General features: G+C 68.7%; 107 protein-coding genes (1 of these 107 only partly in view). 36 read left to right on the top strand and 71 right to left on the bottom strand.

The window, feature by feature from the left end; genetic code table 11:
- The 4 genes in view from ACLJK8_RS07750 to ACLJK8_RS07735 are tightly spaced (at most 29 nt apart) and all read left to right on the top strand, a layout consistent with a single transcriptional unit that may run on beyond the window.
- Window positions 1-915: the 3' portion of a siderophore ABC transporter substrate-binding protein gene (locus tag ACLJK8_RS07750; RefSeq protein WP_413149552.1), read on the top strand. Its footprint begins 3 nt before the window's first position; the window shows 915 of its 918 coding nt (coding positions 4-918); its start codon lies beyond the left edge, outside the window; its stop codon occupies window positions 913-915.
- Between the two features lie 29 nt (window positions 916-944).
- Window positions 945-1,901, top strand: coding sequence for an ABC transporter permease (locus ACLJK8_RS07745; RefSeq protein ID WP_413149551.1), 957 nt, complete (start codon window positions 945-947; stop codon window positions 1,899-1,901).
- Window positions 1,902-1,929: 28 nt separating this feature from the next.
- Window positions 1,930-2,865: an iron chelate uptake ABC transporter family permease subunit gene (locus tag ACLJK8_RS07740; protein ID WP_413149550.1), complete on the top strand. Its 936-nt coding sequence runs from the start codon at window positions 1,930-1,932 to the stop codon at window positions 2,863-2,865.
- Window positions 2,862-3,620, top strand: a complete 759-nt coding sequence (locus ACLJK8_RS07735; RefSeq protein WP_413149549.1) for an ABC transporter ATP-binding protein — start codon at window positions 2,862-2,864, stop codon at window positions 3,618-3,620. The genes ACLJK8_RS07740 and ACLJK8_RS07735 overlap by 4 nt, the downstream gene beginning before the upstream one ends.
- 6 nt (window positions 3,621-3,626) lie before the next feature.
- Here ACLJK8_RS07735 and ACLJK8_RS07730 read toward each other — a convergent pair whose 3' ends face one another.
- A complete protein-coding gene (locus ACLJK8_RS07730) occupies window positions 3,627-4,304 on the bottom strand; it encodes a TerC family protein (RefSeq protein ID WP_413149548.1) in 678 nt (225 codons plus the stop codon).
- A 249-nt stretch (window positions 4,305-4,553) separates the two neighbouring features.
- On the opposite strand from ACLJK8_RS07730, the gene ACLJK8_RS07725 reads away from it, so the two are divergent.
- A complete protein-coding gene (locus tag ACLJK8_RS07725; RefSeq protein WP_413149546.1) occupies window positions 4,554-6,800 on the top strand; it encodes a PAS domain-containing protein in 2,247 nt (748 codons plus the stop codon).
- A complete protein-coding gene (locus tag ACLJK8_RS07720; RefSeq protein ID WP_413149545.1) occupies window positions 6,797-7,150 on the top strand; it encodes a response regulator in 354 nt (117 codons plus the stop codon). Before ACLJK8_RS07725 ends, ACLJK8_RS07720 begins: the two co-directional genes overlap by 4 nt.
- Here ACLJK8_RS07720 and ACLJK8_RS07715 read toward each other — a convergent pair.
- From ACLJK8_RS07715 to cueR, 17 genes are all read right to left on the bottom strand, one after another.
- Window positions 7,147-7,734, bottom strand: a complete 588-nt coding sequence (locus ACLJK8_RS07715) for an HpcH/HpaI aldolase family protein (RefSeq protein ID WP_413149544.1) — start codon at window positions 7,732-7,734, stop codon at window positions 7,147-7,149. The two genes, ACLJK8_RS07720 and ACLJK8_RS07715, sit on opposite strands and share 4 nt — an antisense overlap.
- 306 nt (window positions 7,735-8,040) lie before the next feature.
- Window positions 8,041-9,465, bottom strand: a complete 1,425-nt coding sequence (locus ACLJK8_RS07710) for an FAD-binding oxidoreductase (RefSeq protein ID WP_413149543.1) — start codon at window positions 9,463-9,465, stop codon at window positions 8,041-8,043.
- Between the two features lie 56 nt (window positions 9,466-9,521).
- Complete coding sequence (locus ACLJK8_RS07705) at window positions 9,522-10,544, bottom strand: DctP family TRAP transporter solute-binding subunit (protein ID WP_413149542.1); 1,023 nt, start codon at window positions 10,542-10,544, stop codon at window positions 9,522-9,524.
- A 20-nt stretch (window positions 10,545-10,564) separates the two neighbouring features.
- On the bottom strand, window positions 10,565-11,842 hold the full coding sequence (locus ACLJK8_RS07700; RefSeq protein ID WP_413149541.1) for a TRAP transporter large permease: 1,278 nt from the start codon (window positions 11,840-11,842) through the stop codon (window positions 10,565-10,567).
- Window positions 11,839-12,345 (bottom strand): TRAP transporter small permease, encoded by a 507-nt coding sequence (locus ACLJK8_RS07695; protein WP_413149539.1) that lies wholly within the window; start codon window positions 12,343-12,345, stop codon window positions 11,839-11,841. The genes ACLJK8_RS07700 and ACLJK8_RS07695 overlap by 4 nt, the downstream gene beginning before the upstream one ends.
- Entirely contained in the window at window positions 12,342-13,061 is a 720-nt protein-coding gene (locus tag ACLJK8_RS07690) for an SDR family NAD(P)-dependent oxidoreductase (RefSeq protein ID WP_413149537.1), read from the bottom strand. Before ACLJK8_RS07690 ends, ACLJK8_RS07695 begins: the two co-directional genes overlap by 4 nt.
- Window positions 13,058-13,912, bottom strand: coding sequence for an isocitrate lyase/PEP mutase family protein (locus ACLJK8_RS07685; protein WP_413149535.1), 855 nt, complete (start codon window positions 13,910-13,912; stop codon window positions 13,058-13,060). Before ACLJK8_RS07685 ends, ACLJK8_RS07690 begins: the two co-directional genes overlap by 4 nt.
- On the bottom strand, window positions 13,890-14,591 hold the full coding sequence (locus ACLJK8_RS07680; RefSeq protein WP_413149534.1) for a GntR family transcriptional regulator: 702 nt from the start codon (window positions 14,589-14,591) through the stop codon (window positions 13,890-13,892). Before ACLJK8_RS07680 ends, ACLJK8_RS07685 begins: the two co-directional genes overlap by 23 nt.
- Window positions 14,592-14,700: 109 nt before the next feature.
- Entirely contained in the window at window positions 14,701-15,933 is a 1,233-nt protein-coding gene (locus tag ACLJK8_RS07675; protein WP_413149533.1) for a hypothetical protein, read from the bottom strand.
- The gene (locus ACLJK8_RS07670) at window positions 15,927-16,526 is read right to left on the bottom strand and encodes a hypothetical protein (protein WP_413149532.1); all 600 of its coding nucleotides are present in this window, start codon (window positions 16,524-16,526) and stop codon (window positions 15,927-15,929) included. Before ACLJK8_RS07670 ends, ACLJK8_RS07675 begins: the two co-directional genes overlap by 7 nt.
- Entirely contained in the window at window positions 16,523-17,452 is a 930-nt protein-coding gene (locus ACLJK8_RS07665; protein ID WP_413149530.1) for a vWA domain-containing protein, read from the bottom strand. Before ACLJK8_RS07665 ends, ACLJK8_RS07670 begins: the two co-directional genes overlap by 4 nt.
- Complete coding sequence (locus tag ACLJK8_RS07660) at window positions 17,449-18,444, bottom strand: VWA domain-containing protein (protein ID WP_413149529.1); 996 nt, start codon at window positions 18,442-18,444, stop codon at window positions 17,449-17,451. The genes ACLJK8_RS07665 and ACLJK8_RS07660 overlap by 4 nt, the downstream gene beginning before the upstream one ends.
- Window positions 18,437-18,829: a hypothetical protein gene (locus ACLJK8_RS07655; RefSeq protein WP_413149528.1), complete on the bottom strand. Its 393-nt coding sequence runs from the start codon at window positions 18,827-18,829 to the stop codon at window positions 18,437-18,439. Before ACLJK8_RS07655 ends, ACLJK8_RS07660 begins: the two co-directional genes overlap by 8 nt.
- Window positions 18,826-19,692: a DUF58 domain-containing protein gene (locus ACLJK8_RS07650; protein WP_413149527.1), complete on the bottom strand. Its 867-nt coding sequence runs from the start codon at window positions 19,690-19,692 to the stop codon at window positions 18,826-18,828. The genes ACLJK8_RS07655 and ACLJK8_RS07650 overlap by 4 nt, the downstream gene beginning before the upstream one ends.
- Window positions 19,693-19,714: 22 nt before the next feature.
- Window positions 19,715-20,629 (bottom strand): AAA family ATPase, encoded by a 915-nt coding sequence (locus ACLJK8_RS07645; RefSeq protein WP_413149563.1) that lies wholly within the window; start codon window positions 20,627-20,629, stop codon window positions 19,715-19,717.
- A gap of 189 nt (window positions 20,630-20,818) precedes the next feature.
- Window positions 20,819-23,221 carry a Tex family protein gene (locus ACLJK8_RS07640; RefSeq protein WP_413149526.1) on the bottom strand — a complete coding sequence of 801 codons (2,403 nt, stop codon included), beginning with the start codon at window positions 23,219-23,221 and terminating at the stop codon, window positions 20,819-20,821.
- A 106-nt stretch (window positions 23,222-23,327) separates the two neighbouring features.
- Window positions 23,328-23,771 (bottom strand): Cu(I)-responsive transcriptional regulator, encoded by a 444-nt coding sequence (cueR, locus tag ACLJK8_RS07635; RefSeq protein ID WP_413149525.1) that lies wholly within the window; start codon window positions 23,769-23,771, stop codon window positions 23,328-23,330.
- 80 nt (window positions 23,772-23,851) lie between these two features.
- Here cueR and ACLJK8_RS07630 point away from each other — a divergent pair, with 80 nt between their 5' ends.
- Window positions 23,852-26,317 (top strand): heavy metal translocating P-type ATPase, encoded by a 2,466-nt coding sequence (locus ACLJK8_RS07630; RefSeq protein ID WP_413149524.1) that lies wholly within the window; start codon window positions 23,852-23,854, stop codon window positions 26,315-26,317.
- A gap of 86 nt (window positions 26,318-26,403) precedes the next feature.
- Here the strand turns inward: ACLJK8_RS07630 and cobU are convergent, their stop codons facing one another.
- Together cobU and ychF are read right to left on the bottom strand one after the other, a co-directional pair.
- Window positions 26,404-26,973, bottom strand: coding sequence for a bifunctional adenosylcobinamide kinase/adenosylcobinamide-phosphate guanylyltransferase (cobU, locus tag ACLJK8_RS07625; RefSeq protein ID WP_413149523.1), 570 nt, complete (start codon window positions 26,971-26,973; stop codon window positions 26,404-26,406).
- A 15-nt stretch (window positions 26,974-26,988) separates the two neighbouring features.
- Window positions 26,989-28,086, bottom strand: a complete 1,098-nt coding sequence (gene ychF, locus ACLJK8_RS07620) for a redox-regulated ATPase YchF (protein ID WP_413149522.1) — start codon at window positions 28,084-28,086, stop codon at window positions 26,989-26,991.
- Between the two features lie 153 nt (window positions 28,087-28,239).
- Between ychF and trpA the strand changes: the two genes are divergently transcribed.
- The 3 genes from trpA (at window position 28,240) to pth (ending at window position 30,740) form a co-directional block, all read left to right on the top strand.
- On the top strand, window positions 28,240-29,028 hold the full coding sequence (trpA, locus tag ACLJK8_RS07615) for a tryptophan synthase subunit alpha (protein ID WP_413149521.1): 789 nt from the start codon (window positions 28,240-28,242) through the stop codon (window positions 29,026-29,028).
- 287 nt (window positions 29,029-29,315) lie between these two features.
- The gene (locus tag ACLJK8_RS07610) at window positions 29,316-29,939 is read left to right on the top strand and encodes a 50S ribosomal protein L25/general stress protein Ctc (RefSeq protein ID WP_413149520.1); all 624 of its coding nucleotides are present in this window, start codon (window positions 29,316-29,318) and stop codon (window positions 29,937-29,939) included.
- Window positions 29,940-30,050: 111 nt separating this feature from the next.
- On the top strand, window positions 30,051-30,740 hold the full coding sequence (gene pth / locus ACLJK8_RS07605; protein WP_413149518.1) for an aminoacyl-tRNA hydrolase: 690 nt from the start codon (window positions 30,051-30,053) through the stop codon (window positions 30,738-30,740).
- 56 nt (window positions 30,741-30,796) lie between these two features.
- Here pth and ACLJK8_RS07600 read toward each other — a convergent pair whose 3' ends face one another.
- From ACLJK8_RS07600 to ACLJK8_RS07550, 11 genes are all read right to left on the bottom strand, one after another.
- A complete protein-coding gene (locus tag ACLJK8_RS07600) occupies window positions 30,797-31,132 on the bottom strand; it encodes a hypothetical protein (RefSeq protein ID WP_413149517.1) in 336 nt (111 codons plus the stop codon).
- A gap of 138 nt (window positions 31,133-31,270) precedes the next feature.
- A complete protein-coding gene (gene trpB, locus ACLJK8_RS07595) occupies window positions 31,271-32,494 on the bottom strand; it encodes a tryptophan synthase subunit beta (RefSeq protein WP_413149516.1) in 1,224 nt (407 codons plus the stop codon).
- Between the two features lie 35 nt (window positions 32,495-32,529).
- Entirely contained in the window at window positions 32,530-33,216 is a 687-nt protein-coding gene (locus ACLJK8_RS07590; RefSeq protein WP_413149515.1) for a phosphoribosylanthranilate isomerase, read from the bottom strand.
- A gap of 9 nt (window positions 33,217-33,225) precedes the next feature.
- A complete protein-coding gene (locus ACLJK8_RS07585) occupies window positions 33,226-33,564 on the bottom strand; it encodes a LapA family protein (RefSeq protein WP_413149514.1) in 339 nt (112 codons plus the stop codon).
- Between the two features lie 28 nt (window positions 33,565-33,592).
- Complete coding sequence (ihfB, locus tag ACLJK8_RS07580) at window positions 33,593-33,874, bottom strand: integration host factor subunit beta (RefSeq protein ID WP_413149561.1); 282 nt, start codon at window positions 33,872-33,874, stop codon at window positions 33,593-33,595.
- Between the two features lie 88 nt (window positions 33,875-33,962).
- Window positions 33,963-34,886: a signal peptide peptidase SppA gene (gene sppA, locus ACLJK8_RS07575; protein ID WP_413149513.1), complete on the bottom strand. Its 924-nt coding sequence runs from the start codon at window positions 34,884-34,886 to the stop codon at window positions 33,963-33,965.
- Window positions 34,879-36,645 carry a 30S ribosomal protein S1 gene (gene rpsA, locus ACLJK8_RS07570; protein ID WP_413149512.1) on the bottom strand — a complete coding sequence of 589 codons (1,767 nt, stop codon included), beginning with the start codon at window positions 36,643-36,645 and terminating at the stop codon, window positions 34,879-34,881. The genes sppA and rpsA overlap by 8 nt, the downstream gene beginning before the upstream one ends.
- A gap of 13 nt (window positions 36,646-36,658) precedes the next feature.
- Window positions 36,659-37,288 (bottom strand): (d)CMP kinase, encoded by a 630-nt coding sequence (gene cmk, locus ACLJK8_RS07565; protein WP_413149511.1) that lies wholly within the window; start codon window positions 37,286-37,288, stop codon window positions 36,659-36,661.
- Window positions 37,285-37,653, bottom strand: coding sequence for a GFA family protein (locus ACLJK8_RS07560; protein ID WP_413149510.1), 369 nt, complete (start codon window positions 37,651-37,653; stop codon window positions 37,285-37,287). The genes cmk and ACLJK8_RS07560 overlap by 4 nt, the downstream gene beginning before the upstream one ends.
- Window positions 37,653-38,990, bottom strand: coding sequence for a 3-phosphoshikimate 1-carboxyvinyltransferase (gene aroA, locus ACLJK8_RS07555; protein WP_413149509.1), 1,338 nt, complete (start codon window positions 38,988-38,990; stop codon window positions 37,653-37,655). Before aroA ends, ACLJK8_RS07560 begins: the two co-directional genes overlap by 1 nt.
- 190 nt (window positions 38,991-39,180) lie before the next feature.
- Window positions 39,181-39,651: a hypothetical protein gene (locus ACLJK8_RS07550; protein WP_413149508.1), complete on the bottom strand. Its 471-nt coding sequence runs from the start codon at window positions 39,649-39,651 to the stop codon at window positions 39,181-39,183.
- Window positions 39,652-39,870: 219 nt separating this feature from the next.
- Here ACLJK8_RS07550 and ACLJK8_RS07545 point away from each other — a divergent pair, with 219 nt between their 5' ends.
- Window positions 39,871-40,635 (top strand): SDR family oxidoreductase, encoded by a 765-nt coding sequence (locus ACLJK8_RS07545; RefSeq protein ID WP_413149506.1) that lies wholly within the window; start codon window positions 39,871-39,873, stop codon window positions 40,633-40,635.
- Window positions 40,636-40,703: 68 nt separating this feature from the next.
- On the opposite strand, the gene trmB is transcribed toward ACLJK8_RS07545, so the two are convergent.
- From trmB to ACLJK8_RS07485, 12 genes are all read right to left on the bottom strand, one after another.
- Window positions 40,704-41,459 carry a tRNA (guanine(46)-N(7))-methyltransferase TrmB gene (gene trmB / locus ACLJK8_RS07540; RefSeq protein WP_413149505.1) on the bottom strand — a complete coding sequence of 252 codons (756 nt, stop codon included), beginning with the start codon at window positions 41,457-41,459 and terminating at the stop codon, window positions 40,704-40,706.
- Between the two features lie 52 nt (window positions 41,460-41,511).
- Window positions 41,512-42,681, bottom strand: coding sequence for a methionine adenosyltransferase (gene metK, locus ACLJK8_RS07535; protein ID WP_413149504.1), 1,170 nt, complete (start codon window positions 42,679-42,681; stop codon window positions 41,512-41,514).
- A 317-nt stretch (window positions 42,682-42,998) separates the two neighbouring features.
- Window positions 42,999-43,340 (bottom strand): helix-turn-helix domain-containing protein, encoded by a 342-nt coding sequence (locus ACLJK8_RS07530; RefSeq protein WP_413149560.1) that lies wholly within the window; start codon window positions 43,338-43,340, stop codon window positions 42,999-43,001.
- Window positions 43,341-43,466: 126 nt separating this feature from the next.
- Window positions 43,467-45,029: an apolipoprotein N-acyltransferase gene (gene lnt, locus ACLJK8_RS07525; RefSeq protein ID WP_413149502.1), complete on the bottom strand. Its 1,563-nt coding sequence runs from the start codon at window positions 45,027-45,029 to the stop codon at window positions 43,467-43,469.
- 5 nt (window positions 45,030-45,034) lie between these two features.
- Window positions 45,035-45,760 (bottom strand): CBS domain-containing protein, encoded by a 726-nt coding sequence (locus ACLJK8_RS07520; RefSeq protein WP_413149500.1) that lies wholly within the window; start codon window positions 45,758-45,760, stop codon window positions 45,035-45,037.
- Window positions 45,761-45,976: 216 nt separating this feature from the next.
- On the bottom strand, window positions 45,977-46,477 hold the full coding sequence (gene ybeY, locus ACLJK8_RS07515; RefSeq protein ID WP_413149558.1) for an rRNA maturation RNase YbeY: 501 nt from the start codon (window positions 46,475-46,477) through the stop codon (window positions 45,977-45,979).
- Between the two features lie 105 nt (window positions 46,478-46,582).
- The gene (locus ACLJK8_RS07510; protein WP_413149499.1) at window positions 46,583-47,608 is read right to left on the bottom strand and encodes a PhoH family protein; all 1,026 of its coding nucleotides are present in this window, start codon (window positions 47,606-47,608) and stop codon (window positions 46,583-46,585) included.
- A 73-nt stretch (window positions 47,609-47,681) separates the two neighbouring features.
- Window positions 47,682-48,773, bottom strand: coding sequence for a hypothetical protein (locus ACLJK8_RS07505; RefSeq protein WP_413149497.1), 1,092 nt, complete (start codon window positions 48,771-48,773; stop codon window positions 47,682-47,684).
- Window positions 48,770-50,092 (bottom strand): tRNA (N6-isopentenyl adenosine(37)-C2)-methylthiotransferase MiaB, encoded by a 1,323-nt coding sequence (miaB, locus tag ACLJK8_RS07500; protein ID WP_413149496.1) that lies wholly within the window; start codon window positions 50,090-50,092, stop codon window positions 48,770-48,772. Before miaB ends, ACLJK8_RS07505 begins: the two co-directional genes overlap by 4 nt.
- An 82-nt stretch (window positions 50,093-50,174) precedes the next feature.
- Entirely contained in the window at window positions 50,175-50,588 is a 414-nt protein-coding gene (locus tag ACLJK8_RS07495) for a MucR family transcriptional regulator (RefSeq protein ID WP_413149557.1), read from the bottom strand.
- Window positions 50,589-51,072: 484 nt separating this feature from the next.
- Entirely contained in the window at window positions 51,073-53,130 is a 2,058-nt protein-coding gene (locus ACLJK8_RS07490) for a M3 family metallopeptidase (RefSeq protein WP_413149495.1), read from the bottom strand.
- 54 nt (window positions 53,131-53,184) lie between these two features.
- Window positions 53,185-53,676: a hypothetical protein gene (locus ACLJK8_RS07485; RefSeq protein ID WP_413149493.1), complete on the bottom strand. Its 492-nt coding sequence runs from the start codon at window positions 53,674-53,676 to the stop codon at window positions 53,185-53,187.
- 212 nt (window positions 53,677-53,888) lie between these two features.
- Here ACLJK8_RS07485 and ACLJK8_RS07480 point away from each other — a divergent pair, with 212 nt between their 5' ends.
- Both ACLJK8_RS07480 and ACLJK8_RS07475 read left to right on the top strand, forming a co-directional pair.
- The gene (locus ACLJK8_RS07480) at window positions 53,889-56,384 is read left to right on the top strand and encodes a GcvT family protein (RefSeq protein WP_413149492.1); all 2,496 of its coding nucleotides are present in this window, start codon (window positions 53,889-53,891) and stop codon (window positions 56,382-56,384) included.
- Window positions 56,385-56,467: 83 nt separating this feature from the next.
- Complete coding sequence (locus ACLJK8_RS07475; protein WP_413149491.1) at window positions 56,468-57,010, top strand: NADPH-dependent FMN reductase; 543 nt, start codon at window positions 56,468-56,470, stop codon at window positions 57,008-57,010.
- A gap of 24 nt (window positions 57,011-57,034) precedes the next feature.
- On the opposite strand, the gene ACLJK8_RS07470 is transcribed toward ACLJK8_RS07475, so the two are convergent.
- The 5 genes from ACLJK8_RS07470 to fabA form a co-directional block, all read right to left on the bottom strand.
- Window positions 57,035-58,012, bottom strand: a complete 978-nt coding sequence (locus tag ACLJK8_RS07470) for a threonine/serine dehydratase (protein WP_413149489.1) — start codon at window positions 58,010-58,012, stop codon at window positions 57,035-57,037.
- Window positions 58,009-58,845: an alpha/beta fold hydrolase gene (locus ACLJK8_RS07465; RefSeq protein ID WP_413149488.1), complete on the bottom strand. Its 837-nt coding sequence runs from the start codon at window positions 58,843-58,845 to the stop codon at window positions 58,009-58,011. The genes ACLJK8_RS07470 and ACLJK8_RS07465 overlap by 4 nt, the downstream gene beginning before the upstream one ends.
- A gap of 157 nt (window positions 58,846-59,002) precedes the next feature.
- Window positions 59,003-59,818 (bottom strand): enoyl-ACP reductase, encoded by an 816-nt coding sequence (locus ACLJK8_RS07460; protein ID WP_413149486.1) that lies wholly within the window; start codon window positions 59,816-59,818, stop codon window positions 59,003-59,005.
- The gene (fabB, locus tag ACLJK8_RS07455) at window positions 59,811-61,040 is read right to left on the bottom strand and encodes a beta-ketoacyl-ACP synthase I (RefSeq protein ID WP_413149485.1); all 1,230 of its coding nucleotides are present in this window, start codon (window positions 61,038-61,040) and stop codon (window positions 59,811-59,813) included. Before fabB ends, ACLJK8_RS07460 begins: the two co-directional genes overlap by 8 nt.
- Before the next feature lie 18 nt (window positions 61,041-61,058).
- Complete coding sequence (gene fabA, locus ACLJK8_RS07450) at window positions 61,059-61,565, bottom strand: 3-hydroxyacyl-[acyl-carrier-protein] dehydratase FabA (RefSeq protein WP_413149484.1); 507 nt, start codon at window positions 61,563-61,565, stop codon at window positions 61,059-61,061.
- Between the two features lie 265 nt (window positions 61,566-61,830).
- On the opposite strand from fabA, the gene irrA reads away from it, so the two are divergent.
- Window positions 61,831-62,271: an iron response transcriptional regulator IrrA gene (gene irrA, locus ACLJK8_RS07445; protein ID WP_413149482.1), complete on the top strand. Its 441-nt coding sequence runs from the start codon at window positions 61,831-61,833 to the stop codon at window positions 62,269-62,271.
- A gap of 36 nt (window positions 62,272-62,307) precedes the next feature.
- Here irrA and ACLJK8_RS07440 read toward each other — a convergent pair whose 3' ends face one another.
- Window positions 62,308-62,934, bottom strand: a complete 627-nt coding sequence (locus ACLJK8_RS07440) for an SH3 domain-containing protein (RefSeq protein ID WP_413149481.1) — start codon at window positions 62,932-62,934, stop codon at window positions 62,308-62,310.
- 111 nt (window positions 62,935-63,045) lie between these two features.
- On the opposite strand from ACLJK8_RS07440, the gene ACLJK8_RS07435 reads away from it, so the two are divergent.
- Both ACLJK8_RS07435 and ACLJK8_RS07430 read left to right on the top strand, forming a co-directional pair.
- The gene (locus tag ACLJK8_RS07435; protein ID WP_413149480.1) at window positions 63,046-64,032 is read left to right on the top strand and encodes a 2-hydroxyacid dehydrogenase; all 987 of its coding nucleotides are present in this window, start codon (window positions 63,046-63,048) and stop codon (window positions 64,030-64,032) included.
- Window positions 64,033-64,062: 30 nt separating this feature from the next.
- Window positions 64,063-65,244, top strand: coding sequence for a M10 family metallopeptidase C-terminal domain-containing protein (locus ACLJK8_RS07430; protein ID WP_413149478.1), 1,182 nt, complete (start codon window positions 64,063-64,065; stop codon window positions 65,242-65,244).
- Window positions 65,245-65,306: 62 nt separating this feature from the next.
- Here ACLJK8_RS07430 and crcB read toward each other — a convergent pair whose 3' ends face one another.
- The 3 genes from crcB to ACLJK8_RS07415 form a co-directional block, all read right to left on the bottom strand.
- Window positions 65,307-65,675, bottom strand: a complete 369-nt coding sequence (gene crcB / locus ACLJK8_RS07425) for a fluoride efflux transporter CrcB (RefSeq protein WP_413149477.1) — start codon at window positions 65,673-65,675, stop codon at window positions 65,307-65,309.
- An 11-nt stretch (window positions 65,676-65,686) separates the two neighbouring features.
- A complete protein-coding gene (locus tag ACLJK8_RS07420; protein ID WP_413149476.1) occupies window positions 65,687-66,439 on the bottom strand; it encodes a gamma-glutamyl-gamma-aminobutyrate hydrolase family protein in 753 nt (250 codons plus the stop codon).
- A gap of 135 nt (window positions 66,440-66,574) precedes the next feature.
- The gene (locus ACLJK8_RS07415; protein WP_413149475.1) at window positions 66,575-66,934 is read right to left on the bottom strand and encodes a hypothetical protein; all 360 of its coding nucleotides are present in this window, start codon (window positions 66,932-66,934) and stop codon (window positions 66,575-66,577) included.
- A 269-nt stretch (window positions 66,935-67,203) separates the two neighbouring features.
- Here ACLJK8_RS07415 and pepN point away from each other — a divergent pair, with 269 nt between their 5' ends.
- Window positions 67,204-69,798: an aminopeptidase N gene (pepN, locus tag ACLJK8_RS07410; protein ID WP_413149473.1), complete on the top strand. Its 2,595-nt coding sequence runs from the start codon at window positions 67,204-67,206 to the stop codon at window positions 69,796-69,798.
- An 85-nt stretch (window positions 69,799-69,883) separates the two neighbouring features.
- Window positions 69,884-70,756: a 1-acyl-sn-glycerol-3-phosphate acyltransferase gene (locus ACLJK8_RS07405; protein WP_413149472.1), complete on the top strand. Its 873-nt coding sequence runs from the start codon at window positions 69,884-69,886 to the stop codon at window positions 70,754-70,756.
- A 166-nt stretch (window positions 70,757-70,922) separates the two neighbouring features.
- Here ACLJK8_RS07405 and ACLJK8_RS07400 read toward each other — a convergent pair whose 3' ends face one another.
- Window positions 70,923-71,783: a hypothetical protein gene (locus ACLJK8_RS07400; protein WP_413149471.1), complete on the bottom strand. Its 861-nt coding sequence runs from the start codon at window positions 71,781-71,783 to the stop codon at window positions 70,923-70,925.
- Window positions 71,784-72,022: 239 nt separating this feature from the next.
- Entirely contained in the window at window positions 72,023-72,325 is a 303-nt protein-coding gene (locus ACLJK8_RS07395; protein ID WP_413149470.1) for a hypothetical protein, read from the bottom strand.
- 167 nt (window positions 72,326-72,492) lie between these two features.
- Between ACLJK8_RS07395 and gatB the strand changes: the two genes are divergently transcribed.
- Entirely contained in the window at window positions 72,493-74,007 is a 1,515-nt protein-coding gene (gene gatB, locus ACLJK8_RS07390; RefSeq protein ID WP_413149469.1) for an Asp-tRNA(Asn)/Glu-tRNA(Gln) amidotransferase subunit GatB, read from the top strand.
- Between the two features lie 12 nt (window positions 74,008-74,019).
- Window positions 74,020-74,502: a hypothetical protein gene (locus ACLJK8_RS07385; protein WP_413149468.1), complete on the top strand. Its 483-nt coding sequence runs from the start codon at window positions 74,020-74,022 to the stop codon at window positions 74,500-74,502.
- A gap of 34 nt (window positions 74,503-74,536) precedes the next feature.
- Here ACLJK8_RS07385 and ACLJK8_RS07380 read toward each other — a convergent pair whose 3' ends face one another.
- Entirely contained in the window at window positions 74,537-74,806 is a 270-nt protein-coding gene (locus tag ACLJK8_RS07380) for a BolA family protein (RefSeq protein ID WP_413149467.1), read from the bottom strand.
- Between the two features lie 117 nt (window positions 74,807-74,923).
- Here ACLJK8_RS07380 and ACLJK8_RS07375 point away from each other — a divergent pair, with 117 nt between their 5' ends.
- From ACLJK8_RS07375 to ACLJK8_RS07340, 8 genes are all read left to right on the top strand, one after another.
- Window positions 74,924-75,580 carry a DnaJ domain-containing protein gene (locus ACLJK8_RS07375; protein WP_413149466.1) on the top strand — a complete coding sequence of 219 codons (657 nt, stop codon included), beginning with the start codon at window positions 74,924-74,926 and terminating at the stop codon, window positions 75,578-75,580.
- Window positions 75,581-75,688: 108 nt separating this feature from the next.
- Window positions 75,689-76,675 carry a cobaltochelatase subunit CobS gene (gene cobS, locus ACLJK8_RS07370; protein WP_413149465.1) on the top strand — a complete coding sequence of 329 codons (987 nt, stop codon included), beginning with the start codon at window positions 75,689-75,691 and terminating at the stop codon, window positions 76,673-76,675.
- Window positions 76,676-76,815: 140 nt separating this feature from the next.
- Entirely contained in the window at window positions 76,816-78,690 is a 1,875-nt protein-coding gene (gene cobT, locus ACLJK8_RS07365) for a cobaltochelatase subunit CobT (RefSeq protein WP_413149464.1), read from the top strand.
- Between the two features lie 146 nt (window positions 78,691-78,836).
- Window positions 78,837-79,025, top strand: coding sequence for a PLD nuclease N-terminal domain-containing protein (locus tag ACLJK8_RS07360; RefSeq protein WP_413149463.1), 189 nt, complete (start codon window positions 78,837-78,839; stop codon window positions 79,023-79,025).
- A gap of 88 nt (window positions 79,026-79,113) precedes the next feature.
- Window positions 79,114-80,175: a putative zinc-binding metallopeptidase gene (locus ACLJK8_RS07355; RefSeq protein WP_413149462.1), complete on the top strand. Its 1,062-nt coding sequence runs from the start codon at window positions 79,114-79,116 to the stop codon at window positions 80,173-80,175.
- A gap of 124 nt (window positions 80,176-80,299) precedes the next feature.
- The gene (locus tag ACLJK8_RS07350) at window positions 80,300-81,145 is read left to right on the top strand and encodes a GIY-YIG nuclease family protein (RefSeq protein ID WP_413149461.1); all 846 of its coding nucleotides are present in this window, start codon (window positions 80,300-80,302) and stop codon (window positions 81,143-81,145) included.
- Between the two features lie 347 nt (window positions 81,146-81,492).
- The gene (locus tag ACLJK8_RS07345) at window positions 81,493-83,295 is read left to right on the top strand and encodes an aminopeptidase P family protein (protein ID WP_413149460.1); all 1,803 of its coding nucleotides are present in this window, start codon (window positions 81,493-81,495) and stop codon (window positions 83,293-83,295) included.
- A 28-nt stretch (window positions 83,296-83,323) separates the two neighbouring features.
- Window positions 83,324-83,668, top strand: a complete 345-nt coding sequence (locus tag ACLJK8_RS07340) for a DUF427 domain-containing protein (protein WP_413149459.1) — start codon at window positions 83,324-83,326, stop codon at window positions 83,666-83,668.
- 33 nt (window positions 83,669-83,701) lie between these two features.
- Here ACLJK8_RS07340 and recN read toward each other — a convergent pair whose 3' ends face one another.
- The 11 genes from recN to ACLJK8_RS07285 all read right to left on the bottom strand — a co-directional run bounded on the left by recN (window position 83,702) and on the right by ACLJK8_RS07285 (window position 97,373).
- Window positions 83,702-85,351 (bottom strand): DNA repair protein RecN, encoded by a 1,650-nt coding sequence (recN, locus tag ACLJK8_RS07335; protein WP_413149458.1) that lies wholly within the window; start codon window positions 85,349-85,351, stop codon window positions 83,702-83,704.
- 31 nt (window positions 85,352-85,382) lie between these two features.
- Window positions 85,383-86,240, bottom strand: a complete 858-nt coding sequence (locus ACLJK8_RS07330) for an outer membrane protein assembly factor BamD (RefSeq protein ID WP_413149457.1) — start codon at window positions 86,238-86,240, stop codon at window positions 85,383-85,385.
- A gap of 138 nt (window positions 86,241-86,378) precedes the next feature.
- Window positions 86,379-87,299, bottom strand: coding sequence for a UDP-3-O-acyl-N-acetylglucosamine deacetylase (lpxC, locus tag ACLJK8_RS07325; RefSeq protein WP_413149456.1), 921 nt, complete (start codon window positions 87,297-87,299; stop codon window positions 86,379-86,381).
- A 470-nt stretch (window positions 87,300-87,769) separates the two neighbouring features.
- Window positions 87,770-89,290, bottom strand: coding sequence for a cell division protein FtsZ (gene ftsZ / locus ACLJK8_RS07320; RefSeq protein ID WP_413149455.1), 1,521 nt, complete (start codon window positions 89,288-89,290; stop codon window positions 87,770-87,772).
- 177 nt (window positions 89,291-89,467) lie between these two features.
- Window positions 89,468-90,799: a cell division protein FtsA gene (ftsA, locus tag ACLJK8_RS07315; protein ID WP_413149454.1), complete on the bottom strand. Its 1,332-nt coding sequence runs from the start codon at window positions 90,797-90,799 to the stop codon at window positions 89,468-89,470.
- A complete protein-coding gene (locus ACLJK8_RS07310) occupies window positions 90,796-91,695 on the bottom strand; it encodes a cell division protein FtsQ/DivIB (protein ID WP_413149453.1) in 900 nt (299 codons plus the stop codon). Before ACLJK8_RS07310 ends, ftsA begins: the two co-directional genes overlap by 4 nt.
- Window positions 91,683-92,597: a D-alanine--D-alanine ligase gene (locus tag ACLJK8_RS07305; RefSeq protein ID WP_413149452.1), complete on the bottom strand. Its 915-nt coding sequence runs from the start codon at window positions 92,595-92,597 to the stop codon at window positions 91,683-91,685. Before ACLJK8_RS07305 ends, ACLJK8_RS07310 begins: the two co-directional genes overlap by 13 nt.
- 66 nt (window positions 92,598-92,663) lie before the next feature.
- Window positions 92,664-93,584, bottom strand: coding sequence for a UDP-N-acetylmuramate dehydrogenase (gene murB, locus ACLJK8_RS07300; protein ID WP_413149451.1), 921 nt, complete (start codon window positions 93,582-93,584; stop codon window positions 92,664-92,666).
- A gap of 102 nt (window positions 93,585-93,686) precedes the next feature.
- Window positions 93,687-95,096: a UDP-N-acetylmuramate--L-alanine ligase gene (gene murC / locus ACLJK8_RS07295; protein ID WP_413149450.1), complete on the bottom strand. Its 1,410-nt coding sequence runs from the start codon at window positions 95,094-95,096 to the stop codon at window positions 93,687-93,689.
- The gene (locus tag ACLJK8_RS07290; RefSeq protein ID WP_413149449.1) at window positions 95,093-96,223 is read right to left on the bottom strand and encodes a UDP-N-acetylglucosamine--N-acetylmuramyl-(pentapeptide) pyrophosphoryl-undecaprenol N-acetylglucosamine transferase; all 1,131 of its coding nucleotides are present in this window, start codon (window positions 96,221-96,223) and stop codon (window positions 95,093-95,095) included. Before ACLJK8_RS07290 ends, murC begins: the two co-directional genes overlap by 4 nt.
- The gene (locus ACLJK8_RS07285; RefSeq protein WP_413149448.1) at window positions 96,207-97,373 is read right to left on the bottom strand and encodes a putative peptidoglycan glycosyltransferase FtsW; all 1,167 of its coding nucleotides are present in this window, start codon (window positions 97,371-97,373) and stop codon (window positions 96,207-96,209) included. The genes ACLJK8_RS07290 and ACLJK8_RS07285 overlap by 17 nt, the downstream gene beginning before the upstream one ends.
- A 208-nt stretch (window positions 97,374-97,581) precedes the next feature.
- Between ACLJK8_RS07285 and ACLJK8_RS07280 the strand changes: the two genes are divergently transcribed.
- Window positions 97,582-98,571, top strand: coding sequence for a LysR family transcriptional regulator (locus tag ACLJK8_RS07280; protein ID WP_413149447.1), 990 nt, complete (start codon window positions 97,582-97,584; stop codon window positions 98,569-98,571).
- Between the two features lie 285 nt (window positions 98,572-98,856).
- On the opposite strand, the gene ACLJK8_RS07275 is transcribed toward ACLJK8_RS07280, so the two are convergent.
- The 4 genes from ACLJK8_RS07275 to doeA form a co-directional block, all read right to left on the bottom strand.
- Window positions 98,857-100,446, bottom strand: a complete 1,590-nt coding sequence (locus ACLJK8_RS07275) for a solute:sodium symporter family transporter (protein ID WP_413149446.1) — start codon at window positions 100,444-100,446, stop codon at window positions 98,857-98,859.
- 162 nt (window positions 100,447-100,608) lie between these two features.
- A complete protein-coding gene (argE, locus tag ACLJK8_RS07270) occupies window positions 100,609-101,760 on the bottom strand; it encodes an acetylornithine deacetylase (protein ID WP_413149445.1) in 1,152 nt (383 codons plus the stop codon).
- Between the two features lie 19 nt (window positions 101,761-101,779).
- The gene (gene doeB / locus ACLJK8_RS07265; protein ID WP_413149444.1) at window positions 101,780-102,766 is read right to left on the bottom strand and encodes a N(2)-acetyl-L-2,4-diaminobutanoate deacetylase DoeB; all 987 of its coding nucleotides are present in this window, start codon (window positions 102,764-102,766) and stop codon (window positions 101,780-101,782) included.
- Window positions 102,763-103,938 (bottom strand): ectoine hydrolase DoeA, encoded by a 1,176-nt coding sequence (doeA, locus tag ACLJK8_RS07260; RefSeq protein WP_413149443.1) that lies wholly within the window; start codon window positions 103,936-103,938, stop codon window positions 102,763-102,765. Before doeA ends, doeB begins: the two co-directional genes overlap by 4 nt.
- Before the next feature lie 162 nt (window positions 103,939-104,100).
- On the opposite strand from doeA, the gene ACLJK8_RS07255 reads away from it, so the two are divergent.
- From ACLJK8_RS07255 to ACLJK8_RS07240, 4 genes are read left to right on the top strand one after another with little or no spacing between them, the layout of a single operon-like run.
- Complete coding sequence (locus tag ACLJK8_RS07255) at window positions 104,101-105,246, top strand: ABC transporter permease (protein ID WP_413149442.1); 1,146 nt, start codon at window positions 104,101-104,103, stop codon at window positions 105,244-105,246.
- A 29-nt stretch (window positions 105,247-105,275) separates the two neighbouring features.
- Window positions 105,276-106,133: an ABC transporter ATP-binding protein gene (locus ACLJK8_RS07250; RefSeq protein WP_413149555.1), complete on the top strand. Its 858-nt coding sequence runs from the start codon at window positions 105,276-105,278 to the stop codon at window positions 106,131-106,133.
- 11 nt (window positions 106,134-106,144) lie between these two features.
- Entirely contained in the window at window positions 106,145-107,797 is a 1,653-nt protein-coding gene (locus tag ACLJK8_RS07245) for an MlaD family protein (RefSeq protein WP_413149441.1), read from the top strand.
- Window positions 107,794-108,450, top strand: a complete 657-nt coding sequence (locus tag ACLJK8_RS07240; RefSeq protein ID WP_413149440.1) for an ABC-type transport auxiliary lipoprotein family protein — start codon at window positions 107,794-107,796, stop codon at window positions 108,448-108,450. Before ACLJK8_RS07245 ends, ACLJK8_RS07240 begins: the two co-directional genes overlap by 4 nt.
- Before the next feature lie 15 nt (window positions 108,451-108,465).
- On the opposite strand, the gene ACLJK8_RS07235 is transcribed toward ACLJK8_RS07240, so the two are convergent.
- Window positions 108,466-109,395, bottom strand: a complete 930-nt coding sequence (locus ACLJK8_RS07235; RefSeq protein WP_413149439.1) for a pseudouridine-5'-phosphate glycosidase — start codon at window positions 109,393-109,395, stop codon at window positions 108,466-108,468.
- Window positions 109,396-109,648: 253 nt separating this feature from the next.
- Here ACLJK8_RS07235 and lipA point away from each other — a divergent pair, with 253 nt between their 5' ends.
- The 3 genes from lipA (at window position 109,649) to ACLJK8_RS07220 (ending at window position 111,677) form a co-directional block, all read left to right on the top strand.
- Window positions 109,649-110,605 carry a lipoyl synthase gene (lipA, locus tag ACLJK8_RS07230; protein ID WP_413149438.1) on the top strand — a complete coding sequence of 319 codons (957 nt, stop codon included), beginning with the start codon at window positions 109,649-109,651 and terminating at the stop codon, window positions 110,603-110,605.
- A gap of 345 nt (window positions 110,606-110,950) precedes the next feature.
- On the top strand, window positions 110,951-111,475 hold the full coding sequence (locus ACLJK8_RS07225; protein WP_413149437.1) for a hypothetical protein: 525 nt from the start codon (window positions 110,951-110,953) through the stop codon (window positions 111,473-111,475).
- 52 nt (window positions 111,476-111,527) lie between these two features.
- On the top strand, window positions 111,528-111,677 hold the full coding sequence (locus ACLJK8_RS07220; RefSeq protein WP_413149436.1) for a hypothetical protein: 150 nt from the start codon (window positions 111,528-111,530) through the stop codon (window positions 111,675-111,677).
- Window positions 111,678-111,846 lie beyond the last annotated feature (169 nt).

The following is a 111,846-nucleotide window of genomic DNA, read 5'->3' as shown; positions in this document are numbered from 1 at the left end:
CGGATCGCCCTCGTTCCAGCTCTCGCGCTCACGCTCGTACTGCCCTTCGCCTCGGTCGCGGAGGAGCGCGCGATCATACACGCCCAGGGAGAGACCGCGGTCGAGATCCCGCCGGCCAGGCCGCTCGTGCTCGACATCAACGCGCTCGACATCATCGAGGCGCTCGGGATCGAACCCCATGGCGTTCTCGGCAGCAATCTGCCGCCCTATCTCGCGGGCTTCGCGGACGACAGATACGTGAAGGTCGGTACGATCTTCGAACCGGACTATGAGGCGATCAACGCGGCCGGGGGCGACCTGATGATCGTCGGCGGGCGGTCGGCGTCGAAATATCCGGAACTCTCGCGGATGCTACCGACGATCGATCTGACGGTCGCCCCGGAGAACTACACGGAAAGCGTGAAGCACAATGTCGCCCTCATCGGCGAGATCTTCGGCAAGGAGGCCGCGGCCGAGGAACTCAACGCCGCGCTCGACAAGAAACTCGCAACTCTGAGCGAGAAGGCCGCGACGGCGGGCACCGCGATGATTCTCGTCACCAACGCGGGCAAGGTCGGCGTCTACGGCCCGACCTCGCGCGTCGGCTGGATACACCGCGAGCTCGGTTTCGCCCCGGTCGAGAGCGGCATCGACGACCGCTTCCATCAGGGCGACGTCGCCTCCTTCGAGTACATCCTCGAAAAGAACCCCGACTGGCTCTTCGTGATCGACCGCGACGCCGCGATCGGCGAGGCGGCGCCGGACGGCGGCGCGGCGCGTGCGACGCTCGACAACGAGCTCGTCGCCGGGACCAAGGCCTGGAAGGAAGGCCAGGTGATCTATCTCGATCCGGCCGCCGCCTACATCGCCTCGGGCGGGTATACCGCGCTCAACACGCTGCTCGACCAGATCGCCGAGGCGCTCGACAAGGGCTGACGCGGACCGCTCCGAGCCCGCTTGCCAGGATGAATCGCTTCACCCTCCTGCTCATCGCAATGCTGGGGCTCGCCGGGGCGAGCCTCTTCGTCGGTGTCTCCGACGTGACGCCCGCGACCCTGCTCGCAGGCGGGCCGGACGGCGAGGCGGCGCGCGTGATGATCATCAGCCGCCTGCCCCGGACCGCGGCGCTGGTGCTCGCCGGCTCATCGATGTCGATCGCGGGCCTCCTGATGCAGATGATGATCCGGAACCGCTTCGTCGAACCCTCGACGGCGGGCACGGTGGACGCGGCGAGCCTCGGGCTGCTGCTCGTCACCTTCCTGGCGCCGGGCACGCCGATCATGGGCAAGATGCTGGTCTCCGCGGCCTTCGCCGGCGCCGGGACAGTGCTGTTCCTGCGCCTCCTCGCCCGCGCGCCGCTCCGCGACGTGGTGATGGTTCCCCTGATCGGGATCATGTTCGGCGGGGTGATCGGGTCGATCACCGCCTTTCTCGCCTATCGCTTCGAACTGCTACAGATGCTGGCGGCCTGGCGGACCGGGGATTTCTCCGGTGTGCTGCTCGGCCGCTACGAACTGCTCTGGCTCGGCTTCGGCGCGGCGGCGATCGCCTGGATCGCGGCGGACCGGTTCACCGTGGCGGGGCTCGGCCGCGATTTCGCGACGAATCTCGGCCTCGACTATCGCCGGGTCCTGGCCCTCGGCGTCTCCATCGTCGCCATCGTCACCGCGGTCGTGGTCTCCACGGTCGGCATGATCCCGTTCCTCGGCCTCGTGGTTCCGAATATCGTGAGCCTCCTGATCGGCGACAACATGCGCCGCGCGGTTCCCTGGGTCGCGACGCTGGGCGCCGCCTTCGTGCTCGCCTGCGACATCTTTGGCCGCGTCATCCGCGCGCCCTACGAGATCCCGATCGGGACCGTGGTCGGCGTGGTCGGCGGCGGGCTCTTCCTCTGGCTGCTGCTGAGGAAGCGTCATGTCTGAAGCGTGGCGGGGAGAGAGACGCGCGCGCATGGCCCTCATCGGCCTCGGGATCGGCACCGCGGTCGCGATCGTGCTCTTCATGACACTCGGCGCGCGGGGGTCCTGGAGTTTCATCCTCTGGTTTCGCGGCGTGAAGCTCATCGGCCTCATCCTCGTCGCCTACGCGGTCGCGGTCTCGACCGTGCTGTTCCAGACCGTCACCAATAACCGCATCCTGACGCCTTCGATCATGGGTTTCGACGCGCTCTACATCCTGATCCAGACCATGGTCGTCGTGCTCTTCGGCTCCGCGACGCTCGCGACCCTGCCGCCCTGGCCGGCCTTCCTCGGGCAGGTCGCGGCGATGATGCTGTTCTCGGGCCTCCTGTTCCGATTGCTGTTCACCGGGGCCGAGCGCGGGCTCTATCTGCTCGTCCTGGTCGGCATCGTGATCGGTACCTTCTTCCGCTCCGTCGCGGAATTCGCGCAGCGCGTGCTCGATCCCAATGAATTCGCCATGCTGCAGGACTCGCTCTTCGCGAGCTTCAACTCCATCGACACCCGGCTTCTCGGAACCGCGGGCGCGCTGGTTCTCGCCGCGAGCGCCATTGGGTTCAGGATGCTGCCGGCGCTCGACGTCCTGATGCTCGGCCGGCCGATGGCGATCGGGCTTGGCGTGCCCTACCGCCGGACGGTCACGGTGGCCCTGGTGATCGTCGCGGTTCTGGTCTCCGTCTCGACCGCGCTCGTCGGGCCGGTCACCTTCTTCGGCCTTCTGGTCGCGAGCCTCGCCCACGCTCTGGTCGGAACCAGCCGCCACCGGCTGATCCTGCCGGCGGCGGTCCTGATCGCGGTGATCGCCCTGGTCGGCGGTCAGATGATCCTCGAACGGCTCTTCGCCTTCGACACGGCGCTCAGCATCGTCATCGAATTCGTGGGCGGGATCGTCTTCCTGTTCCTGATCCTGAGGAGGAACGCGCGATGATCGAGGCGCGGGAGGTCACGAAACGCTACGGTGACACGGTGGTGGTCGACGGGGTGAGCCTGTCGCTGCCGCGGGGGGGCATCACGTCGCTCATCGGTCCGAACGGCGCCGGCAAATCGACGCTGCTCGGCATGATCTCGCGCCTGCTGCCGATGGACGCGGGCCGCGCGAGCGTCGACGAACTCGACGTCGCGACGGCCCCGAGCGACGAGCTCGCGCGACGGCTGTCGATCCTCAGGCAGGAGAACCACCTGACCGCCCGCCTGACGGTCCGCGATCTCGTCAGCTTCGGCCGCTATCCCTACACCAAGGGTCGAACCACCGCCGAGGATTTGGCGCATGTGACCCGCGCGATCGGCTATCTCGAACTCGACGGGTTCGAGGAGCGCTATCTCGATGAACTGTCGGGCGGGCAGCGGCAGCGCGCCTTCGTCGCCATGGTGCTGGCGCAGGACACCGATTACCTGCTGCTCGACGAGCCGCTCAACAATCTCGACATGCGCCATGCGCGGGCGATGATGCGGATCCTGAGGCGCGCGGCCTCCGAACTCGGCAAATCCGTCGTCGTCGTGCTACACGACATCAACTTCGCCGCCTGGTATTCCGACCGGATCGTGGCGATGCGTGACGGCCGTGTGCGCCATGTCGGCCCGAGCGCTGAGATCATCCGCCCGGAGGTCCTGCGCGACATTTACGGCATCGACATCGAGGTCATAGAGCTGCGCGGCCAGCGTGTCTGCCTGTTCTACGACTGAGATCGCTCACGACCTTTCGGGGAAGGGGATCGGCAGGCCGCCGTCGAGGACCTGCCCGGCGCCCTCGTGGATCATCCGGAGTGCCACGAGGAGGATCACCGCGAGCCCGAGATAGGCGATCCAGCGGTAGCGCGTCAGAAGCCGCGCGATGAAGGCCGAGGCGAGACCCATCAGCGCGACCGACAGGACCAGCCCGAGGACCAGGGCCGCGAGGTGATCGCGCGCCGCCCCGGCGACGGCGAGCACGTTGTCGAGCGACATCGAGACATCGGCGATCACGATCTGGGTGACGGCCCGGCGCAGCGACTTCGCGGGTGGCGCGGCTCCGACCGTTCCGGCGGCGGCGCCATCCCCCGCCGCGCCGGAACCATCGTTGCCCGCCGCCTCCCGATCCGGCTCGGCGCGGCGGCGCAGCTCCCGCCACATGTTCCAGCAGACCCAGAGCAGCAGGAAACCTCCCGCGAGCATGAGGCCGTCCAGCCGCAGGAGCTGGACCGTGATCAGGGCGAAGAAGATCCTGAGCGCCGTCGCGGCGATGATGCCGACCAGGATCGCGCGCGCGCGTTGCGCCGCGGGCAGGCCGGCCACGGCGAGGCCGATGACCACCGCGTTGTCGCTCGCCAGCACGAGGTCGATCATGGCGACCTGAAGGAAGGCGGCGACGAGGCTGAGGTCGAGCGTCATGGCGGCGGGCTGCTCCGGCAGGTTCGGGCATCACGGGGCGCGGGCGGCCGGTCACGAGGACGCGCGCCCGTACAATCTAGGCGCGCATGCGATCGGAGGCGAGGTGTAACTCCGGTCGCGAGTGCCCCACGCCGGCAAGTGCCAACAGGCGTCGCCGGCGCCCGGCATGGGTTCGGCAACCCTTGCGGAAGCGCGCGCTCCGTCGCTAACTGCCCCGAGGGGCGACGCGCCGCCGCCCGGAGGAGGACGATGACCGCCCCTCGTGATCCCCTGTCGGCCCTGCTCGGAACCAGCGAGATGGCGGGACATGTCCGCGCCTTCGACTGGTCGGGGACGACGATCGGACCGATCGACGGCTGGCCTCCGCATATCCGGGCGGCCGTCTCCATCATCCTCCGCGCGGGGGCCCCGATGGTCCTCCTGCTCGGTCCCGACGGGGTGATGATCTACAACGACGGCTACATCCCGATCGCGGCCGGCCGGCATCCCGGCTGCCTCGGGGTACCGGTCTGCGACGCCTGGCCCGAGGTCGCCGACTTCAACAGCCACGTCCTCCGCGTCGTCCGGGGCGGCGGCGAGCTGAGCTACGAGGATCTGGAGCTGACGGTCCGGCGCAGGGGCGTCGATGAGCAGATCTGGATCACCGTGGACTATTCGCCGATCCCCGACGCGGAGGGCGAGCCGGATGGTGTCTTCGTCACGATTCACGAGACGACCGAGAAGGTGAGGCTGCGCGCCGCCGCCGCGACCGAGCGCGAGCGGCTGACGCGGATGTTCGAGCAGGCGCCGAGCTTCATGGCGCTGCTGAGCGGGCCCGACCACGTCTTCGACTTCACGAATGCCGCCTATCGCAAGCTGATCGGCCACCGGGACGTGATCGGCAAGCCGGTCCGCGAGGCGCTGCCCAAGATGGGACGCCAGGGGTTCCATGAACTGCTCGACCGCGTCCACGCGACCGGCGAGCCTTTCGTTGGCCTGGGCTACTCTGTCGAGCTACAGCCCGCCCCGGGCGAACCCGTCATTCGCCGCGTCGTCGACTTCGTGTACCAGCCCATGCTGGACGACGATGGCCGGGCCACCGCCATCTTCCTCGAAGGCAACGACATCACCGACCGTGTCGCCGCCCAAAAGGCGCTCCGCGAGAGCGAACAGCGATTCCGTGTCTTCGCCGACATGCTTCCCAACCACCTCTGGTCGACGCGGCCCGACGGCGTGGTGGATTGGTACAACGAGCAGTTGCGCGACTATTTCGGCTTCGGTTCGGAAACGGTGGCGGCGGCCGACTGGATCAGGCTCATCCACCCCGACGAACGCTGGCGCGTGGCCGATCGGTGGCGGAACGCGCTCGACCAGGGCCAGCCCTACGAGATCGAGGCCCGGCTGCGCCGTCATGACGGCGCATGGCGGTGGCACCTGATCCGCGCGGTGCCGCTTCGTGACGCGCGGGACCGGATCGCGGGCTGGGTCGGGACCAGCACCGATTTCGACGATACGCGCCGTGCGATCGCGGCGCTCCGCGACAGCGAGACCCGCCTGCGCCTGTCGCAGCGCGTCGCGGGCATCGCCTCGCTCGAGGTCGATATCGCGAGCGGCCGGGTGATCGGCTCCGATACGCTCTGGGACCTCTGGGGCCTGGAGCCGCGGACAAGCGCGGATGTCAGCGTCCTCGAGTCGCTCGTTCTGCCGGAGGATGCCCCGGTACGCTCGACCGCCTCCACGCGGGCCGATGGCTCGGCCGCCACTCAGGTCGAGTACCGGATGCGCCGCGCCGACACCGGCGAGATCCGCTGGATCGCACGCCACATCGAATTCATCCGCGATGCCGAAGGCCAGCCGATCAAGATGTTCGGCGTGATGCGCGACATCACCGAGGCCAAGGAAGCGGAGATGCGCCAGCACCTGCTGACGCATGAACTCTCGCACCGGATCAAGAACATCCTCGCGACCGTCCTCGCGATCGCCTCCCAGACGCTCAAGACCGCCGATATCGCCGTCGCCCGCGAACTGCTGACGCAGCGTCTGCGCGCGCTCGCGGCGGCCCATGATCTGCTCAACAGCAAGCAGTGGCGCCTCGCCCCGATCCGCGAAGTGATCGAGGCGGCGCTGGCCCCGTTCGGCTCGGAGGCGATCGAGGTCTCCGGCCCCGAAGTGGCGATCGGCCCCCGGCGCGCCCTGTCGCTGACGCTCGCGGTCAATGAACTGGCGACGAACGCGCTCAAGTACGGCGCGCTCTCGGCGGGTGGAACCGTCACCCTCTCCTGGGCCCGCGGGACCGATGCCAAGGGTGCCGATGCGCTGGTTCTCAACTGGACGGAGAGCGGCGGCCCCCCGGTCGGCCCGCCATCGCGGCGCGGATTCGGCCGCATGCTTCTCGAACGCGTGCTCGCCGCCGATTTCTCCGGCGAGATCCGCATCGATTTCGTGCCGTCCGGCGTTGTGTTCAGGCTCGTGGCTCCCTGGGCCGCGCTGTCGGAAAGCAAGAACGAGGGCGCATGAAGGTGCTGGTGGTCGAAGACGAAGCGATCATTCGCTTCGCGATCTCGGATGATATCCGGGAAGGCGGCTTCGAGGTTCTGGAAGCTGCCAACGCGGACGAGGCGCTTCAGCTCCTCGCCTGCGACGCGGAGATCGGCGTCCTGTTCACGGACGTCGACATGCCCGGCTCGATGGACGGCCTCGACCTCTCCGAGGCGGTCCATGCCCGCTGGCCGGCCGTCCGCGTCATCGTGACGTCCGGCAAGCAGGTTCCGCTCCGGGGCGTCCTGCCCGACGACAGCCGGTTCATGCCGAAACCCTATTCGCCGGAGGAGGTACTCGGCGCGATCCGCCAGATGCTGGCGAGCTAGTAACGGGGAGACGGCGCGGCCGGTGCCGGAATGTCCTTGCCGCTGGCCCTTGCGGCCGCCTGGGCGCCGGCGATCAGAATGGCGATGTCGTTCGGCCCGACGGCCAGCCGGTAGCCCAGCTTCTCCAGGTCCGCCCAGTCCCGATCCGGCCCGGTGATGGTCCCGAGCCAGCGCGAGGCGGCGTTCGCCGCGCCCTCGACACGGGCGAGCGCGTCCTTGAGCGGTTGCGCTTCCAGCTGCTCAAGGAGCCCCATGGACCCCACCAGATCGTTCGGTCCGATGAAGACCATGTCGACGCCCTCGACCTTCGACAGGGCCTCTATGTCCGAGACGGCATCGACATGCTCGCACTGGACGATCAGCAGCAGTTCGTCGGCGGCCTCGGTCCTCGCGTAATCCGCCACCGTGCCATAGCGCGAGCCGCGCACCACCGGCGCCGCGTAGCCGCGACGGCCGAGGCGCGGGTAGCGGCAGGCGCCGACGATCGAGGCGGCGTCGCTGGCGGAGTTGACCATCGGCACGATGATCGACCGGAACCCGCGGTCCAGCACGCGCTTCAGGAGGCTGTCCGATCCGTCCGGCACGCGCAGGATGACCTCGCCGCCCGCCGCNCATCGGCACGATGATCGACCGGAACCCGCGGTCCAGCACGCGCTTCAGGAGGCTGTCCGATCCGTCCGGCACGCGCAGGATGACCTCGCCGCCCGCCGCTTCCACCGCGCGCGCGGTGGCGACCCAATCCTCGAGCCCGCCGACGCCATGCTCGCCGTCGATCACGATGATGTCCCAGCCGTGTCGGACCATGATCTCGGCCACGTCGGGGCTCGCAAGCTCGACCCAGGCCGCCTTCAGGAATTCTCCAGCCCGCAGGCGCTCCTTGAGCGGATTCATCACATATTCTCCATATTGATTACCTTGCCGGGATTCAGCACGCCACGCGGGTCCAGCGCCCGCTTCAGCCGCCGCATCAGCGCGAGTTCGCCCTCGCTCCGGCTGAGCGGCAGATAGGGCTTCTTGACCAGCCCGATCCCATGCTCCGCCGAGATCGTGCCGCCGTGCCGGCCGACCGTGGTGTAGACGATCTCGGAAATCGCCTTGCCCGGCTGTTCCGCGGCCCCGGGAACCAGCGCCACGATGTGCAGGTTCCCGTCGCCGATATGGCCATAATAGACCGAGAGGCAGCCGGGCAGCGTCGCTGCCAGTGCGGCGCGGCATTCGGTGGCGAAATCGTCCATCGCGCGAACCGGCAGGCCGATGTCGAAGGCTGAATGCGGGCCCAGTACCGTGCCGAACTCGCCCGCCGCGTCGCGGGTGCGCCAGAAGGCGGCCACATCCGCGAGGCTGCGTGCGATGGCGGCGTCCTCGATCAGCCCGGACTCGAACTGGCCCTCCAGCCAGGATTCGAACCGGGGAGCGTCGAGCGCCTCGTCCATGCCCTGCATCTCGACCAGCACGTAGAAGGCGTGATCGCCCTCGATCGGGCGGCGGATGTTCGGGACGGTGACGGTGGCCTCGTGCCAGTAGTCGGGCCACATCACCTCGAAGGCCGAGAGCATCGGCCCGAGCCCGCGCCGCGCGGCGGCGAGAAGCCCCAGGACATCCTCGTAGCCCCTGAGTCCGCAAAGCGCGGCGCAGGTGCAGCCGGGCTTCGGATAAAGCCGCAGCACCGCGCGGGTGATCATGCCGAGCGTGCCCTCCGAGCCCATGAAGAGCTGTTTCAGGTCATAGCCGGCGTTGTTCTTGATCATCTTGTTGAGGCCGGTGATCAGCGTGCCGTCGGGCAGCACGTATTCGAGCCCCAGGACCATCTCGCGCGCCATGCCGTAGCGGATGACCCGGTTGCCGCCCGCGTTGGTGCCGAGATTGCCGCCGATCAGGCAGGAGCCGCGCGCGCCGAGATCGAGCGGGATAAAGAACCCGGCCTCGTCCGCCGCGCGCTGGATGGTTTCGAGCGGCGTTCCGGCGCGCACCGTCATGGTCGCCGAGGCCGGGTCGATCTCCTCGATGCCCGAGAAGCGCTCGAAGGAAATCGCGACGGCGCCTTCGAGCGGATGCGCCCCGCCGGCGAGCCCGGTCAATCCGGCCTGCGGCACGACCGGCACGTCGTGGCGCGCACAGATCGTCATCGCATCGGCGAAGCCCGCCGGGTCGTTCGGCCGCGCCACGCCGAGCGGCCGTGTCGCGGGCAGATAGCTGGTGTCATGCGTGTTGCGCGCGGGGATGTCGTCCCCGTCGAGCCATGCCGGCCCGGGGAAACGCTCGGCGAGCGCCGCCCGGCAGGCATCGGTGTCGGAAACTGGTCTGGCGTCGCCCATCTCGTCCATCCTGTCGGCGTGGGCCCGCCGCGCAACGCCGCGCGGCGGGCGGTCTATCAGTCTCCGGTTGCGCGCAGCTTGTTGAGCTCGCTCATCAACAGGTCGAAGTTCTCCTTGCCGACCGATTCCATGTTGGCCTCGTAGACCGGCTCCACGACCGCGAGCAGCTTCTCGAACTCGGCCATGGGCAGTTCGGAGATTTCCATGCCCTCGGCCCTGAGTTCCTCCAGCGCCGCGTTCGCCACCTCGCGCGAGCGCTCGATCTGCGGTTCGCGGGCATAGGTCGCGCAATCCCTGACGAGCGTCTGCTCATCCGCGTTCAGCTCGTCCCAGACCGATTTCGACATCAGGACCGGGGTCGGGGAATAGGCGTGGCGCGTCAGGGTCAGATACTTCTGCACCTCGTAGAACTTTGTCGCCTGGATGAGCGGGATCGGGTTCTCCTGCCCGTCCACGGCGCCGGTCTCGAGCGCGGTGAAGACCTCGCCGAAGGCCATTGGCACCGGATTGGCACCGAGCCGCCGGAAGGTGTCGATGAAGACAGGATTCTGCATCACGCGGAAGTTCAGGCCCTTGAAGCCCTCAATGCTGTCGATGGCGTGTTTGGAATTCGTGGTGTTGCGGAAGCCGTTCTCCCAGATCGACAGCAGGATCAGCCCGTGCTGGGGCATCTTCTCGGCCAGGTGATCGAAATAGGGGCCGGTCATGATCCCGTCCACTTCCCAGTCCGAGGTGAAGAGGAACGGCAGTTCGAGCGCGCTCATCGCCGGTTCGATCCCGCCGATCGCCGCCGCGCCGGTCACGACCATCTCGATCGAGCCGGAGCGCACCGATTGCGTCGCCTCCGCGTCGTCGCCGAGCTGTCCGTTGTAGAAGCCGCGGAGCTTCATGCTTCCGTCGCTGGCGGCTTCGAGGCATTCCGACATGGCGTCCACGCCGGCCGAGACCGGGTGATCCTCGGCCGCGCCATTCGAGACCTTGAAGGTATGGCGGTTGTATTCCTGCGCCAAGGCGGCGGCCGGGGCCAGCGCGGCGGCGAGGGCGAGCGCCGAGGCGGCCTTGGTCAGATGGTCAAGCATGGATTCCTCCCGTTATGAGACTATTGGAGCCAGGACAGCGGCCAGAGGACGAGCTGCGGGAACAGGACCAGCAGCACGAGGACGAGGACCTGGGCCGCGAGGAAGGGCATGGCGCCCATCGCGACCCGGTGCATCGAGATCCCCGACACACCCGACGCGACCGAGAGCACGATCCCCACGGGCGGCGTGATGAGCCCGATGGCGGTGTTGATGACGAAGAGAACGCCGAAATAGATCGGATCGATCCCGGCTTCCTCGACCACCGGCAAGAGCACCGGGGCGAGGATAAGGATGGTCGGGCCCATGTCCATCATCGTGCCGATGATCAGGATCAGCGCCATGATGACGAGGAGCAGGATCTTCGGATGATCGACGAGCGGCCCGACGAGATCGAGCACGATGCCCGAGAGATCCGCGATCGAGATGAACCAGGCGGTCGTCAGCGCCGCCGCCGCGAGGAGCATCACCACCGCGGTCGTATAGGCGGCGTTGCGGAACACGTCGAAGAGCATCGAGAGCTTCAGTTCGCGGTAGACGAAGAAGCCGACGAGCAGCGCGTAGACCGCGGCGACGACGGCGGCCTCGGTCGGGGTGACGACGCCGAAGCGGATGCCGCCGAGGATGATGACCGGCAGTCCGAGCGCCCAGGCCGCGCCCTTCAGCGCCGCGATCCGCGCGGGCCAGTCCTGGCGCGGCAGGGGCATCACGTTCTCGCGCCGGGCGAGGAACATCCAGACGGCGAGCGCGCCGAGGCCCATCATCGCGCCGGGCACGATCCCTGCCATGAAGAGCTGCGAGATCGAGAGGTTGGTCGCCACGCCGAAGATGATATAGGCGATCGACGGCGGAATGATCGGCGCGATGATCCCGCCCGAGGCCATGAGCCCGACCGAACGCGCCTCGTCATGGCCGGAAGCCCGCATCATCGGCAGCAGGATCGAGATCAGCGCCGCCGTGTCGGCCGCGGCCGAGCCCGAAAGGCTCGCGAGGATGACCGCGGCGAAGATCGCGACCACGCCGAGCCCGCCCTTCAGATGGCCGACGAAGGCCATGGCGAACTTGATGATGCGCTGCGAAAGGCCGCCCGCGTTCATGAGCTCGCCCGCCAGCAGGAAGAACGGGATCGCCAGCAGCGAGAAGTTGTTCGCACCCACGATGAAGCGCTGCGAGATGATCTGCGGATCGAAGAGATCGAGCGAGATCCCCATGGTGACGGCGCAGATGATGAGCGCGAAGGCGACTGGAACGCCGGTCGCGAGCGTCAGGCCGAGCGTGACGAGAAAGATGACGAGGCTCATTGATGCATCTCCGGATCGACATGATCGGGCGCGTCGCTCAGCCGCCCGGTGGCGTAGCCCACCATGCGCAGCCCGGCCATGATGCCGATCGCGAGCGACATCGGGACGGCGACGCCGAAGACCCAGATCATCGGCATCCGCGTCACGGGCGCGATATTGGTCGCATTGACGTGCCACTGCATGATCGTGCCGGTCAGGATCAGCAGGCAGACGGCGAGGATGAGCCCGTTCGCGACCGTCAGAAGCACGCGCCGCGCCGAGGGCCCGACCGAGGTCACCACGAGGTCGAAGCCCATGTGCATGTTGCGCCGCATGGCCGAGATCGAGCCGAGGAAGATCAGCCAGACGAAGCAGAAGCGCGACATCTCGTCGGAGATGTCGAGCCCGTTGCCGAAGCCGTATCGCAACACGACATTGACGAAGACCATGACGGTCATCGCCCCGAGCAGCAGGACCAGCACGCAGTCCAGCAGGTAGAACATCAGATCGAGCGATCGTTTCATTTGCGCCCTCCTGCAACGCGAATGACTTCTCCGGTGACATAGGCGGCATCGAACAGCAGCCAGGCGGCGGCGGCCGCGACTTCCGACGGCTGGCCGAGCCGGGCCAGCGGGATGCCCGCCGCCGTGGCTTCGAGCGCGGCGCGATCGGCGAAAAGCCCGGCCTGGATCTCGGTGTCGATGATGCCGGGCGCGAGCGCGTTGACCCTGAGCGCGGGCGCGAGATCGCGCGCCATCGCCTGGGTCAGCGCGAGAATGGCCCCCTTGGTCGCGCCATAGACCGCCCGCCCCCGCGCCCCGCCGTTGAATCCGGCGATCGAGGACATGTTGAGGATACTGGCGGCGCCGTGTTCGACCCGCGCGTTCAGGAAGGCGGAAGTGACGAGCAGCGGCCCGCGCAGGTTGACCGCCAGCACGCGGTCGATGGCACCCGCGTCGGCGGCGTCGAAGCCCATGTCGGGGCCGAGGATGCCGGCGTTGTTCACGAGATGCGTGGGTTCCGGCCCCTCAGCGATCGCCCGTGCCACGGAATCGGCATCGGAGACATCCGCCGCGACGGCGCCGCAGCCCGGCAGTTCGGCGGCGGCCCGTTCGAGGCTCGCCGCGTCGATATCCCAGATCAGGGCGCGCGCCCCCCGCGCGGTGACGGCGCGTGCGATCTCGAAACCGATCCCGGCGGCGCCGCCGGTGATCAGGACCGTGGCGCCTTCGGCGCTCATGCCTCGAACTCGTGTGCGAAGCCCTGATGCGCGCCGAGGCCGACGACCTCGCAGAACTCGGCATAGGTCATCTGCCCGCCGATCCCGGCGACCGAGCCGGTGGCGTTCAGGCTCTCGAGCGCGCGCCGGGCCGCGCCGAGGGCGGCGAAAAGCGTGGTGACGGCGTAGAGGCAGAGCGAGAAGCCCATCTCCCCGAGCTCCTCCCGGGTAAGTCCGGCCGCGTCGGTCCCGTCCACGAGGCTCACGACCTTGCGGCCGGGTACGCGCTCCGCCACCGCCTCGACCTCGGCGCGGGTCTTGATGCCATCGACGAAGACGAGGTCCACACCCAGACCCGCGTAGCGCCGCGCCCGCTCCACCGCCGCCTCGATCCCGAGCGCGGGCAGCGCGTCGGTGCGGCCGATGACCAGCATCTCCGCCGCGAAGGCGTCGCGCGCGGCGAGCGCGGCGCGGAGCCGCGCCTCGGCTTCCGGAACCTCCACCAGCCGGACGCCCGAAAGCTGGCCGCAGCGTTTCGGGCTGACCTGATCCTCGAGATGCAGCGCGGCCACGCCCGCCATGGCGTAATCGGCGACGGCGCGGCGGATGTTGAGCGGTCCGCCATAGCCGGTATCCGCGTCCGCGATCACCGGAATGCCGGCGGCGCGGGTCATGGCGCGGGCGTGCTCGGCCATCTCGCTCTGGCTCATCAGCCCGAGATCGGGCATGCCGAGCCGGCTCGCGGTGGCGCCGAGGCCAGTCATGTAGACCGCCTCGAACCCCATATGGCCGATCAGACGCGCGGTCAGCGCATCCGGGGCCCCCGGGGCGGTGACGATCGGGCCGCGTTCAAGTCGTTCGCGAAGTGTCATCGGCGGTCTCCTTGAACTTGCGAAGTTCGACCATGGCCACGCGCCGGGTGCGATCGATATGTTCGGACAGGGTCACGGCGAACCCGGCCATGTCGCGGAGGCCGAGTTGCGCGACCATCCGCAGATGTTCGTGAAAGCTCGCCTCCCGGCGGTCATCCGATGGCGCGGTCAACGCGGTGCGCAGCGTCGCGATCCGGGCATCGGCGAGCGCATAGGCGTCGCTGACCAGCCGGTTGCCGCAGAATTCGAAGAAGGCCGCGTGATAGTCGGTATCGGCCCGGGAATAGTCGTCGCGATCGCCGGTGTCCTCGGCGCGGGCCATGCGTTCGCAGATCTCGCGCAACCGCCGCAGCAACCCGTCGGGATCGCGGGTCATGGCAAGGGTGGCGGCCTCGCGTTCCAGCATCAGGCGAAACTCGCAGAGATCCGCGACCTCTTCGTCGTCCGGCAAGAAGACGAAACTGCCGCGCTTGGGGACGATCTCGACCAGACCGGTGAACTTGAGCTCGTTCAGGGCGTCGCGGATCGGCGAGCGGCTGACGCCGAAGAGCGCGACGAGCCGTTCCTCGGAAATGCTTTCGCCCATTGCGAACTGGCCGTCGATGATGGCATCGCGCACCCCGTCGCGCACCTGATGCGCCACGCTTTTCGCCGGCGCGATCGGAACGATCCGTCGCATCTGATTTCCTCCCGCGCGTTACTTACATGTAACGTGTAAGTCAAAGCAAGCCGATTCGCGCACGTCCCAGATGCCTGCGGAGACAGAGTAGAACGGCGCGCGGCCGAGCCTAGCCGCGCCAGGCGCGGCGCAAGTCGCGGACGAAGACGCGCGCATCGAACCCGCCCGAATCGAGACCACCCGAATGGAGGCCGCTGGCACCCGGCCCGTAGATCGCCGTCTCGAGCCGCGCCAGGGCCTCGGCGCGGCGAGCGGGCGAGCGAGCTTCGCCGGGCGCGAGATAATCCTCACCCGCCCGGCGCAGCGCGAGCAGGTCGCCCGCGCGCGCCGCCCGCCGCAGCCGCAGCAGCGGGATCGGCGAATAGAGCCGGCGCGCCCTGCCGAACCAGCCAGTCCGCCCCTCGACGCCGAGCGCGGAGATCGCGACCCCCGCGAGAAGCCCCATGCCGAGCGCGCCGAGATAGGCGAGCCGCGCGCCCCGGCGCATCTCGCCACCGGGAACCTGCGAGGCCTCGAAACTCGCATAGGCGACCGGAAGCGGCGGGATCTCCACCGCCTCGACCTTGCGTGTCGTGGTGTTGAAGAACGGAATCGGCACCGGCGGCACCACGCCCGGCTCGCCCGTCGCCGGGCGGAATCGCCAGGTCCAGATCACCGTCGAGGTCACGCCATTCGCGTCGCGCTCGAAGGATTTCTGGATCGGATCGGCGAAGGTGATGAGCCAGGGCTCCTGGATGACCGGCCGGGGCGGCAGCATCTCCGGCAGCGCCCCATCGGCGCGGAGCGTCACGGTCCGCGTGACGATCTCACCATCGGAGAGTTGCGCGGGATCGGTGCTGAGTTCATCGGTGATCGTCAGCCTCGACGCGGTAAAGCGCCAGCCCCAGGGTTTCTCGAACGGCGGATCGTCCGGCATCGGGCCGACCGAGATCGCGGCGGGCTGGGCGTGGACGGTCAGCTCCTCGCGCTGGGAATTCGCGCCGATCACGGTCAGGACGTGATCGACCGGCCCGAAGGTATCGAGCCCGCTGGTCTTCGGAAAGATCGCGAGCTTGCGCTCCACGACGCGGCGGGTCACGCCGCCGATACGCTCGTTACGCCAGGAATCCTGTTCGAGCTGAACCCAGTCGAAGCTGGGGCTCGGCGCGATCTCCATCTCCTCGAGCGCGATCTCGGTGTCGTAAACGCCCCGGATCGTCACGGGGATCATCTCGCCCACCACCGCGGGAACGAAGCGCGGCTCGACGATCAGCGTCAGCGACTTCCCCGGCACCTCGGCCGAGGCCGCGCCCACGCCTCCACCCGCGCCGAGGAACGCGATTAGGATGAGCGCCCTTACCATCGCTCGCCATCCTCCTGCGGGGGAATGAGGCCAAGCGAGACGCGCCGCTCGTGTTCGTCGGCGAGCCGCAGGCGCAGGAATTCGCCCGGATCGTCCGCGAGCGTCGCGAGCCAGGCGTCGTCCGCCACCCGCCGTCCGTCGCCGAGCGGCTTGCGCACGCGCCGCGGGTCCGTCTCGGCGGGGACCGAGCGCGCGGCGATCCGCCCGGCTCCGTCGCCCTCCCCGATCACCGGTGGCGCCAGCGCGTCGACGACGGCCCGGTTCTCGCGCGCCTCGGAATCGGCGGGGGTGGCGAAGAGCACCGCGTCGAAATAGGCGCGGGAGAGCGCGTAGTCGCCCGTCGCGGCGAGGCTGAGGCCGCGGTTGTAGGTCGAGACCCGTCCCGCCTCGGCGAAGGCCGCGTCGGCTTCGGCATAATGACCGGCCTTGTAATGCGCGACGCCGCGGGCGGCCGGATCTGCGAGCAGCCGGGCCGCGAGCGACGGCAGCCCGATGGCATAGGCGAGCCGGCCCCAGGCGTCCGGCCCCGGCAGCGCCATGGCAAGGAGCGCGACGGCGAAGAGCGGCGTGGCGCGAGAAAAGAACCGTGTCATGGCGCCGGCCCCCGCTCGCTCCGGAACAGGAGCAGCGCGAAGGGCGCCGCGAGGAGCAGGAACCAGCGGCCGAGGTCGTCGAAGACCTCGGGCGCCTCGGCCGCGCGGGTCAGCTGTCGCGTGCGCGCCGCCGCGATCGCGGCGACCAGCGGCTCGGGATCGCGGGCCGGCCGCGCCTCGCCACCGCCGGTCCGTGCGACCGCCGCGAGCCCGTCGGGATCGGCCGGCGGCGCCTCGGGAGACCCGCGGTCGAGCGTCAGCGCCCAGACCCGCGCGCCCCGGTCGGCGAGCCGCGCCGCCTGTTCCTCGGCCTCCACCCCGGCGCCACCGCCGTCCGAGATCATCACGATATCCGTGCCGCCGATCCCCGGCATGCCCGCCCGGGCGAAGAGATCCGCCGCCTCGCTGAGCGCGATGCCGGGCCGGCTGCCGGCGACCGGCATGATCTCGTTGTCGAGCACCGCGATCAGCCCCTGCAGCGTCTCGGGATCGCTGGTCGGAGCCGAGGCGAGATAGGCGTCGGAGGCGTAGAGGATCAGCCCGACCGGCCGCCCGCCGCCATGGGCGAGCAGATAGGCCGCGGCCACCTGCGCGTCGCCGAGATTGGCGGTCTCGGTGACCGAGGGCGACAGATCGATCATGACGACGAGCGGATCGAGCCGCCCGAAGGCCGCGCCATGCGGCCGGAGCCGCGCCGGGCCGCTCAGGCAGAGCGCGATCAGCGCCGCGAGGACGAGCGGGATCAGCAGCGGCCAGCGCTGGCCGGGCGCGCCGACATCGCCCCGCGCGCGGAGGAAGGCCATCAGTTCCGGCGCCACGATTGCTTCCCAGCCCCCGGCTGTCCTCCGTCGCCAGACGAGAATCGCGAGCGCCGCGAGCGGGATCAGTGCGAGAAGCCAGGCGGGGCGCAGCAGGACCAGGGTCATGCGAGCCGTCCCTCCCGCGCCGCGCGGTCCCGCGACAGCTGATCGACGAGCGGCAGGCATCCGAGCACCGCCGCCGCGAGAAGCGCCAGCCCCGCCGCCCAGGGCCAGAGCGGGCGCGGCATCAGGACCGGCGGGCGGTCGGAGGGGTTGGGCTCGAGCTGGTCGAGATCGGCGGCCATCGCGACGAGATCCGCCGTGCCCCGCACGCGGTAGCCCCGGCCGCCCGAAGCCTCGGCGATCGCGCGGAGGGTCGCGACATCGACCGCCTCGCGATCCGCCGGCGCGGTCTCCAGATCGGCGGGGCCGAGCGCGATCGTGTGCACGCGCGTGTCGTGCTCGGCGGCGAGCCGCGCCACCTCCGTCGCATCGACCCGGTGCGCGGTATCCTGCCCGTCGGAGAGCAGGAGGATGACCCGCGAGCGCGCATCCGCCGCGATGATCCGCTTCAACGCGAGGCCCAGTCCCTCGGCGATGGCGGTGGAGCGCCCGGTGATGCCGACGCTCGCCTCCTCGATCGCACGGCCGACGGCGGCGAGATCCCAGGTGAGCGGTGCCGCGACATAGGCGCGGTCGCCGAAGAGCACGAGGCCGATCCGGTCACCGGGCCGCTCGGTCACGAAGCGCGCGGCGACACGCTTCACCGCGTCGAGCCGTGTCACGGGCTCGCCGTCGAGGTCGAAATCCTCGATCAGCATGCTCCCCGACATGTCGAGCGCGAGGATGATGTCGCGCCCCGTGGCGCTCGTGTCGCGGACCGGCTCCAGCCGCACCGGCCCGGCGAGCGCGATGACGAGCCCCGCCCAGGCAAGCCAGGCCAGCGCCAAGCGGAGGCGTCGCCAGCGTGTCCCCCGCGCGCCCGGCGCGGCCTCGGCGGCGATCCCCTCGGGCAGGCGCAGCGCCCCTTCCATCGGATCGCGCGGCGGCAGGAGGCGCGCCGCGAGCAGAGGCAGCGGCAGGAGCAGCAGGAGCCAGGGCGCGGAAAGCTCAAACACGCGCGCCCCTCCGCGCCTCGGGCGCCGCCGCGGCCCAGGCGGCGCGCAGGGCATCGCCCAGCGCCGCGGCGTCCAGCGGCGGGGAGCCGGGACGATAGAGCCGCGCCGTGACGGATTCGGGCGGCGCGGCGCCGAGACGGGTGAAGAGCCGCGCCGCCGCGAGCGGACGCGCCTCGGGCGGCAGCGCCGCGAGACCGGCGATCAGGTCCGAAGGTCCGGCGACCTTCCGCCGCGCGCGGAAAGCGGGCCGGGCAAGCGTGAAGAGAACCAGCGCGATCAGCAGGCCGAGGCCGAAGGCGGCGACGAGCGCGCCGGGGCCGAGCGCCGCCGTCCCCACCGGCAGGCGCGGGGGATGCAGCGCGGCGACCACCTCCTCCGTCGTCATGCCGCGGCCCCCATCTCGCCCGCGACCTCGTCCGTCGGCACCTCCTCGGCCGCGAGCCCGATGCCACGCAGCCATTCGCGACGCTCCGCCCGCGCCGCCGGCAGCCGGGCGAAGCCGCCGATCGCGGCGCCGGTCTCGGCGAGATAGGGCAGGCCGAGCGCTGGCGGCGCCGCCTCGAACGGGTCGAGCGGTAGGAGCACGCGAAACGCGCCCCGCCGCCGCAGCCCGTCGAGCGCCGCCGCGAGCCCGGAGCCGGGTATGTCGAGCGCCGAGCCAAGCAGGACGCGCGCGCCGCGGGGCGCGAGCCGCCCGGCGCGGGCGAGATCCGGTGCGAGCGGGCGCACAGGATGATCGCCGAGCCCCAACGCCATCGCATGGCCGCGCGCGAGGCAGCCCGCGACCTTCGCCATGCCCCGCGCCCGGGGCGCCGGCCGTTCCGAGAGGATGCCATCGTCGGTCAGCACCGCGGCGCCCACCGCGCCGCCATCGAGCGACGCCTGCCAGCCCGCGAGGGCCAGCGCCTCGGCCACCGCGACGGAGCGAAGCCGCCGCGTCCCCCAGAGCATCGGCCGGCGGAAATCGGCGATCAGCATCAGCGCGCGGTCGCGATCCTCGTGAAAGGCCCTGACCTGAGGCGCGCCGGTGCGCGCGGTCGCCGCCGCGTCGAGATGGCGCGGGTCGTCACCATCGGCGAAGGGGCGGATCTCGCGGATCTCGTGCCCCTGGCCACGCGGCCGCGTCGCCGTCGTGCCCGGCCTCCGCGCGATCTCCGGCCGTTCGCGCCCGCGCCGCGCGGCGATGGCACCGAGCGCGATCAGCCGCTCCGCGGTGACCGCGACGGGCGAGGCCACGGGCGAGGACACGGGCGAAGCGACCCGCGAGGGATCACCAGGGCCGGACATCGGCGAGAAGCCGGGCGACGATGTCACGCGCGCCCAACCCTTCCGAGGTCGCGCGCCAGCTCGGGATCAGCCGGTGCGCCAGCGTGTCGGGAGCGAGCGCCTCGACATCCTCCGGCAGCGCATGATCGCGGCCATGGATCAGCGCCCGCGCCCGCGACGAGGCGGCGAGCGCCAGCGTGCCCCGCGGCGAGACCGCGTGTTCCACCAGCCCTTCGATCGGCGTGCCCTCGGTCTCCCGCGTCGCGATCACCAGCCGCACGATGAAATCGCGGAGCGCCGGGGCGAGATGCACGGCGGCGGCGGCGGCGCGGGCCTCGGCAAGCTCGGCATGGGTGAGCCGCGACGCGGGCGGCGCCGGCTCCGCGCGCGCCTCGCTCTCGACCAGATCGAGGATCGCCCGCTCCCGCTCCGCGTCCGGGAGCGTCAGATCGACATGAAGCAGGAAGCGGTCGAGCTGCGCCTCGGGCAGCGGGAAAGTTCCCTCGTGCTCGATGGAATTCTGCGTCGCGACCACCATGAAGGGGTCGGGCAACGGCCGCGTGATCCCGCCCGCCGTCACCTGGTTCTCCGCCATCGCCTCCAGCAGCGCCGATTGCACCTTGGGCGGCGCGCGGTTGATCTCGTCCACCAGCACCAGCGAATGGAAGACCGGCCCGGCGACGAAATCGAAGGTCTCGCTCTGGCGCCGGAAGACCTGCGTGCCGGTGAGGTCCGAGGGCATCAGGTCGGGCGTGCACTGGATGCGCGCGAAGGAGCCGTCGAGCCCGCCGGCGAGCCGCTTCACCGCGCGGGTCTTGGCAAGGCCGGGCGGCCCCTCGATCAGCACATGCCCGCGCGCGAGGAGCGCCGTCATCAGCCGCTCGACAAGTTCCTCATGCCCGATCAGCGCCGCGCGCATCTCGCTTGCGAGGGCGGCGACGGGCTCTCCGGCCCCGGTCGGCAGCAGTCCATCCACGAGCAGACCTCCCCAATCGCCGCGCTGGTGGGACCGAGCTTGGCAGACGGGAGGCCCCCGCGCCAAGGGGCCGGGCCTCGTACTTTAGGCTCGGCCGCGCACGATCGCGTGCGGCGGCGTGACGCGCCGCGCTCAGCGGCGCTTCATCGCATCGAGAAGCGCGGCGCCGAAGGAGCCAGTCCCGGCGCCCTGATCGCGCCCGCCGCCCCCCTTCGGACCTCCGCCCTTCGGACCACCCTTGGGACCACGCGGGCCGCCCGGCCCCGGACGGTCGTCGCGCCCCCGATCCGGACGCCCCTGTCCCGGATCGCCCCGCGCGTCGCGGCCGCCGGGGCGCGCCCCGGCCTCGGCGTCCTTGCGCATCGAAAGCGAGATGCGCTTGCGCGGAATATCGACCTCGAGAACCCGCACCTTCACCACGTCGCCGGCCTTCACCACCTCATGCGGGTCCTTCACGAACCGGTCGGCGAGTTGGCTCACATGCACGAGCCCGTCCTGGTGCACGCCGATATCGACGAAGGCCCCGAAGGCCGCGACATTGGTCACCGTGCCTTCGAGCCGCATTCCGGGCCTGAGGTCGGAGATCTCCTCGACCCCCTCGGCGAAAGTCGCGGTGACGAAACCGGGGCGCGGGTCGCGGCCGGGCTTGGCGAGTTCGGCGAGCAGGTCGCGCACCGTCGGCAGGCCGAATTTGTCATCGACGAAATCCGCCGGATCGAGCGCGCGAAGCCGCGCCTCGTCACCCATCAGCGTCCGAAGGTCGCGTCCGCAGGCGGCGACGATCCGGCGCGCGACACCGTAAGCTTCGGGATGCACGGCGGAAGCGTCGAGCGGCTCCTCGCCGTCGCGTATCCTGAGGAAGCCGGCGCACTGCTCGAAGGCGCGGGGTCCGAGCCGGGGCACGGCCATCAGATCCTTGCGCTTGCCGAAGGCGCCATTGGCGTCGCGATGCGCCACGATCGCCTCGGCGAGCGCGGGGCCGAGCCCCGAGACATAGGCGAGCAACGGCGCCGAGGCGGTGTTGAGATCGACGCCGACCGCGTTCACCGCGTCCTCGACCACCGCGCCGAGCGAGCGGCCGAGCTTGTACTGATCGACATCGTGCTGGTACTGGCCGACGCCGATCGCCTTCGGCTCGATCTTCACAAGCTCGGCCAGCGGGTCCTGCAGCCGGCGCGCGATCGAGACCGCGCCGCGGAGCGAGACGTCGAGACCGGGGAGTTCCTTCGCCGCCAGTTCCGAGGCGGAATAGACCGAGGCGCCGGCCTCCGAGACGATCACCTTCACGGGCTTAGGCGCCGGCAGGTCGCCGAGAAGTTCCGCGACCAGCTTCTCCGTCTCTCGGCTCGCCGTGCCGTTGCCGATCGCGACAAGCTCGACGCCATGGGCGCGGATCAGCCGGGCGAGCGTCGCCTGCGCGCCGCGCAGGTCGTTTCTCGGCTGGAACGGATAGACCGTGTCGGTCGCGAGCACCTTGCCCGTCGCATCGAGGACCGCGACCTTGACCCCGGTCCGCACGCCCGGGTCAAGCCCCATCGTCGCCCGCGGACCCGCGGGCGCTGCGAGCAGCAGATCCTTCAGGTTACGGGCGAAGACGCGGATCGCCTCCTCCTGCGCCCGGTCGCGAAGGCTTCCCATCAGATCGAGCATCATCGTCACCGAGAGCCGCGTCCGCCAGGCCCAGCGCGCGACCTCGCCGAGCCAGAGATCGCCCGGCGCGCTCCCCGACTTCACGCCCAGCGCATTCGCGACCATCGTCTCGACGCGGGGCACACCCGCCTCCGCGTCGGGGCCGATGTCGAGCGTCAGCGCGCCCTCGTTCGCGCCCCGCATCATCGCGAGCGCCCGGTGGCTCGGGGCATTGGCCCAGGGCTCTGAATGCGCGAAATAGTCCGAGAACTTCGCCCCCTTCTCCTCCTGCCCGGCGACAACCTTCGCCGAAACCACCGCCTCGGCCTCCAGATACTGGCGCAGCCGCCCGAGCAGGCCCGCGTCCTCGCTCAGCCCTTCGGTCAGGATGTCGCGCGCACCGGCGAGCGCCTCCTTCACATCGGCGACCTCCGCGGTGACATAGGCTTCCGCGAGCACTTGGGGCGCGGTTCCGCGATCGGCGAGGATCGCCTCGGCGAGCGGCCCTAGCCCCTTCTCCCGCGCGATCATCGCCCGCGTCCGCCGCTTCGGCTTGTACGGCAGATAGAGGTCTTCGAGCACCGCCTTGGTCTCGGCCCCGGCGATCTTGCTCTCCAGTTCCGGCGTCAGCTTCCCCTGCTCACCGATCGAGGCGAGGATCGTCGCGCGCCGCGACTCGAGCTCGCGCAGATAGCCGAGCCGCTCGGCGAGGTTGCGAAGCTGCGTGTCGTCGAGCCCGCCGGTCGCCTCCTTGCGGTAGCGGGCGACGAAGGGCACCGTCGCGCCACCGTCGAGCAGCGCGACGGCGGCTGTGACCTGATCGGGGCGCGCACCGATCTCGGTTGCGATGCCGCGGGTGATCCGCGCCTCCGTGGCGGCGGGCGCGGGTGCCGGGGCCGCGCTCACGTGACCTCCCCGATCGGCGGCTCAGCGGAAATCGTCTTCATGGCTCTGGTCTCGCAGGTCGGAGGATTTGGGGGCGGAGGGGCCTTCTGTGACCGAGGCCACGCCCTCAAGTCAAGCGAGGCGAGCCCTCGCCATCCGTCCCGGAACGCTCCGTCTCCGCATGGTCCTCCCCGGCGAGGCGGTCGAGGATCGGGCAGTCCGGGTTCCTGTCGCCGTGGCAGCGGCGCACCAGATCCTCGAGCGTCGCGCGCATGGCGACGAGTTCCGCGATCTTCTGATCGATCCGCCCGATATGCTCCTCCGTCAGCGCCTTCACATCCGCGCTGGCGCGCTCGCCATCCTCGCGCAGCCCGAGCAGCGCGCGGCATTCCTCGATCGTGAAGCCGAGCGAGCGGGCGCGGCCGATGAAGCTCAGCCGTTCCATCTCGCCCGGTCCGAAGCGGCGATAGCCATTCGTCCCGCGCTTCGGGCGGACGAGGCCGATCTCCTCGTAATAGCGGATGGTCTTGGTCGGCAGGCCACTGCGTTCGGCCACTTCTCCGATGTTCATGAATCTTTCCCTTCGCGGCTTGACCTTCCAGTCACTGGAAGGAGCATATAAGGACGGCGAGAGCTGCTGAGGAGGGCAAAATGTCCGAAAACGTCATGACGATGGAAAAAACCCGTGATCCGGTCTGCGGCATGGATGTCGATCCGGCCGCGGGCAAGCCGCGCGTGGAGCATGACGGCCGGACCTTCCACTTCTGCCATCAGGGTTGCGCCGACAAGTTCACCGCCGATCCGGGCGCCTACCTGACGGCGACCGATCCGGTCTGCGGCATGAGTGTCGACCGCGCCACCGCGCGGCACATGATCCGGCACGAGAACGAGAAGGTCTATTTCTGCTCCAACGGCTGCCGGGGGAAGTTCGAGGCCGATCCTTCCCGCTACCTCGGACCGAAAGCGCCGCCCGAGCCGATGCCGGAGGGCACGATCTACACCTGCCCGATGGACCCCGAGATCGAGCAGGTCGGCCCCGGCACCTGCCCGATCTGCGGCATGGCGCTGGAACCCAAGGAGGTTCAGCCGGGCGAGGCGGGTCCGAACCCGGAGCTCATCGACTTCAAGCACCGGTTCGCCATCGGCGCGGGCCTGACGATCCCGCTCGTCGCGATCGCGATGGGGCCGATGATCGGGCTTGGCTCCGAGCACGGCGCCTGGCGCGGCTGGGCCGAACTCGCGCTCGCGACGCCGGTGGTGCTCTGGTCCGGCAAGCCGTTCCTGGAGCGTGGCTGGACCTCGTTCCGGACCTGGCGGCTCAACATGTTCAGCCTGATCGCGCTCGGCGTCACCGCCGCCTATCTCTTCAGCCTGGTCGCCGTGGTGGCGCCGGGGCTGTTCCCCGAGGGTTTCCGCGACCATACCGGCGGCGTCGGCCGCTACTTCGAGGCCGCGGCCGTCATCATCGTGCTGGTGCTGCTCGGCCAGATCCTCGAGCTCGGCGCGCGCGACCGCACCGGCTCGGCGATCCGCGAACTCATGGACCTCTCGCCGAAAACCGCGCGGCGCATCGGCGCCGACGGGCGCGAGGAGGATGTCTCGCTCGACCAGGTGAAGGCGGGCGACCGGCTCCGCGTGCGGCCGGGCGAGAAGATCCCCGTCGATGGCGAGGTGACCGAGGGCCGCTCGGCCATCGACGAGAGCATGCTGACGGGCGAGCCGGTCCCGGTCGAGAAGACCGCGGGCGACGCGGTCACCGGCGGCACGCTGAACGGCAAGGGCGGGCTCGTCATCGAGGCGCGGAAGGTCGGCGCGGATACGGTGCTGGCGCAGATCATCGCCATGGTCGCGAAATCGCAGCGCTCCCGCGCGCCGATCCAGGCCGTCGCCGATCAGGTCGCGCGCTGGTTCGTGCCCGCGGTGATCGCGGTCGCGGTGCTGGCCTTCATCGGCTGGGCGATCTTCGGGCCGTCGCCCGCCCTCGCCTACGCGCTCGTCGCGGCGATCTCGGTTCTCATCATCGCCTGCCCCTGCGCCCTCGGGCTCGCGACGCCGATGTCGGTCATGACGGCGATGGGCCGGGGCGCGAAGGCGGGCGTGTTGATCCGCGACGCGGCCGCGCTCGAAACCTTCGCCAAGGTCGATACGCTCGTCATCGACAAGACCGGCACGCTGACGGAAGGCAAGCCCCGGCTGACCGGCGTCTTCCCGGCGGAGGGCGTGAGCGAGGACGACCTGCTTGGCTGGACGGCGAGCCTCGAACGCGCCTCCGAGCATCCGCTCGGCGAGGCGATCGTCGCGGGCGCGGAGGAGCGTGGCGTGGCACTCCTCCCCGTCCAGGACTTCGACTCGGTGACCGGCGCGGGCGCGCTCGGCACGGTCGAGGGCCGGACGATCCGCGTGGGTAACGAGAAGCTGCTGGCCGAGGCCGGGATCTCGACCGACGCGAGCGCCGCTGCGGCGCGGAGCCGGCGTGACGAGGGCGAAACGGTCGTCTTCGTCGCGGCCGATGACCGGTTCCTCGGCGCGCTCGCGATCGCCGATCCGCTGAAGGCCAATGCGATCGAGTCGGTCAGGACCCTGCGCGGTCTCGGTCTCCGGGTCATAATGGCGACCGGCGACAACGAGCGCACGGCGGCGGCAGTCGCCCGGCGGGTCGGGGTGGACGAGACCCGCGCCGGGCTCACCCCGAAGGACAAGGCCGATCTCGTCGCCGAACTCCACGCCAGGGGCGCGCGGGTCGCGATGGCGGGTGACGGCGTGAACGACGCGCCCGCGCTCGCGGCGGCGGATGTCGGGATCGCGATGGGAACCGGCGCCGATATCGCGATCGAGAGCGCGGGGATCACGCTGGTGAAGGGCGACATGGCCGGGATCGCGCGCGCCCGCGGGCTCGCGGAGGCGACGATGCGCAACATCCGCCAGAACCTGTTCTTCGCCCTCGTCTATAACGGGATCGGCGTGCCGATCGCGGCCGGGCTGCTCTATCCCGTCACCGGGCATCTCCTGTCGCCGATGTTCGCGGCGGCGGCGATGAGCCTCTCCTCGGTCTCGGTGATCGTGAACGCGCTCCGGCTGCGCGCCGCGAAGCTTCCCGGCGAACGCAAGGCGGCGTAAGCCGGATCTTGGTCCGCCGTCCCCGGGGCGTCTCGCCCAGGTTCCGGCGAAGGGCGGGTTTCGGTCCGCCCTTCGCCGACGCGCTCTCACCGCACGGTCATCGGAATACCCGCCACGCAGAGCACCACCCGCTCCGCCCCCGCGGCGAGACGCTGGTTCAGTACCCCGGCCGCGTCGCGGAACCGCCGCGCCAACGCGTTGTCGGGCACGATGCCGAGCCCCACCTCGTTCGCGACCGCGACCCAGGGCCCGCGAGACATGGCGAGAATCTCCGCGAGGCGCGCGGTCTCCACTTCGAGTGAAGCATCGGCGAGAATGAGGTTCGAGAGCCAGAGCGTCAGGCAGTCGATCAGGACCGGCGCGCCATCCGGGATCGCGATGAGCGCGCCCGCGAGATCGCGCGGCGCCTCATGCGTGATCCAGCGCGCGTCGCGCCGGTCGCGATGCTCGGCGATCCGCGCCGCCATCTCGGCGTCGAGCGCCTCGGCGGTGGCGATATAGTGCCAGGGGGCCGGATGCGCGGCGATCAGCGCCTCGGCGTGGCGGCTCTTGCCGGACCGCGCGCCGCCCAGGACGAGCGTCAGGCTTCCCCGCGGTCGGCTCTCCGGCGTCCGGCTGCCCGGCGCCGGGCTGCCCGTCGTCGGGCTACCCGTCATTGGGGCCCGCCGCCATCAGGCGTTGAAGAGGAAATGCAGCACATCGCCGTCGGCGACCTGGTAGCCCTTGCCCTCGGCGCGCATCTTGCCCGCCTCCTTCGCGCCATGCTCGCCGCCGAGCGCCACGTAATCGTCGTAGGCGATGGTCTCCGCCCGGATGAAGCCGCGTTCGAAATCGCCATGGATCACACCCGCCGCCTGCGGCGCGGTCGCGCCCGCCGGGATCGTCCAGGCGCGGGCCTCCTTGGGACCGGCGGTGAAATAGGTCCTGAGGCCGAGCAGCGCGTAGCCCGCCTTGATGAGCCGGTCGAGCCCGGCCTCGTGCAGCCCGAGCGACTCGAGGAACTCTTCCCGCTCCGTATCGTCGAGCTGGGCGATCTCCTCCTCGATCGCGGCCGAGATCACGACCGAGGCCGCGCCCTGCTCCGCCGCCATCCTCGCGACCGCCTCCGAATGCGCGTTCCCCTCCGCCGCGTGCTCCTCGTCGACGTTGCAGACGTAGAGCACCGGCTTCGCGGTCAGAAGCTGCAGGAGCCGCCAGGTGCGCGCGTCCTCGGCGGAGACCTCGACCGCCCGCGCGGGCCTGCCATCCTCGAGCACCACTTTCGCCGCTTCAAGGAGCCGCGCCTGGTCGGCCGCCTCCTTGTCGCCGCCCTTCAGCTTGCGCTGCAGCCCCGCGAGCCGCTTCTCGACGCTTTCGAGATCGGCGAGCATGAGTTCCGTCTCGACCGTCTCGGCGTCCGCGACCGGATCGACCTTGCCCTCGACATGGGTGACATCGCCGCCGTCGAAACAGCGCAGCACATGGGCGATCGCGTCGCATTCGCGGATATTGGCGAGGAACTGGTTGCCGAGCCCCTCCCCCTTCGAGGCGCCCCGAACGAGACCCGCGATATCGACGAAGGTCATCCGCGTCGGGATCACTTGCTTCGATTTCGCGATCTCGGCCAGCCGCGTCAGCCGCTCGTCCGGCACGCTGACCTCGCCGACATTCGGCTCGATGGTGCAGAAGGGGAAGTTCGCCGCCTGCGCCGCGGCGGTCCGCGTCAGCGCGTTGAAGAGCGTGGACTTGCCGACGTTCGGCAATCCGACGATCCCTGTCCTGAAACCCATGGCGCGGCCTCCCTCCGGTTCGCGCGCATCTATGGCCCGCGGGGGGTGAGCGTCAAGGCGCGGCCAGGGCGCCGCCAGGGCTGGTCACGGCGGGGCCCATTGCGTTTCGCCGCCCCGCGCGGCATTGACAGGCGAAAGGCTGGGGAGGACGGCATGACACGGATCGAGGCGCGTTTCGCGAAACTGAAGGCCGAGGGACGCAAGGCCTTCGTGACCTTCGTGATGGCGGGCGATCCCGATGCCGAGACCTGCGAGGCGATCCTCGCCGGCCTGCCGGCGGCGGGCGTCGATGTGATCGAGCTTGGCATGCCCTTCACCGATCCGATGGCCGATGGGCCGGCGATCCAGCTCGCGGGGCAGCGCGCGCTCGCGGGCGGCCAGACGATGGAGCGCACGCTTGGCATGGTGCGGAAGTTCCGCGAGGGCGACACGGAGACGCCGATCGTGCTCATGGGCTACTACAACCCGATCTATTCCCGCGGTGTCGATAGCTTCCTTCGCGAAGCGGTCGAGGCGGGCGTGGACGGGCTCATCGTCGTGGACCTGCCTCCCGAGGAGGACGACGAGCTCTGCCTTCCCGCCCAGGCCGCCGGGATCAACTTCATCCGCCTCGCGACGCCGACGACGGACGACAAGCGGCTCCCGAAGGTGCTGAGCAACACCTCGGGCTTCGTCTATTACGTCTCGATCACCGGGATCACCGGCTCGGCCAGCGCCAACGCGGAGATGGTCGGCCCCGAGGTCGGCCGGATCAAGGCCGGGACGGAGCTTCCGGTCTGCGTCGGGTTCGGGATCAAGACCGCCGAGGCGGCGCGCGAGATCGCGGGCGTCGCCGACGGCGCGGTCGTCGGCTCCGCCATCGTGGACCGGATCGGCAAGGGCGAGAGCCCCGAGGCGGTGCTGGGCTTCGTGAAGGAACTGGCGGCCGGCACGCATTCCTGAGCCTCGCCGTGGGTGGAGGGCCGGCCTGCCTCCGGCAGGCCAATGACGGCCCGTTGGCCGGAGACTCTTTTTCTCCCCGCCTGTTGGCGGGGCCCCTTGTCCTGCCCGATAGGCTTCATGCCCATATGAAACGTGTCGGGAGCGCCCGGGATCGAGCGCGCACCCGGCAGGGGGAACAGCCGGCGGCCCATTCGCCCTTCCCTTCCCGCCCGGAATCGGCTATGCGCGCGGCTCGCGGCCTTACACCCTTGGAGGAAGGCCGTCACTGCCATTTGTAGGAGCTAGACATGGCTGAGACACCGGTTCTCGAAGCCGTGACGCGCGAAGGGGTCGGCAAGGGGGCCGCCCGCACCGCGCGTCGCGAGGGACTTGTTCCCGGAGTGATCTACGGCGGCGGCAAGGACCCGCAGCCGATCAACGTGAAGTTCAACGAGCTTCTGAAGTCGCTGAAGCAGGGCAAGTTCCTGTCGACGCTGCTGAACGTCAAGGTCGACGGCAAGGACAACAAGGTCATCTGCCGCGCCGTGCAGCGCGACGTGGTGAAGGATCTGCCGACGCATGTCGATTTCCTGCGCCTCTCCGACCGCAGCCGGATCAACCTCTACATCCCGGTCGAGTTCATCAACCGCGAGAAATGCCCGGGCATCAAGCGCGGCGGCGTGCTCACGATCGTGCGCAACGAGGTCGAGCTCATGGTGACCGCGGGCAAGATCCCGGAGCAGCTGGTCGTCGATCTCGAAGGGCTGCAGATCAACGCGCATATCCACATCTCGGACGTGAAGCTCCCGGCCGGGACGCGGCCGACGATCACCGACCGCGATTTCGTCATCGCCAACATCCAGGCGCCTTCGGGCCTGCGCTCAGCCGAGGCCGAGGCGGATGGCGAGGAAGAAGGCGCGGAAGAGGCCTGATCACCGGGCTCGGGAGACGCGCGAGAGATGGCGGTTTCCCGCGCCGATCGAGAGAAGCAGCGACGCGCCGCGGAGATTTCGCGGCGCGTTCGTGTTTGGGCCGGAGGGGCGATGAAACTGATCGTGGGGCTCGGCAATCCGGGCGCGCAATACGCGCGCAACCGGCACAACATCGGCTTTCTCGCGGTCGAGGCGATCGCGGAGGCGCGGGGTTTCGGCCCCTGGCGGTCGAAGTTTCAGGGTCTCGTCGCCGAGGGCAGGCTCGGGGACGAGAAGGCGCTGCTGCTGAAGCCCGGGACCTTCATGAACCTCTCGGGCGACAGCGTCCGGGCGGCGATGACCTTCTACAAGCTGACGCCGGCCGATGTGATCGTGCTCCATGACGAGCTCGACCTCGCGCCGGGCAAGCTGCGGTTCAAGACCGGCGGCGGCCACGCGGGGCACAACGGGCTGCGCTCGATCGACGCGCATCTCGGGCCGGCGTTCCAGCGGCTCCGGATGGGGATCGGGCATCCGGGCGACAAGCGGCTGGTCAGCAATTACGTGCTCGGCGATTTCGCCAAGGCTGACGAGGCCTGGCTCGATCCGCTGCTGGCCGCGGTGGCGGCGGAGGCGCCGTCGCTGGTCTCGGACGGGGCGCGGTTCCTGAACGCCGTGGCGGCGCGGATCGCACCGCCGAAGCCGCGGGCAGAACCTCGGGAGGCCGCGGCGCCCGCACTGGCGAAGCCCGCGGAGGAGCCGGGGAGCGAGGCCGAAGGGCCGATGGACGCGCTCCGCCGCCTCGCCGAGCGCTTCCGGTAGCGTCGAATCGAAAAGGGCGCCTCGCGGCGCCCCCGAACGCTTCTCAGCCGGATTTGTCAGCCGTCCTTGCGGAAGTACTTCTTCTCGCGCGGCTTGCCGTCCCAGCCGGGCTTGCCGCGCGGCCTGTCATCGCGGTCGCGGCCGCCGAACGGACGGCCACCGCCCTCCTTGTCGCCGCGGAAGGGCTTGCCATGCCCCGGGCGCGGGCCGGACGGACGCTCGTCCTCGCGAAATTCCCATTTCTTCAGCAGCCGGGGGTCGAAGCTGTCGCGACCGATCTTGCCTTCGTGGCACCAGACGCAGGCGACCTTGTCGCCCTCGACCGCTTCGACCGCCATGCGCATCGACCCGGCCGTGAGGACCACCAGGTCCCCGATCTCGTAGTTTTCCATACCGTAACGTGCTCTCTCTCGCGCAGGGCGCCCCACCGGCGCCGCGCAGGGCGCACTCCCTATCGCGGCGCGCGGCGCGGCGCAAGGGGAAACGGGGGCCATGGGCCTCCGTTTCGCGCCTCCCTGACCGGGAAAGCCTCAGATCGCGGTGCCGAGCGCGTCCGCGACGGTGAAGATGTCCTTGTCGCCCCGGCCGCACATGTTCATCACGATGAGATGGTCGCCGGGCAGGCCGGGCGCGATCTTGGCCACATGCGCGAGCGCGTGCGCGGGTTCGAGCGCGGGAATGATCCCTTCCGTCACGCAGGAGAGCTGGAAGGCCTCCAGCGCCTCCTTGTCGGTCACGCTCACGTATTCGACGCGGCCGATGTCATGCAGCCAGGCGTGCTCGGGACCGATCCCGGGATAGTCGAGCCCCGCCGAGATCGAATGTCCCTCGATGATCTGGCCGTCCTCGTCCTGCAGCAGATAGGTCCGATTGCCGTGCAGCACGCCCGGACGCCCGCCGGTCAGCGAGGCCGCGTGCTCCATCCGTTCGTCGACGCCATGGCCGCCGGCCTCGACACCGATGATCCGCACGCCCTCGTCGTCGAGGAACGGATGGAACAGCCCCATGGCATTCGAGCCGCCGCCGATGCAGGCGACGAGCGTGTCGGGCAGCCGGCCCTCGCGCTCCTGGATCTGCTCGCGGGCCTCCTTGCCGATGATCGCCTGGAAATCACGCACCATCGCCGGATAGGGATGCGGACCCGCCACCGTGCCGATGCAGTAGAACGTATCGCGGACATTGGTCACCCAGTCGCGCAGCGCCTCGTTCATCGCATCCTTGAGCGTGCCGCGGCCGGAGGTCACCGGCACCACCTCGGCTCCGAGCAGGCGCATGCGGAAGACGTTCGGCTTCTGCCGCTCGACATCGGTCGCGCCCATGAAGACGATGCACTTCAGCCCGAACCGCGCGCAGACCGTGGCGGTCGCCACGCCATGCTGCCCCGCGCCGGTCTCGGCGATGATCCGGGTCTTGCCCATGCGGCGCGCGAGCAGGATCTGGCCCAGCACGTTGTTGATCTTGTGCGCGCCGGTGTGATTGAGCTCGTCGCGCTTGAGATAGATCTTCGCGCCCCCGAGACGCTCCGTCAGCCGTTCGGCGAAATAGAGCGGCGAGGGGCGGCCGACGTAGTGCTTCCAGAGGTCGTCCATCTCGGCCCAGAAATCGGCGTCGGTCTTCGCCCTCTCGTATTCCGCCTCCAGATCGAGGATCAGCGGCATCAGCGTCTCGGAGACGAAACGGCCGCCGAAATCACCGAAACGGCCGCGCTCGTCCGGGCCAGCGCGGAAGGAATTGGACCGGGGGGCGTCTTGCATGGGGATCGGGCTCCGCTCGAAGGGTGCGGGTTTTCCTAAACGGCGACGCCGGAACCGTCCAGAGCCGATCCACGCGGCCCCCTACCGCCGGCGGCGAGCGCGGCGGCGGTGAAGGCGGCGATGAGGCGCGGGTCCTTGTATCCCGGCGCGACCTCGACGCCCGAGGAGACATCGACCTGCGTCGCGCCCGTCGTCAGGATCGCCTCGGCGACGTTCGAGGCCGTGAGCCCGCCCGCCAGCATCCAGGGCACGCCCCAGCGCTTGCCGGACAGCAACCGCCAGTCGAAGCTGAGCCCGTTGCCTCCGGGAAGCGCCGCGCCGCGCGGTGGTCTGGCGTCGATGAGGATCTGGTCCGCGACGCGGCTGTATTCGGGCAGGACGGCGAGATCCTGCTCCTCGGCGACACCGATCGCCTTCATCACCGGTAGGCCATAGCGCTCGCGGATATCAGCGACCCGATCCGGCGGCTCGGCGCCATGAAGCTGGAGCATGTCGAGCGGGATCGCCTCGACGATGCGGTCGAGCTCCTCATCGGCGGCGTTCACCGTCAGCGCGACGCGGAGGAAGCCGTCCGGCATCGCCTGGGCGATCCAGCGCGCATCGCCTAGCGGCAAATGCCGGGGGGAGCGCGGGAAGAACACCAACCCGCCGTAACTGGCCCCAGCCGCCACCGCCGCCTTCACCTCGGCGCGTGACCGGAGCCCGCAGATCTTGACGCGCACGGGAACCGCTCAGTTGCTGACGAGGGCCAGCACTTCGTCCTCCGGCTTGCCCGTGGACTGGCGCAGCTGACGCATCTCGCGTTCGAGACGCGCGGCCTCGCGGGCCTTCTCCGAGGCACGGCGGCGGTGCTTGTGCTCCCGCAGCCATTCGAGGAGGTAGCCGATGATCATGCCGACCAGGATCGAAACCAGGCTGACCAGGAAGAGCGGCACCTGAATCGAGACCGGCATCAGCGAGGCCAGGCCCTCGGGCAGCAGGTTCAGCGTGACGATCTCGCGGTTCGCCAGCGAGAGGACGACGATGACCACGAGGATCAGCGCGAGGAGGATGATCTTCACCGTGCGCATGGGAACTCCCGAAGTTGCGGAGGTCTATCTATTCCTGATTGAGCCGATCGCGCAACAGCTTGCCGGTCTTGAAGAAAGGAACGTGCTTCTCCTCGACATCGACCGCGTCGCCGGTGCGCGGATTGCGGCCCTGACGCGCATCGCGCTTCTTGACCGAGAAGGCGCCGAAACCGCGCAGTTCGACGCGGTTTCCGTTGGCCATAGCCTCGATGATCTCGTCGAAGATCGTGCTGACGATCCGCTCGACATCGCGCTGAAAAAGGTGCGGATTCTCCTCTGCGATCTTCTGGATCAGCTCTGACTTTATCATGACCCCATCCCATTCGCCGGCGGCCCGAGCCATGCCGAGGAAAAATGCGTGGCACCGAATTCCCCCATCGCTGGCATAGTGGCAGGAATCAGCGGATGAGGGAATAGAGCTTCACACCGGTTCGAGCCGATATTTCCTCAAGAATCCCGCCGCTTGCGCCCGCGAGGCCCAGCCAGCGGCTCACGAGCGGCTCGTCGCGGACCACTTCCACCGGCTCGACGGGAAGATCGCCCAGCCCCGTCTCGCGCGATTCGAGCCATGCGAGCGCCTCGGGCTCTCCACCCAGTTCATCTACGAGCCCGTTCTCGAGCGCGACGCGGCCGGTGAAGACGCCGCCGGTCGCCACGGCGTCGAGCGCGTTGCCCGCGAGCCCGCGCCGCTCGCCGACAAGGCTGCGGAACCACTGGAAACTTTCCTCGACCATCGCCGCCTCGGCCGCGCGCGCCGCGGGATTGCCTTCGCGGAAGGGCGAGGGCTCGGCCTTCAGTTCGGAGGAGCGTACCGTCTCGTAGCCGATGCCGACCCGCGACATCAGGTCGGTGAAGGTCGGGTATTCCATGATCACGCCGATCGAACCCGTGAGCGTATTCCCCCGGGCCACGATGTGATCCGCCGACATCGCCGCGACATAGCCGCCGGAGGCGGCGAGCTCGGTCATCACGGCGACCACCGGTTTCGTCTCGGCGATCTCCCGGACCGAGGCGTAAAGCGCCTCCGACCCCGCGGTGGTGCCGCCGGGCGAGTTGATCCGCAGGATGAGCGCCCGCGTCGCGTCATCCTCGGCGATTTCCTTCAGGGTCTCGTCGCGCTCGGCGTCGTCGAGGATCATCCCGGTCACGTCGAAGCGCGCGATCCGCTCGCCCGGCAGATCGACCGAACCCAGGGCCAGGACCCCGAGGATGAGCGCCAGCATCGCCGCGACGAGAAACCCGCGCCAGAACGCGGAACGGCGCCATTTACGGCGCCGTTCCTCGTAGAAATCCCGGGTGATCGGGTCCATTCCGTCAGGCATTGTCCCTGCGCTTCAGGGCCGCGCCGAGGATATCGCCGAGCGAGGCGCCCGAGTCGGACGACCCGTACTGCTCCACGGCTTCCTTCTCCTCGGCGATCTCGCGCGCCTTGATCGACAGGCCGAGCCGGCGGCTGCCCTTGTCGATGTTGGTGATGCGCGCATCGACCTTGTCGCCCTTGGTGAAACGCTCGGGCCGCTGCTCGGAACGGTCGCGGCTGAGGTCGGAGCGGCGGATGAAGGACTTCATCCCGTCGTATTCGACCTCGATGCCGCCGTCCTCGATCGCGGTGACGTTCACGGTGACGACATCGCCCCGCTTGACGCCCGAGGTCGCCTCGACGAAGGGATCGCCGCCGAGCGCCTTGATCGAGAGCGAGATCCGCTCCTTGTCGATGTCGACGTCGGTCACTACCGCGCGGACGACATCGCCCTTGTGGTAGTCCTGGATCGCATCCTCGCCCGACCGGTTCCAGTCGAGATCCGAGAGATGGACCATACCGTCGATATCGCCGTCGAGACCGATGAACAGACCGAATTCGGTGATGTTCTTGATCTCGCCTTCGACCTCGGTGCCGTTCGGATGGGTCGCGGCGAAGTTCTCCCACGGGTTGCCCTGGGTCTGCTTGAGACCGAGCGAGACGCGGCGCTTCTGGGTGTCGATCTCGAGCACGAGAACCTCGACCTCCTGGGAGGTGGAGACGATCTTGCCCGGATGGACGTTCTTCTTCGTCCAGGACATCTCGGAGACGTGCACGAGACCCTCGACCCCCGGCTCCAGCTCCACGAAGGCGCCGTAGTCGGTGATGTTGGTGACGCGGCCGAGATGGCGCGAGCCGATCGGGAACTTGTCCTCGACCGTATCCCACGGATCGGCGAGCAGCTGCTTCATGCCGAGGCTGATGCGCTGCGTCTCCTTGTTGATCTTGATGACCTGGACCTTGACGGTCTCGCCGATCGACAGGATCTCCGAGGGGTGGTTCACGCGGCGCCAGGCCATGTCGGTGACGTGCAGCAGGCCGTCCACACCGCCGAGATCGACGAAGGCGCCGTATTCGGTGATGTTCTTGACCACGCCGTCGACGACCTCGCCCTCACGCAGCCGCGCGACGATCTCGGCGCGCTGCTCGGCGCGGGATTCCTCGAGAACCGCGCGGCGGGAGACGACGATGTTGCCGCGCCGGCGATCCATCTTCAGGATCTGGAACGGCTGGTTCATGTGCATGAGCGGACCCGCGTCGCGGACGGGGCGCACATCGACCTGGGAGCCGGGCAGGAAGGCCACGGCGCCGCCGAGATCGACGGTGAAGCCACCCTTCACGCGGCCGAAGATCTGGCCCTCGACCCGCTCTTCCTTGGCGGCGGCCTTCTCGAGACGGTCCCAGGCCTCTTCGCGGCGGGCCTTCTCGCGGCTGAGCACGGCCTCGCCCCGGGCGTTCTCGACGCGGTCGAGATATACCTCGACGGTGTCGCCCACGGTGAGCTCGGGCGCCTTGCCGGGCGGGGTGAATTCCTTGAGATCGACCCGGCCTTCCATCTTGTAGCCGATGTCGATGATGGCCTGTCCCGCTTCGATCGCGAGGACGGTGCCCTTGACGACGCTACCCTCGTCGGGGGTTTCCAGCTCAAAGCTTTCGTTGAGCAGGGCTTCGAAATCTTCCATTGTCGCAGTCGACGACATCAAGTTCTCCGTTTGAGAGTTACTGGCCGGGCGGTTGAGTCCACCGGTCTTTCGAAAAGTTGATGGGCGCTCAAAGACCAAAAACGGGCGTGGGTCAACCCCTACCCGCGAAAATGCGATCCCTGACGTAGCCGATCGCCTCGGCCACGCCTTCCGATATAGTCTTATCGGAGGTGTCGAGCAAGAAGGCGTCGGCCGCGGCGCGCAGCGGAGCCACGTCGCGCCCCGCGTCGCGGGCATCGCGCGCGCGCAGGTCGGCGAGGACGGAGTCGACCGTGCCGGTGCCAAGTTCGGCATGTCGCCGCGCGGCCCGCACCTCGTCCGAGGCGGTGACGAAGAGTTTCGCCTCCGCTTCCGGGCAGATCACCGTGCCGATGTCGCGGCCGTCGAGCACCGCGCCCCCATCGCGCCGCGCGAAGCGCTTCTGGAAATCGAGCAGCGCCGTCCTCACGTCTGGCAGCGCCGCGACCTTCGACGCCGCGAGCCCCGCCCGGCCGCTCCGGAGATCGGGGCTTTCGAGATCCGCCGGATCGAGCTGGCGCGCGATCTCCGCCGCCCAGACGGGATCGATCACGCCGTTCCCGTCATGCAGCGCCCGCGTGCCGACCGCGCGGTAGAGCAGCCCGGTATCGAGATGGGCGAAGCCGAGCTCCCGCGCCACCGCGCGGCCGATCGTGCCCTTCCCCGCCGCCGCCGGCCCGTCGATCGCAACCGTGAAGATCAATTCCGTCCTCCCGGGCGCTGGGGCAGAGCATCAGCGATGTCGCAATAATCGCCCTTGTCCGCCACGAAGATGTGTTCGCGAAGCCGGAGCCCGGCCTCGCCGTCGATCGTCTCCGCGCCAATTCGATCCCATAGAAGCTGCGAGGCGCGGGTGGGACAGAAGCCGCGCCGGATCTCGCCGGGGGTCGATTCGTACCAGGCGACCGCGCCCTCGACCGTCAGATCCACCGGGCGCGCGGGGGCAGCGGCGAGGGGATGCCCGCTCGCCCGGCGGCACAGGTGGGTGCAATGGCAGGCGGCCAGATCGGCGAGCAGGCCATCGACCCGATACCGGACCGCGCCGCAAAGGCATCCTCCGATCGCCATCAGCCGATCTCCGCGCCGAGCCCGCGCATCAGCGGCACGAAATTCGGGAAGCTCGTCGCGATGGGGCCGGCGTCGTCCACCGTGACCGGCGCCCTGGTCGCGAGGCCGAGGCAGAGGAAGGCCATTGCGATCCGGTGGTCGAGCCGGCTTTCCACCGTGGCACCACCCGGCACGCCATCGGCGCCCATGCCGTGCACGATCAGGAAATCCGGCCCCTCCTCGATCCTGACGCCGCAGGCTTCCAGCCCGCGCGCCATCGCATCGAGCCGGTCGCTCTCCTTCACGCGGAGTTCCTTGACACCGCGCATCACCGTCCTGCCCTCCGCGGTCGCGGCGAGCGCCGCCAGGATCGGATATTCGTCAATCATCGAGGCGGCGCGTTCCGGCGGCACCTCCACGCCCTTCAGCACCCCGTAGCGCACCCTGAGATCGGCGGCGGGCTCGCCCCCCTCGTCGCGGCGGTTCTCGAAGGCGATGTCGGCGCCCATCTCGACCATGGTATCGTAGAAGCCCGCGCGCGTCGGGTTGAGACCGATGCCGGGCACCAGAACCTCCGAGCCTTCCGCGAGCAGCGCGGCGGCGACCGGGAAGGCCGCGCTCGACGGATCGCGCGGAACGGCGATGGCCTGGGGGCGCAGTTCCGGCTGGCCGCGCAGGGTGATGACGCGCCCCTCCTCGGTGATCTCGGTCGTCACCTCGGCGCCGAAGCCGGTCAGCATTCGCTCGGTATGATCCCGCGTCGCCTCGCGCTCGATCAGCGTGGTGATGCCCGGCGCGTTCAGCCCGGCGAACAGCACCGCGGATTTGACCTGCGCCGAGGGAACCGGGCTCCTGTAGGTGACGGGGAGCGGGTTCGCCGCGCCGGTCAGCGCCAGCGGCAGCCGCCCGCCGCGCCGGCCCGTCGCGGTGGCGCCGAAAAGCGCGAGCGGCTCCGTCACCCGGCCCATCGGCCGCGAGCGGAGCGAGGCGTCGCCGGTGAAGACCGCGGTCAGGTCCGAGGTCGCGACCGCGCCCATGATGAGCCGGACACCGGTGCCGGAATTGCCGCAGTCGATCACGTCCTCCGGCTCGCGGAACCCGCCGACACCGACGCCCGCGACGCGCCACTCGCCCTCGCCCAGCCGCTCCACCGTCGCGCCGAAGGCCGCCATCGCGCGGCCGGTATCGAGCACGTCCTCGCCTTCGAGGAGTCCCGTGATTCGCGTCTCGCCGACGCTGAGCGCGCCGAGGATCAGCGCGCGGTGGGAGATCGACTTGTCGCCCGGGATCTCCGCCGTGCCGGTGAGCGGACCGGATTTCGTTGATCGCATCGGAGCGGGCACGCCATGACCGGCCATCGCGGATTGTCCTCCAGCCTTCGGAACCGGAGCCCCGTTTACGCGATGCCGCGCGCCCCTGTCCATCGGGGAGGGATCATCCACAACGGCCCAAGTAGCCCGACGACGCGGAGTTTGGCTGGGCGCGCCTTATGTTCGGGCGCCGCCGCCCGCGCGCCCGCCGGAACCCGCGTGGTTCAAGCCTTGCCGATCAAGCCTTTCCCGTCCCGGTCCCGCTCGACCCGGCCGTGTTCGCCTCGGCCTTGGCGCGCGCCTCGGTGGCGGCGGCGACGGCCTTGCTGGCCTCCTCCTGCACCTGCCCGGCATAGGCGACCATGTTCGCCGCGTAGGCCTCGGCCCAGTCGGCGACATCCTCCTGATGCATGTTCTGCGCCGCCTGGCGCATCTCCTCACCCTTCGCCTTGATCTTGGCGACCTCCGCGTCCCATTCGGTCTTGGCCTTGTCCCACTGCGCCTTCACCTGTTCGTTCGCGTCGTTGAAATATCCCTTGATCTGCTCGTCCAGCGCCTTCTGGCGCTCCTCGGCCGACTGACGCCACTTCCTGGCGCTCTCCATCATCTCGTCGCCGCGGTTGCTGAGGTCCTCCTGCCATTCCGCGACGCGCTTCTCGAATTCCTGAGCGTTGCGCGCCAGGCTGGAAAACAGATCCGAGATCTTCATGGTCGATGCTCCTTGGCTGTGAACGCGGCGCCGCGCCGCTGCTCGACGAGATCCAAACCGAAAGCCCCCCGGCCGGGTTCCGGGCGGGGCCGCGATTGGCTAAACGATCCACGCTTCCCCTTCCCATGACATTCGCGCCCTCCGCCCGGACATTGGCGTCGACATCGTCGGCCCGATCGGCACAATCCCCGGGACGGCGGCGGTGCGAGGGAGACGGCCATGACATTTCCTCTTTTCGATCTGACAGGACGGCGCGCCCTTGTCACCGGGTCGAGCCAGGGCATCGGCTTCGCCCTCGCCGAAGGGCTCGCCGCGCATGGCGCGCGGGTTATCCTGAACGGGCGGGACCCCGAACGGCTCGCGCTCGCGGCGGAGACCATCGCCGCCGGGGGCCGCGTGGCGGAGGTCTCCGCCTTCGACGTGACCGACCCCGCCGCGATCGCGGAGGCCGTGGCGGCGATGGAGGCGCGGGACCCGATCGACATCCTCGTCAACAACGCCGGCATCCAGTTCCGCGCACCGCTGGAAGACTTCCCGCTCGACCGCTGGCGCGCGCTGCTCGAGACCAATGTCTCGAGCCTCTTCTATGTCGGCCAGACGGTGGCGCGCGGCATGATCGGGCGCGGACGCGGGAAGATCATCAACATCGCCTCGGTCCAGAGCGAACTCGCCCGGCCGGGGATCGCCCCCTATACGGCCGCCAAGGGCGCGGTGCGAAACCTGACGCGCGGCATGGCGACGGACTGGGCACGGCATGGCCTCCAGGTCAATGCGATCGCGCCCGGCTACTTCAGGACGCCGCTCAACCAGGCGCTGGTCGAGAACGCCGAGTTCAGCGCCTGGCTCGCCACCCGGACTCCTGCGGGCCGCTGGGGCGAGGTGGACGAACTGATCGGCGCCGCCGTGTTCCTCGCCGCCGAGGCGTCATCCTTCGTCAACGGCCATACGCTCTACGTCGACGGAGGCATCACGACCAGCCTCTGAGCGGAGCGCGGTCGCGCAGGGCCGCGGCGGCGCACAGGACACATCCTGATCGGAGTGATACCCGTCGATCAGGCGCGGCGCGTGAAGGTAAGGTAGCCGGGTTCCCGGCCTTCCCGGATCGCCTTCGCCTCGTAGCGGGTGCGGAACCAGTCCTGCCAGGGTTGCGAGGCATCGCGCCCGGCGGTGACGAAGAGTTCCGGGACGGCGCCGATCGACGCGCGGGTGTGCGCCACGTAGTCGGGAATGTCGGTCGCCACGCGAAGCTCGGCATCCGGTTTCATCACCCGTGCGAGAAGCGTCAGGTTCTCGACGCTGGTGAAGCGGCGCCGCGCGTGGCGCGCCTTCGGCCAGGGGTCGGGATAGAGCAGGAAGACCCTGGCGAGACAGGCATCGGGCAGAGCGTCGAGCAAATCCCGCGCGTCGCCCGCGTGCAGGCGGACGTTGCCCTTGGGCGCGGCGCCGGGACCAAGGGGCCGATCGGCGGCGCGCTTGATGCCGGCCGGCTCGATCCCCGCTTCCTCGATCTGGTTCAGCGCCATCGCGACGCCGTTCACGAAGGCTTCGCAGCCGATCAGGCCGACGCCGGGGTTTTCCAGCGCCTGATGCACGAGATGCTCGCCACCGCCGAAGCCGATCTCGAGCCAGACGGGCCGCGCCCCCCCGAAGAGCGTTTCGAGATCGATCGGCGCCGGGTCGAGCGGGACGGCGATCCGCGGCAGAAGCTCGGCCAGATGCCGCCGCTGGTTGGGGCGCAGCGCCTTGCCATGCCGCCGCCCGTGAAAGTCGCGGCGCGGTCGGGCCGCGCCGGGAGGAATTTCATCCATCTGGTCGGATTCCCCGCGAAATGGCGCGGCGACCGGCCGCTCCGGTCCGCTGTCAGACGGCTTTCCTGAGCGCCTCGGTCAGGTCGGTCCGCTCCCAGGAGAAGCCGCCGTCGGCATCCGCGGCGCGGCCGAAATGGCCATAGGCCGAGGTCCGCTGGTAGATCGGCCGGTTGAGGCCGAGCTGCGTCCGGATGCCACGCGGCGTCAGGTCCATGACATTCGAGAGCGCCGCCTCGATCGCGGCCTCCGGCACCGTCCCGGTCCCGAAGGTGTCGGCGTAGATCGAGAGCGGCTTCGCGACGCCGATCGCATAGGAAAGCTGGATCACGCAGCGGCTCGCCAGACCGGCGGCGACCACGTTCTTCGCCAGATAGCGCGCGGCATAGGCCGCCGAGCGGTCCACCTTGGTCGGGTCCTTGCCCGAGAAGGCGCCGCCGCCGTGCGGGGCCGCGCCGCCATAGGTGTCGACGATGATCTTGCGCCCCGTCAGCCCGGCGTCGCCGTCGGGGCCGCCGATCACGAAGCGACCGGTCGGGTTCACGTGCCAGGCGGTCGCGTCGGTCAGCCAGCCCTCGGGCAGGACCTCGCGGATATAGGGCTCGACCATCTCGCGCACATCCGCCGAGGTCATGTCCTCGTCGAGATGCTGGGTCGAGAGCACGAGGCTCGACACCTCGACCGGCTTGCCGCCCTCGTAGCGCAGCGAGAGCTGCGATTTCGCATCGGGGCCGAGGCGCGGCTCGGTGCCGTCCTTGCGGACCGCGGCGAGCCGGCGGAGGATGGCATGGGCGTAGTGGATCGGCGCGGGCATCAGTTCCGGCGTCTCGTCTACCGCGTAGCCGAACATGATGCCCTGGTCGCCGGCGCCCTCATCCTTGTCCTCGCCCGCGTCCACGCCCTGGGCGATGTGCTCGGACTGGCCATGCAGGTAGTTGTGCACCTGCAGCGTCGCCCAGTGGAAACCCTTCTGCTCGTAGCCGATGTCCTTCACGCAGTCGCGGACGATATCCTCGACCCGCGCCAGGACGTCGCCGGGCCCACGCACTTCGCCGCCGACCACGACACGGTCGGTGGTGGCGAATGTCTCGCAGGCGACGCGCGCCTCGGGATCGACGGCGAGGAAGGCATCCAGCACCGCGTCGGAGATGCGGTCGCAAACCTTGTCGGGATGCCCTTCGGACACGGATTCGGAGGCAAAGATGTATTCGCCGCGGTTACTCATGCAACAAAACCTTTCTCGGTTCGAACAGCAGCGTACCTAAGCCACGGCGGGGAGCGAGGTCAACGACCTATGCGGTGACCGGCCGCGCGACCGCGCCGCGCCACACCGACGTGATCGTGGCCGCGTGATCGTCGCGACGTGATCGCGGCGCTCTTCCCGGCGGTTTGGACGGTGGAAGCCGGACTTCGCGCGGCGACATGACGCGGCGCGAAAGAAGCCGGAGCGATCCCGCACGCCGGCTCTGGGCCGCCCGGGCGGGTGTTGCCCCGCCCGCCGCGCCGGGCGGCCGGTCGGGAACCTCTTCGCATGCGCGAAAATCAGCCGGAGGCCGCGCGCCCCTCCGCGCGCTGCGCGGCCAGCGACCGCACGAGGGCGAGCACCGACGACCGCGTCTCCTCCGCGCGGATCGCGCGGTACGCCTCGACGAGTTCGCTCTCCTTGTCATGGATCGGCCGGATCTCCAGACCGCCGACGGAGCCTTCGAGCCCCTCGAAGAAGAACCCGAGCGACACGTCGAGAAACATGGCGATCTGATAGAGCCGGCCCGCGCCGATCCGGTTCGACCCCTTCTCGTACTTCTGGATCTGCGAGAAGGTGAGCCCGAGCTGCCTGCCGAGGCGCCCCTGGCTGACGCCCAGCGCTTCCCGGCGCATACGCATCCTCGACCCGACATACCTGTCGATTTCATTCGCGGTCAATGGCAACTCACCACCCCAAAAAATCATTGCCCCAGCGCCACTTGGCCGCGCCATGCTAGGTCTGAGACAAAACCACCCTGGAAATTCTTATCGGTGGCGGGACTTCAAAATTCCATCGCGAAAAACTGTAGCAGTTAATACGAAAATTGAAACCATTAATAAGACTGACGGGCCGTCGCCGGTCCGGGCGTATGTAGTCTTCGGAAACGTGCCCGGAAGCGGGGCATCGAGGTAACCCTGCTCGCCGAGGCCGAGCTCCGCGACGATCTCTCCGCGCGGACCGACCATCGCCGAGATCCCGGTGTTCGCCGCCCGCGCGAGCGGCAGACCCTGCTCGATCGCACGCGCCCTCGCCTGGGCGAGATGCTGATACGGGCCGGAGATTTCGCCGAACCAGGCATCGTTGGTCACCTGTATGAGCCATTCGGGACGCTCGCCGCGCGCGCGTGCCGCTTCCGGGAAGATCGCCTCGTAACAGATCAGCGGCAGGAATGGTGGGACTCCGGGCGCGGAGACCACGCGCGAGCCCGGGCCGGGGGTGAACCCGCCCCGGGTCAGGGTCGTGAGCGCCGGGATGCCGAGCCGCGCGGTCAGGCCCTTGAGCGGGATGTACTCGCCGAAGGGAACGAGTCTGACCTTGTCATAGACGGCCCCGACCGCGCCGTCCGGGCCGAGGGCTGCGAGCGCGTTGAACCAGGCCCAGCCTCCGGCGCGAGACTCAGCCCGGCGGATGCCGAGCAGGAGATGGCCGTCGGGGCCGACCGAGGCCGCCGCCGCGGCTTGGGCGGCGGGATCGTTGTCGAGAACGAAGGCGACCGCGGTTTCCGACCAGATCGTCACATCCGGCATCGGATCGGCCGGCGCGGCGCTCAACGCCAGGTGGCGGCGAAAGAACGCCTGCTCGCGACCCGGCAGCCATTTCTCGTTCTGCGGCATGTTGGGCTGGACGATTCGCACCTGAACCGGATCGGCGCGCACCGGCGCGGGGGGCGACAGCCGCCAGGCGCCGAAGCCCCAGCCAGCCGCCACGAGCAGGCCCGCCGCGACGATCGCCGGCGGCCGGGCCAGTCCGAGGACGAGCCCCGCGCACAGCGTCAGGAAGGTGAGGCCATAAGGTCCGGTCAGCGCCAGGACCTGCGCGATGGGGGTGTCGATCCAGGCATAGGCCTGCAGCGCCCAGGGAAAGCCGGTCAGCACATGGCCCCGGGCGAATTCGATCAGGCTCCAGGCCGCGGCGAGCAGGATCGCGCGGCTCCAGCCCCGGTGCCAGAAGCGATGCGCGGCGGCGAAGGCGGCTCCCCAGAACAGCGCCATGCCCCCGGCCATGCCGATCAGGGCGACAGGCGCCAGCCAGCCGAAGACCTCCGGCTCGACCATGAACGGCTCGACGATCCAGAACAGGCCGGCGCCGAAAAAGCCGACTCCGACGCTCCAGCCGAGTCCGAACGCGCCCATCGCGCGCCGCGTCCCGTCCATCAGCCAGAGCACGATCGGCAGCGTGAGGAAGATGAGCGGTATCCAGGAGAGCGGCGGCTGAGCGCCCGCGAGTCCCGCCCCCGCCAGCATCCCCGCGGCCATGCGGCGCCAGCCGCGGAGCGCAGGCAGACTGCGCGCGATGTCACGCGGCGCGCGGGCGAGCAAGCGCTGCAATCCGTCTACTCGGCGGCGGCCCGCAGATCCGGACCGGGCCGCAGCCGAAGCCGCGTCAGGCGGCGGACATCGCCGTCGAGGATCTCGAATTCATGGCCCGCGGGATGCGCCACCAGTTCGCCAACCGCCGGCACCCGGCCCGCGAGCAGGACGACGAGCCCGCCGAGCGTGTCGACTTCCTCGGCGCGGTCGGGCGGCATCAATTCGATGCCCGTCTCATCCTCGAAATCCTCGATCTCGACCCGGGCCTGCGCGATGATCGAACCATCTGGCTCGCGCGCCCAGAGCTGGCTCTCGGCCTCGTCATGCTCGTCGGCGATGTCGCCCACGATCTGCTCGACCAGATCCTCTATGGTGACGAGACCGTCGACCCCGCCGTATTCGTCGATCATCAGTGCCATATGCGTATGCGCCGCCCGCATCTTCTGCAGCAGCGCGCCGATCGGCATCGAGGGCGGCACATAGAGCAGCGGGCGGATCAGCGGCCCGAGGACGAAACCCTCGGCCGGCGCGCCGAAGCCGTAGGTCAGCGCGAGGTCCTTGAGGTGGATCATGCCGCGCGGCTGATCCAGCGATTCCGTATAGACCGGCAGGCGCGAAAGCGTGCTCTCGCGGAAGGTCTCGACCAGCTGTTCGAGCGAGCAGTCATCGGGCACCGCGACGATCTCGGCCCGCGGCACGGAGACGTCATCCACCCGCATCGATGCGAGCTTGCGGAGGTTGAGGAGCATCTCGTCGGAGGAATCCCCCCCCGTCTCCTCCTCGTCATCATTTTCGCGATCTTCGGCTTCGGGGCTCTCGCGCCGGAAAAGCCGTGAGAAGAACGTCGATCTGGCGGGACTGTCCGGATCTCCATCGTCCGATACGTGCTGCCCCGTCGCCGGGTGCGCGTCATGTGTCTCGCCCATATCTCCCTATCCGGAAACCACCGCGCCCAAGGGGCGCCCCTATCGCGAATATGGGTCGGCCACCCCCAGACTGGCAAGTATTTTCGTCTCGAACATTTCCATCTCGTCGGCCTCGTCTTCCATCTCGTGGTCGTAGCCGAGCAGGTGCAGGAGCCCGTGCACGACGAGATGCGCCGCATGGTCGGCGAGGCCGATCCCGCCCGACTCCGCTTCCCGCGCGCAGGTCTCGTAGGCCAGCGCCAGATCGCCGAGAAAGAGCGGCTCGGGATCCTCGGCGGCCGGCGCGGGCACCGCCTCCTCGAAAGCCGGCCAGGACAGCACGTTGGTCGGCCCGGGTTTCCCGCGGAAATCCGCGTTCAGCGCGGCGATGCGCGCGTCGTCGCAGGCGAGGAGGCTGACCTCGTGTCGCCCGGGATCGCGCCCCGCGGCCTCGAGCGTCCGGCGCGCGGCGGCCTCGGCGACCGAGGCGATTCCCGCCGCCTCCCAGCGCGGCTCCTCGATCACCAGATCGACCAGCGGATTCTCGCCGACCCGATCCATGTCGACCAGATCCGCGCCGACCGGGCCCTCGCTGGCTGAATTCTCATCGGGTGAGTTTTCGCCGGGTGGAGTTCCCCCGGCCGCCGCCGCGCTCATCTCCGGCTCCTACCCCTCGGGGCGCGCGCTCTCGTAGGCGCGGATGATCCGCGCGACGAGAGGATGGCGCACCACGTCCTCGGCCTTGAAATAGGCGAAGCCGATGCCCTCGACCCCGCGCAGTACCCTTTCCGCCTCCACGAGCCCCGACATCACGCCGCGCGGCAGATCGATCTGCGTCACGTCACCGGTCACCGCCATGCGGCTGCCTTCGCCGAGCCGGGTCAGGAACATCTTCATCTGCATCGTGGTCGCGTTCTGCGCCTCGTCGAGAACCACGAAGGCATTGGCGAGCGTGCGGCCGCGCATGAAGGCGAGCGGCGCGATCTCGATCTGCTTCTCCTCGATCATCTTCTGCACCTGCTTGGGCGGGAAGAAGTCGTTCAGCGCGTCGTAGAGCGGCTGCATGTAGGGATCGACCTTCTCCTTCATGTCGCCGGGCAGGAAGCCGAGCCGCTCGCCCGCCTCCACCGCCGGGCGGCTGAGTATGATCTTGTCGACCCGACCCTCGATGAACATCGCCACCGCCGCCGCGACCGCGAGATAGGTCTTGCCGGTCCCCGCCGGACCGACGCCGAAGACAAGTTCGTGCTGGAAGAGGTGGCGCACATAGGCGCGCTGAGTCGGCGTCCGCGGCTCCACCACCTTGCGCCGGGTGCGGATCTCCAGCGGTTCGGCCCCGAACATGTCGAGCTGCCCGGGGTCCGGTTTCGCGGGTGCGGGATCGCGCTCGCCGCCCGGTCCCATCCGGATCACCGCGTCGATGTCCCCGGGCGTCACCGGCCGCCCCTGCTCCAGCCGCGCATAGAGCGCGCGCAGCACCTGTTCGCCCGCAGCCGTCGCCTCGGCCGTGCCATGGAGTGCGAGTTCGTTGCCTCGTCGGTGGATCGCCACGCCAAGCCGCTGCTCGATCTGGACGATGTTCCGGTCCAGTTCTCCGCAGAGATCGATGAGCAAGCGGTTGTCCGGAAACTGCAGCACACTGTCGGATGTTTCATCCGTGATCGGAGCGGGATAGGGGGCGTTGGTCGCCAATGGGCCTCCGGCGGCAAGAGACTGCGGGACAGGTCGAGACTGCCCCAGCCGGGGCAACCGCGCAAGCGCAAGCTCAGGAGCCCGCGGCTCCGTCGCCTGTCCGCGACGCGGGGTCATCGGCCGGAACCGTCCGCTTCCTGCCGCAGACCGACTTGCAGAGCTTCGGTTCCTGCCGGTCCCAGTAGGGGGCGAGAAACTCCAGGAATTCGTCATAGGCGGCGCGAGCGGCGGCGTAGCCGTGGCGCGCGACATTCAGCCGCTCCATGTCGAATTCGTCGAAGAGCGCCGCCAGAACCTTGTCATCCCGCGCGGCGCCGCCGTGGTGGTGAATGTAGAGCCGCCGGCCGAAGTAGCAGCAGGGCAGCAGATAGCCTTCGAAATCGAGATAGGCCGTCGATTTCCGGATCGCCTCGCAGTCGATATAGGCCTCGGTCCGCGTGACTTCCTCCCGGTCGATCGAATGCCGGCCTTCCACCTTTGGCGCCACCTTGGCCGTCGGCGGCTCCAGCACGAATTCCCGCCCGCCGAGGGTGTAGCGGAAGTCCGGCCCGTTGAACCGGTTCGACGGATAGGCTCGAAAGCCCACGAAGCCGAGTTGCTTCGCCATCGCCTCGGCCTTCGCAACCTCGTGCTCGTTGTGGCGGAAGACCAGCATCCGCCACTGGGCCCTGCCGCCCTTGTCGATGAAGGCGGTCAGATTGCCGATGACGCGGGCGAAATCGGTCCGCACCCGGTAGAGGCTGTTCGTCTCCTGGCTCGCCCCGTCGATCGCTGCGACGACCTCGAACCGCTTGCCCTTCGCCGCCTCGGCGAGTGCGCCCCACCAGTCGCGCCCGCGCATTCCCGCGTTGGTATGAAGCTGGAGTTTCAGCTTCGGATTCGCCTCCCAGCAGTAGCGCAGGATCTCGATCAGATCCGGCACCACGGCGGCGTCGCCGTAATTGCCGCAGAAATACGCCGATTCGAGCCCGGCCAGAAGCTCCGGTGGGCTGTAGGCGCGAAACTCTTCGAGGCTCGACGCGTGTTTGGCGAGCCAGTCCTGGGGACGGCAGCCTCCCGGGTCCGTCCTTGGACATTGCGGGCAGCCCGCGTTGCAGAGGTCGGTGATGTCGTAGTGCACACAGTCGATGGAAGCCGCGGCCGGCCGCGGCGCCTCGGCGTTCACGCCGCGTCGAGCAATTCGCCGAAAAGCGAATTGCGTCCCGCGGCCGTCACGCGCGCCCGCACGATCCGGCCGATCAGCTCCGCGCCCGCGTCGATCTGGACCGCGTTGAGATAGGGCGACTTGCCGGCGATCTGCCCCGGTTCGCGGCCCCGCTTCTCGATCAGGACCGGCAGGTCCCGCCCGATCATGGTTTCCTGAAACGCCGCCTGCTGGCGGCCGAGCAGGTCCTGCAGCCGCTGGAGCCGTTCGGACTTCACCGTCTGGGGCAGGTCTTCCCGCCCGGCGGCGGGCGTGCCGGGTCGCGGGGAATAGGCGAAGGAGAACGCCTGAGCGTAGTTGACCGCCTCGACGAGCGCGAGCGTATCGGCGAAATCGCCATCGGTCTCGCCGGGGAAGCCGGTGATGAAATCGCCCGAGAGCGCGATGTCCGGCCGCGCGGCGCGGATGCGCTCGATCAGGCGCAGGTACTGTTCCGCGCCGTGCCTGCGGTTCATCGCCTTCAGAATCCGGTCGCTCCCCGACTGCACCGGCAGATGCAGGAAGGGCATCAGCTTCGGCTCCTGCCCATGGGCCGCGATCAGGTCGTCGGACATGTCGTTCGGATGCGAGGTCGTGTAGCGGATGCGCGCGAGGCCCTCGATCTTCGCGAGGCTGGCGATCAACCCCGCCAGCGTCTCGCCGTTCTCGTCGCGATAGGCGTTCACGTTCTGGCCGAGGAGCGTGATCTCGACCACGCCGCGTGCCACCAGATCGCGCGCCTCGGCGAGGATGCGCCCGGCGGGGCGCGAGACTTCGGCGCCGCGGGTATAGGGGACGACGCAGAACGCGCAGAACTTGTCGCAGCCCTCCTGAACCGTCAAGAAGGCTGCCGGCGCCCGCCGCGCCCGGGGCGCCTCGGGCAGATGGTCGAACTTGTCCTCTGGCGGGAACTCGGTATCGACCGGCCGCTCGCCCGCGCCCGTCCGGTCGAGCATCGCGGGCAGGCGGTGATAGGCCTGCGGCCCGACCACCAGATCGACGAGCGGCGCACGCCGCAGGATCTCGCCACCCTCGGCCTGGGCCACGCAGCCGGTGACGCCGATCCTGAGATCGGGCCGCGCGGCCTTGAGCGGGCGCAACCGTCCGATATCCGAATAGACCTTCTCGGCCGCCTTCTCGCGGATATGGCAGGTGTTCAGCAGGATCAGATCGGCATCATCGGCGGTATCGGTCGCCTCATAGCCCTGGGTCGCCAGCGCGGAAGCCATCCGTTCGCTGTCATAGACGTTCATCTGACAGCCGTAGGTCTTGACGAAAAGCTTCTTTCCCGGCGCGGACATTCCCCGTACCCCTCAAACCGAAAGGCACACCGGCCGTGGGCCGGGTGCCTTCCGTCAACTCAGATGTGGCGCTGAAGTGGGTTTACTTCGCCCGGGGCTTGCGGCCAAGCCCGATCTTCTTCGCCAACTCCTGCCGCTTGGCGGCGTAGTTCGGCGCCACCATCGGGTAGTCCGGCTTCAGGCCCCATTTCGCGCGGTATTCCTCCGGCGTCATGCCGTAGGCGGTCATCAGGTGCCGCTTCAGCATCTTCAGCTTCTTGCCGTCCTCGAGACAGACGATGTAGTCGTCCGTCACCGATTTCTTCACCGGAACCGCGGGGGTCAGTTCGACGGAAGCCGCCTCCTCGCCGGAGGCGAGTTCGGTCAGCTTCGTGAAAACCGACTGGATCAGCTCTGGAACTTCGTTCTGGACGACGGCGTTGTTCGCCACATGCGCCGAAACGATTTCAGTGGTCAGCGCCAGAATCTCGCCGCGCCCTATCGTCTGATCTTCCATCATCCTGAATTTTCCCGCTTCTGCCGGCGCTTCTCCGGATGGAGCGCCGGGATTGTCCGTTTCAATCGGCCGTGCCTCACGATACCGATGCGATACTACACTATTTAGATCGCATTCAAGAAACAAGCGTTCCATCCAAATAACGAAAAAAGTGTTTCACCTGATTGTGAGTGATCGTTAATCGTGATCGCCACGCGACGTGGCTGGGGGAGGGCATTCGCTCAGGGCAGAACTTCGCAACGCATTGACCAAACCGTTGCCGACAATGGGTAACGTCTATGCCGTTACTGCCCCAGATGCGACGCGGAATTTACTCGGAGCGACCGGATCAGCGCATTTCCGCTCATAGCATTCGGAATTTCTCAACCACCGCGAGAATCGTCCTCGCCTCAGATAAATCTGAATACTCTCATTGGTTGAGTCAACGCAACCCACCTCATACCAAGGCGATTAGCACACTTCCGCCGATCGCCAAGGGGTTGCCTCAGGCGGGATCGAGGAGGCCGCGCTGGCGCAGGAGCGCCTCGACACCCGGGAGCCGGCCCCGGAACGCCTCGTAGAGTTCCGCCGCGTCGCGCGAGCCACCGGCGGAGTAGATCCGCGCCGCCAGACGCTCCGCGACCTCCGGATCGAACGGATCGCCGGCCTCCTCGAAGGCGGCGAAGGCGTCGGCGTCCATCACCTCCGACCACATGTAGGAGTAATAGCCCGAGGAATAGCCGTCGCCGGAGAAGACATGCGCGAAATGCGGCGTGGCATGGCGCATCGGGATCGCACGGGGCGCGCCGAGCCCGGCCAGGGTCTCCGCCTCGGCCGCCATCGGATCGGCCGGCGCGGGTCCGGCGTGGAAGTCGAGGTCCACCAGCGCCGAGGTGACATATTCGACCGTGGCGAAACCCTGATCATAGTTCCGCGCGGCGAGCAGCCGTTCGAGAAGCTCCGCCGGCATCGGCGCCCCGGTCCGGGCGTGCCGCGCGTGTTCGGACAGGACCTCGGGCGTCGAGAGCCAATGCTCGTAAAGCTGGCTCGGCAGTTCGACGAAATCGCGCGCGACCGAGGTTCCCGAGATGAACGGATAGGTCACGTCCGACAGAAGGTTGTGCAGCGCATGGCCGAACTCATGGAACAGGGTCCGCGCGTCGTCGAAGGTCAGCAGGTTGGACGATCCCGCCGGGGCCTTGGCGAAGTTGCAGACGTTGACCACGATTGGCCGAACCTCGCCGTCGAACTTCGACTGCGACCGGAAGCTCGAACACCAAGCGCCCGACCGTTTCGAGGACCGGGCGAAATAGTCGCCGATGAAGACGCCCATGTGCCGGTCGCCCGCGCGGACTTCCCAGGCACGCGCGTCCGGATGGTAGAGCGGAATGTCGAGCGGGTGGAACGACAACCCGAACAGCCGGCCCGCGACATCGAAGGCGGCGGCGATCATGTTGTCGAGTTCGAGATAGGGCTTGAGCTCGGCCTCGTCGAGATCGTGCTCGCGCTTCTGCCGGATCGCGGAGTAGTAGCGCCAGTCCCAGGGCTCCAGGTCGCCGTTGACGCCATCCTCACGCATCAGATCGGTGAGCCGCGCGGCGTCTTCCTCGGCGCGCACCTTCGCAGGCTCCCAGACAGCCGTCAGCAGGTCGCGCACCGTCTCGGGCGTCTTCGCCATTTCGGTATCGAGCTTGAACGCCGCGAAACTCTCGTAGCCGAGCAGCCGCGCCCGCTCCTCGCGCAGCTTCAGCGTCTCGGCGACGATCGCGCGGTTGTCGGTCTCGCCGCCGTTCGCACCGCGCGCGACCCAGGCGCGGAACGCCTTCTCCCGAAGATCGCGCCGGGGCGAGAACTGCAGGAACGGGACGATCAGGCTGCGCGAGAGCGTGACGACGTGACCACCATGCCCCCGTTCCTTCGCCGCCTCCTCCGCCGCCGCGACGACGAAATCCGGCAGGCCTTCCAGGTCTTCCGCCCCGAGTTCCATCGCCCAGGACTTCTCATCCGCCAGGACGTTCTGGCTGAAGGCCGTGCCAAGCTCCGCGAGCCGGCTCATGATTTCCGTCAGCCGCTCGCGGTCCGCGCCTTCGAGCTCGGCGCCGGCGCGGCGGAACATGCGGTGATAGAGCATCAGCACCCGACGCTGTTCCGCGCTGAAACCGAGCGTCTCCGCCCGCCGCTCGAGCGAGTCGATCCGCTCGAACAGCGGGGCGTTCAGCATTGTCGCGGAACCATGCGCCGAGAGCTTCGGGCTCAGGTCGCGGCGCAGCGCTTCGAGCGCGTCATTCGTGTGGGCGCCCGCGATGTTGAAGAAGATCGCGCCGACCCGATCAAGCTCGGCCTCCGCCCGTTCCATCGCCTCGATCGTGTTCTCGAAGCTCGGCGGCGCCGGATCGGCCGCGATCGCATCGATCCGGTCGCGCGCCCTCGACATCGCCAAGTCGAAGGCTGGCGCGATGGCCTCGACACTGACCCGGTCGAAGGGGGGCAGGCCGAACCTGCCCTCCCACTCCCCGATCAGCGCCTCGACGCCGGGGGTATCCGCCGCGACCGTCTCCGACATTCCAGAGCCTCCCTCAGATCCGTTCGCGACACATCGGAAGGTTTGGAGATCGGGTCAAGGGGCGGTGCCCGAGTTGATGGTCTGGTCCACGCCCTGCGCGAAGGCCTGGACGAGAGCCTGATAGAAGGCTGTGCTGTCGGTCGAAGGCTGCGCCCCGGGCTCCACCGCCTGCGCCTGCGCCATGCTGGCGCTCACGTTGTAGGTCCCGAGCGGCGCATCGCGCATGTCGGTCACGGTGACCCGGCCGCTCAGCGTCGAATTCTGACCGAAGCCCTCGTTGTAGGACTCGGCGAGAGAGAGTTCGTCCACGTCCACCTCGATCCGGGCGCCGTCCGAAGAGATGTCGTTCACGAACTGATTCGCGAGCGCGGTTTCGAGATCCGCGCTGAGATTGTCCCAGTACTCGACCGCGCTCGGGTTGCCGACCGAGGTCAGATCGGTATTGACCGAGATCTCCGAAATCGCCTGGCGGGTCGGAGCCGCCGGTTCGGACGAACAGGCTGCGAGCGCGAGCGCCGAGGCGGTCAACAACGCGAATGCCTTCATGACTGAATCCCTCCTTATCAAGTCTTCGGCGGACTTATGCGGCCCGCCGGCGGACAGGTGGACCCGCCCGCGGCCATGAAACCCGCGATCTCCGAAATGGTTCCGGGTCGGAAATCGCCCGCGACTCGTCGGGAGATCGACTTCACCGAGGTCATCTATGGTCTAAACGGACGCGGTGTGAATCGCAGTCCAGCAATCGAGGGTAGACAACGATGAAAAGCCATGCGCGGGCGGTGGTGGTGGGCGGCGGCGCCGTCGGGGCCGGGATCGCCTATCATCTGGCCAAGGCCGGATGGTCCGATGTCGTGCTGCTCGAGCGCGACGAACTGACCTCGGGCTCGACCTGGCACGCCGCGGGGCTCCTGCCGCTCTTCAACATGAGCTATGCGACGAGCCACATCCACGACTATTCGGTGAAGTTCTACAAGTCGCTCGAGGAAGAGACCGGCCTCAACGCCGGCTTCTCGGTCGTCGGCAACCTGCGGATGGCGCAGACCGACGCGCGGATGGACGAGTTCCAGCTCTACGCCTCGACCGCCGAGACCGTGGGCGTGCCCTACGAATGGCTGACCCCCTCCGAGATCCGCTCGCGCTGGCCGCTGATCCGGACCGAGGATCTGAAGGGCGCGCTGTTCCATCCGACCGACGGCTACATCAACCCCGCCGATGTCACCCAGGCGATGGCCAAGGGCGCGCGGCAGCGCGGCGTCGAGATCGTACGCAAGGCGCAGGTCGATTCCTATGAATGGACCGGCTCGGAGTGGATCGTGCGCGGCCGGATCATGGCGGAGCGCGGCGGCAACCTGCTGGCCTCCGAACAGACCTTCGAGATCCGCGCCGAGCATGTCGTGACCGCGACCGGCAACCACGCGCAGCGCACGGCGAAGCTTCTCGGCATCAAGAGCCCGGCGATCCCCGTCGAGCACCAGTATATCGTGACCGAGCCGGATCCGGCGCTCGTCGAATGGCGCAAGTCGAACCCCGAGCATCCGGTCATCCGCGACGCCGACGCGCTCTGGTACGTGCGCGAGGAGCGCGGCGGCTGGATTCTCGGTCCCTACGAGGACGGCGCCCCGGCGCGGTTCGAATACGGCGTGCCCGACAGCTTCCGCGCCGACCTCTTCCCGCTCGACCTGGAGCGGATCGAGGAGGAATACATGTCGATGATCCACCGCCTGCCCTCCTCGGAGTCGGTCGGTCTCAAGGACGATTTCAACGGCCCGATCTGCTACACGCCCGACGGCAACCCGCTGGTCGGCCCGGCGCCCGGCCTGCGCAACATGTGGCTCGCGGAGGGCTTCTCCTTCGGCATCACCGCCGCGGGCGGAACCGGCTACTATCTCGCGCAGATGATGGTCGAGGGCGAGGCGGAGATCGACATGGCCTCGCTCGATCCCAAGCGCTACGGGCCGTGGATGACCACCGAATACGCGGCGCGCAAGAACGAGGAGAGCTATTCCCACGTCTTCGTCCTGCACCACCCCGACGAGGAGCGCGAAGCCTGCCGCCCGCTCCGGACCGCGCCCTGCTACGACCGGGTGAAGGCGCGCGGCGCCCAGTTCGGCGTCGTGAACGGCTGGGAGCGGCCCAATTACTATGCGCCCGAAGGGTTCAACGACCACGACTCGCGCAGCTTCCGCCGCGGCGGCTGGTGGCAGTACGCGGTCGAGGAAGCCAAGGCGATCCGCGAGACGGCGGGTCTCATCGACGCCTCCGCCTTCGCCAAACACTGGGTCTCCGGCCCGGGCGCCACGGCCTTCCTCGACTGGTTCACCACCAACAAGCTGCCGAAGGTCGGCCGCATCAACCTCACCTATGCGCTGACCGGGGCCGGCACGACGCGGACGGAATACACGATCGTCCGCCGCCAGGAGAACGGCTACTACCTCGTCTCCGCCGGCGCCTGGACGGCCTATGACGCCGACAACCTGAAGAAATCCGCCGAGGATTTCATGGCTGAGGGCGGCGAGACGGTCATGGTTCATGACGTGACGACGCAGTGGGGCGTCTTCGCGCTCGCAGGACCGAACAGCCGGGCGATCCTGAAGGAGCTGATCCGCGACGCGGAGCCGGAAACCGCGCTTTCGAACAAGCGCTTCCCCTGGCTCTCGGCGCGGGAGATCGAGCTCGGCATGGTTCCGACCGTCGCGATCCGCGTGGCCTATACCGGCGAGCTCGGCTGGGAATTGCATCACCCGATCGAGATGCAGAACCACCTCTTCGACCGGCTGATGGAGGCGGGCGAGAAGCACGGGATGAAGCTCGTCGGCGCGCGGGCGCAGAACTGGCTCCGGCAGGAGAAGAGCTACCGCGCCTTCGGCAACGAGCTCGGCCGCGACGCGACCCCGCTCGAAGCGGATCTGCCGCGTTTCGTCGATCTCTCGAAGGACTTCCGCGGCAAGGCGGCCATGGAGGCGAAGGGCATCCGCTCGAAATGCGTGACGCTCCTGATCGACGGCCCGTCCGACGCCGATCCCTGGGGCCGCGAGGCGCTCTACACGCCCGAGGGCGAGCGGACCGGACGCCTCACCTCCGGCGGCTATTCCGTCGCCTTCGGGAAGTCGATCGGCATGGGCTATGTGAAGCCCTCCGAGGCGGAAGTCGGCCGGAAGCTCAAGGTGAAGATGCAGGGCCAGCTCTGGGACTGCGAGATCGTCGAGGACAGCCCCTACGACCCGACGAACGCCCGCATCCGCCAGGACGGCTGAACAGGACGGCTTGAACCCCCTTTCCGAAACCCGTCCGGGCGCTAATGTCACGGCGCCCGGACGGGAAGAAGGAAGGGAATTGCATGCACAAGGTTTCAGTCCTCGTCGGCAGCCTCAGGAAGGCGTCGATCAACAGGACCTACGCGAAGGCGCTGGGAAGACTCGGCGCCGATCTCTTCGAGCTCGACTATCCCGACCTCGACCTGCCGCTCTACAACGAGGATCTCTGGGCCGACCCGCCCGAGGGCGTGCTGAAGCTGAAAGCGTCGGTCGAGGCCGCGGACGCGGTGCTGTTCGTCACGCCGGAATACAACCGCACCTTCACGCCGGCGATCAAGAACGCGATCGACTGGGGCTCGCGCCCGGTCGGGCAGGCGTGCTGGCCGGACAAGCCCGCCGCCATCACCGGCGCGGCGGGCGGTGCGATCGGAACCGCGGTGGCGCAGGCGGCGCTGCGCTCGGTCGTGGTGGGCCGCGGCATGGTGCTGATGGGCCAGCCCGAGGTGCTCTATCAGCTTCTGCCCGATGCGATCGACGCCGAGGGCGATTTCACGAGCGAGAAGACCCGCGACTTCATGCGGAGCTTCCTCGAGAAGTTCTCCGCCTGGATCGCGAAGCACGGCTGAGCGCCAGGACGCGCGCGCCGGCGCTCAGACCGCGTAACGCTGGATCGTCCGGGCGAAGAGCGCCGAATCGACGTTGCCGCCCGAACCGATGGCGATCACGCTGTCGCCCGCGATCTCGTCGCCGTGGAAGAGCGCGGCGGCGAGCGCGACCGCGCCACCGGGTTCCAGCACGACGCGCAGATGCGTGAAGGCGAGTGCGACGGCGCGGAGCGCCTCCTCGTCCGAGACCACGAGCCCCGGACCCGCGAGGCGGGAGAGGATCGGGAAGGTCATCTCGCCCGGCCGCGTCGTCAGGATCGCGTCGCAGACCGAGCCAGAGAGCGCGGCATTGCCGAGCCGGGCATGGGCGGCGAGAGAGCGGGCCATGTCATCGAACTGCTCCGGCTCGGTCGGGCGCACGCGCAGACCCGGCGCCAGCTCTTCGAGCGCCAGCGCGATCCCCGCGCTGAGCCCGCCGCCACCGCAGCAGACCAGCACGTCGCCCGCGGCGATCCCGGCCTCGCGCGCCTGTTCGGCGATCTCGAGCCCCGTGGTCCCCTGCCCCGCGATCACCTCCGCGTGGTCATAGGGCGGGATGATCGTCAGCGACCGCGCCTCGGCGATCTCGCCGCCGATCGCATAGCGGTCCTGCGTCGCGCGGTCGTAGAGCACGACCTCGGCCCCGAGCGCGCGGGTGTTGTCGATCTTCACAGAGGGCGCGTCGGAGGGCATCAGGATCACGGCGGGCGCCCCGAATTCCTTCGCCGCGCGCGCGACGCCCTGCGCGTGATTACCCGACGAGAACGCCAGCACGCCGCGCGCCCGTGCCTCGGCCGGGAGCGCCGAGACCGCGGCCCAGCCGCCCCGCGCCTTGAAGGAGCCGGTCACCTGCAGGCATTCGGCCTTCAGGTAGATCCGCCGCCGGGCGAGCCTGTCGAGCGCCATGCTGGACAGGAGCGGCGTCCGCCGGATGCGCCCCCGCGCGCGATCCGCCGCCGCACGGATCGCCGCGAAATCGCTCATGCCATCGGCCTCGCGAGCAGCGCGTCGAGCGCCCCGAGCGATTCGGGCTCGTCGAGGAAGGGAACATGCCCGCGGTTGGGCACCTCGGCCACGATCAGATCGGGGCGCCGCGCCCGCATGCCGGCGACCGTCTCGCGCGAGAGAAGATCGGAGTTCGCGCCGCGCAGGACGGCGGCCGGAATCCCTTCGAGCGCGTCGAAGAGCGGCCACATGTCGGGCGCGGGCTCGACCGAGCCCGAGAGCGCCGCGTCGCGCAGCTTCGGGTCGTAGTTGAGCGCCATCCCCTCGGGCGTCTCCAGGAACCAGCGGCGGGCCGAGAGCTCCCAGCGCTCCAGCGGCACGTCGGGGAATTCCGCCGCGCTCGTCGCCCGGAGCGCCGCGGCGACCTCGGCATAGGTCCGGCCCTTCGGCGCGATGCCGACATAGCCCATGATCCGTTCCAGCCCAGCGGGCGCGATCTCCGGACCGATGTCGTTGAGGAGCACCGCGGCGAGCCGCTGCTTCACCGTGGCGGCGAGCAGCATCGCAATCAGCCCGCCCCGCGAGGTACCGACGATTGTCACCTTGTCGAGGCCGAGATGATCGAGAAATTCGACCGCGTCGCGCCCCTCGATCGCGACATTGTAGTTCTTCCACTCGGGATCGAAATCGGACCCGTGCCGGCCGCGCGACGTCAGGGCGATCAGCCGGTAGCGCCCGCCGAGCGCCGCCGCGAGATCCTCGAAATCCGCCGCGTTCCGGGTAAGCCCCGGCAGGCAGAGCAGCGGCCGGCCCGCGCCCGTGTCGGTATAGGCGAGCGAAAGCCCGTCCGATGTCGTGAAACGCTGCGTCATGCACGCTCCTCTTTGCTGTCTCGCACGATCCGGGGCCAGATCGCCGCGAATGCCGCGTGCCCCGGCCCATCCGCCACGCGCGGGGCAGTGGAGTCGGTATCGAAAAACGTTCCGTCGGCGTCGAGGACGATGGCCCGGAACATCGCGGGAACCGGTCTCAGGACAGGAATTCCGGCTGCGCCATGCCGAGAGCATGGAAGCCGCCATCTACGAAGATGATCTCGCCCGTGACCGAGGCGCCGAGATCGGAGGCGAGATAGACCGCCGTGCCACCCACCGATTCGAGCGTCGCATTGGCGCGCAGGGGGGCGTTGCGCTCGACCGCGTGATAGACCTTGCGCGCTCCCGCGATCGCCGCGCCCGCGAGCGTGCGCATCGGCCCGGCGCTGATCGCATTGACCCGGATGCCGTCGGGGCCGAGATCGTTCGCCAGATAGCGCACCGCGCTCTCGAGCGCGGCCTTGGCGACGCCCATCACGTTGTAATGCGGCGTCACCCGCTGCGCGCCGATATAGGTGAGCGTGATGATCGAGCCGCCGGGGCGCATCATCGGGGCTGCGCGGCGCGTCACCTCCACGAGGCTGTAGCAGGAGACATCGAGCGAGTTCAGGAAATTCTTCCGGCTCGTATCGACGAACCTGCCGTCAAGCTCCGCCTTGTCGGAATAGGCGATCGCATGGACGAGAACGTCGAGCCCGCCCCAGCCCGACTGGAGCGTCTCGAACACCGCGTCGAGCGAAGCGGGGTCCTGAACGTCGGCGGGCAGGATGTATTTCGCGTCGAGCGACTCGGCGAGCGGCACGACACGGCGGCCGAAGCCGGTGCCCTGATAGGTGAAGGCGAGCTCGGCGCCCGCGGCATGCATCGCCTTGGCGATGCCCCAGGCGATGGAGTGATCATTGGCGACCCCGAGGATCAGCGCGCGCTTGCCCGCGAGCAATCCGGCGCCGGTCTGCGTCGAGGCCTCAGTCATGGTACCTGCTCATGATAAGGGAAGCATTCGTCCCGCCGAAACCGAAGCTGTTCGACATCACCGAGTCGAGCCCCGCGTTCTCGACAAGCCGCGTCGCGATCTCCTCCGGCCGGATCTCGGGGTCCAGCGTCTCGACATTGATCGAGGGGGCGATGAAATCGTCGCGCAGCATCAGCATGCAGTAGATCGCCTCCTGCGCGCCGGTCGCGCCCTGGCTGTGGCCGGTCATCGACTTGGTCGAGCTGATCGGCGGGGTCGCGCCGTCGCCGAAGACGCGGCGCACCGCCTCGACCTCCGGCACGTCGCCGACCGGGGTCGAGGTGCCGTGCGCGTTGATATAGTCGACCTTGCGATCGGGGCCGAGACCCTCGACGGCGATCCGCATCGCCCGCTCGCCGCCGACGCCCGAGGGTGCCACCATGTCGTGCCCGTCCGAGGTCGCACCATAGCCGGTCACCTCGGCGTAGATCTTCGCGCCGCGGGCTTTCGCGTGTTCAAGTTCCTCGAGCACGACCATGCCGCCACCGCCCGCGATCACGAACCCGTCGCGATCGGCGTCGAAGGCGCGCGAGGCGGCTTCGGGGCGGTTGTTGTACTTGGTGCTCATCGCGCCCATCGCATCGAAGAGGCAGGAGAGCGTCCAGTCCAGTTCCTCGCCGCCGCCGGCGAAGACGATATCCTGCTTGCCGAACTGGATCTGCTCGACGCCCGAGCCGATGCAATGCGCGCTGGTCGAACAGGCCGAGGTGATCGAGTAGTTGAGGCCCTTGATCCTGAACGGTGTCGCGAGGCAGGCCGATACCGTCGAGGACATGCAGCGGGTGACCATGAACGGCCCCATCCGCTTCGGTCCGCCCTTCTCGATCACGGTGCGGTGCGCCTCGAACATGTTGCGCGTCGAGGGCCCGCCGGAGCCCGCGATGAGCCCGGTGCGCTCGTTCGAGACATCGGAGGCTTCCAGCCCGGAATCGGCGATCGCCTGTTCGAGCGCGATATAGGCGAAGGCCGCGCCGTCGCCCATGAAGCGGAGCTGGCGCTTGTCGATACGCTCGGCGAGATCGATGTCCGGCTTGCCGTGGACCTGGCTGCGGAAGCCGTGCTCGGCATAGTCGGGGGCGAAGGAGATGCCGGACTTGCCGGCCTTCAGCGCCTCCGCGACGGAATCGGCGTCATTGCCGATCGAAGAGACGATGCCGAGTCCGGTGACGACGACGCGGCGCATGGCGGTTCCTCCTCGGGTCTATTCCTGAAACAGTCCGACCTTCATGTCGGTGGCGGTGTAGATCACCTTGCCGTCCGCCTTCATGGTTCCGTTGGCCATGCCGAGCTTCAGCTTGCGATCGATGATGCGGGTGAAGTCCACTATGTATTCGACGAGCTTGACCTCGGGCGTGACCATGCCGGTGAACTTCACCTCGCCCACGCCAAGCGCGCGCCCGCGGCCGAGCATCCCGCGCCAGCCGAGGTTGAACCCGGTCAACTGCCAGAGCGCGTCGAGTCCGAGGCATCCGGGCATCACCGGATCGCCGATGAAGTGGCATTCGAAGAACCAGAGATCGGGCCTCACGTCCAGTTCGGCCACGACATGCCCGAGGCCGTTCGAGCCGCCATCGGCGGAGATCTCGGTGATCCGGTCGAACATCAGCATCGGCGGCGCGGGCAGCTGCGGATTGCCGACGCCGAACATCTCCCCGCGGGCGCAGGCGAGAAGCCCTTCGTAGTCTATGCTGCTCGGGCGGTCGTTCATCGCTGCTCCCAGCCCCCGGGCCAGCTCCCGGGACTGTCCATTCCAAGTAAAACCGCGCGATCCCTAACACCCTCCGCGCGCACGGCGCAAGGGCCCGCCCCCGGCTCCCCATCCGGCACCGATCGGGCTCCCGTCGGACACCGGCCGCAGATGAGAATACGATTCCCGTCGCGAAATGGAACGCGAGAATCCGGCCGCATGCCACTGGAAATTCCTGAGGCATTTGGTTATGTGTTTTCGGTAGCTAGTTTCGGGGGCAAACATCATGCCGGGTGCGGAACCGGATCGTCGCCAGGCGCGGCTCAGCGCCGCCAGATGGTTGACCGGAGCGGGTCTCCGGCCGACGCGGCAGCGGCTTGCCCTGGCCGAACTCCTGATCGGCGACGGTCGCGACCGCCATGTCACCGCCGAGACGCTGCACGAGGCCGCCCGGTCGCTCGAGGTCTCGGTATCGCTCGCGACGGTCTACAACACGCTCAAGGCCTTCTGCTCCGCCGGGCTTCTGCATGAGGTGACGGTGGACGGCACGCGCTCCTATTTCGACACGCGCACCGACGATCACCCGCATTACTACTGGGAAGAAGACGGCCATCTGACCGATGCGCCGAACGACGCCGTGCGCCTCATGGGCGAGCCGACCCTGCCCGAGGGCGCGACCCTGAGCCGCGTCGACGTGGTGATCCGGCTGCGCCGCAAGACCTCCTGAACCGCGCCGGTCTCCTGAGCCCCGGAACACTTCCGGCTAATCGATCGCCTCTCCGGGTCCGACGCCCCAGATGACCGCGCGGGGCAGCCAGCCTTCACGTCCGTCGGCGATGATCTCGCACCAGGCACCGGCGCAGGAGTCGACGCGGCCGATCACCCCGGGCTCGGCGATCGCCACGACCCGCGCGGTTTCCTCCGGCCGTTCGCGAAGCGCCACCCGCTCGGGTCCGAGGACCAGCGCGGTCCGCGTTCCCGACAGCAGCGCGTGATGGACCCAGCCGCCCTTGCCCTCGACATCGCGCACCCGGCGCCAGTTTCCGTATTCCCCGGTGATCTCCAGCGGCATGCCGCGGTGGCGGAATTCCCAGTCCACCCGCTGGTCGAGGCTCGGCCCCCGCCGCGCATTGGCGCTCTCGCCGCGCATCGAGACGAAACGGGGCAGCGGAAGACGGGTGACGGGCCCGACGCCGGAGACGATCGCCTGCGCGCCGACGCCCGGTTCATCGGACGCGGCGGCGGACACGCTGGCGGACAGAGCGCCTGTCACAGCGACTTCCTCGCCGCGGGCGGCCGGGACGAGCACTGCGAAGACGGCCAGCCCGAGTGTGAGACCAGCGATCGGACCAGCGGTGAGCCGCCCGAACCGGCGGAAGAGTTCGGCCATCGATTCCTGCTCTCGACCTCTTATGCCGGGAATGTCTGGATTCCTCCGGACTCCCCGTGCAATTATCCCGCGACGATACCAAAAATACGCCTCAGAGGAACAGGAAAGCGCATGGCCCCGCCCAGATTGAAAGTCGTCGTGACACGGCGCCTGCCCGAGCCCGTCGAGGCGCGGATGCGCGAGCTCTTCGACGTGACGCTCAATCCCGACGACACGCCGATGATGCCGGAGCAGCTCGTCGCCGCGATCGCCGATACCGACGTTCTGGTCCCGACGATCAACGATCAGATCGACGCGCGGATGCTCGCCCAGGCCGGCCCCCGGCTGAAGCTCATCGCGAATTATGGCGCGGGCTTCGACCATATCGATGTCGCGACCGCCCTGCAGCGCAACATCATCGTCTCGAACACGCCCGGCGTGCTCGCGGAGGATACCGCCGACATGGCGATGGCGCTGATCCTCGCCGTGCCGCGGCGACTGCCCGAAGGCGCGGAGCTGATGCGGACCGGCGAATGGCGGGGCTGGAGCCCGACAGCGCTGATGGGCCACAGGATCGCCGGCAAGCGGCTCGGCATCCTCGGCCTCGGCGGCATCGGCCGCGCCGTCGCCGCCCGCGCCAAGCCCTTCGGGCTCGAGGTGCATTATCACGCCCGCCGCCGCGTGCGGCCCGAGATCGAGGAGGCGCTCGGCGCGACCTGGTGGGAAAGTCTCGACCAGATGCTGGCGCGGATCGACATCCTTACGATCCACGTGCCGCACACGCCCTCGACCTTCCATCTCCTGAACGCGCGGCGGCTGAAGCTGATGAAGCCCACCGCCTATCTCGTGAACACCGCCCGCGGCGAGGTGGTGGACGAGAACGCGCTGACACGCATGCTGCGCGCGGGCGAGCTCGGCGGCGCGGGTCTCGACGTCTACGAGCACGGCCACGAGGTCAATCCGCGGCTTCGCCAGCTCTCGAACGTCATGCTGCTGCCGCACATGAGCTCGGCGACCGAGGAGGGGCGCATGGAGATGGGCGAAAAGGTCATCATCAACATCAAGACCTTCGCCGACGGACACCGCCCGCCGGATCAGGTCGTCCCATCAATGCTCTAAACGCCCGCGGGCGCCGGAAGGACAAGTCACTTGGCCGTCGATATCTACCAGCCGAACGCGCAGGATACCCTGAACCTCGAGGAACTGGGGCTCTACCACCAGATCATGCGCTATCGCGCCGCCGAGGGGCTCGATCCCGTCCGGCTCTCCGCCTCGCTCACGCTGACGGCGGGGCGGCATGTCGTGGACACGCGCGAGAACATCTGGGGCGAGGATCTGGACCTGCCGGACGGCGCCAATCTCCACAGCTGGAGCGACGCGCCCTATATGGAAGACGGCTCGGCCCCCGAGGTGATGTGGGAGGCCCCGGAGCGGCTCGGAACCGACTATCCGGGCAATGGCTACGAGATCACCGGCGCGGGCTACGAAACTTCGGCGGCGGCGCTCGAAGGCTGGCAGAATTCGCCCTCGCATGACCAGATCATCCTGAACGAGGGCCCGTGGGCCCTGCTCGAATGGAATGCGATCGGGGTCGGCCTCGACCGGAGTTCCGGCGCGGGCCCCTATGCCGGGCGGGTCTATCACGTCTGGTTCGGCACCGAGTCGGACCCCGCGGGCCCGCCGGAAATCGTCGGGACCTCCGGCGACGACGATGTGGAGGTGACCGATTTCGCCGATATCCTCAACGCCGGCGACGGGGACGACACGATCGACGGCGGCCGCGGCAACGACCGGCTGAGCGGCCAGGACGGCGACGACCGGCTGATCGGAGGGCGCGGCGACGACCGGCTGTCCGGCGCCGCCGGCGAGGATGTGCTCTTCGGGCGCGCGGGCAACGACACGCTGCTGGGCGGACGCGGCGAGGATCTTCTGAACGGCGGCTCGGCGGCGGACCGCCTGTCGGGCGGTCAGGGCGCGGACCGGCTCGCGGGTGCCACGGGGCGGGACACGCTCGACGGCGGCGGCGGCGGGGACGTGCTCGAAGGCGGCGACGGCGCCGATGTGTTCGTGTTCGGGAGCTTCTACGATTCTCCGGCGAACCAGCCGACGCGCGACGTCATCGCGGATTTCCGGACCGGGCTCGACCGCGTCGACCTCTCCGAACTCGCCTCCAATCTCGATTTCATCGGCGGCGCCGCGTTCTCCCATACGCCGGGTGAAATCCGTAACGCCTTCGATGTGTTGTCGGTCGATCTGAATGGTGACGGCCGCGCCGATCTGCAGGTCGAGCTCGGCACCAACGCGCTCACCGAGGCCGATCTGATCCTCTAGGATCGGGCGCGCTGCCGGAGGATGGGGCGCGGCGGAAGGGGGATGAGCCCCGCGACGGCGGCTCACCCACCGACCCGCAGCCCGAGAAAGAGCCCGCCGATCGAGGCCAGGACCGACAGGATGACATAGCCCGCGGCGGTCGCGATCGCGCCGCGTTCCATCAGGACCGCGGCGTCGAGCGAGAAGGTCGAGAAGGTGGTGAAACCGCCGAGAACCCCGGTGGTGATCAGGAGCCGCCATTCCTGGGTGATCTCGGGCCGGGCGAGAAAGACCTGCGTCAGAAGCCCCATCAGAAAGGAGCCGAGCACGTTGACCGCGAGGGTGCCGAAAGGGAACCCTGTGCCGAGCATCCGCGCGGCGAGCAGGTTCACGCCGTGACGCATCGCGCCGCCGAATCCGGCCCCGACGGCGACGATCAGGAAATTCCCCAACGCCCGGCGCCTCAGTGCGCCGCCGCCCGCGCACCGACCGCGGTGCCGAAGGCCTGATAGAGCGGCCGCGAGACGGGATCGTTGGCGGCGTTCCACTCCGGATGCCACTGCACCGCCATCGCGAAGCCCGGCGCCTGCTCGATGACGATCGCCTCCGGCGTCGTGTCGGAAGCGTAGCCTTCGATGACCACGCGCGCCCCCTTGTCGAGGATGCCCTGGCCATGCAGCGAATTCACCATGACCTCCTCGGCGCCGAGGATGCGGGTGAACTGTCCGCCCGGCGCGAGCGACACCGTGTGGCGGTACATGAACTTCTCTTCGATCGTCCCGTCGGGGGGCATCCGATGGTTCATCCGTCCCGGGATCTCGCGGATCTCGGGATGGAGCGTGCCGCCGAAGGCGACGTTGAATTCCTGGAAGCCGCGGCAGATCCCGAAGACCGGCACGCCGCGGGCGACGCATTCGCGGATCAGCGGCAGGGTCACGGCGTCCCGGTCGGGATCGAAGGCGCCGTGCTTCTCGGTCGGTTCGTGACCGTAATGGCTCGGATGGACGTTCGGACGCCCGCCGGTGAAGACGAAACCGTCGCAGGCGTCGAGCAGATCGGCGACCGAGCCGACCATCGGCAGCGCGGGAACCAGAAGCGGCATGGCCCCGGTCAGGGTCGCGACGGCCTCGATATTCGAGAGGCCGACCGCCTGGACCGGGTACTGATCGTTGATCGTCTGGGCGTTACCGGTGATACCGATGACAGGTCTGGGCATTCGAGCGCGCGTCCCCGCGGGGGTGGTTCCGCGTCTGATATAGGGCCGCGCCGCGCCTCCGTCGAGCGCGAACAATCTAGGATTGTATTCCGTCCACGTGGCGCGACCTGCGCGATACCGCGCCCTGGCGCCGGCTCATTCCACCGAGGCGGTCCGCAGTTCGGCGACCGAGCGTACCGTCACCACATCACCCGCGCGTGCGAAGGAATAGGTGGCACCGGGAAGGCCGGGAAGCTCGAAGCTCACGCCGTCGCCATCGCGCATGACCATGACCAGACGGCCGGTCTCGCGCGCGGCGTCGCGCGTCGCATAGGTCGCGGTGACCTTGACGAGACCGGCTTCGGCGCCCTCGGCGGGCTCGTAATAGGCGGTCATGTCGACCGGCCCCTCGTGCAGGCTCATGCCCTGGTTGGGCGCCTTCAGCACGAAATCCTCGGCGAACGCGGGCGCGGCGAGCAGGGCCGCGGCGGCCGCCAGAAGGCTGACCTTCTTCATGATGAGATCCTCCGGTCCAAGATGTCGGGACATGTCGGTCCCGTTCGATGTCGGGACAACCCGTCCCTTTCATGATTCCAAGATGTGGCCCGCCGGGCCCGTTCGCAACCGCGGGAGCCATGCGCTTCCCGCAATCCCGTCTTGCGCCGCGGCATGGTCTCCCTTGACCACTTCTTCACGTTTGTGACAGTCTCCGCCGACCCCGGCGCGCGCGGCCCGGACGGGTACCGGCGCTCCGACGAGATGGCCTCGAAGAACCGGAGCGGCCCATGCGCCTCGACGCCCAGCCCCCCCTGATCCGCCTCGCAGACTATCGCCCGCCCGCGTTTCTGCTCGATCGGGTCGAACTGACCTTCGTGCTCTCGCCCGGCGCGACCCGGGTGCGCGCCCGGCTGCATGCGCGGCCGAATCCGGAGCGCACGGAGGGGGACGCGCCCGACCTTCGGCTCGACGGACGGCGCCTGAAGCTCGTCTCGGCCGCGATCGATGGCGCCGAGGTGCCGGCGAACGCGCTGGTCATCGATGACGAGGGGCTGACGGTCGATGCCGCGCATGTGCCCGACGGGCCGTTCCTGTGGGAAGCCGAGACCGAGATCGCGCCGGATGCGAATACCGCGCTCGAAGGGCTCTACATGTCGAACGGCATGTACTGCACGCAATGCGAGGCGCAGGGATTTCGCAAGATCACCTTCTACCCCGACCGCCCCGATGTGATGGCCCGTTTCAAGGTGCGGATCGAGGGCGAGGCGCCAGTCCTGCTCTCGAACGGCAACCTCGTCGCCTCGGGCAAGGGCTGGGCGGAATGGGAGGACCCGTTCCCGAAGCCCTCCTATCTCTTCGCGCTCGTCGCCGGCGACCTCCGCGCCGTCGAGGACCATTTCAGGACCCGATCCGGCCGCGACGTGCTGCTGCAGATCTGGGTCCGGCCCGGCGACGAGGACCGCTGCGGCTATGCAATGGACGCGCTCAAGCGCTCGATGACCTGGGACGAGGAGGAATACGGGCGCGAATACGATCTCGACCGCTTCATGATCGTCGCGGTCGATGACTTCAACATGGGCGCGATGGAGAACAAGGGGTTGAACATCTTCAACTCCCGCTACGTGCTCGCGAGCCCCGAGACCGCGACCGACGCCGATTACAAGTCGATCGAGACCATCATCGCGCATGAGTATTTCCACAACTGGACCGGCAACCGGATCACCTGCCGCGACTGGTTCCAGCTCTGCCTGAAGGAAGGGCTCACCGTCTTCCGCGACCAGCAGTTCTCGGCCGACCAGCGCTCGGCCGCAGTGAAGCGGATCGAGGACGTGATCCGGCTCCGGGGCGCGCAGTTCCGCGAGGACGGCGGCCCGCTCGCCCACCCGGTCAGACCCGAGGAATACGTCGAGATCAACAATTTCTACACGGCGACGGTCTACGAGAAGGGCGCCGAGGTGATCGGCATGCTCCGCCGCCTCGTGGGTCCCGAAACCTATCGCGCGGCGCTCGATCTCTATTTCGAGCGGCACGACGGCGAGGCCTGCACGATCGAGGACTGGCTGAAGGTCTTCGAGGACGCCTCCGGCCGCGACCTCTCGCAGTTCAAGCTCTGGTATTCGCAGGCGGGCACCCCCCGGGTCGTCGCCGAGGAGGCCTGGAACGACGGGCATTACACGCTCAGCCTCAGCCAGCATGTGCCGCCGACCCCGGGACAGCCTGTGAAGAAGCCGATGGTGATCCCGGTGGCCTATGGGCTGCTCGCCGCCGACGGGACCGAGGTCGATACCGGGCTGATCGAGCTTTCCGAGGAGGGCCGCGCGCTCTCCTGGGACCTGCCCGAGCGGCCCACCGCCTCGCTGCTGCGCGAATTCTCGGCGCCGGTGATCCTCGAACGGAGCCTCAAGGCGGAGGACCGCGCCTTCCTGCTCGCCCATGACGAGGATACCTTCAACAAGTGGGAGGCCGGGCGCGGCGCCGCGCTCGAAGCCATGACCGCCCTCGCCGGCGACGCTAGCGCCGCGACCGATCCGGGCTATGTCGCGGCTCTCGTCACCGTCGCGGATGACACGGATCTCGATCCCGCCTTCAAGGCGCTGCTCCTCGGCCTGCCCTCCGAGGAGGAGGTGATCAGCCATGTCGCGGCGCAGGGCGGCGTGCCCGATCCGACGCGCATCCACGCCGCGCGCGAGGCGTTGACGGTCCGGATCGCCGAGGCGCTCGGGGATCGGGCGGAGCAGCTTTACCGGGCGAACGCGGTCGAGGGTCCCTATGCTCCGGACGCGGCCATGGCGGGACGCCGCGCGCTCCGCGCCCGCGCGCTCGCCTTCCTGACCGCCCGCGACCCGGAGGCCGGGGCGGCGCGCGCGCAGTTCGACTCGGCCGACAACATGACCGAGCGGATGAGCGCCCTGACCCTGCTCGTCGCCCATGGCGCGGGAGACGCGGCGCTTGAGCGGTTTTTCGCCGATTGGCGCCACGACCGGCTGGTCATCGACAAATGGTTCGCCGTCCAGGCCGCCAGCACCCCGCCGGAGACCGCGGCGGAGACGGTTGCCCGGCTGACCGAGCATCCCGATTTCGAATGGCGCAATCCGAACCGGTTCCGCTCCGTGGTCGGAACCTTCGCCATGGCCAATCCGGCGGGATTCCACCGCGCGGACGGCGCGGGATACGCGCTTTTCATCGACTGGATGATCCGGCTCGACCCGTTCAATCCCCAGACCACCGCGCGGCTCACCGCCTCGCTCGGCAACTGGCGGCTCTTCGACGAGCGACGCCAGATCCTGCTCCGGGGGGAACTGGAACGGCTCGCCGCGCTCGAAGGTCTGTCGCGGGATACGGGCGAGATCGTGTCGCGGCTGCTCCGGACGGATGCCTCTTGACGGGGATGCAACATGTCGCGCCTTGCCCAACCGTGACACGCGGCTTGTCACGGTTTCGTCAAGCTGTCAGCGTAGGTGGTCGACCATGAGCGAAGTGTTGGACCAACTGATCGAGGAACGCGCGCCCTGGCTTCGGCGCCGGAGCCCCACCGTGGGCGCCGCGCGAGCGGTTCTCTACCGTCTGTTGCAGTACCAGCGCACGCTGAAGATCAAGGGCGTGCTCGACCCGATGCCGGGTCCGGAGATCCTGCTGTCGCTCGCCGACATGATCGCGCATCACGTCGAGGTCGCCGGCCTCGAGAACCTGCCGAAGTCCGGTCCCTGCCTCGTCGTCTCGAACCACCCGACCGGGATCGCCGATGGCGTCGTGCTCTACGGCGCGCTTGCGAAGCGGCGGCCGGACATCTTCTTCTTCGCGAACGCGGATGCGATCCGCATCCTGCCGCAGCTGAGCGACGTGATCGCGCCCGTCGAATGGCGTCCCGAGAAGCGGAGCCACCGGCAGAACCGCGAGACCATGGCCTATGCCTACAAGGCCTTCGGTGCCGGGCGGGCAGGCGTGCTGTTCCCGTCGGGCCGGCTCGCGAAACGCCGCCGGCTGTCGCTGCATGAGCGGCCCTGGATGGCCTCGGGCGCGATGATGGCGCGGAAGTTCAACCTCCCCATCGTCCCGCTCCACATCCGCGCGCGCAATTCGGCGATGTTCTACATCTTCGACAAGATCCACCCGACGCTTCGCGACATCACGCTGTTCCACGAGGTGCTGAACAAGACGCATCAGCCCTACCGGATCACGGTCGGCAAGCCGATCGACCCGGCGTCGCTGCCGTCCGATTCCGCGCAGGCGATCGAGATCATGAAGGCGCGGACGCTGGAGCTTGGCGGGCACAAGCCCCAGACAGTGCTGACCGCGCCCCGCTACGGACGGCCCACACCTCTGCGGACCGCGCCAGCCTGATCGCTTCCTGGCCGTTGGAGAGCATGGCCGCGCGACGACACGCGGGTTCCCGATACCCCATCCGCGCGCAAGCATGCGACCGGAGTTGGACATCGGCGACGGCTCGACGCGACCCTCTTCGAGAGACCGCGGGACGGAACCGCCGAAGCGTCCGTCCCGCGACTTTTCAGACGAAGAGATCCTCGTAGGCGATGCCGACGTCGATGTCGTTCGGATTGACGACGTTCCCGCTGTCGCCCGGCAACGTGAAACCGATGCCGGCGGGAAGCGCATCAGGCGCGGTCCCGTTGTCGTTGTAGGAACCATAGGCGTAGTACTGCGTGGTCTGCAGCCCGCCCTTGATGACGACGCCCATCAGATCCGCGCCCGGAGCGAGGTCAAGCTGATCACTTTCGATCATCCGCTGAAGAAGCATCTCGATCGAGTCATCAAGATCGTCCGGGAAGGAGCCGGGGACATCGACCTTGACGGTATAGTAGCCGTCCGGATCGCCGTTCGGCTTGGTATCTCCCTCGGTCTGGTTGAAGACGAAGGTCAGGTTCGAGATGTCCTGGCCCCAGAGCGGGAAGTCATCATCGACCGGCTTCGGCGGCGGGCAGGGCTCGCCCAGCGCGATCGCCTTGATCGAACCCTCCGGCGTCGTCGTGCTCGTCGCGCGCACGCCGATGTAATCCACGTCGTCGATCGAATCCACGCCCTGCAGCGTGATCGTTTTCGTCTCGCCCTCGGCCAGATAGGTCCCCTTGTCGGTGCCCGCCGTTCCCAGTCCGGGCGAGGAGAGCTTGGTTGCTCCATCCCAGTCGATCGTCGAGCCCTGGTATTTCGCGCCGTTCATGTTGAGCGGCGCGTCGCGCAACTTGACTGAATCGCCGTCGTTGACATCATCGCCCCAATAGAGCGCGTTGAAGTCAGCGGCGCCCTCCTCGACGCTGATCGTCGCCTGGATCTTGCCATCGGCTTCGAAGACAAGGATGGTGAAATCCAGCCCATCCAAGTTGTAATCAAATTGCTTCGCATATGTCGCCACGATTTTTATCCCTTATTGAAGTGAACTGACCCGGAAATTCCAGCCGCTGGGATACCACCAAGCATGAACTCTGTCATTCGCCTTGATTGGCGCACCAATCATTTTTTGATTTTTGAGCAAAATCAGGTTCTTACATGCAATCCTGGATACCCGGCAGGCGTCGGATATTCGCACGTCGATCAGACACGCTACTTCAGAGTGCAACTAACAATTTTTGTCGAGAAAGAACTGATTCGCGACTAGTCCGCTTTTTCCGCCGTCGTCGCGGTATTCGTGGTCATCGAGACCATCGCGTAATCCGGCGTCATCTCGCAACTCGCGACGATAGGAGGCTCCGACGAGGCCAGGCGGATGACGGCGTTGGCGCCGTTCATGGAGCGCCCGAGCACCCGGACATCATGCGAACTGATGCCGAGCCATTGCGAAAAGGTGATGGCGCAGATCGCATCCTGCCGCCCGGGCCCGGACTCGGGCACGGGAATGTCGCGCTGCACGCAGGCGGCGAGCGCGGGCAGGAGGAGAAGCGCGAGCAGTCTTTTCATGGCATTACCCCGTTCGGTCCGCCGCATCATCACGGCTCCCGCCCTGGCGCGCAAGCACCGACCGCCCCTGCCAGGCCCGTGCCGAGCCCGCGCCGAGCCCTTGCCGCCGGGCGTCCGGGCCAGTAAGACGGCACATCCCAAGCGCATGACTGAGAGCGGAAAGCAGCATGGCCGAGCTCGCCTATACCGACCCGGACCCGAAGATCATTCCCGGCGCCAAGGCCGACTGGGAACTCGTGATCGGCATGGAAGTGCATGCGCAGGTCACGTCGAACTCCAAGCTCTTCTCCGGCGCCTCGACCACCTTCGGCGCCGAGCCGAACACCAACGTCAGCCTCGTCGACGCGGCGATGCCGGGGATGCTGCCGGTCATCAACGGCTATTGCGTCGAACAGGCGGTGCGGACCGGGTTGGGGCTGAAGGCGAAGATCAACCTCTTCTCGCGTTTCGACCGGAAGAACTACTTCTACCCCGACCTGCCGCAAGGCTATCAGATCAGCCAGCTCTATCACCCGATCATCGGCGAGGGCGAGATCCTCGTCGACATGGCGCCGGGGATCGCGCGCAAGGTCCGCGTCGAGCGCATTCATCTGGAGCAGGACGCGGGCAAGTCGGTGCACGATCTCGACCCGAACCTCTCCTATGTCGATCTCAACCGTTCCGGCGTCGCGCTGATGGAGATCGTGTCGAAACCCGACATCCGAGGGCCGGAGGAAGCGGCGGAATATGTCCGCAAGCTGCGCCAGATCCTGCGCTATCTCGGCACCTGCGACGGCAACATGCAGGAAGGCTCGCTCCGGGCGGATGTGAACGTCAGCATCTGCCCGCCCGGTGCCTACGAGAAATACCAGGAGACCCAGGATTTCTCGCATCTCGGCACGCGCTGCGAGATCAAGAACATGAACTCGATGCGCTTCATCCAGGCTGCGATCGAATACGAGGCGCGGCGCCAGATCGCGATCCTCGAAGACGGCGGGACCGTCGAGCAGGAGACCCGGCTCTACGACCCGAACCGGGGCGAAACGCGCTCGATGCGTTCGAAGGAGGAAGCGCATGACTACCGCTACTTCCCCGACCCGGACCTGCTGCCGCTGGAACTCGAACAATCCTTCGTGGACGAGATCGCCGCCGGGCTGCCGGAACTTCCCGACCAGAAGAAGGCGCGGTTCGTGCTCGATTTCGGCATGACCGAGTACGACGCCGGCGTGCTGACCGCCGAGACCGCGAGCGCCGACTATTTCGAGGCGGTTGCGAGCGGCCGCGATGGCAAGACCGCCGCGAACTGGGTCATCAACGAGCTCTTCGGCCGGCTGAACAAGCAGGGGCTCGGCGTCGAGGCGAGCCCGGTCGATCCGGGCCAGCTCGGCGGGCTCATCGACCTGATCGCCGCGGGCGACATCTCGGGCAAGATCGCGAAGGACGTTTTCGAGATACTGTGGTCCGAGGGCGGCGATCCGGCGGAGATCGTCGCGGCGCGCGGTCTGAAGCAGGTCACCGACACCGGCGCGATCGAGGCGGCGGTGGACGCGGTGATCGCCGCGAACCCCGACAAGGTGGCGCAGGCCCAGGCGAAACCCTCGATGGCCGGCTGGTTCGTCGGCCAGGTGATGAAGGCGACGGGCGGCAAGGCCGCGCCGCAAACCGTGAACCAGATGGTCCGCGCGAAGCTCGGGCTGGAGTAGGCGAGGCAGTTCATGAGCTACTACGACTACAAGATCGTTCCCGCGCCGAAGAAGGCGAAGAAGGTCAAGGGCGTCTCCAGCGCCGCCGAACTTTTCGCGCTGACGCTGACCGATGCGATCAACGAACACGCCCGTCAGGGCTGGGAGTACTACGGTTCGGAGGAGCTTGCGATCGAGACGCCCGGCGGCTGGTTCCGCCGCGCCCGCACCGAGGAGCATACGGTGCTTGTTTTCCGCAGGTCGCGTGAACATCTGAGCCCGAGAGTCGCGGGCGAGATGCCGAGGGAAGCGCCGCTGGCGGCCCCGCGGGAAGCGCCCCGTGAACCGCGGCGGGAGACGATGCGCGACGCGCCGAGGGAGATCCCGCGGGAGCTTCCGCGCGACGTTCCCCGCCCACGCGCCGTCGACGAGCCGATCCTCGGCCCCGCGCCGACCGCGCCGAGGCCGCCCGCCAGCGGGCGTTTCCCGACGCTCGGCCCGGCCGGACGGGACTGAGCGGGACCGGGGCAGCCGCGGGGCCGGACCGGGCTCAGTCGGGAGGCGCGAGATCGAGTGCCAGCGCGTGCACGCCGCCCGCGAGTTCCTCCGCGAGCGCCGCATGCACCGCGCGGGAGCGGGCGACGCGGGACATGCCGGCGAAGGCCGTCGCGCGCATGACGACACGGTAATGCGTGCCGCCGCCCTCGCGCCAGCCGCCGTGCCCGCGGTGCTGTTCACTCTCGTCGATGACCTCCAGCCGCGTCGGCGAGAAGGCCGCCTCCAGTTTCCGTTCGATCTGTTCCGGTCTGATCCCGCTCACGATGCCTTCTCTCCCGATCATACCGCCATCGGCCCTTGGCGCGCGGCGGCAAAACACTAAACTCATGCGCCCGAGTCGCAAGACCGCGCCCAGCCGCCCGGAAAGGAACGGCCCCCGATGAGCCGACGCTCTCCATTCGAGTTCGACATCTCCGTCTCCGCCGACAAGAAGCGCCGGGCCCGATCCCGCAGCCAGAGCGGCGCGGTCGAATCCTCGCACCGGACCTGCGACAAGCCCGGCTGCGAGAAGCCCGGCAAGTTCCGCGCGCCGAAATCGCCGGATCACCTCGACGATTTCCTCTGGTTCTGCATGGACCATATCCGCGAGTACAATCTCAAGTGGAACTTCTTCCAGTCGCATTCGGACGCGGAGCTTGAGAAGCAGTTCGCCGCCGACCGGGTCTGGGAACGCCCGACCCAGCCCTTCAGCGGCACGGTCGACCGGGGCAACCGCCCCCATGCCGAAGGCCGCGCCTGGCAGCGGTTCGGCTTCAGCGACGCCGCCGAGCTTCTCGGCGAGAATGCGACGCTCAATCCCGGCACCGCGCGGGGTGCCCCGCGCCGCCGTCGCCTTCCGCCCACCGAACGCAAGGCGCTCGAGATCCTCGACGCGCAGGACACCCAGACCAAGGCCGAGATCCGCAAGATCTACAAGGCGCTGGTCAAGGACCTGCATCCGGACATGAACGGTGGCCGCCGCGACGACGAGGCCCGGCTGGCCGAGGTCGTCTGGGCCTGGGAACAGATCAAGGTGAGCCGGAGCTTCCGCGACTGACACGCGCGGAACGCGGCGGGAACATCGGGGCCGACGCGCGGGTTGCGTCGGAGAGACAATTGGGACACATCAGGGCTGGGCGCGAACGTGCCCGGAGGAGCGACTGAGATGGCGGACGGCGGATTGGACATGGCAGCGGAACCGACGGCGGACATGAGCGTGCGCGATCTCTTCGGGATCGACTCCGACATGACCGTCAAGGGATTCGCGGAACCGACCGACCGGGTCCCGGATATCGACCCGACCTATCGCTTCGACCGCGACACGACGCTCGCGATCCTCGCGGGATTCCAGCACAACCGCCGCGTGATGATCCAGGGCTATCACGGCACCGGCAAGTCGACGCATATCGAACAGGTCGCCGCGCGGCTGAACTGGGCCTGCGTCCGGGTGAACCTCGACAGCCATATCAGCCGCATCGACCTGATCGGCAAGGATGCGATCCGGCTGAAGGACGGGATGCAGGTCACCGAGTTCCAGGAGGGAATTCTGCCCTGGGCCCTTCGCAACCCCGTCGCGATCGTCTTCGACGAATACGACGCCGGGCGCCCGGATGTGATGTTCGTGATCCAGCGCGTGCTCGAGGTCGATGGCAAGCTGACGCTGCTCGACCAGAACACGGTGATTCGGCCGCATCCGTACTTCCGCCTGTTCTCGACCGCCAACACGGTCGGCCTTGGAGACACGACCGGCCTCTATCACGGTACGCAGCAGATCAACCAGGGTCAGATGGACCGCTGGAGTCTCGTGGTCACGCTGAACTACCTGCCCCATGACGACGAGGCGAATATCGTTCTCGCGAAATACCCGATGTATGCGACGCCGGAAGGCAGGAAGACGGTGAGCCAGATGGTGACCGTCGCCGATCTGACCCGCGCCGCCTTCATGAACGGCGACCTCTCGACCGTGATGAGCCCGCGCACCGTGCTCGCCTGGGCCGAGAACGCGCGGATCTTCGGCGACATCGGCTTCGCTTTCCGCCTGACCTTCCTCAACAAATGCGACGAGCTCGAACGGCAGACCGTGGCGGAATTCTACCAGCGCTGCTTCGACAAGGAACTTCCCGAGAGCGCGGCGAGCGTCAGCCTCGGCTGACCGGTCGCCCGACCGGTGAAACTGATGCGATAGCCCCCGCGGCGGCCGGACCGGCGCCTCCGACGCGCCCGCGAGGCTCACGCCCGCCCGCGCCGAGAAATGTCCTTGCGGAGCGACCGCGCGCGCGGTCTATCAGAACCATGAGCAAGCCCAGCGACAATCCCGCCGATCCGTTCAAGAAGGCCCTCGCCGAGGCGACGCGGGCGATGGCGGGCGATCCGGATCTGAGCGTCGGCTTCTCGGTCGATCCGCCGGGGATGAGCAACGAGACCATGCGGCTGCCGCAGGTGACGCGGCGGATGACGCGCGACGAGGTGATGCTGGCGCGCGGGACGGCGGACGCGTACGCGCTCAGGCTGCGTTACCACGACGCGGGGCTGCACCACCGCTATGCGCCGCGCGGAGACATCGCGGCGGCGCTTTTCGAGAGCATGGAAACGGCGCGCTGCGAGGCGATGGGGGCGCGGGCGATGCCCGGGACCGCCGGCAATATCGACGCGCGGATCGCCGAGGAGGCGCGCCGCTACGGCTATGCCGAGATCACCGACCAGACCAAGGCGCCGATGGCGCAGGCGGCCGGCTATCTGCTGCGCCATCTCGCGACCGGGCGGCCGCTGCCGGGCGGCGCGCAGAACGTCATGGATCTCTGGCGCGGCTTCCTCGAACAGAGCGCCGGCGACGCGTTCGAGGAGTTGCGCGACAATCTCGGCGACCAGCGCGCCTTCGCCAAGGCGGCGCGGCACGTGATCGAGGAACTGGGCTACGGCGATCAGCTTGGCGACGACCCCGACGAGCTGACCGAGGACGAGGAGGAAGACGAGTCCGCGGCCGACGAGGATCAGCGGAACGAGGAATCGACGGAAGGCGACTCGCCCGAGCAGGCCGATGACGATTCCTCTTCCGAGGACAATACCTCCGACCAGGCGGGCGACCCGGAGGAGATGCGCGCGGCGGCCGAGGCGCTCGACGAGGGCGACATCGACGAGGAGGTCATGGCCGAGCAGGCCGAGCCGCCGGAGGACGACCTGCCGCCGCCCCATTCCGACGCCGACCCGGGTTACAAGGTCTTTTTGACGAAGTTCGACGAGGAGATCGCCGCCGAGGATCTCGCGGATACGGCGGAACTCGAACGGCTGCGCGCCTATCTCGACCAGCAGCTGGAGCCGCTCAAGGGCGCCGTGTCGCGCCTCGCCAACCGGCTGCAGCGCCGGCTTCAGGCGCAGCAGAACCGCGCCTGGGAATTCGACCTCGAGGAAGGCACGCTCGACGCCGGACGCCTGGCCCGCGTCGTCGCCAATCCGATGACGCCGCTGAGCTTCAAGCGCGAGCGCGACACCGAGTTCCGCGATACCGTGGTGACGCTGCTGCTCGACAATTCCGGCTCGATGCGTGGCCGGCCGATCTCGATCGCGGCGATCTCGGCGGATGTGCTGGCGCGCACGCTGGAGCGCTGTCAGGTCAAGGTCGAGATCCTCGGCTTCACCACCCGTGCCTGGAAGGGCGGTCAGAGCCGCGAGCAATGGCTGGCCCAGCAGCGCCCCGCCCTGCCCGGCCGGCTGAACGACCTCCGTCACATCATCTACAAATCGGCTGAGGCGCCCTGGCGGCGGTCGCGGGCGAACCTCGGGCTGATGATGAAGGAGGGGCTCCTGAAGGAGAACATCGACGGCGAGGCGCTCGAATGGGCGCATCGGCGGCTGACGGGACGCGCCGAAGCACGGCGCATCCTGATGGTGATCTCCGATGGCGCGCCGGTCGATGACTCGACCCTCTCCGTCAATCCGGCGAACTATCTCGAGAAGCATCTGCGCGACGTGATCGCGATGATCGAGCGCCGCCGCGCGGTCGAGCTGATCGCGATCGGCATCGGCCATGACGTCACGCGCTACTACAGCCGCGCGGTGACGATCACCGATGTGGAACAGCTCGCCGGCGCGATGACCGAGCAACTCGCCGCGCTCTTCGACAACGACCCCGGCCGCGCGGCGCGCGAAGGCCGCCGCGGTCGCCGGTGACGTTCCCCGGTGAACACCGGCGGTGAGTTTTCGCTTGGAAAGGAGGAACCTTTGCGCTCAGCACAGGTTGAAACCCGCGTCACGGGGCGCACCCGCGAAGGGACTCCGTGCGCGAACTGGATCTGGCGCGGCGACGGAGGCACGAGATGCGCATTCAAACCGGTGGCATTCTTGGCCTCATCATCCTCGCACTCGACATATGGGCGATCATCTCGGTGATCGGCTCGAACGACAAGACGCTGAACAAGGTGCTCTGGGTGCTCGGCATCCTGGTCCTGCCGGTGGTGGGCTTCATCGCCTGGTTCTTCTTCGGACCCCGGGCCTCGCGCGCCTGAGACCGGGCCGACGCCCGGCGCCTGGCAACTCCTCGACGATCAAAGCGACCCGCGGGGCTCCCGATCCCCGCGGGCAAGGAACCTACGAATGAAGATCTTCGCCTGCCAGAACTGCGGCCAGTTGGTGCATTTCGAGAATGTCGGCTGCGTCCGCTGCGGCTTTCCCCTCGGATACCTGCCCGCGCGAACCACGCTGAGCGCGATGAACCAGGAGACCGACGCCAGCCAGACGCCAGTCAACGGCGACGGCTCGCATTGGCGTGCCTGCAACAACGCGGCGGTGCTCGGCTGCAACTGGCTGGTTCCGGTCGAGTCCGAGGAGCCGTTCTGCGAATCCTGCCGGCTGAACGAGATGGTGCCGGACCTCAATCTCCCCGGCAATCTCGAGCTCTGGCAGGCGATCGAGATCGCCAAGCGCCGCCTCGTCTACGCGCTCATGCGGCTGAACCTGCCCTTCGAGAGCCCCGGCGGCGCCCATTCGCGGCTCCGCTTCCGCTTCCTAGGCGACATCCAGGGACAGGCGCCGGTCCTGACCGGCCACGAGGAAGGCGCGATCACCCTCAACATCGCCGAGGCCGACCCCGCCGAGCGCGAGCGCCGCCGCGAGGCGCTGGGCGAGCCCTACCGCACATTGCTCGGCCATTTCCGGCACGAGGTCGGACATTTCTACTGGGACATGCTGGTGCGCGATTCCGGCCGCGAGGAAGCCTGCCGGGCGATCTTCGGCGACGAGCGGCGGGACTACAACGAGGCCTTGCAGGAGCACTACCGGAACGGCGCCCCGCCCGACTGGCAGATGAACTACGTCTCCGCCTATGCGACCATGCATCCCTGGGAGGATTTCGCCGAGACCTGGACGCATTACCTGCACATCATCGACACGCTCGACACGGCGGCGAGCTTCGGCGTCGCGATCAACCCGGCGGTCTCCGACGAACCGGAGGTCAACACCTGGATCTCCTTCGACCCCTACCGGACAACGGACGTCGACCAGCTCATCGCCGCCTGGGTGCCGCTGACCGTGGCCCTCAACAGCCTCAACCGCAGCATGGGCCAACCGGACCTCTACCCCTTCGCGCTGAGCCTGACGGCGATCGAGAAGGTCCGGTTCATCCACGAACTGGTTCACGAGGGACCGAAGGCGGGCTGACGGTCATGGGGTTCTAGCACGTGTCCGGGGCGCGAGACGCCAGAGGCCCAAGGCGGTTGTGTGCGTCGGAAACCGACCGGCCCTCTGAGTCCATCGAGACGAGCCGTTTGGGTAGGAGCGCTACTTGGCAGGGAATGGCATGCGGCTCGGCACCACCGATCTAACTGAAATCGGCTTCGAACGCGCAGCTGTGTGGCATGCTACGAATGGATGGCTCGCCTACCGATTTCTTGATGGCATCGCGGAACGCATGGCAGCGCGGTTCGCAGCTAGCAACGCGCTTTACGCATTTTGCCTGGGAGATCAAGTTCTCTATATTGGCAAGACCTCTCGGTCTCTAGGGCAGAGATTGAAAGGTTACTGCAAGCCAGCGGGCACCCAGAGCACGAACTGGAAATGCCATGGTCTGATTAAGGATGCTCTCGGGCGCGGGGAGACCGTCGAGATCTTCGCATTCGCTCCGCCTGCGGATCTGATGTTCCGGGGGTTCACAATCAATCTCGCCGGCGGTCTGGAAGATATCCTGATCCTCAAGTTCGCGCCGCCCTGGAACGGCAGAACGAAGGGCCAGACGATCGCTGAAACCGCCGAACGGGAATACAAGGAGTTGGGCGAAGATGGACTGATCGACGATGGCGGGGAAGCGCGATCGGAAATCGGGCGTTTCATGATCCGGCTAAAGCCGACCTACTACAATCGAGGCATCATCAATCCCGGGCGCGCTACAAGTAGTCTTCTCGGCGAGGCCGACGGGCTCCTAACCATTCGCTTTGGCGATGGAATGCCAGCGATCAGCACGCGCATCGATCGGCGCGCAAATGGGAACGGGAGCGTCCGGCTGATCGGCGGCAATCAAATTATCGCCGAATGGTTTCAGCGACACTATCGGCCTGACGAGATCGTCACGGCGCGCATTCTGGGGCGGTATCTGATCGAACTGCTAGCGCCTGCCAACGCAGTTCGGTATTGAAATCTTCGGCCAGATTGGGACGGTCGGCGCATGACGATGACCCCGGGCGCATAGACGACGCCACGCCCCCCAACTTACCGTTGCCGCGTGATCCATAGCACGCCCCCGGCACCAACAGGACGAGCGCCATGGGCAGGGCCATGAGCGTCCCCCCGATCGTGGCGCTCTAGTCGGCGACGGCCTGCCCGGCTCCAGCACGAGCATCCGGATCGCGAGGGCCGGGCGCATGCCTCTCTCATAGGTTGAATCGTGGTTTGCGGAACCTATCCTTCATTGACCGTGATCGCAAACGCTCGATAAACCGGAGCGAGGGCGTGCCGGCGGGCGGGCGCCAGCGCGGAGAGAGAATGTTTCAGGATTTCCGGCGACGCACCACGCCCGCGACGGGGGCTCCGAGACTGGCGGCGCTCCGGGGCGCGATGGCGGAGGCCGGGGTGGACGCCTTTCTCATCCCCCGCGCCGACGCGCATCAGGGCGAGAACGTGGCGCCCCGCGACGAGCGTCTGGCCTGGCTCACGAGTTTCACCGGCTCGGCCGGGATGGCGGTGGCGGCGCGCGATCACGCCGCGATCTTCGTCGATGGCCGCTATCGGCTGCAGGTCCGCGATCAGGTGGATGTCGGCCTGTTCGAGCCGCTGCGCATTCCAGAGGACAGCCTGGGCGACTGGCTCGCCTCGGTTCTGACCGGTGGCGGCCGCGTCGGCTTCGATCCCTGGCTTCACACGCAAGGCGAGATCGATCGCCTCGCGGGCGTGCTCGAACCCCGGCAGGTCAGCCTCGTCCGGGTGCCGAACCTGATCGATACGGTCTGGACCGACCAGCCCGCGCCGCCCGCCGAGCCGATCGTCCCGCATCCGGAAGGCTTCGCCGGCCGGTCATCGGCGGAGAAACGGGCGGAGCTCGCGGCCGGACTGGTCAAGCGCGACCTCGCCGCCTTCGTCCTGACATTTCCCGATTCGATCGCCTGGCTCCTGAATATCCGCGGGTCCGACATCGCGCGCACGCCGGTGCCGCTCGCCCTAGCCATTCTTGGCGCCGATGGGCGGGTCAGCCTCTTCATCGATCCCGCCCAGGCGGGGCCTGACGTGCGCGACCATCTCGGTCCCGAGGTCATCGTGGCGCCGCGCGCGGACTTCGGCCCGGCGCTCGACGCGCTCGAGGGTCGCGTCGGAGTCGACAAGGTCCGCGCGCCGGTCTGGGTCGCCGACCGGCTGCGCGACGGCGGGAGCGAGGTCGTGTGGGAGACCGATCCCTGCCTGCTGCCGAAGGCCCGGAAGACGGAGGCGGAACTGGCCGGCGCGCGCGCCGCGCATCTGCGCGACGCGGCGGTGATGGCGGATTTCCTCGCCTGGCTCGATGCCGCGGGGCCCCGCGGCGACCTGACCGAGATCGACGTGGTGACGAAGCTCGAGTCGCTTCGGACCGCGACGGGCGCGCTGCGCGACATTTCCTTCGAGACGATCTGCGGCGCCGGGCCGAACGGCGCCATCGTGCATTACCGCGTGACCGAGGAGAGCAACCGGCCGGTCCGCCCCGGCGAGCTCCTTCTCGTCGACAGCGGCGGGCAATATCCGGACGGCACGACCGACATCACCCGCACCGTGGCGATCGGTCCCGTGCCCGGGGAGGCGATCCGCCCGTTCACCCTGGTCCTGAAGGGTCTCATCGCCGTGTCGCGTCTGCGCTGGCCGGAGGGGCGCACCGGTCGGGACATCGACGTTTTCGCACGCGCGGCGCTCTGGCAGGCGGGGCTCGACTTCGATCATGGCACCGGGCATGGCGTCGGCGCCTATCTCGGTGTGCATGAGGGCCCGCAAAGCCTGTCGGGCCGGGGAACCGAGCCGCTCCTGCCGGGAATGATCGTGTCGGTAGAGCCCGGCTACTACCGCGAGGGGGCGTTCGGGATTCGAACCGAGAACCTCTCCGCCGTCCGGACGGCGGAGATCCCCGAGGGTGGCGAAAGGCTGATGCTTGGCTTCGAGACGCTCACCCTGGTGCCGATCGACCGCCGCCTGATCGATCCGGGCCTGCTCGGCCTCGAGGATAAGGCCTGGCTCGACGCCTATCACGCCCGCGTGCTCGCCGAGGTGGGACCGGCGGTCGCTCCCGAAACCGCGCGGTGGCTCGCCGCCGCCTGCGCGCCTATCTGAGACCATTGCTTGCCGAAAGGACCAGCCGATGCTGACAGCCAAGATCCGAGTCCAGCCCGCGGAGGGCAGCTGGGTCGTCCGAGCCGATGGCGCGGTGATCGGGGACAGCAAGCGGGCGCTCGAACTGCTCGAGCAGAACCGGGAGCCGGTGATCTATTTCCCGCGCGAGGATCTGGCCATGGCCTTTCTCGAAGCCTCCGACACCTCGCTGCCGAACACCCAGAAGGGCCGGGCGAGCTTCTTCAACGTCGTCCTGAAGAGCCGCTCCATCGATGACGCCGCCTGGACCATCGAGGAGCCGTCCGAGGAAGCCGCCAGGATCGCGGGCTATGTCGCATTCGACCCGAGCCTGGTGACGATCGAACAGCTCTGACGGCCTCCGGTCCGGCGGCTCGCGGAACCGGATTCAGCTCTCCAGCAGCGCCCGGGCCGCGGCCCGGGCCGCGTCGGTGACAGTATCGCCCGCGAGCATGCGCGCGATCTCTTCGACGCGTGCCGCCTGGCCAAGCGGCTCGACCTTCGTCACCGCCGCGCCGCCCTCGATCACCTTGCCGACGCGCCAGTGGTGCCCGCCCCGCGCGGCGACCTGCGGCGAATGCGTGACGACGAGCACCTGCGCCTCCGCCCCCAGCGCGCGCAGCCGGCGCCCGACCGCGTCCGCGGTCGCACCGCCGACGCCCCGGTCGATCTCGTCGAAGATGAGCGTTGGGTCCTCGCCGCGCGCGCTGAGGCAGACCTTGAGCGCGAGCAGGAAGCGCGAGAGTTCGCCACCCGAGGCGACCCGCTCCAGCGGCCCCGCGGGCGCGCCCGGATTGGTCGCCGCCGCGAACCGCACCCTGTCGGCTCCGTCCGGCCCCGGTTCCCCCGGTTCGATCTCCGTCAGGAAGAGCGCGCGGCCGAGGCGAAGCGGTTCAAGCTGCTCCAGCATCGCAGCGTCGAGCCGGGCGGCGCCGGCGCGGCGGCTTTCGGAGACCCGCGTCGCCGCCTCGGCATGGGCGGCCTCCGCCTCCCCGACCGCGGCGGTGAGCCGGGCGATCTCGTCGGCGCCCTGGGTGACGCGGGCATGTCGCGCGCGCAGATCCTCGGCGAGTTCGGGCAGAAGCTCGGGCGCGACGTTGTGCTTGCGGGCCAGCCCCCGGATCGCGAACAGCCGTTCCTCCACCGCGTCGAGTTCCCCCGGATCGGACGCGAGGCTTTCGAGCAGCGCCTCGACCGCCCCGGCGGCGGTGGAAAGCTCGTCCAGCACGCGCGCCAGCGCGTCGAGCACCGGGTCGACCGCGCCCTCAGCCTCCTCCGCGGCGCCTTCGAGCCAGCGGAGCGCCTGAACGAGCGGCCCCTCCGCGCCCTCGGGCCCCAGCGCCTCGGCGGCCTTGGCCACATCCTCCCGTATCCGGGCTGCCGCGCGCAGCACCCGGCGCCGGGCGTCAAGCTCGGGTTCCTCATTCGCCGCCGGGCTCAGCGCGTCGAGCTCGGACAGCGCGTGTTCGATGTAATCCGCGTCCCGCGCCGCGTCTTCGAGCGCCCGTTCCTCGGCGTCGAGCGCCTTGCGCGCCTCCGAGAGCGCTGTCCAGCCGGCGCGCGTCGCGGCGAGAAGGGGCTCGTGCCCGGCATAGGCGTCGAGGAGCGCGCGATGTCCACGCGGATCGAGCAGGCCGCGGTCGTCGCCCTGGCCATGAAGCTCGACCAGCAGGTCCGAGAGACCGCGCAAGGTCTCCGCCGCGACCCGGCGGTCGTTCACATAGGCCTGCCGCCGGCCCTCCGCGCTCACCGTCCGCCGCAGGATGAGCTCACCTGCGCCCTCGATCCCCGCCTCCGACAAGACGCCGAATGCGGCATGACCGGCGGGCAGCGCGAACTCCGCGGTGACCTCGCCCTGCGCCGCGCCCGGCCGGACCAGATCCGCCCGCGTCCGCCATCCGAGCACGAAGCCGAGCGAGTCGAGCAGGATCGACTTGCCCGCCCCGGTCTCGCCGGTCAGCACGTTGAGGCCCGGGGCGAAGGTCAGATCCGCCTCGGCGATCAGGAGCATGTCCCGGATGGCGAGCGTGCTCAGCACCTGGCCCCTCCCGCGACGCCGCGCGTTGTCGTCAGCGCCATTCCCCGAGGACCACCTGACGGTAGGTCCGGTTGAGCCAGCCGTCGCCGACATTGCCGGGCTGAAGCCCCTGCCCCGTCAGCAGCGCATAGGCGCGCAGGTACCAGGTCGTGCCCTGGAAATTGTGGCCCAGGATCGCGCCGGCCGTGCGCGCTTCCTCGGTAAGACCGAGCGAGAGATAGGCCTCGACCAGACGATAGAGCGCCTCGGGCGTCTGTGTCGTGGTCTGGTACTCCTCGACCACGACGCGGAACCGGTTGATCGCAGCGGTGAAGTGACCCCGGCCGAGGTAGTACCGGCCGATCTCCATCTCCTTGCCCGCGAGATGATCGAGAGCGAGCTCGAACTTCAGCTGCGCCGACTTGGCGTATTCGCTGTCCGGATAGCGCTCGATGATGTCGCGCATCTCCTGCAGCGCCTGGAAGGTGTTGTCCTGGTCGCGGCCGATATCGACGATCTGGTCGTAGTAGGAGAGCGCGATGATGAACTGCGCATAGGGCGCATCGACATCGGCGGGGAAGAATTCGAGATACCGTTCAGCCGCCGAGCGGCTCTCGTCGTACATCGCCGCCTCGTGATAGGCGAAGGCTGACATCAGCATCGCGCGCTTCGCCCAATCGGAATACGGGTATAGGCGCTCAACTTCGCCAAAGGTCTCGCCGGCCTGCTCGGCCCCGCCCTCCGCGAGCAAGCGCTCGCCGTCAAGGTAGATCTCCTCGGGCGTTCTGGTCTCCAGCGCGGCTTCGGCGTCGCCGAACCTCGGCAAGTGGTAATCGCCGGAGCACCCCGCGACCGCGGTGGTGCCGAGAATGACCAGGAGCGCCAGACCACGACCTGTCAAACGCTCCATTCGCATCCTGACCCTCAGTAGTTCCGGCCCGGACGGCCCTCATCGCGGCCGCTCCGGCGGGTTCAGTTAGCACAGCTTTTCGAGGGGGGTAAAACGAAAAGCGCAGCCCGATCACGGGCCGCGCCAAGACCTGCCATCTCAGCCGGCGCGGGCGATGTCGCCGGCGTCGATCCCCGCGCCGGGCAGCGCCCCGGCCTCCTCCGCGTCGAGCATCGCCTCTTCCCAGGCGCCCTCGGTCGCGAACATCTTGCGGAGCAGACGGTTCGTCACCCCATGGCCGGCCCGCACGCCGCGATAGGCGCCGATGATCGGTGCCCCCGCCAGCGCGAGGTCGCCGAGCGCGTCGAGCATCTTGTGCCGGACGAACTCGTCCGACCGGCGCAGCCCGCCGGGGTTCAGGATCTTCTCGCCATCGACCACGATCGCATTGTCGAGCGAACCGCCGAGCGCGAGACCTCGCGCCTGCATCGCCTCGACATCCTGCCGGCGGCAGAAGGTCCGGCAATCGGCCAGTTCATGCAGGAAGGTGCCGTTCACCATCGACAGCGCCTTGTGCTGACGGCTGATCGCCGCGTCGGCGAAGTCGATCTCGAAATCGATCGTGAGCGCCGCCGCCGGGCGCAGTTCGGCGAAGACGCCGCCCTTTTCCTCGAGCGTTATCGGCTTCAGCACCCGGATCGCCCGCGGCGCGCCGTCGAGCGTCGTCAGTCCGGTCCTCAGGATCGCATGTGCGAACCGCAGTGCGCTGCCGTCCATGATCGGCACTTCCGGCCCGTCGATATCGATCATCGCATGCGTGACCCCCGTGCCGGCGAGCGCCGCCATCAGGTGCTCCACCGTGGAGACGGAAACCCCGGCCTCGTTCGACAGGAGCGTGCAGAGCGTCGTGTCGGTCACGCGGTCGTAGCGCGCGGGAATGATGTTGTCGCGGTCGGTCACATCGCTGCGTCGGAACCGGATTCCCCCCTGGGTCGCCGGCCGCAGAATCAGGCGCGCCGGGCGGCCCGAGTGGAGGCCCATGCCGACGAGCGACACATCTCGCTTCAAAGTCGTTTGCATCTCAGCCCTCGATTTCGGTGAATTCGCGACGCGCGCCATCGGACGCGGTCCCGCCGTGTTGCTCTGAACTTAGGAACTTGTTCGAACTGTCACAAATCAAGCTTTGTGACCGTTTGTAACAGTGTTCGTCGCATCTTCCACGCGGTTGTTCAGAAAAAGGGCGGCGCGGAGAAGTCGAACCCGCGCGCGCCAGCGCCCGAGGCCCGACCAGCCGCCCCTTGAGCGCGGCATGGGCGCGACCGGCGCCCCCGTCGGCTCGATTGCCAACCGATGCCTTCTCGCCTTTCCGCCCGTCGTTGCCGGGACGACCCATCCGAACGCCCCCCGGCTGTCCGCCGGGCATGGCGGGCTCGATGCCGGCCGGTGTGACCCGTGCGAGGCCCGGCGGCCACGCCAAGAAAAAAGGCACCCGATCAGGGTGCCTTGGAGGTCACTTGGGGGGAAGTGGCCTTGAGTTCGGGGAACCTCGCTCAATTCGCCTGGCGGCGGAGGAAGGCGGGAATGTCGACGCGCTCGCGCTCGTTGTCGTCGTAGTCCTGCTCCGGAAGCCGCTCGTCATGCTGCCGCGCAATACCGGGGTCCTCGGCCCGCGGCCGGACTTCCTCGCGATGGGTCTGGCCGGTCATGCGGTGGATCAGGCTATTGATCGTGAGCCGGCTGTGGCGCTCCGCCTCCCGGGGGGGCTGGCCCTGGATCATCGGCGGCGCCTTCGGCACGTTCTGAACGGCGGCCTGGAGCCGGCGCAGCGCCTCGGGCGACGGCTCGCCCGGACGGCGGATCTGTCCGTCCTCGCCCGCGTCGATCTTCGGCTGGCCGAAGGGCGCCGTGCGCTGCGGAACCTGGGCGGGGCGCGCCACCTGCTCGGCGTAGGCCGCCGGATGCGTCTGGGGCGCCTCGGGCTCGGCGAAATGCGCGGGCTGCGCCGGGGCGGCCGCGACCGGGCGCGCCGGGGCGACCGGCTGCGCCGGGGCCGCGACGGGATCGGCGAGCTTCGCCTTCACCGGCGTCTCGTTCTCCGCGCGGAGATGGGCGTCGATCCCGGTCGCGACGACCGAGACGCGCATCATGCCGTCCATCTCGGGATCGAGCGTCGAGCCCACCATGATGTTCGCATCCGGATCGACCTCGGAGCGGATGCGGTTCGCCGCCTCGTCGAGCTCGAAGAGCGTGAGGTCGGGGCCGGCGGTGATGTTGATGAGCACGCCCTGGGCGCCCTTCAGGCTGATCTCGTCGAGCAGCGGGTTGGCGATCGCCTTCTCCGCCGCCTGGACGGCGCGATCCTCGCCGGTCGCCTCGCCGGTGCCCATCATCGCCTTGCCCATCTCGTTCATCACCGAACGGACATCGGCGAAGTCGAGGTTGATCATGCCGGGCCGCACCATCAGGTCGGTGACACCCTTCACACCCTGGTAGAGCACGTCATCGGCCAGCGCGAAGGCCTCGGTGAAGGTGGTCTTCTCGTTGGCGAGCCGGAACAGGTTCTGGTTCGGAATGATGATCAGCGTGTCGACGTGCTTCTGCAGCTCCTCGACGCCGTGCTCGGCCTGCCGCATCCGGCGGGAGCCTTCGAACTGGAACGGCTTGGTCACGACGCCGACGGTCAGCACGCCCATCTCGCGCGCGGCCTTGGCGATGATCGGCGCGGCGCCGGTGCCGGTGCCGCCGCCCATGCCGGCGGTGATGAAGCACATGTGGCAGCCGGACAGCCGGTCCACGATATCCTCGATCGATTCCTCGGCGGCCGCGGCGCCGACCTCGGGCCGGGCGCCGGCGCCGAGCCCCTCGGTCACTCGCGCGCCGAGTTGAAGCTTGTTCCCGGCGCGGCTCTGCTGCAGGGCCTGGGCGTCGGTATTGGCCACGACGAATTCGCAGCCCTCCAGCGCGTTCTCGATCATGTTGTTGACGGCGTTGCCGCCCGCGCCGCCGACACCGATCACGGTGATACGGGGGCTGAGATCATTGGTAACGGGAATGCTCAAATTCAACGCCATGGTTCTAGGTCCGCCTGTCCTGTTTGCCCCTGCCACCGCGCCCCCGCGCGGATTCTTCTTGCTTGATTCGAAGCGTAGCGGGAAACCCCGCAAGGGTCACGCAAAAATAACAGGTCAAGCCCAACATGTTGGGGATTGTCGCAAGATGCACTTATAAGCATCAGCTGTTGCACAAAATCACCAGTTTTCCTTGAACCAGCGCAGCGCCCGTGTGACGCGGCGCGCACCCTGCCGGTCGGCCGGAACCTCGAAATCCCAGCACTCGTCCTGCGGGTGGGAGACATGGAGCGCGAGGCCGACGGCGGTGGCGAAGGCGCTTCCCGTCGCCGAGCGCGGCAGCCCCCGGACCCGGAGCGGTTTCCCGACCCGGCACTGTCGGCCAAGGATGCGCGCGGCGACGGTCTCGAGCCCCGGTATCTGCGCGCTGCCGCCGGTCAGGACGATGCGCTGACTCGGCAGGTATTCGAACCCGGCCGCGTCGAGCCGTTCGCGCACTTCCTCGAGAATTTCCTCGACGCGGGGCCGCATTACGCCGATCAGTTCAGAGCGGCTGACCTGCCGCCGCTCCTGTTCCCAGCCGCCGAGCGCGGCGGGCAGATCGATCATGTCGCGGTCGTCGAGCCCGGTCGCGACCAGACCGCCATGCATCGTCTTCAGCCGCTCCGCCTCCTGCGGCGTGATCTGCAACCCCTGGGCGATGTCGGAGGTGACATGCGCGCCCCCCATGCGCACCGAATCCGCGTAGATCATCTGCCGGCGCACGAAGACCGAGATGCCGGTCGAGCCGGCGCCGATGTCGATACAGGCGGCGCCAAGCTCCTGCTCGTCCTCGATCAGGCTCGCAAGCCCGCTCGCATAGGCGCCGACCGTGACGCCGGCGAGTTCGAGGTCGCAGCGCCGGATGCAATGCAGCACATTGCGCAGCGCGGCGGCGTTGATCGTGAGCAGATGCATGTCTACGGAGAGCGTGCTGCCGATCTGTCCCCGCGGGTCGGAGAGGCCGGTGCGCCCGTCGAGGCAGAAGTTCACCGGAAGCGCGTGGATCGCTTCGAAATCATGACCGTAGTCGGGCACCTCGCAGGCGGCGAGCACGTGGCCGATGTCGCGTTCCGCGACCGCGCCGTGCCGGACCTCGGTCTCCCCGCTCAGCCCGTACGAACGCGGACGCCCGCCCGCGAAGCTCACGATCACGTGGTCGACGCGCAGGTTCGCCATGCGCTGCGCGCCCTGGATCGCGGTCCTGATCGCGCGCTCGCATTCCTCCATCGAGGCGATCTCGCCGAAGGCGACGCCCCGCGAGCGGGTATTGGCGGCGCCGATCACGCGGAAAGCGCCCTGGCGCAGGGTCGGCCGGTCGCCCGAGCCGCTCGCATCGTCCGGGACGAATTGCAGCACGAGGCAGGCGACCTTCGACGTGCCGATGTCGAGAACCGCGATCACGCCCCGTTTCAGCGCCGCCTCGCGACGAGCCCGCATCGCCCGTTGCACCTGGTAAAGCTGGCGCCTCATGCATCTTCTCCCGCCGCTTGGGCGCGTATCCGCGCCAGTTCTTCTTTTCCGTATGGGCTCAGCCGCAGGATCGGCCGGCGCGGATCGCGCAGGTCCATCACCGTGACCTCGCGCGCGAAAACCCGCTGCCCGGTCTCGAGCGCCACCGCGTGTCCGAGCGCCGCGAGCGGGTCCCGCTCCGGCAGCCGGATCGTCTGGCCCCGGTCGAGCACCAAGTCCCAGCGCCGTTCGCCGACACGCACCAGCCCCCTGACCCGTTCGCGCAAAGGCGCGGCCTCGGCGAAAAGCGCGAGCGCCTCGCCGACATGGCCGTCCGCGCCGTTGCCGGCGATCAGGGGCAGATCGACGCGGCGCAGGCGGCTGTCCACTTCCGCGACCCACGTTCCGCCCTGATCGAGCAGCGTGATCCCCTGGTCCGAACGCCAGACCACCGCGGCCACGCGTTCGATCGCGCGGATCTCGAGAACGCCGCTCGTCAGGACACGGACCCGCGCCCGCTCGACCGCGCCGAGCGCCTCCACCCGGTCGCGCACGGAGGCGACATCGACTTCGAGCGAATTGGCGGGCAGGGAGACGAAGGCGGCGGTGCGGATCTGCTCGGCGAGATCCGCGCTGACGTCCGGGACGTCGATCGAGGTGATCTGGAACTGCGGGCGGCGAACCACCGCCTCGCGCAGCGCCTCGTAGCCGGCGACGACCCGCTCCCGCGCATCGAACTGCGCGATCAGCGTCCAGCCGGCGAGCAGGGCCGCGAGGCTTGGGATGCCGATGTTGACGGCGCGGCGGACACCGGGCCGGAGCCAGATCCGGTTGAGCCGGTAGCGGAGCCGCGACGGCGCGGGATCGCGGCGCGGTCCACGGCGCGATCCGCGGCGCCCGGCGCTCAGCGGTCGCATGACGCGTCCTCCACCATCCAGCGGACCAGATCGCCGAAGGACATGCCGCGCGCCGCCGCCTGCTCGGGAGCGAGCGAGGTCGGGGTCATGCCCGGCTGCGTATTTGTTTCCAGAAGATAGAGGCCCGAAAGACCGCGGGACTCGTCCCAGCGGAAATCGGTCCGGCTCACCCCCCGGCAGCCCAGCGCGTCATGGGCGCGGAGCGCGTAGTCGAGGCAGGCCGCTGTGATCTCCTCGGGGATCTCCGCCGGCACCACATGACGTGAGCCGCCGGCGGAGTACTTCGCGTGATAATCATACCAACCATCGGCGATGATGTCGGTCACCGCCATGGCCCTGCCACCCATGACCGCCGTAGTGAGTTCACGCCCGGGAATGTACTGCTCTACCAGCAGCCTTTCGGGCATGTCGTCGGCGATGAGGGCCGGGCCGTTCGCGCACTCCTGGACCAGATACACACCAACCGAGGACCCCTCGTTGACCGGCTTGACCACATAGGGTGGGGCAATCGGGTGAGAGCTCCTGACCTCCGCCTTGCAGCAGAGCCTTCCCTCCGCGACGGGCAGTCCCGCCGCCGCGAAGACCTCTTTCGCGCGCGCCTTGTCCATGGCGAGCGCCGAGGCGAGAACACCGGAATGTGTGTAGGGAATGCGCAACCATTCGAGCAGCCCCTGGACGCAACCGTCCTCGCCCCACCGTCCATGCAGCGCGTTGAACGCCACATCGGGCTTCTCGGAGATCAGGACGGATGCGAGATCGGGGCCGGCATCGACCTCGATAACTTCGTATCCTTCCTCCCGCAGCGCGGCCGCGCACTCGCGTCCGGAGACGAGCGACACTTCTCGCTCGGCCGACCGGCCGCCCATCAGGACCGCGATACGGGCTGCTGTCCTGCTCGACATGCCCGCCTCGTTCCGAAACGCCCCGCGACTCTTCGAGCCTTTGCTGGGGTCGCCCACCGTCCGGCCTTATTTTCGGCCGATCCGCATGATTTCCCACTCTAGCTGGATTCCGGTTGAATCCAAAACCTTTTTTCGCACTTCTTCACCAAGATTCTCCAGATCGGCCGCCGTCGCATCACCGCAATTGACGAGGAAGTTGGCGTGATGCGCCGACATGCGGGCGCCACCCAGCGCCGCGCCGCGCATTCCGGCGCGGTCGATCAGGGTCCAGGCCTTCATTTCATGGGAATCATCGGCCCGGCCGGTCGAGGAATAGCCGGCCGGGTTGCGGAAGGTCGAACCGGCGGAGCGTTCCTTCATCGGCTGACTGGCATCGCGGCGGGCGACCTGCTCCGCCATCATGGCGGCGAGCGCCTCCGAATCACCGCGCGGACCCCGGAGCGTCATCTCGGTGATGACGAGATCCGGCGGCAGCCCGGTGTGGCGATAGCCGAAGCCCATGTCGTCCGGGCCGAGCGTGACACTCCGCCCCCGACGGTCGATCGCGCGGGCGCTTTCAAAGACATCCGCGACGTAGCTGCCGTAACAGCCCGCGTTGAGCCGCGCGGCGCCGCCGATCGAGCCCGGGATGGTGCGCAGGAAGGTGAGGTCGATCCCAGCCTCCACCGCGCGGCGCGCGACTCGCGAATCGAGCGCCGCGGCGCCGGCGATCACCCGCTCGCCCTCGACGCGGATCTCCGCGAAGGCGCGGCCGAGGCGGATCACCACGCCCTCGATGCCGCCGTCCCGCACGATCAGATTGGACCCGACCCCCATCGGGAAGACCGGCACCTCGGGCGGCACGGCGGCGAGGAAGGCGGCGAGGTCGGCTTCGTCCGCCGGCTGGAACAGCGCATCGGCGGGACCGCCGACGCGCAGCCAGGTCAGTTCGGCCATCGGCCGCCCCCGCGTCAGGGCCCCGCGCACCGGAGGAAGGTTCGTCGTCATCACCGTCTCCGGGTTCCGTGGGCGACTCTGGTCCACCAGTCTTTACGATCCGCCACGCATCGGCACCCGGCACCCGTTCAGCGCCGAAGGCGGGCGGATTTCCTACGCGACGGCCTTTCCGGCAAGCTGATCCGGCAGCGCGTTCGCCCAGGCGCTGATCGAACCCGCGCCGAGGCAGACGAGCATGTCGCCGGGGCGGCATTCGGCGCGGACGAAATCGGCCAGCGCCGCCTCTCCCGAGAGCGGCAGCGCCCTGCGGTGGCCGTGCGCGATCAGCCCGCCGACCAGCGTGTCGCGGCTCACCCCTTCGATCGGCATCTCGCCGGCGGCGTAGATATCGGCGATCGCCACCGTGTCGGCATCGTTGAAACAGGCGCAGAACTGGGTGAAGAGATCGCGGAGCCGGGTGTAGCGGTGCGGCTGATGCACGGCGATGACGCGACCCTTGGTCGCCTGCCGCGCGGCCTTCAGAACGGCGGCGATCTCGACCGGGTGATGGCCGTAGTCGTCGATGATCGTGACGCCGTTGATGACGCCGACCTTGGTGAAGCGTCGGCTCACGCCCTTGAAGCCCGCGAGCGCCTGACGGATCGCGTCCTTGGAGATCTTCAGGTGCCGCGCGACCGCGACAGCCGCGAGCGCGTTCGAGACGTTGTGATCGCCCGTCATCGGCAGTTTCACCCCCTCGATCACCTGGCCCTCGGCGTTGAGCGCCACATCGAACCGCGCCCCGCCGTTCTCGTAGGTCAGGTTCCTCGCCTGCACGTCGGCCTGCGGGCTGAAGCCGTAGGTCGCGACGCGGCGGTCGGAAATCCGTCCGACGAGCGCCTGCACCTCGGGATGGTCGATGCAGCAGACCGCGAGGCCGTAGAACGGGATATTGGAGACGAAGGTATCGAACCCCGCCTTCAGCCCGTCGAAATCGCCGTAATGGTCGAGATGCTCGGGGTCGATATTGGTGATGACCGCGATGGTCGCGGGCAGCTTGTTGAAACTGCCGTCGCTCTCGTCGGCCTCGACCACCATCCAGTCGCCGGCGCCGATCCGGGCGTTCGAGCCATAGGCGTGAATGACGCCGCCATTGACCACCGTCGGGTCCATCCCGCCCCCGTCGAGCAGCGCCGCGACCATCGAGGTGGTCGTGGTCTTGCCATGCGTGCCCGCGACCGCGACGTTCGACTTCAGCCGCATCAGCTCCGCCAGCATCTCCGCCCGCCGCACCACCGGCAGCGCCCGTGCACGCGCCGCGTCAAGCTCCGGATTGCCCGGCTTGATGGCGGAGGAGATCACCATGACCTGCGCGTTCTCGATGTTCTCGGCCCGCTGGCCGATGAAGATCGTGGCACCCTGCTCCCTGAGCCGCGCGATGATCGGGCTTTCCTTCAGGTCGGAACCCTGAACGGTGAAGCCGTGGTTCAGGAGCACCTCCGCGATGCCGGACATGCCGATGCCGCCGATCCCGGTGAAATGGATCGCGCCGATGTCATGCGGAAGCCTGGTCTGTCCGTTCATGCTCTGCCTCCTTGTTGCGCGAGATGCTCGACGAGCTCCGCGAGCTGTTCCGTCGCGTCGGGCCGGCCCTCCGCCAGCGCCGCCGCGGCCATGGCCTCGGCCCCCTCCGGATCTGACAGGATCGCGGTGATATGCCCGGCGAGGAGATCGGGAGTCAAATCCGCCTCCTGGATGACGAACGCGCCACCCGCCTCGACGAGACCCCGGGCGTTCGCGGTCTGGTGGTCGTCGGTCGCCGCCGGAAACGGGATCAGGATCGAGGGCCGGCCGATCGCGGTGATATCGGCGATCGAACTCGCCCCCGCCCGGCTGATGACGAGCGCCGCCTCGGCGATGCGCCGGGGCACGTCGTCGAAGAAGCCGCGGAGGTCGCCCCGGATGCGGAGCCCGCAGAACCCGTCCTGCATCCGCGCCATGTCCTCGGCCCGGACCTGCTGGCTGACGCGCAGCCGGTCGCGGAGCGCGGGTTCGAGCAGCATGAGCGCCTCGGGCATGACGCGGGCGAAGACCCCGGCCCCCTGGCTGCCGCCGATCACCAGAAGCCCCATCGGATGATCACCGGGCGGCACATAAGGGGCGCCCGCCTGCTCCAGCACGACGCCGCGTACCGGATTGCCGGTGTGAACATGCCGGGTGCCGGGAGGCAGCGCGGTCGGCCAGGTGCCGCAGGCGACCACGTCGACCCGGCGCGCGAAGGCGCGGTTCACCCGGCCGAGCACGCCGTTCTGCTCATGGATCAGCCGGGGGAGCCTGAGCGTCCAGGCCGCGATCATCGCCGGCAGCGCCGGATAGCCGCCGAACCCCGCGACGCAGGCGGGACGGTCGCGCAGCATCGACCAGATGCTCCCGGCCGCGCCCAGCGCGATCGAGAACGGCGAGAGCGCGCGCGCGATCAGGCTGCCCTGGGCGAAGGTTCCGGATCGGGTCACCTGGCGCTCCACCGCCTCGGGAAAGCCCCCGGCATAGCGCGCGCCCCGGGCGTCGGTCGCGAGCCGCACGCGCCATCCCCGCGCCAGCATCGCCTCCGCGAGCGCCTGCGCGGGGAACATGTGCCCCCCGGTTCCCCCGGCGCCGATGACGAGCAGTGGTGGTTTCTGAGCGGAACGGCTGTCAGCGGACGGGACCAAGGATGTCTTCCATTTCGTCGGGCCTCGGGCGCCTGCGCGTCATCGCGAGCAGCATGCCAAGGCCAATGCAGGCGGCGATCAGCGAGGAACCGCCGTAGGAGATGAGCGGCAATGTCATGCCCTTGGCGGGGAGCAGCCGGACGGCGACGCCCATGTTGATCATCGCCTGCATCCCGAAGAGACAGGCGAGACCGGTCCCGGCGAGACGGATGAACGGGTCGGGCTCGCCGACGAGCCGCATGAGCGCGCGCGCGACGACCGTCGCGTAGAGCGCCATCACCACGACGCAGAGAATGAGCCCGTATTCCTCCGCCGCCACCGCGATGATGAAGTCGGTATGCGCGTCCGGCAGTGTCCATTTGACCGAGCCGTTGCCCACGCCGACGCCGAAGATCCCGCCCTCCTGGATCGCATTTGTCGCATAACCGATCTGGGTCAGCGGATCGATCTCCTCGGAGAGGAAGCCGTTGATGCGCCGCGCCACATGCTCGGAATTGTTATAGGCGAACCAGCCGACGCCGATGACCCCGGCTCCGACCCCGGAGAGGAGCGTGACCGGCGCGCCGGCGGCGAAATACATGAGCGCCCAGGAGGCGATGACGAGACCCGCCTGGCCGAAGTCGGGCTGCAGCGCCAGCATCGCGGTCAGGACCACCGCGACGCAGAAGCTGAGCGCCTTGCCCGGCGGCCCCTTCACATCGTAGCTCGCGGCCATCAGCCAGGCCGCGAAGACCGCGAAGGCGGGTTTCAGGAACTCCGCCGGCTGAACCGACACGACCCTCAGCGAATACCAGCGGATCGCGCCCTTGCCGAAATCGGTTCCGAAGAAAGGCAGCAGCGCCAGCGCGACGAATGAGGCGAAGAAGGCGATCACGCCCAGCCTCCGCAGCCGCGACGGGGAGGACATCGAGAGCACGAACAGCATCGGGATCGCGACGAGCCCGAAGGCGATCTGCCGCCAGAAATAGTAGAACGGATCGAGCCCGTTGCGTACCGCGAGCGGCGGCGAGGCCGCGAGGCAGAGCAGGAGGCCGATCAGGAAGAGCGCGATGATCGCCGCGAGCGACCAGCGGTCGACGGTACGCCACCATTCGGGAATGATCGCTTCCCCGGGCTTCGCCGGAGTCGCGCGAAAGACCATGTCGGTCATCGGGGAACCGCCTCGTCGTTCCTGGTGCCTGCGTTCACTGCCACATCCGCCCGGGTTGCCCCCGGCGCGGAATTTGGCGGCACCTTAGCCCCGATTTCGCCCCCGCGCCAGCATTTCAACCGGGATTTGCCCGAAATGCGGCCATCTCCGGCCAGTCGGGGCGTTCCACTCTTGACATCGCATGCCGATCAGGGCGCCATCGTGAGCCATGCCGCTCCGGTTCACACTGCGCCAGCTCGAATACCTGATCGCGGTCGGGGAGGCCGGCGGCGTGACCCAGGCGGCGGAACTCGTCAATGTCTCCGCCCCCTCGATCTCGACCGCGATCGCGCAGATGGAAGCGGAGTTCGGCCTGCCTCTCTTCATCCGCAAGCACGCGCACGGGCTGACGCCGACCGGCGCCGGCCGCGCCTTCCTCGTGCAGGCGCGGGCGGTGATCGCCGCGGCGGACGAGCTCAACGCGATCGCGAACGACATGTCGGGCGTGGTGCGCGGTCCCCTCGGGGTCGGCTGCCTCGTCACCTTCGCGCAGCTCGTCCTGCCGGAACTGCGGCGCCGGTTCGAGCAACGCTACGACGCGGTGGCGGTGCGCCAGTACGAACTCGACCACGGCGAGATCATCGAGCGGCTCCGCGTCGCGGATGTGGATGTCGGGCTCACCTATGACCTCGGTGTGCCGAGCGACATCGTCTTCGAGACGCTCGCGGAACTCCCGCCCTTCGTGATGCTGTCGCCGGAGGACCCGTTGTCGGCGGCTTCGACGCTCCGGCCGGAGGATCTGGTCGACCGCGGCATGGTGCTTCTCGACCTCCCGTACAGCGGCGATTACTTCCTCTCGATCTTCAGCCGCGTGGGCCTGCGCCCCCGGATCGCGGAGCGCACCCGGGACATGTCGGTCGCCCGCTCGATGGTTGCGAACGGTTTCGGCTATACCGTCATCGCCGCCCGCGCCCAGCACGACCTGGCGCCGGACGGCAAGCCGCTCTGCTTCGTGCCGCTCTCCGGGATCGCGCCGCTCCGCCTCGGCCTCGCGCTCTCGCGCGTCGCGCACCGCACCGCGACGGTCTCGGCCTTCGTCGATCATTGCCGCGCGATCATCGGCGACGATGGCGTTCCCGGCCTGTGGCACGGGCAACCGGAGTCTCACGGGCAACCGGAGCCCAAGGCCCGGCGCGGGGCCACCCGCGAAGCGCACTGACTCCTTTCGCCCTTGCCATGCGCGCGGGACAGGGCGGGTTTGCGCGTGTCCCGCTACCGCGCCGGAGACGTCGCGCCTAGCTTGGCCATGAACGGAAATGGTCCATTCATGGAGACCGACATGCAGAAACAGAGCTTCGCCCGCCGCCTTCGCGCCTACTTCTCGGCCCTCGTCCGCGAGACCGCCCTCGCCGCGCCGCGGCTCGACGCGACCCTGCGCGGGTCCAGGTGAACCTCCCGACAACCATGCCGGGCGACCCGTCCGGATCGCACGGCATGCCCGCCGTCAGGTGAAGATGAAATAGGTCGAGACGACGACCGCGACGATGGCGAGGCCCATCGGCTTCGCATAGGCCCAGGGCGTCATGTCCACCGCGTGGCTCTCGCGCGGGACGAAATCCCGGGCCATCGGCCAGCGCATGCCGATGAAGAGCATGATGCAGACGTTGAGCACGAAGAGCCCCGCCATCACATGCAGGAAGTGCGGGTAGTTCTCCGCGCCCACCGCCGGCTTGATGATGAACTGGCTCAGGATATAGAGCCCCACGCCCGAGGCGAGCCCGATCTTCGCCGCGAAGGGCGGCACCTTGCGGGTGAAGATCCCGACGAGAATGATGGTCAGGATCGGGATCGAGTAGCAGCCGTTGACCTCCTGCAGATAGCCGAAGAGCCCCTGCGGCGCGTTGGCGATGAAGGGCGCGATGGTCATCGAGGCGATGGCGAGGATGGTGCCGAACCACTTGCCCGCGTAGACGGTCTGCTCGTCACTCGCCTCGGGCTTGAAGTACTGGCGGTAGATGTCGACGCCGAAAAGCGTGACCGAACTGTTGAGCGCCGAGTTGAAGGAGCTCAGGATCGCACCGAAGAGCACCGCCGCGAAGAAGCCGCGCAGCGGGAACGGCAGCACCTCGGTCACGAGCCGGGGATAGGCCTGGTCCGCGACTTCGAGATCGGAGAACAGCTGATAGGCGATGATCCCCGGCAGGACGACGATGATCGGCCCGAGGATCTTCAGGACGCCCGCGTAGAGCAGGCCCTTCTGGCCCTCCTTCAGATCCTTCGCGCCCAGCGCGCGCTGGATGATCGCCTGGTTGGTGCCCCAGTAGAACAGCTGCACCAGCATCATGCCTGTGAAGATCGTTGCGAAGGGGATCGAGCTTTCCGGCCCGCCGATCGCGTCGAACTTCTCCGGATTCTCGGTGTAGAGGATCGAGATCCCCTGGAAGACGCTGCCGCCGCCGATCGCCGCGAGGCCGAAGATCGGGATCAGCAGCCCGCCGATGAAGAGCCCCACCGCGTTGATCGTGTCGGAGACCGCGACCGCCTTCAGGCCGCCGAAGATCGCGTAGATCGAGCCGATGATCCCGATCGCCCAGACCGTGATCCAGAGCGCCCCCGTCTCGCTCATCCCGAGGAGCGTCGGCACCTCGAACATCGTCGAAAGCGCGAGCGCGCCCGAATAAAGCACGATCGGCAAGAGCACGATCACATAGCCCGAGAGGAACAGGAGCGAGGTGATCGTCTTGGTCTGCGCGTCGTAGCGTTCCTCGAGAAAGCTCGGGATCGTCGAGATGCCCGAGCGCAGGTAGCGCGGCAGGAGCACGAGCGCCGTCACCACCATCGCGATCGCGGCGAGCGTCTCCCAGGCCATGACGAGCACGCCCTCGGAATAGGCCTGGCCCGTCAGCCCGACGATCTGCTCGGTCGAAAGGTTGGTCAGCAGGAGCGAGCCGCAGATCACCGGCGCGGTGAGAGATCGCCCGCCGAGGAAATAGCCTTCGGAGTGGTGCTCGTCGGTTCCCCGTGTCCAGTAGTAGGACAGGATCGCGACGAGCGCGGTGAATCCTACGAACATGAAGATGTTGAATGCGCCCATTGTCGCTCCTCCCCCACTGGCGATTCTCGCGGCGATCCGCGTGGCGATCCGCGCCGCCTTTCGCGCCCATGCGACAATCAGTAACACCACTCTCGGAGATGTGAACGGGCGAGTTCGGATTTCGCGACGATTTTGGCGACGGTTGGCGAGAGCGCGGCGGGGTCAGAGCCCCGCGCGAAGCCGGAGGATCAGTTCGTCGAGCATGGCGTCGCAGCGCGCCATCTGCTCCTCCGTGACGAACTCGTCCGGCTTGTGGCCCTGCGCCATCGAGCCCGGACCGCAGACCACGGTGGGCAGCCCGAGCTTCTCGGAGAAGAGCCCGCCTTCGGTGCCGAAGGCGACCTTGATCGTGCCGTTCGCCCCGGTCAGCGACTGGACGAAGCGCACCACCTCCGCCGTGCCCGGCGTGTCGAGACCGGGATAGGTGTTGAAGACCTCGATCTCCACCCCGGCATCGGGGAAGCGCGCGCGCGCCTCGGCGCTGAGGCGCCCGGCGGCGGCATGGACCGGTTCGAGCAGCGCCTCGGGCACGTCCTGCGCGAGATTGCGCAGTTCGAAATCCATCACTGCGAGGTTCGGCACGATGTTGAGCGCCACGCCCCCGTTGAGCTTGCCGACGTGGAGCGTCGAATAGGGCACGTCGTAGTCGCCGTCGCGCGTGCCCTCGGCGGCGATCCGGTCCTGCTCGGCGCGGATCGTGGACATGAGGTCGCTCGCGAGATGGAGCGCGTTGAGCCCGGTCGGCGCCAGCGCCGAATGCGCCTCGGCGCCCCGGCAGGTGGCGCGCATGCCGGTCTTGCCCTTGTGGCCGGTCGCCACGCGAAGCTCGGTCGGCTCGCCCACGATGCACATCGCGGGCCGCGCCGGCCCCCTGGCCAGCAGGTCGATCAGCGAATGCACCCCGAGGCAGCCGAGTTCCTCGTCATAGGAGAGCGCGAGATGCAGCGGGCTTGCGAGATCCGCCTTCGCCGCCCGCAACATCGCGGCGACGGCGGAGGCGACGAAGCCCTTCATGTCCGCCGTGCCGCGCCCGTAAAGCCGCCCTTCGCCGCGCGTCAGTTCGAAAGGCGGCCGCGTCCAGTCCTGCCCGTCGACCGGCACGACATCGGTGTGGCCGGAGAGCATCACGCCGCCCTCGGGACCGCCGACGCTCGCGAAGAGGTTCGCCTTGGTCCCGTCCGCGTTCGGGACCAGCACCGGCTCGATCCCGCCCGCCCGCAGGGTTTCGGCCACGTAGTCCATGAGCGGCGCGTTCGGGTCGCGGCTCACGGTCGGAAAGGCGATCAGCCGCTCCAGGATCTCCAGTGTCCGCATCGCTTCTCTCCCTCGGTCGTCACGCGGGAACGGCGACCACGGCCGCGCAATCCCCGATCCGGATCAGCCCCGGAAAATGCCGCGCCGCGAGCAGGCCGTCGAGGGGCGCCGCGATCTCCTCAGGCGCGACCCCGGTCCGGTCGGTGGCGTGGATACGGGCGACGGGCTCGCCCGCGCGCACCTCGGCGCCGAGGTCGACCAGCGTCTCGAAGAGCCCGTCGCGCGGCGCGAAGGCGAAGCAGCCATCGGGCATGTCGAGCCAACGGGTGCCCTGGTCCTCCACCTCGCCCGGCAGGATGCCGGCGTGGCGCAACAGGTTCGAAGCGCCCCGCCGCGCGATCGCGACCGTCTCGGCCCGCGCGGTGCCGCCGCCGCCAAGCTCGGTCGTGACGAAGACCTTGCCCATCGCCTCGGCCGTAGTGTCGAACATGCCGACCGCGTCGATCTCGCGCATCCTCATCGACCAGGGAGCGCCGAAAGCCGCGACCGCCGCCATCGCCCGCGCCTCCTGCTCCGGGTCGTCCAGCTCATGCGCGGCGGCGAAGGGCAGGAAGTCGAGCGTTCGGCCGCCGGAATGGAAGTCCAGCACCAGATCGGCGCGCGGCAGCAGTTCGCGCGTGACGAAATCGGCGATCTTCTCGGTCACCGTCCCGTCCGGGCGCCCCGGAAAGAGCCGGTTCAGATTGCCCCTGTCGATCGGCGATGTCCGTGTTCCGGCCTGAAACGCCGGGGTGTTCAGCGCCGGGACGATGATGACCCTTCCGGTCAGCACCTCCGGATCGAGCAGCCGCGCAAGCTCGAAGAGCGCCAGCGGCCCTTCGTATTCGTCACCATGGTTCGCCCCCGTCAGCAGCGCCGTCGGCCCCGGCGCCCCCGCGATGACCGCGACCGGGATCATCACCGAGCCCCAGGCCGAATCGTCGCGGCTGTGGGGCAGGCGCAGATGGCCGTGCTGCTTGCCCTTGGCCTCGAGATCAACCGATGAGACGATGGGCGACGGCCTCACGGCTTCACCAGCAGTTCGCGCGGCACGTTGGCGAGGCATTCGACGCCGGTCTCGGTGATCAGGATGCTCTCGGTGATCTCGAGCCCCATGTCGCGAAGCCAGAGCCCGGTCATGAAATGGAAGCACATGCCGGGCCTGAGCTCGGTCCGGTCGCCCCGGCGCAGGCTCATCGTCCGCTCGCCCCAGTCGGGCGGGTAGCTCGCGCCGATCGAATAGCCGGTGCGGCTGTCCTTCTCGAAGCCGAACCGCGCCAGCGTGTCGAAGAAGGCGACGGCGATGTCCTCGCAGGTATTGCCCGGCTTCGCGGCGGCGAGCCCCGCCTCCATCCCTTCGAGAACCGCCGTCTCCGCGTCGCGGAACGCCTTCGTCGGCGCGCCGAGAAAGACGGTGCGGCTGAGCGGGACGTGATAGCGGTGGTAGCAGCCGGCGATCTCGAAGAAGGTTCCCTCGCCGGCCTTCATCGGCTTGTCGTCCCAGGTCAGATGCGGCGCGGCGGCGTCCGCGCCCGAGGGCAGCATCGGAACGATGGCGGGATAGTCGCCCCCCACCCCGTCCGCGCCCCGGATGCCCGCGTCATAGATCTCCGCCACCAGATCGCATTTGCGGATGCCGGGCTCGATCACCTCGGCGATGCGCGCATGCATCGCCTCGACGATCCGGGCCGCCTTGCGCATGTAGCCGATCTCCGCCGGGCTCTTGACCGCGCGGCGCCAGTTCACGAGGCCGGTGGCGTCGATGAACGAGGCTTCGGGCAGCGCCGCGAGCAGCGTCCGGTGCGCGGCGGCGGTGTACCAGTAGTTGTCGAGTTCGACGCCGATCCGCGCCGAACCGAGCCCGAGATCGGCCAGGAGACTGCCAAGCACCTCCATCGGATGCCGCTCGGTCGACTGAACGTAGTCGTCGGCATAGCCGCGGAGCCGGTCCGGGTCCATGTAGGCGGTCCGGATCGCACCTTCCGCGTCCATCGCCCGGCCGAACCACACCGGCTCCCCCGCCGGCGGCACCACCACCGCCTGATGAACGTAGAAGGACCAGCCGTCGTAGCCGGTCAGCCAGTTCATGTTGGTCGGATCGCTCACGATCAGCGCGTCGATCCCGCGCGCCGCCATCTCGGCCCGCGTCGCGGCGAGGCGGGCGGCGAATTCCTCGCGCGTGAATCTCAGTTCCACCATCCGCGTTCTCCCTTCCACCCGGAACCGCCAGTCAGGACCGTCAACCAGAACGCCACGTTGGCCGATCCCGTCGCCCGAGACCAGAGGTCAACGCGGGCGACCAGCGTCTTGCGGCGGGGACGGCGGCGTGATTCACTCGGCCTCGGGGACGGGAAGGGAGCGATGGCGGAGGCGCGCGTCGAAATCGAACGGACGGACGCGGCTGTGCGCGTGGCCGTCTCCGGCCAGCTCGTGGTCGCGACGCTCTCGGCCGCCCAGCGCGCGCTCGCGGGACTCCTGGCGGAGCTCCGGGGGGAATTCCGGGCGCGCGGGCCGATCCGGATCGACCTCTCGCAGGTGGACCAACTCGACACCGCGGGCGCCTGGCTTCTCGTCGACCTGACCGGCAGGCTCGAGGCCGAGGGCCTCTCCGTCGCGATCGAGAATGCGAGCCCGGTACAATCCTCGCTGATCGCCACCGTGCGCGAGGCGATCCCCGCGAAGGAACCGGAGATCCCGGCGCCACGCGGCTTTGTCGACTGGGTTGCCGACCTCGGCCGGTTGACCGCGTCGAGCGCCTCGGGCGGGCTCGACATGCTCGGCTTTCTCGGACGCACGCTCGCGCGCTTCGCCGCGCTCGCGATCCGGCCCTGGCGATTGCGCTGGACCTCGACCGTCTTTCACATGCGCGCGGTCGGCGCCGACGCGGTGCCAATCGTCGCCCTCATGTCCTTCCTGATCGGCGTCGTGCTCGCCTTCCAGGGCGCCGAGCAGCTGAAGCAGTTCGGCGCCGGGATCTTCATCGTCGATCTGATCGCGATCTCGGTCCTGCGCGAGCTTGGCATCCTCCTGACCGCGATCATCGTCGCGGGGCGTTCCGGCTCCGCCTTCACGGCGGCGATCGGGTCGATGCGGATGCGCGAGGAGATCGACGCGATGCGCACGCTCGGCCTCGATCCGATCGAGGTGCTGGTCGTGCCCCGCGTTCTCGCGCTCGTGATCATGATGCCGATCCTCGGCTTCATCGCCGATGCCATGGGGCTCGTGGGCGGCCTCCTGATGGCCTGGCTCCAGCTCGACATCTCGCCACTCATGTTCATGACCCGGCTGCACGGCGAGGTCAGCGTCTGGCACTACGTCGTCGGGCTCAGCAAGGCGCCGGTCTTCGCGGTGATCGTCGCGGTCATCGGCTGCTACAAGGGCATGACCGTCGCGGGCAATGCCGAGTCGCTCGGCAGGAACACGTCGCAGGCGGTCGTCGCCGCGATCTTCACCGTGATCGCCGCCGACGCGCTCTTCTCCGTCTTCTTCGCACTGGTGGGCGTGTGAACGGCGGCGCGGATCGGGCGCCCGGCGCCATTGGCCGCGAGGCGGTGATCGAGGTCCGCGATCTCGTCACCCGCTTCGGCACCCATACGGTTCATGACGGGCTGAACCTCGATGTTTATCGCGGCGAGGTGCTCGGCGTCGTCGGCGGCTCGGGCACCGGGAAATCCGTGCTCCTGCGCGAGATCGTCGGGCTGAACCGGCCCGCGAGCGGGTCGATCCGGGTCTTCGGGACGGATATGCTGAGCGCGGGCGAGGCCCGGCGCCGCGATGTCGAGCGCCGCTGGGGCGTCATGTTCCAGGAGGGCGCGCTCTTCTCGGCGCTGACCGTCGCGGAAAATGTCGAGGTGCCGATGCGCGGCCATACCGATCTCGATCCCCGCACCCGCCGGGCGCTCGCCGAGCTGAAGGTGAGCCTCGCGGGGCTGCCGGCGAATGCGAACGACAAATATCCGTCGGAACTCTCCGGCGGCATGAAGAAACGCGCGGGCCTCGCCCGGGCGCTGGCGCTCGACCCCGAGATCGTCTTTCTCGACGAGCCGACGGCCGGGCTCGACCCGATCGGCGCCGCGGCCTTCGACCAGCTCATCCGCGAGTTGCGCCGCGCGCTCGGGCTCACGGTATTTCTCGTCACCCATGACCTCGACAGCCTGCATGCCGTCTGCGACCGCGTGGCCGTGCTGGCGGAGAGGAAGGTGCTGGTGACCGGGACCATGGCCGAGATGCTGACCGTCGAACACCCATGGGTGCGCGAGTACTTTCACGGGCCGCGCGCGCGGGCCGCGATGGCCCCCGGGCTGGCGGCTTCCGGGCTGGCTGCTGCCGGGCTGATGGCCCCCGGATTGATGGCTCCCGGATTGATGGCCCCCGGGCCGATGGCCTCGGACTGAGGGGAGGGAGCATGGAAACCCGCGCCCATTTCGTGCTGATCGGAGCCTTCACGCTCGCGGGCATCGGCGCCCTGCTCGGCTTCCTGATCTGGCTCGCCAATCTGGAGCTCGACCGCCAGTACGACCTCTATGACATCCTCTTCGACAATGTCGCCGGGCTCCCGGTCGGCGGCGACGTGTTCTTCAACGGCGTCTCAGTCGGCCAGGCGACCGCGATCGACCTCTATGACGAGAACCCGGCCCAGGTCATCGTCCGCGTCCAGGTCAGCGCGGAAACCCCGGTCAAGGCCGATACCGAGGTGCAGCTGCGCCCGCAGGGTGTCACCGGCCTCTCCTTCATCGAGATGACGGGCGGCAGCCCGCGGGCCGATCTGCTCGAGACCAACGGCGGGCCGGTGCCGGTCATCACCGCGCGGCCCTCGATCATCGACACGCTGACGCAATCCGCGCCGGACCTGCTCAGCCAGTCGGCCGTGCTCATGAACCGTCTGCGGGATCTGCTGACCGACGAGAACGTCGCGCATGTGACCGCGATCCTTGGAAACCTCGACCGGGCCAGCGCCTCGCTCGACACCGCGCTGGCGGAGGTCTCGGGGATGACGGGGACGGTCTCGCAGGCGACGGAGAATCTCGGCGATTTCACCGCCGAGCTGAGCCGGATCAGCCCCTCGCTCGTCACCATGCTGGAGGCGGCGACGACGGCGCTTGGCACCGCGGACACCACGCTCGACGGGGCGAACAGCGTGATCCGCGAGGATGTGCCCGGGCTCGTCGCGCGGACGCAGGCCCTCATCGGCAACCTCGACGAGACCGTCACCGCGCTGCGGGCTGAGGGGCTACCCCAGTTGCGGGCGGTCGGCGGGGTCGCGGAAGCGGCCGGCGCGCGGCTCTCGGAGCTCGAAGCGACGATCCGGACGCTCGATCAGGCCCTCGTCGCGGCCACCGATACGGCGCGGAGCGTCCGGACGCTGGTGGACGGCGACGCGACGGGGCTCGTGACCGACACGCGCGGCGCCGCCCGGGCCGCGAACCAGGCGCTCGACACGATCAACGGGATGCTCGCCGCCGATGTGACGCGCGCGCTTGCAAATGTCACCAAGGCCACCGAGACGGCGAACGCCGCCATGGACCGGATCACCGCCGACCTCCAGAACACGACCCGCGACCTCGCCCCGCTCATCGGCAACGCGACGCTCGCCTTCGGGACCGGGGCGCGGGTCTTCGCCGATGCGAGCCGCACGCTCGGCAGGATCGACACGCTGGCGGGGGACGCGCGCGGCACGCTGGCCGCCGCCGATACCGCGCTCGGTTCCGCGAACGCGCTGCTCCAGAGCGATCTCGCGCCGCTGGCGAGCGATCTGCGCGAGTCCGCCACGCGGCTCACGGCCTCGGCGGCCACGGTCGCGGAGAGCCTGCCCGCGATCACGGCCCAGCTCCGCGCCACGCTCGAACGGGCCGACCGCGTCGTGGCAGAGATCGGCGACGTGGTCGCGACCGCGGGACCCTCCGTCAACACCTTCGCCCAGCGCGCGCTGCCGAACATCGACGCCTTCGCAAGCGAGGCGCGCGGGCTGGTCGCCTCCCTCGAACGGCTGACCAACCAGATCCAGCGCGATCCGACCCGCTTCCTCCTTGGCACCTCGCTCCCGGAGTACAGGAATTGACCCCTCGCCGTTTCGCCCGCGCCTGCCGTGTCCGGACCCTCGGCGCCGTCCTTTCGCTGGCGCTGCTCGGCGGCTGCGCGGCGATCTCGACGCTCGACTCCGCCTCGGCGCCGCTGCCGACCTACGATCTCGGCGTCGCCGCCGGGACGCCCGTGCGCGGCGTGCCGACCTCGCGGCGCGTGCTGCTCGTGGCGCCGCCGACCGCGCTCGGCGCCTTCAATTCGGACCGGATGGTGATCAAGCCGAACGCCCTGCAGGTCGCCTATCTGCCGAACAGCCGCTGGGCCGACGCGGCGCCCCGCCAGATCCAGACGCTGCTGATCCGCGCGATCGCGAATTCGGGCGCTGTCGGCTATGTCGGTGGCGAAGGCGCGGGACCGACTCCGGATTTCGTGCTGCTCACCGATATCCAGGCGTTCCAGGCCGAGCTGGAACCTGGCGGAGAGGGCGGCCATGTCGTCGCGCGCCTCGCGCTGACGCTGGTGCGCGACGCGGATCGCGGGCTCGTCGGCTCACGCATGCTGGAGGCGCGGGTGCCTCTCGCCTCGACCGAGCCGCTCGCGGTGGCGAATGCCTTCAACGCCGCGATGACCGGAATGCTGCGCGAGGCGACACGCTGGACCGTCGGCGCGATGGGCGGACGGGTCAGCTGAGCCGCGCCGCCGTCTTCAACCTTCGCGCGCGGCGAGCGCCCTGGCGATCCGCGCCGCGAGCGCGGCGTTGTCGAGGATGAGGGCGATATTGGCATCGAGACTCCGCCCCTCGGTCAGGTCCATCACGCGGCCGAGCAGATAGGGCGTCACCGCCTTGCCCGTCACACCTGCCGCCTCGGCATCCTTGAGCGCGGCCGCGATCCGCCGATCGAGCGTGGCGGCGTCGAGCGCGTCCGGCGCCGGGATCGGATTGGCGACCAGAACCCCGCTCCGAAAGCCCAGTGCCCGATGCACCGCCACCACCTCCGCCACCTCGTCGGGCGTCTCGCAGGAGAAATCGAGCGGCGCGCCGCTGTCGCGCGCGTAGAAGGCCGGGAAGCTCCGCGTGCGGTAACCCAGCACCGGCACGCCCCGGGTCTCCAGAACCTCGAGCGTCTTCGCAATATCGAGGATCGATTTCGCGCCGGCGCAGACGACCGTGACCGGCGTCTCGGCGAGTTCGGTCAGGTCGGCGGAAATGTCGAACGTCCGCTCCGCCCCGCGATGCACGCCACCGATCCCGCCGGTGGCGAAGACCGGGATGCCCGCCATGGCGGCGATCGCCATCGTCGCCGCGACCGTGGTGCCGGCCGTCCCGCGCCGGACGATGATCGGCGCCAGATCCCGCCGTGTCGCCTTGATGATGCCCTGTGACCGCCCCAGCCGCTCGATCTCCTCGGCCGAGAGCCCGGCGCGAAGTTCACCATCCACGACCGCGATGGTCGCCGGCACCGCGCCGCCCGCGCGGACCTCTGCCTCGACGGCGCGCGCGGTCTCGACGTTGCGCGGATAGGGCATCCCATGGGTGATGATGGTCGATTCGAGCGCCACCACCGGACGGCCATCGGCCATCGCCTCGGCGACCTCGGTGCTCCGCTCGACCGGAATCGTCTCGGGCGGCGTCACCGCGCCCGCTCCCGCCCGCCGCCCGCCGTTGCCATCGTTTCCTCCTGCCCTGCCATCGCCCCTTTCTAGCGCATGACGCCACGGGCGGCGCAAGGCCGCGGGCGCGGCGGGGACCCGCGGCCGGCCTTGTGATCACAAGCGGTTTTCCCGCTGACATTCCCGCGCGCCTCCCTTATGTTGTGGCGGCGCCGCCCGGAGGGCGGTGAGCACATCCCGCCCTCGGGGCGGGAAGACATCGGCCCGGGGGAGACGAATGAGCAGCCGCGACATCAAGGACCGCGCGCAACGGCATCCGGAGAAGGCGCACCGCGCCGACACGCCGATCCTGCGCAAGCCGGACTGGATCCGCGTCAAGGCCCCGACCTCCGAGGGCTATCGCAAGACCCGCGACATCATGCGCGAGAACCGCCTCGTGACGGTCTGCGAGGAGGCGGGCTGCCCGAATGTCGGCGAATGCTGGTCGCAGGGCCACGCCACCATGATGATCATGGGCGATATCTGCACGCGGGGCTGCACCTTCTGCAACATCGCGACCGGTCGCCCGGACGCGCTCGACGTGTTCGAGCCGGTGCGCGTCGCGGTCGCGGTCGAGAAGCTCGGCCTCAACCATGTCGTTATCACCAGCGTCGACCGCGACGACCTCGACGATGGCGGCGCCGAGCATATCGCCCAGACGATCCGCGCGGTGCGGCGCAAGAACCCGGCGACCACGATCGAGGTGCTGACGCCCGATTTCCTGAAATGCGGCCCGGACGCGCTGGAAATCGTCGTCGCGGCCAAGCCGGACGTGTTCAACCACAACCTCGAAACCGTGCCCGGTCTTTACCCCGAAGTCCGGCCCGGCGCGCGGTATTTCCACTCGCTCCGGCTCCTGCAGCGGGTGAAGGAACTCGATCCTTCGATGTTCACCAAATCGGGCATCATGGTCGGCCTCGGCGAGGACCGGCAGGCGGTGACGCAGGTGATGGATGACATGCGCGCCGCGGACGTGGATTTCCTGACCATCGGCCAGTACCTGCAGCCGACGCCGAAGCACCACGCGGTGAACCGCTTCGTGACGCCGGAGGAATTCGCCAATTACGAGAAGGCCGCCTTCGGCAAGGGCTTCCTCATGGTCTCGGCGACGCCGCTCACGCGCTCAAGCTACCACGCCGGCGACGATTTCGCCCGCCTGCGCGCCGCCCGCCTCGCGAAGCTGGGCGAAGCGTGACGGTCGGGCGGGTCGCGATGGGTGCGTCGCGGTGCGCGTAACGGTGGGTGCGAGCACCCACCCTACGTAGGGTGGGCGATTCGCCCACCATGCGGCCCCGTTTCCCCCGCGCCGCCCACGATTGACCCGCGCGGCGCGAGCGGCTACGACCATCCCCGACGGTCCCGTAGCTCAGCGGATAGAGCAACCGCCTCCTAAAATACAGACTTATCATAAATTCCTCCTTAGGATGTCGATTTTATCAAATAAAATCAACTGCTTGAGTGGACTCTGATCCCGTTAACTACCCAAAACCACCTGTTACAAATCTGCTACAACCTGATATAGTGGCACCATGGAACAGTCATGGAACATGCCATGCCAGAAACTGTGAGCAAGTTCACAGCACAGACGATAGACCCTCGTGGGGACGGTCGCATTCTTCTCTACCCACGAGGCGCTAAAGGAACCTACCAAGCTCGTATCAAGGTTCCGAATTCGACCGGCTTCGTCATCAAGACGACCAAAACGAACCGACTCCATGAGGCGACCGCCTTCGCCGTCTCTCTCTACGACGAGCTATATCACCACGTGAAGCAAGGCGGCACGCTCAAGTCATCCCCGACCTACAACGCCGTCTACGAGGAATGGATCCTCTACGAAAAGCGGCGCGGCATCACCGACACCGTCAACCGCTACTCCGTGCCGTTCTTCGCAAAAGACCCGATTGACCGGATCAACGAAGCGCGACTGACCGATTTCTGGCTGCATCGCCGTTCAACCTTCTTGAAGCGGCGCGCGTCCAACAACACCCTCCTTCGCGAATGCACCTACATGAACGGGCTGTTCCGCTATGCGGAGGCGAAGGGCTACATCACTCGGAGTAATTGATCCCCCGCGCTCTCTGGCGGTCACATAGACCACGATCGAACAGGAGGGCGACATGGAACGATGCTTTGTGGGGCTGGACGTCTCCAAGGATGAGACGGCGATCCGCGTGTGCCGCGAGGATGGCGTGGTCATACGCGCGGCCAAGGTCCGGACGGATCCGGATGCGATCGGTGAGTTCCATCGTGAAGTGCAACACCGTTGACGGATGAGGTATCCGTCTGTCGCCAAACAGATAACGGTGCTGCCATGTCAGATTATGTGAGAGCGGCGGTGCAAAAACCGGCCACGGTAGCGGCGGGATAGTCCGGCCGCGGGCGGAGTAAAATCCGGCCACCTATTTCCCTTCTGCATTGAACGCAGGAGGGACAGGG

Origin of the sequence: Amaricoccus sp. W119 (genome assembly GCF_047275745.1) — a bacterium.
Lineage (GTDB): Bacteria > Pseudomonadota > Alphaproteobacteria > Rhodobacterales > Rhodobacteraceae > Amaricoccus.
The sequence above is the reverse complement of the archived record's forward strand: the minus strand, read 5'-3'. Positions and strand labels throughout refer to the sequence as shown.

Excerpts from the sequence above, each read along its gene's own strand:
- ACLJK8_RS07670 (WP_413149532.1), bottom strand. The coding sequence starts at position 16,526 with ATGACACGGTTCTTTTCTCGCGCCACGCCGCTCTTCGCCGTCGCGCTC.
- metK (WP_413149504.1), bottom strand. The coding sequence starts at position 42,681 with ATGAGTAACCGCGGCGAATACATCTTTGCCTCCGAATCCGTGTCCGAA.
- ACLJK8_RS07465 (WP_413149488.1), bottom strand. The coding sequence starts at position 58,845 with ATGACGCAGCGTTTCACGACATCGGACGGGCTTTCGCTCGCCTATACC.
- ACLJK8_RS07740 (WP_413149550.1), top strand. The coding sequence starts at position 1,930 with ATGGCCCTCATCGGCCTCGGGATCGGCACCGCGGTCGCGATCGTGCTC.
- ACLJK8_RS07545 (WP_413149506.1), top strand. The coding sequence starts at position 39,871 with ATGACATTTCCTCTTTTCGATCTGACAGGACGGCGCGCCCTTGTCACC.
- ACLJK8_RS07480 (WP_413149492.1), top strand. The coding sequence starts at position 53,889 with ATGAAAAGCCATGCGCGGGCGGTGGTGGTGGGCGGCGGCGCCGTCGGG.
- irrA (WP_413149482.1), top strand. The coding sequence starts at position 61,831 with ATGCCGGGTGCGGAACCGGATCGTCGCCAGGCGCGGCTCAGCGCCGCC.
- trpB (WP_413149516.1), bottom strand. The coding sequence starts at position 32,494 with ATGCAAGACGCCCCCCGGTCCAATTCCTTCCGCGCTGGCCCGGACGAG.
- ACLJK8_RS07220 (WP_413149436.1), top strand. The coding sequence starts at position 111,528 with ATGGAACGATGCTTTGTGGGGCTGGACGTCTCCAAGGATGAGACGGCG.
- fabB (WP_413149485.1), bottom strand. The coding sequence starts at position 61,040 with ATGCGCCGCGTCGTCGTCACCGGACTCGGCATCGTCTCTTCGATCGGC.
- ACLJK8_RS07330 (WP_413149457.1), bottom strand. The coding sequence starts at position 86,240 with ATGGAGCGTTTGACAGGTCGTGGTCTGGCGCTCCTGGTCATTCTCGGC.
- ACLJK8_RS07680 (WP_413149534.1), bottom strand. The coding sequence starts at position 14,591 with ATGCGACGGATCGTTCCGATCGCGCCGGCGAAAAGCGTGGCGCATCAG.
- trpA (WP_413149521.1), top strand. The coding sequence starts at position 28,240 with ATGACACGGATCGAGGCGCGTTTCGCGAAACTGAAGGCCGAGGGACGC.
- ACLJK8_RS07490 (WP_413149495.1), bottom strand. The coding sequence starts at position 53,130 with ATGTCGGAGACGGTCGCGGCGGATACCCCCGGCGTCGAGGCGCTGATC.
- ychF (WP_413149522.1), bottom strand. The coding sequence starts at position 28,086 with ATGGGTTTCAGGACAGGGATCGTCGGATTGCCGAACGTCGGCAAGTCC.
- ACLJK8_RS07690 (WP_413149537.1), bottom strand. The coding sequence starts at position 13,061 with ATGAGCGCCGAAGGCGCCACGGTCCTGATCACCGGCGGCGCCGCCGGG.
- ACLJK8_RS07285 (WP_413149448.1), bottom strand. The coding sequence starts at position 97,373 with ATGACCGACATGGTCTTTCGCGCGACTCCGGCGAAGCCCGGGGAAGCG.
- pepN (WP_413149473.1), top strand. The coding sequence starts at position 67,204 with ATGCGCCTCGACGCCCAGCCCCCCCTGATCCGCCTCGCAGACTATCGC.
- lipA (WP_413149438.1), top strand. The coding sequence starts at position 109,649 with ATGAGCAGCCGCGACATCAAGGACCGCGCGCAACGGCATCCGGAGAAG.
- trmB (WP_413149505.1), bottom strand. The coding sequence starts at position 41,459 with ATGGATGAAATTCCTCCCGGCGCGGCCCGACCGCGCCGCGACTTTCAC.
- ACLJK8_RS07735 (WP_413149549.1), top strand. The coding sequence starts at position 2,862 with ATGATCGAGGCGCGGGAGGTCACGAAACGCTACGGTGACACGGTGGTG.
- cobT (WP_413149464.1), top strand. The coding sequence starts at position 76,816 with ATGAGCAAGCCCAGCGACAATCCCGCCGATCCGTTCAAGAAGGCCCTC.
- ACLJK8_RS07245 (WP_413149441.1), top strand. The coding sequence starts at position 106,145 with ATGGAAACCCGCGCCCATTTCGTGCTGATCGGAGCCTTCACGCTCGCG.
- ACLJK8_RS07685 (WP_413149535.1), bottom strand. The coding sequence starts at position 13,912 with ATGACACTTCGCGAACGACTTGAACGCGGCCCGATCGTCACCGCCCCG.
- ACLJK8_RS07420 (WP_413149476.1), bottom strand. The coding sequence starts at position 66,439 with ATGCCCAGACCTGTCATCGGTATCACCGGTAACGCCCAGACGATCAAC.
- ACLJK8_RS07475 (WP_413149491.1), top strand. The coding sequence starts at position 56,468 with ATGCACAAGGTTTCAGTCCTCGTCGGCAGCCTCAGGAAGGCGTCGATC.
- ACLJK8_RS07655 (WP_413149528.1), bottom strand. The coding sequence starts at position 18,829 with ATGACGACGGAGGAGGTGGTCGCCGCGCTGCATCCCCCGCGCCTGCCG.
- ACLJK8_RS07700 (WP_413149541.1), bottom strand. The coding sequence starts at position 11,842 with ATGAGCCTCGTCATCTTTCTCGTCACGCTCGGCCTGACGCTCGCGACC.
- ACLJK8_RS07600 (WP_413149517.1), bottom strand. The coding sequence starts at position 31,132 with ATGGAAAACTACGAGATCGGGGACCTGGTGGTCCTCACGGCCGGGTCG.
- ftsA (WP_413149454.1), bottom strand. The coding sequence starts at position 90,799 with ATGAGGCGCCAGCTTTACCAGGTGCAACGGGCGATGCGGGCTCGTCGC.
- ACLJK8_RS07470 (WP_413149489.1), bottom strand. The coding sequence starts at position 58,012 with ATGAGCGATTTCGCGGCGATCCGTGCGGCGGCGGATCGCGCGCGGGGG.
- doeA (WP_413149443.1), bottom strand. The coding sequence starts at position 103,938 with ATGGTGGAACTGAGATTCACGCGCGAGGAATTCGCCGCCCGCCTCGCC.
- ACLJK8_RS07720 (WP_413149545.1), top strand. The coding sequence starts at position 6,797 with ATGAAGGTGCTGGTGGTCGAAGACGAAGCGATCATTCGCTTCGCGATC.
- lpxC (WP_413149456.1), bottom strand. The coding sequence starts at position 87,299 with ATGCAAACGACTTTGAAGCGAGATGTGTCGCTCGTCGGCATGGGCCTC.
- ACLJK8_RS07560 (WP_413149510.1), bottom strand. The coding sequence starts at position 37,653 with ATGGCGATCGGAGGATGCCTTTGCGGCGCGGTCCGGTATCGGGTCGAT.
- ACLJK8_RS07675 (WP_413149533.1), bottom strand. The coding sequence starts at position 15,933 with ATGGTAAGGGCGCTCATCCTAATCGCGTTCCTCGGCGCGGGTGGAGGC.
- cueR (WP_413149525.1), bottom strand. The coding sequence starts at position 23,771 with ATGAACATCGGAGAAGTGGCCGAACGCAGTGGCCTGCCGACCAAGACC.
- ihfB (WP_413149561.1), bottom strand. The coding sequence starts at position 33,874 with ATGATAAAGTCAGAGCTGATCCAGAAGATCGCAGAGGAGAATCCGCAC.
- ACLJK8_RS07705 (WP_413149542.1), bottom strand. The coding sequence starts at position 10,544 with ATGCTTGACCATCTGACCAAGGCCGCCTCGGCGCTCGCCCTCGCCGCC.
- ACLJK8_RS07610 (WP_413149520.1), top strand. The coding sequence starts at position 29,316 with ATGGCTGAGACACCGGTTCTCGAAGCCGTGACGCGCGAAGGGGTCGGC.
- ybeY (WP_413149558.1), bottom strand. The coding sequence starts at position 46,477 with ATGGATCGGGTCGGCGAGAATCCGCTGGTCGATCTGGTGATCGAGGAG.
- ACLJK8_RS07305 (WP_413149452.1), bottom strand. The coding sequence starts at position 92,597 with ATGTCGAGCAGGACAGCAGCCCGTATCGCGGTCCTGATGGGCGGCCGG.
- ACLJK8_RS07415 (WP_413149475.1), bottom strand. The coding sequence starts at position 66,934 with ATGAAGAAGGTCAGCCTTCTGGCGGCCGCCGCGGCCCTGCTCGCCGCG.
- ACLJK8_RS07340 (WP_413149459.1), top strand. The coding sequence starts at position 83,324 with ATGCTGACAGCCAAGATCCGAGTCCAGCCCGCGGAGGGCAGCTGGGTC.
- ACLJK8_RS07550 (WP_413149508.1), bottom strand. The coding sequence starts at position 39,651 with ATGAAGATCTCGGATCTGTTTTCCAGCCTGGCGCGCAACGCTCAGGAA.
- ACLJK8_RS07585 (WP_413149514.1), bottom strand. The coding sequence starts at position 33,564 with ATGCGCACGGTGAAGATCATCCTCCTCGCGCTGATCCTCGTGGTCATC.
- murC (WP_413149450.1), bottom strand. The coding sequence starts at position 95,096 with ATGAACGGACAGACCAGGCTTCCGCATGACATCGGCGCGATCCATTTC.
- ACLJK8_RS07710 (WP_413149543.1), bottom strand. The coding sequence starts at position 9,465 with ATGGGCGACGCCAGACCAGTTTCCGACACCGATGCCTGCCGGGCGGCG.
- ftsZ (WP_413149455.1), bottom strand. The coding sequence starts at position 89,290 with ATGGCGTTGAATTTGAGCATTCCCGTTACCAATGATCTCAGCCCCCGT.
- cobS (WP_413149465.1), top strand. The coding sequence starts at position 75,689 with ATGGCGGACGGCGGATTGGACATGGCAGCGGAACCGACGGCGGACATG.
- ACLJK8_RS07645 (WP_413149563.1), bottom strand. The coding sequence starts at position 20,629 with ATGCGCGCGGCGCTGATCGGGCATGAGGAACTTGTCGAGCGGCTGATG.
- gatB (WP_413149469.1), top strand. The coding sequence starts at position 72,493 with ATGGCCGAGCTCGCCTATACCGACCCGGACCCGAAGATCATTCCCGGC.
- miaB (WP_413149496.1), bottom strand. The coding sequence starts at position 50,092 with ATGTCCGCGCCGGGAAAGAAGCTTTTCGTCAAGACCTACGGCTGTCAG.
- ACLJK8_RS07730 (WP_413149548.1), bottom strand. The coding sequence starts at position 4,304 with ATGACGCTCGACCTCAGCCTCGTCGCCGCCTTCCTTCAGGTCGCCATG.
- ACLJK8_RS07495 (WP_413149557.1), bottom strand. The coding sequence starts at position 50,588 with ATGGAAGATCAGACGATAGGGCGCGGCGAGATTCTGGCGCTGACCACT.
- sppA (WP_413149513.1), bottom strand. The coding sequence starts at position 34,886 with ATGCCTGACGGAATGGACCCGATCACCCGGGATTTCTACGAGGAACGG.
- ACLJK8_RS07225 (WP_413149437.1), top strand. The coding sequence starts at position 110,951 with ATGGAACATGCCATGCCAGAAACTGTGAGCAAGTTCACAGCACAGACG.
- ACLJK8_RS07530 (WP_413149560.1), bottom strand. The coding sequence starts at position 43,340 with ATGCGTATGCGCCGGGAAGCGCTGGGCGTCAGCCAGGGGCGCCTCGGC.
- argE (WP_413149445.1), bottom strand. The coding sequence starts at position 101,760 with ATGCGGACACTGGAGATCCTGGAGCGGCTGATCGCCTTTCCGACCGTG.
- murB (WP_413149451.1), bottom strand. The coding sequence starts at position 93,584 with ATGACGACGAACCTTCCTCCGGTGCGCGGGGCCCTGACGCGGGGGCGG.
- pth (WP_413149518.1), top strand. The coding sequence starts at position 30,051 with ATGAAACTGATCGTGGGGCTCGGCAATCCGGGCGCGCAATACGCGCGC.
- ACLJK8_RS07630 (WP_413149524.1), top strand. The coding sequence starts at position 23,852 with ATGTCCGAAAACGTCATGACGATGGAAAAAACCCGTGATCCGGTCTGC.
- cobU (WP_413149523.1), bottom strand. The coding sequence starts at position 26,973 with ATGACGGGTAGCCCGACGACGGGCAGCCCGGCGCCGGGCAGCCGGACG.
- ACLJK8_RS07375 (WP_413149466.1), top strand. The coding sequence starts at position 74,924 with ATGAGCCGACGCTCTCCATTCGAGTTCGACATCTCCGTCTCCGCCGAC.
- ACLJK8_RS07255 (WP_413149442.1), top strand. The coding sequence starts at position 104,101 with ATGGCGGAGGCGCGCGTCGAAATCGAACGGACGGACGCGGCTGTGCGC.
- ACLJK8_RS07440 (WP_413149481.1), bottom strand. The coding sequence starts at position 62,934 with ATGGCCGAACTCTTCCGCCGGTTCGGGCGGCTCACCGCTGGTCCGATC.
- ACLJK8_RS07485 (WP_413149493.1), bottom strand. The coding sequence starts at position 53,676 with ATGAAGGCATTCGCGTTGTTGACCGCCTCGGCGCTCGCGCTCGCAGCC.
- ACLJK8_RS07460 (WP_413149486.1), bottom strand. The coding sequence starts at position 59,818 with ATGACTGAGGCCTCGACGCAGACCGGCGCCGGATTGCTCGCGGGCAAG.
- ACLJK8_RS07275 (WP_413149446.1), bottom strand. The coding sequence starts at position 100,446 with ATGGGCGCATTCAACATCTTCATGTTCGTAGGATTCACCGCGCTCGTC.
- ACLJK8_RS07310 (WP_413149453.1), bottom strand. The coding sequence starts at position 91,695 with ATGCGACCGCTGAGCGCCGGGCGCCGCGGATCGCGCCGTGGACCGCGC.
- ACLJK8_RS07355 (WP_413149462.1), top strand. The coding sequence starts at position 79,114 with ATGAAGATCTTCGCCTGCCAGAACTGCGGCCAGTTGGTGCATTTCGAG.
- ACLJK8_RS07360 (WP_413149463.1), top strand. The coding sequence starts at position 78,837 with ATGCGCATTCAAACCGGTGGCATTCTTGGCCTCATCATCCTCGCACTC.
- ACLJK8_RS07385 (WP_413149468.1), top strand. The coding sequence starts at position 74,020 with ATGAGCTACTACGACTACAAGATCGTTCCCGCGCCGAAGAAGGCGAAG.
- ACLJK8_RS07745 (WP_413149551.1), top strand. The coding sequence starts at position 945 with ATGAATCGCTTCACCCTCCTGCTCATCGCAATGCTGGGGCTCGCCGGG.
- aroA (WP_413149509.1), bottom strand. The coding sequence starts at position 38,990 with ATGGCCGGTCATGGCGTGCCCGCTCCGATGCGATCAACGAAATCCGGT.
- ACLJK8_RS07395 (WP_413149470.1), bottom strand. The coding sequence starts at position 72,325 with ATGAAAAGACTGCTCGCGCTTCTCCTCCTGCCCGCGCTCGCCGCCTGC.
- ACLJK8_RS07280 (WP_413149447.1), top strand. The coding sequence starts at position 97,582 with ATGCCGCTCCGGTTCACACTGCGCCAGCTCGAATACCTGATCGCGGTC.
- fabA (WP_413149484.1), bottom strand. The coding sequence starts at position 61,565 with ATGAACGACCGCCCGAGCAGCATAGACTACGAAGGGCTTCTCGCCTGC.
- ACLJK8_RS07725 (WP_413149546.1), top strand. The coding sequence starts at position 4,554 with ATGACCGCCCCTCGTGATCCCCTGTCGGCCCTGCTCGGAACCAGCGAG.
- ACLJK8_RS07345 (WP_413149460.1), top strand. The coding sequence starts at position 81,493 with ATGTTTCAGGATTTCCGGCGACGCACCACGCCCGCGACGGGGGCTCCG.
- ACLJK8_RS07435 (WP_413149480.1), top strand. The coding sequence starts at position 63,046 with ATGGCCCCGCCCAGATTGAAAGTCGTCGTGACACGGCGCCTGCCCGAG.
- ACLJK8_RS07695 (WP_413149539.1), bottom strand. The coding sequence starts at position 12,345 with ATGAAACGATCGCTCGATCTGATGTTCTACCTGCTGGACTGCGTGCTG.
- ACLJK8_RS07665 (WP_413149530.1), bottom strand. The coding sequence starts at position 17,452 with ATGACCCTGGTCCTGCTGCGCCCCGCCTGGCTTCTCGCACTGATCCCG.
- ACLJK8_RS07405 (WP_413149472.1), top strand. The coding sequence starts at position 69,884 with ATGAGCGAAGTGTTGGACCAACTGATCGAGGAACGCGCGCCCTGGCTT.
- ACLJK8_RS07520 (WP_413149500.1), bottom strand. The coding sequence starts at position 45,760 with ATGCTCCTCAACCTCCGCAAGCTCGCATCGATGCGGGTGGATGACGTC.